Consider the following 110,210-nt stretch of genomic DNA (forward strand, 5'->3'; position numbering starts at 1 on the left):
CCAGCCGATGCCTTCGTCCATGTGGTGGATCATGCGGCGGTAGACGTGGATGTTGCCGCCCGCCAGGTCGAACAGGTGGTCCTTGATGGCGGGGGCGCGGCCGGCGTCCTCGCGCGTCTCCCAGGGCCAGTGCGGCGCGGTGTAGTGCAGGCTGAGCAGGAAGGGCGCGTCCTGCGCGGCCATGCGGTCCACGTAATCGACCGCGCGGCGCGAGAGCAGGTCGGTCAGGTAGCCCTCGTGGGTCTGCTCCTCCTCGCCGAACCACAGGTCGTGCCGGCCGGCGGAGTCGCAGTGCGTCCAGTAGTCCACGCCGCCGGACAGCGGGCCGAAGAACTCCTCGTAGCCCGAGCGCAGCGGCCCGAAGGCGGGCGGGTAGCCCAGGTGCCACTTGCCGATCAGCGCGGTGCGGTAGCCGGCGCCCTTCAGCAGCGAGGGCAGGGTGGGGTGCTCGGGCGGCAGGCCCAGCGTGGTGCTGCCGCGGCTGCGGCTGTTGATGGGCTCCTCGGCGGCGCCGCGCAGGCGGTACTGGTAGCGCGCCGTCATCAGCCCGAAGCGCGTGGGCGAGCACACGGGCGAGTTGCTGTAGCCCTGGGTGAACTTGATGCCGTCCCGCGCCAGCCGGTCGAGCACGGGCGAGACGGGGCCGAAGGCGGCCTCGCGCCCGCCGTAGCAGCCCAGGTCGGCGAAGCCCAGGTCGTCGGCGACGATGAAGAGGAGGTTGGGTCGAGTCTTATGAGTCATTTTGGCCTCCAGCGCCCGTCCAGCAAGCGCCAGCAGCTATTCAATCGATAGCGAATCGGTTTTTTCATGGTTGGACCTGTGCCGGGCATTGGCGTTGTCCCCCTCCCGAAGAGAGAGGGGAAAGGCGCCGAAGGCGACTCAGGGGGTGTTTCAAGGTTGATAGCCGGACTTGCGCACCACCGGCGCCCACTGCGCGCGGTAGGCCTTCAGCATGGCGGCGGTCTGGGCGGGCGTGGTGGCCACGGGGGTCATCTTGGCGTCGACGAACTTGCGGCGGGTGTCCGGGTCGCTCATCACCTCGCGGATGGCGGCGCCCAGGCGCGCCACGCGGTCGGCGGGCATGGCGGCGGGGGCGAACAGGGCGTTCCAGCCGGTGGCCACCAGGTCGAGGCCCGACTCCTTGTAGGTCGGCACGTCCGGCGCCAGCGGCGAGCGCTGGGCGCCCGAGGTGGCCAGGATGCGCAGCTTGCCGCCTTCGTGCTGCGGCAGCAGGGTGTCCAGCGTGTCGAAGGCGGCCGGCACCTGGCCGCCGATCAGGTCGGAGATCAGCGGCGCCGAACCGCGGTAGCCCACCACCTGGCCCCGCACCTGGGCCTTCTCGCTGGTCATCAGGGCGAAGAAGTGCGGCAGGCTGCCGGTGGCCGGCACGCCGAAGTTGGCCTGCGCCGGGTTGGCGCGCAGCCAGGCCAGCAGGTGCGACAGCTGCTTGACCGGCACCGCGCTGGACACGGCCAGGGCGAACTCGTAGTCGGTGACCTGCGACACCGGCTGGAAGTCGGCATCGGGGTCGTAGCCGTTGTCCTTGAACACCAGCGGCGCCACCACCATCACGGCCGGGTTGCCCAGCAGCAGCACGTTCTGGCTGGCGCTGGCGCCGAGGCCCTTGAGCTGCTGCGCCGCCAGCCGGCCGCCGGCGCCGGTCTTGTTCTCGACGATCACCGTCTGGCCCAGCCTGGGGCCGAGCTTGTCGGCCACGAGGCGCGCGGCCCGGTCGCTGGACCCGCCGGCCGCGTAGGGCACGACGATGCGCAGGGTGCCGTCGGCCTGGGCGCGGGCCGGGCCGGCGGCCAGCGGCGCCAGGGCGGCGGAAAGGATCAGGGCGCGGCGCTGCATCGGCTAAGTCTCCGTGGGATGAAAATGGAGCACTGTAGCGCGGCGCCGGCGCCGGACCGCCTGCCGATGCGCCCGCACGCGCGGGCCAACGCACCGGAGGCCCGCCTGCCGAGGGCGGGCGGCTCCCGGATGTCAGAGGTGTTTTCGGCCTCCAGCGCCCATCGGGCAAGCGCTGTCAGCTATTGAAAAGAGAGCTTTCGCCGGGGCGTGCTCAGCGCCGGCGGCCCAGCAGCATCGCCACCACGGCGCCGGCGGCGGCGGCGATGGCCATGGACTTCAGCGGCTGCTCGGCCACGTAGGAGCTGGTGCGCTCGCTGTACTCGTTCAGCTTCTCGCGCGCCTGGGCCGAGGTCTCGGCGGCGGCGGCCTTGCCGCGCGCGGCGATGTCCTGCACGCGGGCGCTGACGGCGTCGATGGCGGGCTTGATGTCCTCGCGCAGCGAACGCACCTGGGCGTCGGCCTTGTTCAGCGCGTCGTTGGCGTAGGCGCGGGCGGTATCGACGGTGCGCTCGGCCGTGTTGGCGGCCACGTCGGTGGCGGCTTGCGCGGTGTCGGCGATTTTCTCGACGGTGGACTTGGTGCTCATGGATTTCCTTTCAGTGCGGCGGGAGGGGAACGGGGGAGTTGGGGGTGGGGAGCGGTCTTTCAACGAAAGCATGGCGCATGCCAGGGGCGAGCGCCGTCAGCCGGGCGCCGGGTCCGATGTGGGCGACGCCTGTCCGCCGGGGTGGGAATCGGCTGACAGCGACATGGCTTCCATCGATTGCGCCAGTTGCGCCTGCGGCATGGCGGCGCGCCGGGGCACGGTGCCGGTGATGCGGGTGCCGCGGCCCGGCGTGGAGCGCAGGTCGAGGCGCCCGCCGGTGGCTTCCACGCGGTGACGCATGCCCGCCAGGCCGTGCGAGCCCTGCCGCGGCCGGGCCGGGTCGAAGCCGGTGCCGTCGTCCACCACCGCGACCTCCGCGTGGTTGACGTAGTTCTTGAGCGTGATGGACACCTCGTGCGCCTTCGCGTGCTTGCCGATGTTGGTCAGCGTCTCCTGCACCACGCGGTAGATCGTCAGCTCGCTGTTGGCGTCCAGGTCGACCGGCTCCAGCGCGGTGTGGATGCGCAGGCCCGAGCGCTCGGCGAACTCGCGCGCCAGGATGTCGAGCGAGGCCACCAGCCCCAGGTTGGACAGCGCCGAGGGCCGCAGGTCCTCGATGATGCGGCGCTTGAGCGCGATGCCCTGGTTGAGCGTCTCGGTCAGGTGCCGGAGGCGGTCGGCCAGGTCGCCGGCGTCGGCGGGCAGCCGGGACTTCAGGCGCGCCACGTCGAGCTTGGCGGCCGTCAGCAGCGCGCCCAGTTCGTCGTGCAGCTCGCGCGCCAGGTGGGCGCGCTCGTCCTCCACCGCCTGCTGGAGGTAGGTGGCCAGCTCGGTCAGGCGCGCCGTGCGCTCGCGCACCTGCGACTCCAGCATGTCGCGCTCGGCCTCCAGCGCCTGCTGCTGGCGCACGTCGGCCTTGCGCAGCGCGCGTGCCTGGTTGACGTACAGGAAGAAGGCCACGAAGGCGGCCAGGATGCCGGCCGCCAGCCCCAGGCGCGAGATGGTCAGCAGCCGGTACACCTCGGCGCGCTGCGTCGCCACCTGGGCTTCGGCCTCGGCGGCCAGCGCCACGCTCTGCAGCCGCAGCACGCGCATGCGCTCCATCCCGAGGGCGGAAGACGCCACGAACTGCGCCACTTCGGGGCGGTCTTCCTCGCGCATGCGCACCGCCAGCGTCATCTCGCCGAGCTTCTGCGCCAGCAGGCTGCGGAATGCCCGCATCGGCTCCGATTCGCTCATCTCGCGCGGTGCGGCCGACTCCAGCGTCCGGAGGTGGGCTTCGAGCTCGGCCACCGCGGTGCTGTACGGCTCCAGGTACTTGCGGTCGCCGGTGAGCGCAAAGCCGCGCTGGGCCGAGTCGGCTGCCGCCAATTCGCTTTCCAGCGCGTACACCGTCAGGCGGACCGTTTGCGTGGTCTGGATGTCGCGCATCGCCTGCGTGATGCGCTGGTACGTGCCTTCGCTGATCCAGATCAGCGCCAGCGCGCACAGCGCGGCGACGATCAGCGTCGCGCGCGGCGAGGGCGGGCGCAGGCGGCGCGGCGGGCGGGGGGCGGGCGGCGGCGTCACGTCGGCCATGCGGGCTCTAGAATGGTTTTCGCGTGGCCGGGTTTCGGCCCGGCTATGAAAGGTGCGTCGTGATCAGAATCGGTATTGTGGATGACCATGCCATCGTGCGGTCCGGGCTCAGGCAGTTCTTCGGCGAGCACGTGGACCTGCGCGTGGTGGGCGAGGCCGCCAGCGGCCGCGAGGCGATCGACCTGGTGCGCACCACAGAGATGGACGTGCTGGTGATGGACCTGTCGATGCCCGGCCAGAGCGGCATCGACGCGCTGGCCATGATCCGCGCCAAGGCGCCCGACGTGGGCATCCTGATCCTCTCGGGCTACCCCGAGGAGCACTACGCGATGAACCTGATCCGCCAGGGCGCCAGCGGCTACCTCAACAAGGAGTGCGAGCCCAGCGAGATCGTGGAGGCGATCCGCACCATCGCGCTGGGCAAGCGCTACATCACGCCCAGCGTGGCCGAGCTGCTGGCCCAGCAGCTCGGGCGCAAGGGCGACGCGCTGCCGCACGAGCAGCTGTCGGAGCGCGAGTTCCAGGTGTTCCTCAAGCTGGCCCGGGGGCAGACGGCGGGCGACATCGCCGAGGCGCTGTCGCTCTCGGTCAAGACCGTCAGCACCTACCGCACGCGGCTGATGGAGAAGATGGCCCTCAACTCCAACAGCGACCTGACCTACTACGCGCTGAAGAACAAGCTGATCGATTGACCGGCGCCGCCGCCGCAGCGTCGGCGCGTTCAAGCGGAGCCGCCTTCGCTCAGCGCCAGGCAGTAGTCGATCAGGGCGTCGATCTCGTTCGACTTGTCGAACACGGCATCCACGCCCAGCTGCTGGCAGCGCACGCGGATGTCGGGCGTGGCGTAGTTGGTCAGCACCACCACCTTCTGCCCCGGCTGGCGACCCTGGCAGGCTTGCAGCACGCCCAGGCCGCTGCCTTGCTTCAGGAACAGATCGACGATCACCAGATCCCAGTGGCCGCCGTGGTCGGCCAGCCACCGGCTGCCCTGCTGCTCGGTGTCGGCGAAGCCGATGGAGGCGACCCCGCCCAGTTCCTCCAGCGTAGCCACGAGGTTCTCCCGGATGGTCGGGTTGTCTTCCACGAGGTAGGTTCGCAAGGGACTGGAGCCGGGCATTGGAAGCAAGGAGGATCGGTGGGTTGCGCGGATCGCGGCATCCAGGGGCCGCTCAACCGATGTATTGCCAGTTTAGGCAAGGTGGGTACGGTAGATTGCCAGTGACGGCTCCACTTGCGTGTAGGACTGCGCTTACATGCGGCCGGCCCCCGTGCCGCAGACCGGGCAGTCGGCCTGGCGCCGCAGCCGCACCTCGGTGAACCCGGTGCGGCGCAGGTCCACCATCAGCAGACGGCCGGTCAGCCCGGCGCCGGCGCCGGCCAGCAGCTTCAGCGCCTCGGCCGCCTGCAGCGTGCCGACCACACCCACCAGCGGCGCGAACACGCCCATGGTGGCGCAGCGCACTTCCTCCACCTCGGTGGACGGCGGGAACACGCAGGCGTAGCAGGGCGAGTCGTCCCGGCGCGGGTCGTAAAGCGCCACCTGGCCGTCGAAGCCGATGGCCGCGCCCGACACCAGTGGCCTGCGGCGCCGCACGCAAGCCAGGTTCAGGGCCTGGCGGGTGGCGAAGTTGTCGCTGCAGTCGAGCGCGACGTCGGCCTCGGCCACCAGTTCATCCAGCAGCGCCGCGTCGGCGCGGCGGGCCACGGCGCGCACCTGCACGTCGGGGTTGAGGGCGGCGATGGCCTGGCGCGCCGACTCGACCTTGGGCTGGCCGATGCGCGCCTCGGTGTGCATGATCTGGCGCTGCAGGTTGGTCAGGTCAACCGTGTCGTCGTCCACCAGCGTGATGCGGCCCACGCCCGCGCTGGCCAGGTACAGCGCGGCCGGCGAGCCCAGCCCTCCGGCGCCGACGATCAGCGCATGGGCGTCCAACAGTCTCTGCTGCCCTTCGACGCCCAGCTCTTCGAGCAGCACGTGGCGCGAATAGCGCAGCAGTTGCCGGTCGTCCACGGATTCAGCGCCAGACCGGCTGGCGCCTCATTCGGTCTTCGGCTCTTCCTTGCGCTCGATCAGGGTCTTGCTGACCTTGACCGGCTGGCCCTTGAGCTTGGCGACGGCCTGCTGCAGCGGGAAGTCGTTGGCGCTGCCGTACTCGGGCGGGCGGCGCTGCGACTCCGGCTTGCGGGACTCCGCCTCCAGGCGCTTGAGGGCGGCCTCGCGCTCCTTCTCGACCGCGGGATCCTTCTTGTCCTCGTTGGCGCCGCTCAGGTGCTTTTCCAGGTCGGCCTCGCGCATGCGCAGCACGGCGTAGGGGCTGCCCTCGGCGGTGTCGTCCACCATGATGTCGGGCACGATGCCCTTGGCCTGGATGGTCTTGCCGCTGGGCGTGTAGTACAGCGCGGTGGTGATCTTCAGCGCCGTGTCGGGGCCAAGCGGGCGCACCGTCTGCACCGAGCCCTTGCCGAAGGTCTGGCTGCCCATGACGATGGCGCGCTTGTGGTCCTGCAATGCGCCGGCGACGATCTCGCTGGCCGAGGCCGAGCCCTCGTTGACCAGCACCACCAGCGGCACGCTCTTGAGCGCGGCCGGCAGGCGCTTGAGCGGGTCGCTGCCGCGCCGGCGCGTGTAGTCCTCGGGGCGCGCCTTGAAGACCGACTTGGATTCCTCGATCTGCCCGTTGGTGGACACCACCGTCACGCCCTCGGGCAGGAAGGCGGCCGACACCGCCACGGCGGCGTCGAGCAGGCCGCCCGGGTCGTTGCGCAGGTCGAGCACCAGGCCCTTCAGGCCGGGCTCGCGCCTGTAGATGTCCTCGACCTTGGCGACGAAGTCATCGACCGTGCGCTCCTGGAACTGCGACAGCCGCAGCCAGGCATAGCCGGGCTCGACGATCTTGCTCTTGACCGACTGGGTGCGGATTTCCTCGCGCGTGATGGTGACCGGGAAGGTGCGGTTCTCGTCCTTGCGCAGGATGGTCAGCAGCACCTTGGTGCCGGGCTCGCCGCGCATGCGCTTGACGGCCTCGTTCAGCGACAGGCCCTTGACGGCGGCGTCGTCCACGCGGGTGATCAGGTCGCCCGGCTTCAGGCCGGCGCGGTCGGCGGGCGAGCCCTCGATGGGCGAGACCACCTTGATCAGCCCGTCCTCCTGCGTGATCTCGATGCCGACGCCGACGAAGCGGCCGGTGGTGCCTTCGCGGAATTCCTTGAACGACTTCTTGTCGAAATACTGCGAGTGCGGGTCCAGGCTGGACACCATGCCGGAGATGGCGTCGGTGATCAGCTTCTTCTCGTCGACGGGCTCTACGTAGTCCGACTTGATCATGCCGAACACGGCGGCCAGCTGCTGCAACTCCTCCAGCGGCAGCGGCGCCATGGCGCCGCGCGCCACGGTTTGCAGCGATACCGTGGTCAGCGCGCCGGCCAGCGCCCCCACGGCCATCCAGCCGGCGATCTTGGTTTTCTGACTCATGGTGAAGGGTTTCCTTGGCGCAGGCGTTCAATATTACAGGGCTTGCCTGCTTTGGGTGGGCGCGCGGGCCCTAAGTTCCGCGCCGGGTCCGTGCATTCGCCGCACTCAGGCATTGCCCTGGCTGGCCACCGCGGCCGCGGCCTGGGCGGCGGCCGCGGCGTCGCCCAGGTAGTAGTGGCGCAGGGGCTTGAGGCCGGCGTCCAGTTCGTACACGAGCGGTATGCCATTGGGGATGTTCAGGCCGACGATGTCGTCGTCGGAGATGCCGTCCAGGTACTTCACCAGCGCGCGGATCGAGTTGCCGTGCGCCACCACCAGCAGCCGCTTGCCGGCGCGGATGGCCGGCGCCATGGAGTCGTTCCAGAACGGCAGCACGCGCGCCACGGTGTCCTTCAGGCATTCGGTCAGCGGCACCTCGCCGGGCTGCAATTTGGCGTAGCGCGGGTCGCCGCGCTCGCTGCGGGCATCCTGGGGCTCCAGCGGCGGCGGCGGCGTGTCGTAGCTGCGGCGCCAGACCAGCACCTGCTCGTCGCCGTACCGTTTGGCAGTCTCCGCCTTGTTCAAGCCTTGCAGGGCGCCGTAGTGGCGTTCGTTCAGGCGCCAGTGCTTGACGGTGGGCAGCCAGGGGCGGTCCATCGCGTCCAGGCCGTGCCACAGGGTGTGGATGGCGCGCTTGAGCACGCTGGTGCAGGCCCGGTCGAACTCGTAGCCCTCGGCCTTCAGCAGCTGGCCGGCCTGCCGGGCCTGCGCCACGCCGGTGGGCGTCAGGTCGACGTCGGTCCAGCCGGTGAAGCGGTTTTCGAGGTTCCAGGTGGATTCGCCGTGGCGGATGAGGACGAGCTTGTGCATGGATGGGCAGAACGTGGGCAATACCCGCCACCGGGGCGGGTCGGAACCGGGCATTCTAGAATGCCGGCCGACTTGAACGAGGACTGACGACGTGGACTTTCTGCTGGCGAACTGGGCGCTGATCCTGGTGGCGTTGATTTCGGGCGGCATGCTGCTGGCGCCCATGCTGCGGGGCGGCGCGGGCGGCGGCGTCACGCCGAACCAGGCGGTGCAGCTCATCAACCGCGAGAAGGCGGTGGTGGTGGACGTGTGCGAGCCGGCCGAATACCAGGCCGGCCACGTGGGCGGCGCCAAGAACATCCCGCTGGGCGAGCTGGAGCAGAAACTGCCCGCCGCCGTCAAGAACAAGGCCGTGCCGCTGGTGCTGGTGTGCGCCTCGGGCGCGCGCTCGGGCCGCGCGGCGGGCATCGCCCGCAAGCTGGGCTACGAGAAGGCCGAGTCGCTGGCCGGCGGCCTGAAAGCCTGGCGCGCGGCCGACCTGCCGGTGGAAAAAGCCTGATCGGGAGCGCGCCATGCAAGCCGTCAAGATGTACACCACCGCCGTCTGCCCCTACTGCATCCGCGCCAAGCAGGTGCTGCGCGCCAAGGGCGTGGACCGGATCGACGAAGTGCGCGTGGACCTGGACCCGGCCCAGCGCCAGCACATGATGGCCCTCACCGGCCGCCGCAGCGTGCCGCAGATCTTCATCGGCGGCACCCACGTCGGCGGCCACGACGACCTGGTGGCGCTGGACCAGCGCGGCGGGCTCGCCCCGCTGCTGGCTGGCCAACCCGCCTGAGATAATGCCCTTCAGGAGGCGGCGGCCCGCGCGGCGGGCGCCGCCGGTTTCTTTTTCAACTCTCCCCTAGCGAGACATCACATGGCCGACCAGGAAGCTCCCGTCTTCAACATCCAGCGCGTCTACCTGAAGGAGGCGTCGCTGGAGCAGCCCAACTCCCCCGCCATCCTGCTGGAGCAGGAGCAGCCGTCGGTCGAGATCAACCTGGGCGTCAACGCCGAGAACGTGGCCGAGGGCGTGTTCGAGATCACCGTCACCGCCACCGTGCAGACCAAGATCCAGGACAAGACCGTGTTCCTGGTCGAGTGCAAGCAGGCCGGCATCTTCGAGGTGCGCAACGTGCCCGACGACCAGATGGGCGCCGTCATCGGCATCGCCTGCCCGCAGATCGTCTACCCCTACCTGCGCGGCAACGTGGCCGACCTGATCCAGCGCGGGGGCTTCCCGCCGGTGCACCTGGCCGAGATCAACTTCCAGCAGATGTACGAGCAGCAGGCGGCGCAGGGCTCGCCCATCATCACGCAGTAAGAATTTAAGTAAAAAAGGCCTCCAGCGCCCGCCAGGCAAGCGCCAGCAGCTATGAAAATCATAGTTATCGGAGCCGGCGCCTGGGGCACGGCCATGGCCGTCAGCGCGGCGCGCAACCCGCTCGGCCACCAGGTGGTGCTGTGGGCGCGCGATGGCGCGCAGGCCGAGCACATGGCCCAGGCGCGCGAGAACGCGCGCTACCTGCCCGGCATCCCGCTGCCGCGCGAGCTGGCGGTGCGTGGCGGCGACGTGGCCGACCTGCTGCAATCCGCGCCCCGGGCCGACCTGCTCATCGTCGCCACGCCGGTGGCCGGCCTGCGCGCCACGCTGGGGCTGCTGCGGGATGTGCGCGTGCCCGTCGGCTGGCTGTGCAAGGGCTTCGAGCCGGCGCAGGACCCATCGGCGCCGCGCCCCTTCGGCCTGATGCCGCACGAGGTTGCCGCGCAGGCCGCGCCCGCCCTGCTGGCCGGCGCCCTGAGCGGCCCCAGCTTCGCGCAGGAGGTGGCGCGCGGCCAGCCCACCGCCCTGGTCGCCGCCAGCCGCCAGCCTGCTGTGCGCCAGGCGCTGGTCGAAGCCTTCCACGGCCCCACGCTGCGCGTCTATGGCAACGACGACCTGACGGGCGTCGAGGTCGGCGGCGCGGTCAAGAACGTGCTGGCCATCGCCACCGGCCTGGCCGACGGCCTGAACCTGGGGCTGAACGCGCGCGCCGCGCTCATCACGCGCGGCCTCGCCGAGACCGCCCGCCTGGGCGTGGCGCTGGGCGCGCAGCCCGAAACCTTCATGGGCCTGTCGGGCCTGGGCGACCTGGTGCTGACGGCCACCGGCGATCTGAGCCGCAACCGCCGCGTCGGCCTGCTGCTGGCCGAAGGCCGGACGCTGGCGCAGGCCGTGCAGTCGCTCGGCCACGTCGCCGAGGGCGTCTACAGCGCCCGCACCGTGCTCCAGCGCGCGCGGCACCTGGGCGTGGAGATGCCCATCACGGAATGCGTGGTGGCGCTGCTGGACGGGCAGCTCAAGCCCGTCGAGGCCGTGGCAGCGCTGATGGGGCGCGATCCGAAGGGTGAGATTCTTTAGCGGGCCGCTGCAACATCAGCCATCGGCCTGCACCGCACGCGCAAGCGCTTCGGTGGCCCATTGGTTCAGGCTCTTGCCCATCGCCTGCGCCTTGACGAGCGCGCGGCTGTGCACTTCAGGCGGCACGCGGATCAGCAGCTTGCCCGAGGCGGGCTTTTCTGGCGAGATGCCTTGTTCCGCACAATCCGCCAGATAGTCCTTGACCGCCGCCGAGAACTCGCGCCGCAGTTCCGCCACCGTTTTGCCATGAAAGCTGATGATGCTGCGCAGGCCCAGCACCCGTCCCACCAAAATATCGTCCCGCTCGTCGTATTCGACCCGGGCGGTATAGCCCTGGAAGTTCATCGTGTTCAAGGTTTGACTCCTGCTCGTTCCAGAAACTCGCGCGCCTCCTCGACCTGGTAGCGCTTGGCCTCCTTGCCCGGATGGGGGCGGTGGCAGCGCCACTCATGCTCGCCAAGCGCCAGCTTCACCCGGGAGCCTTCACGCTCGTGAACACTGCCGCCGAGCGCCTTGACCAGTGCCTCAATGTCCGCGAAGACAATGGATGACGACGTAGGTTTGGCGAAGACGGCGGTGATGGTCTTCCGGTGCCTGGAGTTCACACGGGAATGCTAGCATCAAGTGCTATTACTCACAACCGGCGCCACCGTCCTCTGCCGCGTCACCATCGGCGGCAATGTCCGGTTCACGCGCAGTGTGCCGCCCGAAAGCTACATCGCGCAGGGGCTGGCGCGCGACTGCGGCAGTGAGGACGATGGGCTGGCGATGCCGAATCCGTGCAAGTAAATCAGCGACGCGCAGGGGCTGGCGCACGCTCGGCGCGTTGCAGGCGATGGGGCTGGCATGGCTGCAAGCGGGCCGCACGGCAGTGCTCAACGTGCCCAGCGCGGTGTGCCTGCGGAGCGCAACGTTCCGCTCAACCCGCGTCACCCGGACTTTGCGCGGATCGCCATTGGAGAGCCGCAGTCCTTGCAGACCGATATGCGGCTGTTGCGCAACGTTGGGGCATGACGACTCTGTGTGTCGGCATCCCTGGTGAAAATGCTTCGCTATGTGCGATGCATGAAATACCCTCTCAGCGGCTATTGCTTCTGGTAGCTTCTTATGAAGGTTTTTCCATTGCTTTCTCTGTATTTCAAGATCATCTGATTCTTCTTGCCGTTCATGGTGCAGGTGGCTTTACTGATGTCACCAATGTCTTCGGGTTCTGTGCTTTCGGTGACCCGGAACGTGAGAACATCTTCCTTTGCTTGGATTGATTTTTCCCCTGCGCCGTGATCAGATGTGCATTCTTCCCTTTCAGGTTCAGAACCAGCGAATCGACCTCTGTCAGTCCACGAGCGGGAGTTGTTGACTTGAGATCTCCTGATACCATGATTTACCCCATTTTTGGGGGCATCTAGTTGAATTGTGAAATTCCGTGTTCCCGTAATTTCGCAATAGGATCTTTGATTCCTTTCACCTAAGCCAATGATGCTGTAGGTTCGATCATTTTCGGTTGATTGATGAACCCATGTTCCTGTTAGATCATTGGGGTCGCATTCCAGTGCCCATGCTGCACTGTAGAATTGTATTGCCATCAAGATTGGTAGATTTTTCAGGCGTCTCATGTGACTTGGCTCCTCGTTGATGGTTTTTTTCTGTGCGGGGCATAATTTATTTCTTCTCGGCATAGGAAATCATGCCCATACACGACCAAGATTTGACGCCGGTTCTGCTTGTCTCCTCCCCGCACTCACATTTCTTCTCCATCCTCTCCACTTTGTTGAAGGCTTCAAGCGACGGCAGGCCAGAAGTGAGTCGGGCAAGTTCCAGCGCGTTCTGGCAGGCGGCGGCCCGTGTGCTGCCTTCGGCATTTGCCGTGGCCACGCGGGCGGTGGTGCCGCGGTCCGCATGGCAGGCTGCCGAGGCGATGAGCATGGCGAGGAAAATGCTGGTTTTTTTCATGGTGTTGATAAAGACAGGGTGAGGGTGTTGGATTCAGCCGCGCACGCCACCCACGACCGGCTTGGGGGCGTTGATGACTCTGCACTTATCGTTGGATGCGCAGGGGTCGCCTGGTGGTCGTTTCGCCTTGCGTTCCTTCTGTACTTGCTTCTCCATTTTTTCGTAGTCCTCCAGCGTGATGGTGATGCGTTTTTCAGGCGGCTTCATATCTTTCTCGTGCGCGGCTGCCCCAAGCGCAAGGGTTACCGCTAGGGTGAAAGTGCCGGTGGCGTAGATGGCGGCGGGCATGATGATTCCTTTGGATTGGGGTTGCCTTATATTTCTGGAAATTCGATCTGTGTCGGTTCATGTGCTCTTGTGGCAGCAGATAATTATGTGTGTGTAACTGTCCTAGAATTTATATTTATCTTGTTTTAATTCGCAGTATCCTTCGGTCTTCAGGATTCCACCCGAGATAAATTTAATTGTAAATTGCCAGTGCCCATCATTTCGTCTGATCTTGTGCTCTTCGAGGATGACGGGGCCTTGGTCGTTGGATATGACATTGCCGAGCACATAGAAGTTGGCATTTGTTTTCATGGAATTCTTTTCCAGCGTACGGGACTCGCAGCGATTGTTCGCTTTGGCTTTGGTGCAATCTATGTTTTCTATGGTTTCGCCTGGTATGTCCGATGAATATATTGATGGGGTGCAGAGGAGATATTCACCAGAGATATTTTGAGCGAAGGTGGCGCCGGTCAGAATAAGCTGGACCAGCAAGAAAATTGACGATATCTTCATAATGAAATTTCTGGAAAGGAATGGAATGGCTTCCTGGCCTTCAATGCGGCTTGGATGGGCTGCCTGATGAGGCTACCCCCCATGAACCAAGCTCCGCAGGCATGAAGCCTGGGCAAGTACGGACTGGTGGGCAAGGTAGCGATCAGTGCCGCGCGGCGCAGCAGGTTCAGGCGGCTCAAGGCGTGGTGGCCTTTCATTGATAAGAAGAGGTGTGCTCGGAAGGGTGTGACCGGCGCATGAGGCAACTCAACAGGTTGCTATTTGCAAGATTTCAACCTTACTGGTTCTTCATGTCAATAGAGGTTGCTATCAACCTATCGGGTTGACATGGAGTAACCTGATGAAGGACGACTTTGCGCGCAGCATCGCAGTGGAAGTGGGCGCGGCCATCCGCGCCCAGCGGCTGCGGGCCGGGTTGTCGCAGGATCAGTTGTCCGAGTTGCTGGACGTGGGGCCGGAGGCCGTCTCGCGCATGGAGCGGGGCGTGGTGATGCTGACTATTCCCCGGCTGGTGGAGTTGTCGAATGCGCTGAACTGCCCGGTCGAGGCGCTGATTCCCAGGGCCAGCGGTTCCACCCAGTCCGGCGCCAACGAGATCGCCCGCATGCTCAAGCCCCTGAACAAGAAGGACATGCAGTTCGTGATGGACATCCTGGAGCGCACCTGTACGCACCTGGCTTCATGAAGTTCTGAGCCAAATCGGCCTCCAGCGCGCTCTGGCAAAGCGCTGGAAGCTATCTTCTTGATAGTAACCGCCAGCTCATTTTCCAATGAGCAGCCTCGAAGCCTTCCGCGCCAGGTGTGCGCGCTGGAGGCCATGAGCCTGGGCCATGACCTTGTGAAGGTCTCAATTGCGACACATAATGAGGGGTCTTCCAATCAGGAGCGCAACCCCAATGCCCGCCCAGACTTCCATGCTGCATGTCCGTATCGACGACAGCATCAAGACCCAGGCCGCGCAAGCTCTCGATGCGATGGGCTTGTCGATGGCCGAAGCCGTGCGCCTGTTTCTGCACCGGGTGGTGGCCGAACAGGCTTTTCCGCTCGAACTCAAGGTGCCCAACGCCCGCACCCGTGCGGCGATGGCCGAATCCCGCGCCATGATGGCCCGGGCGCCTCGCTTCAACTCCGCGCAAGACATGTTCGATGACCTTGAACAAGCCGGCGAGTAGCAAGCGCGCCAGCCTGCCTCGAAGCCACGACTACACCCGCGAATTCCGCAAGGACTGGCAGCGCCTGACGCATTCAGGCCGCTACGACATGAAGCGGCTCAAAGAGGCCGTGCTGCTGCTGATCGCGGGCGATGCGCCGCTGGGCGCCGAGTGGCTGGATCATCCATTGAAAGGCGCCTGGAGCGACCACCGCGAGTGCCACATCGGCGGCGACTTTCTGCTGATTTATCAGCTTGACGGGGTGCGTCTGAACTTCGTGCGCGCTGGAACGCACGCAGACCTCTTTGACGAATAGTCCTGGTGGATCGGTCTTCTGGGTTGCCGATCAGCCGCACGGTATTTACGCCATTTTTGACTAGAATGTATGCCAAGTGGCTGAAATCTTGGTTTTCAGCCCGACTGGAGACCCCATGACCACTACCCACGCCATGCCACCCGCCCTTTCCGCCGCGACCTTGCTGGGCGGCCCGGGGGTATTGCCCACGCTGCCGCGCGGCCTGATGGACTGGATACCGCTGGTGCGGCAGGGGTTGCCTTCCGCATCGGTCGATGCCCTGGTGCGCACGACGCGCATCACGCAGGCCGAGCTGGCCCATGCGCTGGCCATTCCCGAGCGCACGCTGGCCCGGCGCAAGCGCGAAGGGGCCCTGTCGCCGGAGGAGTCCGCCAAGCTGGTGCGTTTTGCCCGCGTGGTCGAGCGGGCCGAAACCGTGTTCGAGGACGCCGGCGCCGCGCTGTCCTGGCTGCAAGACACCAATGCGGCGCTGGGCGGGGTGACGCCCATGTCCTTGTTGGACACCGAGATGGGCGCCGACAGCGTGATGGACACCTTGGGCCGCATCGAGCACGGCGTGTTTACTTGACCACCCCCGTGTCTCCACGCGCTGCGCGCTGTTGCGCCTCCCCCCTCCAGGGGGCGCGCCCGCTGGCCGGGGGAACCCCGGCCAGGAGCGCACTGGCCTGGCCTGCTCCGCGGCCATTCGGCTCTTTCGGTTCCACGCGCTGCGGGCGGCGCCAAGGGTTGTCGCACTGACGTGACGCACGCAGTCGCACGCACCGTCTGGCGCATCACCACCGCACGCTTTGCCGCCAGCGCCTTCAGTGGCGAAGGCGCCGGGCTGCACGGCGGGCGCTGGAACCCCAAGGGCTGGGAGGTGGTGTACACGGCGCAGTCGCAGTCACTGGCGCTGCTGGAACTGATGGTGCAGGACGATCGGCTGCGGGCCCACTACGTGCTGATCCCGGCCCAACTGCCCGCCGGTCTGCCCGCGACGCGCATCGAGGCCGCGCAATTGCCCGCCGGCTGGCGCACCATCGGCGAGCGCGGCGCGCTGCAAGCGCTGGGGCTTGCGTGGCTGCAAGAGGGCAGGACGGCGGTGCTCGACGTGCCCAGCGCGGTGGTGCCTGCGGAGCGCAACTTTCTGCTCAATCCACGCCACCCGGACTTCGCGCGGATCGCCATCGGCGAGGCTCAAAGCCTGCACACCGATACCCGGCTGCTGCGCAATCTGGGGGCTTGATGAGCGGGTGGGGTTTTTAGGGCCAAATCGGCCTCCAGCGCTTGCTGGACGGGCGCTGGCAGCTATCGTTTCAATATCAAATTTCGAGGTTGTCGATCAGCCGCGTGCCGCCCAGCCGCGCCGCGCCCAGCACCACCAGCGCGCCCGCGCCGTCGCCGGCCTGGGGCGGCAGCAGGTCGGCGCGGCGGCGCACGGTCAGGTAGTCGGGCTGCCAGCCGCGCGCGGCCAATGCTGCCTGCGCGGCGGCTTCCAGCGCCGGCCCTTGCGCCGGCAGGGCGTGCGCGGCGGCCAGCGCGTCGCGGCCCAGGGCGCGCAGCGCCAGGCTGAGGTGCAGCGCCTCGGCGCGCTCCGCTTCGCTCAGGTAGCGGTTGCGCGAGGACAGGGCCAGGCCGTCCTCGGCGCGCTGGGTCTCGCCGGCCACGATGTCGATCGGCAGCGCGAACTGCCGCACCAGGCCGCGCACCACCATCAGCTGCTGGTAGTCCTTCTTGCCGAACATCGCCGTGCCGTGCGGCTTGCCGGCGAACACGGCCATGAAGAGCTTCATCACCACCGTGCACACGCCGGTGAAGAAGCCGGGGCGGAAGCTGCCTTCCAGCAGATCGGCCAGGGCCGGGTCGGGCGCGACCTTGTATACCTGCGGCTCGGGGTACAGGTCGGCCTCGCGCGGGGCGAACAGCACGTCGCAGCCGGCCTGTTCCAGCGCGGCGCGGTCGGCCTCGAAGGTGCGCGGGTAGCTGTCGAAGTCTTCGTGCGGCAAAAACTGCAGGCGGTTGACGAAGATGCTGGCCACCGACACGTCGCCCAGCGGCCGGCCCTGCGCCAGCAGCGCCAGGTGGCCGGCGTGCAGGTTGCCCATGGTGGGCACGAAGACCGGGCGCTCGGCGTGGCGCAGCACGTGGCGCAGTTCGGCGAGGGTGTGGACGATGTGCATGGGGCTACCAGGCGTGCAAAGTGTTGTCTGGAAAGCTACCGTTCTTGACGGCCGCCACGTAGGCTTCGATGGCGCCGCGCACGCTGCCGGCGTCCTGCATGAAGTCGCGCACGAACTTCGGGTTCCTGCCCAGGTTGATGCCCAGCATGTCGTGCATCACCAGCACCTGGCCGGCGGTACCGCTGCCGGCGCCGATGCCGATGGTGGCGCAATGCGCCAGCTCGGCGGTGAGCGCGGCGGCCAGCGGCGCGGGCACCATCTCCAGCACCAGCATGGCGGCGCCGGCGTCCTGCAATTCGAGCGCGTGGCGGCGCAGCGTGGCGGCGGCCTGCTCGTCCTTGCCCTGCACGCGGTAGCCGCCCAGGGCGTGCACGGTCTGCGGCGTCAGGCCCAGGTGGGCGCACACGGGGATGCCGCGCTCGACCAGGAAGCGCACCGTGGGCGCCGTCCAGCCGCCGCCTTCGAGCTTGACCATGTGCGCGCCGGCCTGCATCAGCGCGGCGGCCGAGCGCAGCGCCTGCTCGGGCGATTCGTGGTAGCTGGCGAACGGCAGGTCGGCGATCAGCCAGGCCGTGCCCTGCACGCGTTGCAGCCCGCGCGCCACGCTTTCGGTGTGGTAGCGCATGGCCTCCAGCGTGACGCCGACGGTGGAGGGCAGGCCCTGGCACACCATGCCGAGCGAGTCGCCCACCAGCAGGCATTCGACCCCGGCGGCGTCGGCCACGGCGGCGAAGGTGGCGTCGTAGGCCGTGAGCATGGTGATCTTCTCGCCCGCCGCGCGCAGCTGCGCCAGCCGCGGCAGGCTGATGGGCTTGCGCGGCGGCATGGGCGACGCGGTGGGCAGCGTGCCGTAGGGCGAGGCCGGGTGGGCGGGGGCGGGCGGGTTCATGGCGCGCCAGTGTAGTGTGCTGTCCCGCAAATACCTGCACATGAAATCGCGTCTTCACGCCCAGGGCGGCGTTGCAAATCCTCGCGATACCACTCGGTATCGCTGCGGTTTGCGCCTTGCCCTGAGCGCGAATCCATCGATTTCATTTTGTGCAGTTATTTACGGGACAGCACACCAGCCGCAGTGCGGCGCCAAGGGCGGCGCTCAGCTGGACGGGGTGAACGCCAGCCGCACGTAGATGGGCGCGAAAGCCTCGGCCTGGGTGATCTCGACCAAGGTTTCCTTGGCCAGCTCCAGCAGCGCGATCAGGGTGACGACCAGCACGGGCACGCCGCGCGCGGGGTCGAACAGGTCCTCGAACGGGGCGAAGCGGCGGCCCTGCAACTTCTTCAGCACGATGGACATGTGCTCGCGCACGCTCAGCTCCTCGCGGCTGATCTTGTGGTGCTGCACCAGCCTGGCGCGCCCCAGGATGTCGGCCCAGGCGGACTGCAAATCGGCCAGCTCGACGTCCGGGAAGCGCGGCTTGAGCGCCTGCTCGATGGTGACCTGCGCCTTCAGGAAGTCGCGCCCGAACTGCGGCGCCTCGGCCAGGCGCGAGGCGGCCAGCTTCATCTGCTCGTATTCGAGCAGGCGGCGCACCAGCTCGGCGCGCGGGTCTTCGGGTTCCTGGCCCTCGGCCGTCTTGCGCGGCGGCAGCAGCATGCGCGACTTGATCTCGATCAGCATCGCCGCCATCAGCAGGTACTCGGCCGCCAGTTCCAGGTTGCGGCTGCGGATCTCGTCCACGTAGCTCAGGTACTGCCGCGTGACGGCGGCCATGGGGATGTCGAGGATGTTGAAGTTCTGCTTGCGGATCAGGTAGAGCAGCAGGTCCAGCGGGCCCTCGAAGGCTTCGAGGAACACCTCCAGCGCGTCGGGCGGGATGTAGAGGTCCTGCGGCAGCGCGAACAGCGGCTCGCCGTACAGGCGCGCCACGGCCACGTGGTCCACCACCTCGGGCAGTGGGGCCTGCGCCGGGCCGTCGGCCAGCAGCTGGTCAGGGTCGGCGACCGGCATGATTGCTATGAAAAGATGAGCTGCCGGCGCTTGCCTGGCGGGCGCTGGAGGCCGATTCGGCCATCAATCCTGGGTCGGCGCCGTCTGGTAGACGTAGGGCTTCTGCGGCACGCGGGCGGCGCGGAATTCGGCCTGCTGGTCGCGGTCGATCTGCCTGTCCCACAGCAGGCCGCGGCCCTGGCGCTGCTGCGCGTCCAGCTCGGGGCGCGTGTGCTTGAGCTCGTCGATGAACTGCGTCACTTCGGAGCGGTAGTGCGGGCGGCGGAAGATGTTGGCGAGGGACATAATCGTTGTGGATCGAAGACCGGCTGATCGGGCCATTTTAACGGGCGTCACCTGCATGAAGCACACCATTTTGAAGGCGGCGGGGCTTGCCGCCATTGCGCTGGCGCTGGCTGGCTGCGACCCGCAGGCCATCAAGGAACTGGAGGAGGGCGTTTCCACCGAGGCCGACGTGGTGGCGCGCTTCGGCCAGCCCGAGCGCGTGTGGCCCGAGGCCGGCGGCGCCAGGACCTACGAGTACAACCGCCAGCCCGAGGGCATGCGCAACTACATGATCACCATCGGCGCCGACGGCAGGATGAGCGCGCTGCGCCAGGTGCTGACGCCCGAGAACTTCCGCCGCGTTCAGCCCGGCATGGGCGTGGAGGACGTGCGCCGCATGCTGGGCAAGCCGGCCAAGCAGGTGCCGTATCAGCTGAAGAACGAAGTCGTCTGGACCTGGAAGTTCCTGGAGCCGCCGAGCGAGAAGAAGGCCTTCAGCGTGGTCTTCAGCCCGGACTACCGGGTGCTGCGCAGCGAGGTCGGGCCGGATCCGGATGGGCCGGATATGCGCGGCGGGGGTTGAGTCGCGTGAGCGACTCACCAGACCGAGCCGGTATGAGGAAACTGGTTGGCTGCATGGCCGTTCTGCTGGGTGTGGTGTCGATGCAGGCCGGGGCGAGGCAGGGCGAAGCGGTTCTTCTGCCGCAGATGCCACCGTCGTGGCAGCCGGGAACGCCTACGGTTTATTTCATGGCTGGCATCGGCGGTGAGCTGAACGTGGTGCGCGGCTGCGTCCGATTGATGAACGGCGCGGATGGCTTCACGGTGCTTTGGCACCGAGGCATCGAACTGGGGCGGGACGCGCGCGGGCGCTTCCTGCGCAACGTGCACACGGGCGCGGTTCAGCGCTTTGGCGAGCAGGTTGAGGTGGGCGGTGCGGGCCTGGACCCCGAGTACGTCGGGCGCGTGACGCCGGAAGTCAGCAGGCGCTGCGGGCCACCTTACTGGGCCGGATGGTTCTGAAGACGTGGGGCTGTGCGCGAGGTTTTGGCGGTTTTACGGCCTCAGCGCCCGCCAGTCCAGCGCAACCAGCTATGAAGTTTGAAGCGGTGCCGCAGCATCGTCGGCCGGCACCACCGCGCTGGCGATGGCCTGCGCCACGTCCGGCTGCACGTCCTCCGCCGACCGCTCGGTGAACTGCGCCAGCAGCCCGGTGCGTGCCGCGATGTCGCGCGGCTGGTTCATCAGCCCGGAGACGACCAGGCGCACGCCCTGCTTGCGGCAGGCGCGGACCAGGCTCTCCAGCGCCTCGGCGCCGGTGGAGTCGAGGTAGATCACGTTCTTCAGGTCCAGCACCAGCGTGTGCGGCGGCAGGTGGTCTTCCAGCGCTTCCACCAGCTTGGTGGCGCCGAAGAACAGCGCGCCGTACAGGCGCCACGCCTGCACGCGCTCCTCGTGGCCGGCGAGCAGGGGCTGCTCGGCGGCCGTCAGGCGCACGCCGCGCGACAGGCTGGAGATGCGGTAGATGAAGGTCACGCAGGCGGCGAAGATGCCGAACTGCACCGCCACCGTCAGGTCGAACACCACCGTCAGCAGGAACACCGCCACCAGCGTCACGCGGTAGGGCAGGCGGTAGCTCGGCAGGCGCGCGAACTCTCGCCACTCGCCCATGTTCCAGGCCACGAACATCAGGATGGCCGCCAGCGTGGCCAGCGGGATCGAGCCCGCCAGCGGCGCCGCCACCAGGATCACCGCCAGCAGCGCCAGCGCGTGCACCATGCCCGACACCGGGCTGCTGGCGCCGCTCTTGACGTTGGTCACCGTGCGGGCGATGGTGCCGGTGGCCGGCATGCCGCCGAAGAAGGGCGTCACGAAGTTGGCGATGCCCTGGGCCATCAGCTCCTGGTTGGGGTCATGCCGGTCATTGATCAGCCCGTCGGCCACGCGCGCGCACAGCAGCGACTCGATGGCGCCCAGCAGCGCCAGCGTGATGACGGGCATCAGCAGGAAGCGCGCCGATTCCCAGCTGAAGTCGGGCCACACGAAGGCCGGCAGCGCCGCCGGGATGCCGCCGAAGCGCGAGCCGATGGTCTCCACCGGCAGGCCGGCCACGCCCACCACGGCGGTGGCGGCGACCAGCGCCACGATGGAGCCCGGCACGCCGCCCAGCCAGCCCGCGAAACGCACCCGCCGCCCCAGCGCCGGCGCCCAGCGCTGCCAGCCGACGACGACGGCCAGCGAAGCCAGCGCCACGCCCAGCGCCCACGGGTTGAGCGTGTGCAGGTGGCCCCACAGCGCGCCCAGGATGCCGAAGAAGTCGCCCGGCATCTTCGGGATGGCGAGGCCCAGGAAGTCCTTCACCTGCGACAGCCCGATCAGCACCGCGATGCCGTTGGTGAAGCCGATGATGACCGACACCGGGATGAAGCGCACCAGCGTGCCCAGCTTGAGCAGCCCCATCAGGAACAGCAGCACGCCCGACAGCGCGGTGGCGATGATGAGGTTGCCCACGCCGTAGCGCAGGGCGATGTCGTAGACGATGACGATGAACGCGCCCGCCGGCCCGCCGATCTGCACCCGGCTGCCGCCCAGCGCCGAGATCAGGAAGCCGGCGATGATGGCGGTGAACAGGCCCGCCTCCGGCTTCAGGCCCGAGGCGATGGCGAAGGCCATGGCCAGCGGCAGCGCCACCACGGCCACCGTGACGCCGGCGGCCGCGTCCTTGCCGAAGCGCGCACTGTCGTAGCCTTTCAGCGCGTCGAGCAGGCGGGGGCGGAAGCGGGCGATGGGCAGGGGGAAGGCCATGACGCATCACATGGTAATGCGATGTGAGTTCGTTTTGTAGGGGCCGCTGCTGTTTGATGGGGCGTCGGGGGCCGGGAGCCGCGCCGCCGGGCGCACGTCCCGCCCTCCGGCGCCAAAGCGGCCACCGAGCACGGCCACGAAAGAATCAAGCCTCCACCAACACCTCCACCCGCCCCCGCAACGAATGCGGCAGCGCCTCGGTGATGGCCACGTCGAGCATCCGCCCCACCAGCCGCCCACCGTTCGGCCCCCCATCGAAGTTCACGATCCGGTTGCACGCCGTGCGCCCCATCAACTCCCGCGGGTTCTTGCGCGAAGGCCCTTCGACCAGGATGCGCTGCACCGTGCCCACGCGGCTGGCGCTGATGGCGCGCACGTTCTGCTCGATGGCGGCTTGCAGGTGTTGCAGGCGTTTCAGCTTCACCTCGTGCGGCGTGTCGTCGTGCAGGTTGGCCGCCGGCGTGCCGGGGCGCGGGCTGAAGATGAAGCTGAAACTGGCGTCGTAGCCCACGTCGTCGATCAGCTTCATCATCTTGCCGAAGTCTTCTTCCGTCTCGCCGGGGAAGCCGACGATGAAGTCGCTGGAGAGGCTGATGCCCGGGCGCACCGCGCGCAGGCGGCGGATGATGCTCTTGTATTCCATCGCCGTGTAGCCGCGCTTCATCGCCATCAGGATGCGGTCGCTGCCGTGCTGCACCGGCAGGTGCAGGTGGCTCACCAGCTGCGGCACCTTGCCGTAGACCTCGATCAGGCGCGGCGTGAACTCGTTGGGGTGGCTGGTGGTGTAGCGGATGCGCTCGATGCCGGGGATCTCGGCCACGTACTCGATCAGCAGGGCGAAGTCGGCGATTTCATCCGTGCCACCCATCGGCCCCCGGTAGGCGTTCACGTTCTGGCCCAGCAGCGTCACCTCCTTCACGCCCTGGTCGGCCAAGCCGGCGACCTCGGTCAGCACGTCGTCGAAGGGGCGGCTGAACTCCTCGCCGCGCGTGTAGGGCACCACGCAGTAGCTGCAATATTTGGAGCAGCCTTCCATGATCGAGACGAAGGCGCTGGCGCCTTCCACCCGCGCGGGCGGCAGGTGGTCGAACTTCTCGATCTCGGGGAAGCGGATGTCCACCTGCGGCGCGTTCCGCTTCTGCCGCTCGGCCAGCAGCTCGGGCAGGCGGTGCAGCGTCTGCGGGCCGAACACCACGTCCACGTAGGGCGCGCGGGCGATGATGGCCTCGCCTTCCTGGCTGGCCACGCAGCCGCCGACGCCGATCAGCACGCCTTTTTTCTTGAGGTGCTTCACGCGGCCGAGGTCGCTGAACACCTTCTCCTGCGCCTTCTCGCGCACCGAGCAGGTGTTGAACAGGATCAGGTCGGCGGCTTCAGGGTCGTCGGTGGGCTCGTAGCCTTCGGCGGCGCCCAGCACGTCGGCCATCCTGTCCGAGTCGTACTCGTTCATCTGGCAGCCGAAGGTCTTGATGAAAACTTTGCGGGACATGGCGTGTCTCCTCGAACGGTGGCGCGGCGGCCGCGAACATGCCGGCCGCGCGCGAAGCCGGAAGTCAGTTCAGGAAGGACGCCTTGGCGTCGACGGGCTCGGCGGGCCTCGGCATGCCCGGCACCGGCTTGAGCGGGATCGCCGCTTCCTGCGGCGAGAGGATCCACACGTCGCTTATCGTGCCGCGGGCGCTGCGCAGGTAGTTGACGACGGCGCTGCGGCCATTGACGATGCCGGGCATGACGATGGCGTTGCGCTCGTCGCGCACGCGCACGCTGTGCGGCAGGCGCTCGGGCTTGCCGTTGAGCAGCACGTCGGGCAGCGCGATGAAGGCCATCTGGCCGCGCTCGGTCTTCAGCGGGAACGCGCGCTCGGCCCGCGCTTGTGAAGAAAAAGGGCGCCAGCGCCCGCCAGCAGGGCGCTGGCAGCTATGAAAACAGTAGTCGATGCGATTTTCGAGCAGCGGTTCATGGTGTCTGTCCAGAGGCTGTGAAACCGTGGGAAAGGCCGTGATTCTACGCGGCGCATGGTGCGCGCGGCCGAGGCGCCGCACGCGGCATTCGTCGAAAACTTGACCTTCTGCAAACCTCTTGTTTCGGTGGGTGAATTGGCGGCGAGGCAAGATGGACCGCTTGTCTGTCCAAGGCCACAATCGTCCCCGCGGCCTTTGCCCTTTTCACGCTCCGGAAGTTGCACGCCATGAAACGAGACCCGCTGCCCGCCGGCCAGCACACCGCCCTGCCTGAACAGCCCATCAGCCGCGACGTGCTGGCCGAGAAATACTTCAAGGCCGGCGAGGCCACGCGCGACGCGCTCTATGCCCGCGTGGCGCGCGCGCTGGCCAGCGTCGAGAAGCCCGAGCTGCGCGCCGAGTGGGAGCAGCGCTTCCTCGCCAACCTGCACGCCGGCGCCATCGGCGCGGGCCGCATCATGAGCGCCGCCGGCACCGACATCCAGGCCACGCTCATCAACTGCTTCGTGCAGCCCGTGGGCGACGCCATCCAGGGCCGCGACGCCGACGGCTACCCCGGCATCTACGAGGCGCTGCGCGAGGCCGCCGAGACCATGCGCCGTGGCGGCGGCGTGGGCTACGACTTCAGCCGCATCCGCCCCAAGGGCGCCTACGTCAAGGGCACGCACAGCATGGCCAGCGGGCCGTGCAGCTACATGAACGTGTTCGACCAGAGCTGCTCCACGGTGGAGAGCGCGGGCAGCCGGCGTGGCGCGCAGATGGGCGTGCTGCGCATCGACCACCCCGACGTGCTGGAGTTCATCACCGCCAAGCGCACGCCGGGGCGCTGGAACAACTTCAACGTCTCGGTCGGCGTGTCCGACGCCTTCATGAAGGCCGTGGCCGTGGGCGCCGACTGGGAGCTGGTGCACCAGGCCGAGCCGGGCCCCAAGGTCATGGCGCAAGGCGCCTGCCGGCGTGACGATGGGCAGTGGGTGTACCGCAGGCTGCCCGCGCGCGAGCTGTGGGACACCATCATGAAGTCCACCTACGACTTCGCCGAACCCGGCATCCTGTTCCTCGACCAGATCGGGCGCGACAACAACCTGCACTACTGCGAGCGCATCGAGGCGACCAACCCGTGCGTCACCGCCGACACCTGGGTGATGACCGAGCAGGGCCCGGCCCAGGTGGCCGACATGGTGGGTCAGTCCTTCACCGCCATCGTCGATGGCGCCGCCTATCCGTTGCAGAGCCAAGGCTTCTTTCGCACCGGTCACAAGCCCGTGCTGCGCCTGACTACGCGCGAGGGCCACACGCTGCGGTTGACGGCCGACCATTTGGTGCGCCGGGTCACCCGCAAGACCCGCTACGTGCTGGAGACCGACTGGACGCCAGCAGGCGACCTGCAGTCCGGCGACGAAATCCGCCTGCACCAGCACCGGCCGCTTCAGGGCTGGGACGGCGCGGGCACCGAGGCCGAGGGTTACCTGCTCGGCCTGTTGATCGGTGACGGCGTGCTGAAGGAAGACAAGGCCGTCATCTCGGTCTGGGCGCCCGAATTGCGCCAGATGGTCCATGGTGCGCCGGTGTACGCCGCCAGCGGTGCTGACGGCATCATCGCCGCCGCCGAAGCCGCCGCGCGCACGCTGCCGCATCGGGCCGACTTCCACGGCTTCCAGCGCGCCGTGGCGGGGCGCGGCGAGCGGCACATGAGCAGCGCCGCACTCGGCCGGCTGGCGCGACGCCACGGCCTGCGGCCGGGCCACAAGACACTCACGCCCGGCATGGAGCAGACCTCCTCGGCTTTCCACATCGGTGCGCTGCGTGGCCTGTTCGACACCGACGGTTCGGTGCAGGGCACGCAGGACAAGGGCGTCAGTGTGCGCTTGGCGCAGAGCGATCTGGCCCTGCTGCAGGCCGCGCAGCGCATGCTGCTGCGCCTGGGCATCGCCTCCACCATCTATCCAGACCGCCGCCCGGCGGGCGTGCGCGCGCTGCCGGACGGGCAGGGCGGCATGTCGAACTACGCCACCGCCGCGCAGCACGAACTGGTCGTCAGCGGCGACAGCCTGGCCTGGTTCGCCGAGCGCATTGGCTTCGCCGACACGCAGAAGAAGGAGCGCCTGGCGCAGGCCCTGTCAGCCTACCGGCGTGAACTGAACCGCGAGCGCTTCATCGCCACCGTTGCTGCCGTCACGCCTGACGGCAGCGAGGACGTATACGACGTCACCGTCGCCGACGTGCACGCCTTCGACGCCAACGGCCTGGTGGTGCACAACTGCGGCGAGCAGCCGCTTCCGCCCTACGGCTGCTGTGACCTCGGCCCCATCATCCTGACGAACTTCGTGCGCCACCCGTTCGGCGTCGGCGGCGAGCCGGCGTTCGACTTCGCGGCCTTCGAGCAGGTGGTGGCCACGCAGGTGCGCGCGCTCGACAACGTGCTCGACGTCACCTTCTGGCCGCTGGCGCAGCAGCGCGCCGAGAGCGCCAGCAAGCGCCGCATCGGCGTCGGCTTCACGGGCCTGGGCAACACGCTGACGCTGCTCAGGCTGCGCTACGACCGCGCCGAAGGCCGCGCCATGGCCGCCGACATCGCGCGCCGCATGCGCGACGCGGCCTACCGCGCGTCGGTCGAACTCGCCAAGGAGAAGGGCGCCTTCCCCAAGTTCGACGCCGAGGGCTACCTGGCCGAGGGCACCTTCGCCAGCCGCCTGCCGGATGACCTCCAGGCCGCCATCCGCCGGCACGGCATCCGCAACAGCCACCTGCTGTCGATCGCGCCCACGGGCACCGTCAGCCTGGCCTTCGCCGACAACGCCAGCAACGGCATCGAGCCCGCCTTCAGCTGGGGCTACACGCGCAACAAGCGCGAGGCCGACGGCGGCAAGAGCAGCTACACGGTGGAAGACCACGCCTTCCGCCTGTACCGCGCGCTGGTCGATGCCGGCGCCACCACCACCGGCGCGCTGCCCGACTACTTCGTCAACGCCCTGCAGATGAGCGCGCAGGACCACGTGGCCATGATGCAGGCGGTGCAGCCCTTCGTGGACACCAGCATCAGCAAGACCGTCAACGTGCCCGAGGACTATCCCTACGACGACTTCAAGGACCTGTACCGCCAGGCCTGGGCCGCCGGCCTGAAGGGCCTGGCCACCTACCGGCCCAACAGCATCCTGGGCGCGGTGCTGGAGGTGGCGCCGCCCAAGCCCGCCGAGGCGCCCGCCGCGCCGCCGCCGGCCATCGACCCCATGCGCACCGTGATCGAGAAGCGCCCGCCCGGCGGCCTGCCCGCCGTGGCCGAGAAGATCGAGTACTGGACCAGCGAGGGCCAGCAGCGCCTGTACCTGATCGTCACCTTCCTGCCCGTGCCCACGGCCGACGGCAAGGGCACGGTGGAGCGCGCCATCGAGTTCTTCATGCCGGTGGGGCAGAGCGGCGAGTCGCAGCAGTGGATCACCGCCACCATGCGCATGCTCAGCCTCGCCGCGCGCGGCGGTTTCCTGGACCGCGCGCTGTCCGACATGCGCAAGGTCACCTGGGACCGCGGCCCGGTGCGCCTGGGCACCTGCGAGAAGGCCGACGGCACGCACGTGCCGCGCTGGCACGACAGCGAGGTGGCCGCCATCGGCTACGCCATCGAGAACCTGATCGCCCAGCGCGCGCAGGCGGCGCAGGGCTCCTTGTGGGGCGAGGGTGAACTGCCTGCCGTGCAACCCGCCGTCGCGCCCGCCGCGCTGGTGCCCGCCGGCGTCATGGCCGGCAAGAAGTGCGGCGAGTGCGGCGCCCACGCCATGATCCGCAAGGACGGCTGCGACTACTGCACGCAGTGCGGGTTCGTCGGCAGCTGTGGGTGAAGGCATGCGCGGCAGAGCGCCTCTTGCCTCGCTGATGGCCGCCGCCGTGGCGCTGGCGGGCTGCGGCGGGGGCGGCGGAGCGGCGCAGCCGGCGCAGGACACGCCTGCCGCCTGGTTCGACCAGGGCGGCATCCAGGCTTTCGGGCCGGCGCGCACGGTGGTGCTGGGCTTCGACGGCATGTCTTCGTATATCCGCCAGGACGACCGCGCGCATTCGCGCCCGGGTGTGTTCGGCGCCGACCTGAGCTACATCGGCGACGGCGGCGCGCCGCCGGCCGGGCAGGCAACCCAGTGGCTGCGGTTCACCCTGCGTGGCGACGGCTACTTCGCCACGCAGGGCCAGCACCTGCCGATCGCCCTGAACTTCGCCCAGTACCCGGATCCGCGCAGCACGCGGCGCTCGCCGGCGGGCGTCGAGGGCAGGATGATTTTTATCGGCGGCGACGAGCTGGGCGCCTGGGATTGCCCGAGCCGCTCGTCGGCCAACATCTATTTCGAGACCCGGCTGTCGGGCCGCGCCGACGCGGCCGACGTGCTGGCCGTCAAGTGCGCCCAGGACGCGCCCGGGCTGCGCGACGGCGTGGCGTACCGCATCGAGGTCAGCGCCGGCCCCCGGCGCATCGCCTACACCGTCGCCGACGAGGCGGGACGTGTGCTGGCCGAGGGCGCGACGGACGACGGCGACTATCCGCCGCTGGATTGGAACCAGCCCTTCCTGCGGCAGTTGACGGCCGAGGACTCCGATTTCCCCGCGCGCCTGGCGGCCCTGGCGCACAACCGCGAATTCGCCGTGCTCGCCGCCTTCACCACGCGCGACGCCGGGCCTTGGTCGCTCACCCTGGCCGACATCGCTTCCGGCTGGAAGTGATGGCCCCCGGCCCTCGAAGGGCGGCGCGCGCGCAGGGCTCGGAAGCCGTTTGCTCCTGAAAGAGTAGCTGTTAGCGATTGCCTGGCGGGCGCTGGAGGCCGATTATTCATTCAACGCTGGTCGCGCGGCTTGCATGAGCGTGCATGCCGGCCTGGCGCACTTCTCGCGCCAGTGCCGGGCCAGCGCCGGCTATTCGCCGCGCCAGTGCGCGCATTTCTTCCGCCGCGCCGCAGCGCTCATGACGACCGCACCCGGGGGGGGCTGAGAAGCTGTGAGCGAACCCGCCACGCCCGCTCATGGCGCACAGACGCACACCCTCGGCGCTGCAAATGCTCGCCATGGACCGAGCCATGGCTGTGCTTTGCGCCTTGATGGCGCGCGCCTGCTCGGACGCGGCGAATCCATTCACGGCTTCTGAGTTTCCCGGCGCGGGCGGCCGATTTCTTGTCCCGCGTCATCGCCCGGGCCCTGCGATCCGGCGTACAAACGCCGGCATGACCGCGCCGCCCGTGCCCGCCAAGCCCCTCCGTCCTCCGCTGACGATCCAGCCGGCCGCGCCGCCGGCGCGCGCGCCCAGGCCGCCGCCCGTCGCCGGCCCCTGGCGCCTGCGCACGCTGATGGCGGCGCCGCACCGCCTGGGCTTCTGCCTCGCCATGCTGGTGATGGTGGCGGCCAGCGCCTGGTGGCTGCTGGCGCAGGCCGAGCGCGCGCTCGGCTGGCCGGCACTGGCCTACGCGGTGCCGCCCTCCGTCACGCACGCGACCGTGATGGTGTTCGGCTTCATGCCGCTGTTCTTCTCGGGCTTCCTGTTCACCGCCGGCCCCAAGTGGCTGCACGTCGCGCCGTACGGCACGCCCCGACTGCTGCCCCCGCTGGCCTTGCAGGCGGCCGGCTGGCTGCTGTGGCTGGCCGGCGCGCACCTGAGCCTGGGGCTGGCGCTGGCCGGGCTGGCGCTGGCCTGCGCCGGGCTGGCCTGGATGTATGGGCTGTTCTGGCGTCTGATCGCCGCCAGCACGCAGGCCGACCGGGTGCACGCGCTGGCGGCCGGCGTCGGCGGCATCGTCGGCACGCTGTGCCTGGCGGGCAGCGGCGCCGCGCTGCCGGCGGGGCAGCCGGCGCTGGCCCTGGCGCTGGTGCGCGCGGGGCTGTGGGGCTGCGTGGTCGTCACCTTCGTGGCGGTGGCGCACCGCATGATCCCGTTCTTCACGGCCAGCGCGCTGCCCAGGGTGGCGGCCTGGCGCCCGTTCTGGGTGCTGTGGCTGATGCTGGGCGTGGCCGCGTTCGAGGTGCTGGCGGTGTGGGTGGACCACGCGGCGCCGTCCGCCGACGCCTGGCCGGGCTGGACGGTGGCGGTGATCGTGGTGGAGGCGGCCGGCGGCGGCGCGCTGCTGTGGCTGGCGCTGGTCTGGGGCCTGGCGCGGAGCCTGAAGATCCGCCTGCTGGCGATGCTGCACGTCGGCTTCACCTGGCTGGGCCTCTCGCTGCTCTACAGCGCGGCCTCGCAGGCGCTGTGGCTGGCGACGGGGCAGGCCCTGCTGGGGCTGGGCGCGCTGCACGCGCTCAGCATGGGGTTCCTGGGCTCGCTGATGGTGGCGATGGTCACGCGCGTGTCCTGCGGCCACAGCGGCCGCGCGCTGGTGGCCGACGATCTGGTGTGGGCGCTGTTCTGGCTGTTGCAGGTGACCGTCGGTGTGCGGCTGCTGGCGGCGGTGCAGGGCATGCCGGCCTGGCTGACGGCGCTGGCCGCGCTGCTGTGGCTGGCCGTGGTCGGCGCCTGGGCGCTGCGCTGCGGCAACTGGTACGGCCGGCCGCGCGTGGACGGCCAGCCGGGCTGACGCGCCCGGCCTGAGCCGGCGTCAGTCCGCGTCCGCCAGGCGCCCGATTTGCAGCCACGCCACCGAGGGGTGCGGCCCGGGCACGGCCAGCGGCAGCACGTCGTGCGCCAGGCGCAGGCCGCGCGCGGCGTTGGCCAGCCACACCACGGCGTTGCCGCTGGCGCGGTGGGCCAGCACGAAGGCGCGGAACCCCGGGCAGTGGCCCCAATGGAAGAAGCAGCCCTGCGCGGGCTCCAGCCCCCAGCCCAGGCCCCAGGCGATGGTGGTGGAGGGCGGGCGCTCGCCCGGCAGGTCTTGCGGGTCGCCGTCGGCGCGCGCCGGCACGGCTGGCGCCAGCCAGCGCGCGTGCACGTCCGGGGCCAGGCCGTAGCCTTGCAGCGTGGCGCGCACGAAGCGGATGTAGTCGCCGGCCGTCGTCAGCAGCGACCACGAGGCCTGCGCGCGGCCCAGGCGGCGCTGGGGCGCGGGCTCGCCGTGCCATTCGCGGCCTCGCGCGTGGTTGTCGTCGAAGCGCTCGTGCCAGGTCAGGCTGGACCGCTGCATGCGCAGGGGCTGGAACACCCGCTCGCGCGCGAGCTGCTGCAACGGCCGGCCGCTCGCCTGCTCCATGGCGCGCTGCAGCCAGCCGAAGGCGCTGCTGCCGTAGCTGAAGCGCTCGCCGGGCTCGAAACAGGTCCTGAACGGGGTCTGCGGCCCCACCACGTTGGGCAGGCCGCTGGTGTGCGTGAGCACGTGGCGGCCGGTGATGCGCCGTGCGCGCGGGTCATCCGGCACGTAGGCGCCGCACAGTTCGTGCAGCGGTGTATCCAGGTCCAGCCGGCCTTCCTGCGCCAGTTGCAGCGCGATGAAGGCCACCAGCGGCTTGGTCAGCGACGCGGCCTCGAAGACCGTGCCCTCGTCCACGCGCCGCCGGTCGTGCGCGCCGCGTTCGCCGACGGCGTGCGCCTCGCCCAGCGCGCCCGCGCGCAACGTGGCGAGCGAGATGCCCTGTAGCCGGCCCGAGCGGGTCGCGGCGTGCAGCGCTTGTTCCAATGGCGTCATGATGGCGTGGGCCCGGTCGATCGATGGGCTTGATTCTTGCAACATCCGAGCGTGTCGCATGAAGATATTATTTTGATAGCTGCCAGCGCTTGCCAGTCAAGCGTTGGAGCCACTTTTCATTCATAAACCATGAACGCTGCCACATCTTCCGCCCCGCGCGCCGCCCTGGTGCTGTTCTCCGGCGGGCAGGACTCCACCACCTGCCTGGCGGATGCGCTCACCCGCTTCGAGCGGGTCGAGACCGTCGGCTTCGACTACGGCCAGCGCCACCGCGTGGAGCTGGCGCAGCGCAGCGTGGTGCTGCGGGCGCTGCGCGCGCGCTTTCCGGCCTGGCGCGCGCGGCTGGGCGACGACCACGTGCTGGACGCCGGCGTGATCGGCCAGGTCAGCGCGTGCGCGCTGACGCGCGACGTGGCCTTCGGCATGGAGGCCAGCGGTCTGCCCAACACCTTCGTGCCGGGGCGCAACCTGCTGTTCCTGGTGCTGGCCGGCGCGCTGGCCTACCGGCGCGGGCTGGGCGTCATCGTCGCCGGCGTGTGCGAGACGGACTACTCCGGCTACCCCGACTGCCGCGACGACGCCATGAAGGCCATGCAGGTCGCGCTCTCGCTCGGCATGGACCGGCGCGTGGTGGTCGACACGCCGCTGATGTGGATCGACAAGGCCGCCACCTGGCGGCTGGCGCACGACCTGGGCCAGCGCGCCGACCCGGCCGGCGGCGGCGACGCGCTGGTGGAGCTGATCGCCGAGCACACGCACACCTGCTACGAGGGCGACCGCGCGCAGCGCCACCCCTGGGGCTACGGCTGCGGCCGGTGCGCCGCGTGCCGGCTGCGCGCCGCCGGCTGGGCGCGCTGGCGGGGCTGAACTGGCGCTGCCGGCCGGCCGGCAGCGCGGCCGGCAAGGGCGCTCCAGCCTGGGCATCGAGCGGCCCAACCCCGGCATGGATTTCCTGCGCGTGCGCCCTGCGCACCGGTTCTGACGGTTCCGGGCCAACCTGCTAGATTCATCCGATGCCCGCGAGCGAATCCATGCTGCCCACCATCTCCTGGCCCTACACGCAGGTTCTGCTGCGGCTGGGGCTGGGGCTGGCGCTGGGCCTGCTGATCGGGCTGGAGCGCGAGCGCCGCGGCAAGGAGGCGGGCTTGCGCACCTTCGCCTTCATCGCCATGCTGGGCACCATCGGCGGCGCCCTGGGCGGCCACTACGGGCTGGCCACGCTGGCGCTGGTGGGGCTGCTGGTGATCACGCTCAACGTGTCGTCGCTGCGCGCCGGCCAGGGCACCGAGCTGACCACCTCCGCCGCCATGATGGTGACCGCCATGGCCGGCATCCTGTGCGGGCTGGGCCACACCATCGCGCCGGCGGCGGTGATGGTGATCGCCACCGCGCTGCTGGCCTGGAAGGAGCGCCTGGCCGGCTTCTCGGCCGACCTGTCGGAGGGCGAGGTGCGCTCGGCCATCCTGCTGGCGGTGCTGGCCATCGTGATCTACCCGGCGCTGCCGTCCGGCCCGGTCGACCCGTGGGGCCTGGTGGAGCCGCGCGCCGCCTGGGTGACGGTGATCCTGATCGCCGGCATCGGCTTTTTCAACTACGTGCTGTGGAAGCTCTACGGCGCGCGCGGCACCGAGCTGTCGGGCTTCTTCGGCGGCCTGATCAACAGCAGCTTCACCGTGATCGAGCTGGTGCAGCGCGTGCGCGATGTCGGCGGCGCCCTGGCCACCACCGCCTACCGCGGCATCCTGCTGGCCACCGGCGCCATGGTGATGCGCAACGCCACGCTGCTGCTGCTGCTGGCGCCGGCGGCCCTGGTCGGCGGCCTGCCGGCCTTCGCGCTGATGGTGGCCGCGCTGGTCGGGCTGGTGGCCTACGAGCGGCCTTGGGCCGACGCCGGCAAGGACGAGGCCGCCCCCGAGATCCGGCTCGGCTCGCCGTTCTCGCTGGGCCAGACGCTCAAGTACGGCGCCGTCTTCCTGGCGCTGCACGTGCTGGGCGGGCTGATGCAGCGGCAGTTCGGCGACGCGGGCTTCTACGTCGTCAGCGTGCTGGGCGGCGTGGTGTCCAGCGCCAGCGCGGTGGCCGCCGCCGGCGCGCTGGCCGAGCAGGGCAGCATCGCGCCCACCACGGCGGGCGCCGGCGCGGTGCTGGCCACCTTCACCAGCATCGCCTTCAACCCGCTGTTCGCCCTGCGCAGCGGCGACCGGGTGCTGGTGCGGCGCGTGGGCCTGGCGATGCTGGCGGTGGCGGCGGCCGGGCTGCTGGGGCTGCTGCTGGCGCACTTCGCGGCGGAGTGGCTGACCGACCTCGCCCATCTGTGGCCGATACACGGCTGACTTACAGACTTTACCGGGCGGACGTGGCGCCCGTGGCGGCGCGCTGCTCGGCCTCGCGCTGGCGGCGCTGCTGGCGTTCGGCGCGGCGGCGCTCGGCGACGGCGCGGATCTCGTCCTGCGTCAGGTAGCCGTCGCCGTTCAGGTCGGCCTTGGCGAAGTCCTCGGCCAGCGAGGGCCGCAGCGCGAAGGCCATGCGTGCTTCCTTGCGCGAGAGGCGGCCGTCGTGGTCGGTATCGAACAGGTTGAACCACTCGACGGCCTGCTGCTCGCGCCCGGCGCGCGTCTTGGCGGGGGCGGGCAGCTGGGCCTCAGACACGCCGGGCGGCAGGGTCTGCGCCAGCGCGCCGCCCAGGGGCAGCGCCAGCAGCAGGGCGAGGGGGAGCGATCGGGCCAAAGTCATGTCCGCTTGGAGCGCGCCGGCGGGCGCGAGGTTTCCTGCGCTGGCGCGATGTTTGTAACGCCGGCCGCGACGTGGCCGGCCGGCACATGCCGCGCCGCGTGCTCGATGTGGCCGGTCTGGTCGTCGAAGAAGAAGTCGGGCTGGAACTCGCGCAGGAATTCGCCCTTGGGCAGGCCGCCCAGGAACAGGGCCTCGTCCACTGTCACGCCCCAGTGCATCAGGGTGCGGATGGGGCGCTCGTTGGCCGGCGCGCTGCGCGCGGTGACCAGCGCGGTGCGGATGCGCATGCGCTCGCCGCCGGCCTGCTGCAAGCGGTGCAGCGCGGTCAGGAAGGGCTGGAACGGCCCGGGCGGCAGGGGCAGATCGGCCTTCTCCACCTCGTGGCTCTGGAAGGCGTCCAGCCCGCCGCTCTGGAACACGCGCTCGGCCTCGTCGGAGAACAGCACGGCGTCGCCGTCGAAGGCGATGCGCACCTCGCGCGGGTGGGCGTCGCTGGCGCGCGCGGCCTGCGTGGCCACCTGCGCGGCCGGGTGGCCCAGCGCCAGCGCCTGGGCCACGTCGGCGCCGTTGGCCGACAGGAACAGGTGCGCGCCCAGCGGCTTCAGGTAATGGAACGGGTCGCGCCCCTGCGTGAACACGCCGCGCTGGATCTGCGACAGGCCGTGCGCCTGCGCCGAGCGGAACACGCGCATGCCGCTCACCGGGTCGTTGCGCGAGAGCATGACCACTTCCACGCGCTTGGCGCCGCCGTCGTTGAAGGCCAGCAGCTTGCGCACCAGCGAGAACGCCACGCCGGGCGGCGCGGGGGTGTCGATGCGTTCGAGCTGCAGCCGCATATAAGCCTGCGGATCGCCGGCGTCGAACAGGCGGTTCTCTTCCTCGAAGTCGAACAGGGCGCGCGAGGAGATGGCGACGACGAGTTGGTCTTGCAGGGTGGTGGACATATCAAATTGATAGCTGGCGGCGCTTGTGTGGCGGGCGCTGGAGGCTGATTTGTCTTTTAATTATTTTGCTGATGCTGGATGTGCTGCTGGCCGGGATGTGCGCCCGGCGGCGCACCTACTTTCTTTGCTTCGCCAAAGAAAGTAGGCAAAGAAAGGCGACCCCAAGTCTGCGACCCCTTCGCTGCGCTGCGGGGCAGACCTGCGTCGCGGGGCTTGCGGGGTGCGCCGCAGAACTCACTGCGCGCCTGCGGCGCTCCGTTCAGACAACCGCGGCGAGTCAGTCCACGAAGCGCGTGCATGCTGCGCTGCACGCGCCACCCCGCAAGCCCCGCGCCGCAGGCGCAGCCACAGGGGGTTTGAAGTCCACACGGGCCATCGCTGCGCTCGGCCCACGAGGCGCGGGCGCTGCGCGCCGCGTGTGCGAGGCCGAGCGCAGCGATGGCCCGTATGGGTTCCCCTTCCCCTCTGGACGTGCCGAGAAGCGCAGTGGACAGGGTGCGCGCATGCAGCGCAGCATGTATGCGCTTCGTGAACTGACTCGCCGGATTTGTTTGAACGGAGCGCGCAAGCGCGCAGTGAGTTATACGGCGGCACCCTGGCCACGAGCATCGCAGGTTGCCCGCAGCGCAGCGAAGGGACACGGCAAGTGGGGTCGCCTTTTCTTTGCCTACTTTCTTTTGGCGACGCAAAAGAAAGTAGGTGCGCCGCCGGGCGCACATCCCGGCCAGCAGCGCCCCCAGCCAAACCGCCGCCTGTTTCCAAGCAGAGAGCAAGCCGGGCAGGCAGCGCTTCACTTCACCCACTGGTTCAACTGAATGATCGGCAGCATCACCGCCAGCACGATCAGCATCACCACCACGCCCATGACGACGATCAGCAGCGGCTCCAGGATGGTGGCCAGCTGCATGGCGCGGCGCTGCACTTCGGCCGACAGTTGGGCGGCGGCGCGTTGCAGCATCAGCGGCAACTGGCCGGTCTGCTCGCCCAGGCGCGCGAACATCGCCAGCAGGCCCGGAAAGCGCTTCTTCTGCGCCAGCGCCGAGGCCAGCGGCGCGCCCTCGCGCACCATCACCAGCGCGTCCTCCGCGTCGGCGCGCATGGCGGTGTTGGACAGCGTTTCGGCCGCCGCCTGCAGGGCGCGCAGGATCGGCACGCCGGCGCCCGCCAGCATGGCCAGCGTGGCGCCGAAGCGGGCCGCGTTGTAGCCGCGCGCCAGCCGGCCGATGAGCGGCAGGCGCAGCCAGAAGGCGTCGAAGCGCTGGCGCAGCGCCGGGCTGCGCAGCGCCAGCCGGAAGGCGGTCGCGCCCAGCACCACGGCCGCCAGCACCCACCAGCCCCAGGCGCGCACGAAGCCGCTCAGCGCCAGCATCGCCACCGTCAGCCAGGGCAGGGCGTGCTTGGTGCCGGCGAACACCGTGGCCACCTGCGGCACCACGTAGCTGACCAGGAACACCACGATCACGATCGCCACCAGCGTGACGATGGCCGGGTACAGCGCCGCGCCGATCAGCTTGCCGCGCAGTGCCTGGCGCTCCTCCAGGTCGTCGGCCAGGCGCTCCAGCACGGCGCCCAGGTGGCCGCCCTGCTCGCCGGCGGCGATGACGGCGGTGTACACGCCCGAGAACTCGCGCGGGTGCTGGGCCATCGCCCGCGCCAGCGGCGAACCGGCGTTGACCTCGGCGCGCAGGCTGGCGATGAGGTTGCGCTGGCGCTCGTCCTCGGCCTCCTCCGCCAGCGCGGTGAGCGAGCGCTCCAGCGGCAGGCCGGAGCCCACCAGCCCGGCGAGCTGGCGCGTCCAGATGGCGAGCTGCGTGGCGTTGAACGCGCGGCCGCCGAACAGCGGCGCCGACAGCACCGATGGCCCCTCGCCGCTGGCGTCCACCGCGTCCACCGCCAGCGGCACCAGCGCCTGCCCGCGCAGCAGCGCGCGCGCGGCCTTGGCGGTGTCGGCCTCGATCACGCCCTTGCGGGTCTTGCCGTCGGGCTGGAGGGCTTCGAAGGTGTAGGCGGGCACGGGACTTCAAAAAATCGCCGCAAGGCGGCAGGCACCAATGGTAGCGGGGCCGCTCACAGCTTCTCAGATATTCATGGCGCCGCACGCCACCCGCAGCGCATGAAGCCCCAAGAGCCGAAAGGCCGCGGAGCAGGCCAGGCCAGTGCGTTCCTGGCCGGGGTTTTCCCGGCCAGCGGGCGCGCCCCGTCGAGGGGGGAGGCGCAACATCGCGCCGCGAGTGGAGCAACGGGGGTGGGTCATTTCAACGCGCGCATGCGCTCGGCGTACTCGGCCTCGATGCGGCGCAGGCGCGCCTGGCGCGCCGCCTCGCTGATCCACTCGGCCGAGCGGGCGCTCTCGAGGTCGAGCTTGCGCGTCAGCTCGGCGGTCGCCGCCAGCGAGCGGTTGTCGGCCGGCAGGAAGCCGGCGAAGTCGTGCAGCGCCTTCAGCACCACGCGCTGGCGATCGGCCTGGCGGCCCTGGCCGCGCCCGTAGCTCAGCAGGAATTCCTCGATGGCGCGGCGCAGCGCCGCGTCGTAGCTGCCGCGCACCACGATCACGCCGTGCGGCACCAGCTCGGACTGCCACAGCTCGCGCAGGCGCGCGGCCTCGTCCGGGAACTGCAGCGCGAAGCGCTCGAAGTCGGCGGTGTTGTTGGTGGCCAGGTCGGCCTCGTTGTTGGCCACCGCCAGCGCGGTGCGCTGGTGGGTGCCGACGATCTCGCCCCGGAAGGCGGTCTCGATGTCGATGCCGCGCGGCAGGAACAGCTCCAGCTTGGGCACGATGAAGCCCGAGAGCGAGCGTTTCTCCCCGCGCGCTAGGCGCCATCTGCCGGGCTCGGCCAGCACCGCGGCCAAGTCTGGCACCGGCCCGTCGCGGCGCGCCAGCAGGGTGGCGCGGTAGCCGGGCAGGCCGTCGTGCCGCACCACCTGCGCCACCACCCGCATGCCGTGCCGGGTGACGGCGTCCAGCGCCATCCTGCCGGGCAGGAAGGCCATGTCCACCTCGTCGCGGGCGATGGCCTGCTCCATCGAGTCGTACGAGGTGACCGACATCTTGCCGATCGGCCGCCCGACGGCGCGCGACAGCTCGGCCAGCATCGGCCCCCAGACGTCGCTCGAATCCTTGGTGCCGCCGATCGGCAGGATGCCGAAGCGGATCGCCGCGCCGCCCGGCTGCGCCCGCGCCGCCCACGGCAGCAGGCCGCCCAGCGCGCCCGCCAGCACGGCGCGGCGCGTGGCGCGCGCGGACATCGGGGCAGGGGTCGTGCATGGCATAGGCTGGACGATGCGGCAGGTTTGTGGCAGTGTCCGATCAGCTGGATTGTTACGGAAAACACGCTCGGTTTACAGCACATGAACGACGCTCCATCGGGATCGCAGGGCCGGCGCGGCTGGCCGTCGCTGGCGTCGCAGCTGGTCTGGCTGGCGGTGCTGCCGGCGCTGCTGGCGTCGGTGGCGCTGATCGCGCTGACCACGCGCCAGCACCTGCGCAGCGTGGAGGAGCACACCCGCAGCCAGGCGCAGGCGGCGGCATTGCAGCTGGCGGCGTCGGCGCAGCCCCTGCTGGCGGAGGACGACCGGCGCGCGCTGCGGCGCCTGGCCGAGGCCGGCGTGGCGCAGCCGCACGTGCGGCAGTTGTCGATCTGGTCGGGCGAGGGCGAGCTGATGGCCCGCGTGGCCGCCCCCGATGCGCAGCGCGCCGGCAGCTTGCAGGCGAGCGCGCCGGTGGGCGCCGGCGGGCCGCCGCAGGGGCAGGTGGTGATCGAGATCGGCCTGGACGAGCTGCGCGCCGCCGAGCGCGAGGCCTGGGTCAGCGTGCTGCTGGCGGTGCTGGCCTGCCTCGCCGGCGTGCTGCTGGCGGGGGCGTGGGCGGCGCGGCGCATCGGCGCGCCGATCCGCGAGCTGGCGCGCGCCGTGGCGCGGCTGGGCGCGGGCGAGCCGGCCCAGGTGGCGGTGGGCGGCGCGCCCGAGGTGCGGCAGTTGCAGCAGGGCTTCAACGCCGCCGCCCGCGCCCTGCGCGACCACCACGACGAACTGGCCGAGCGCATCCGCGAGGCCACCGCCGAGCTGGCGCGGAAGAACCAGCAGATCGAGCGGGCCAGCCAGGCCAAGACCCGCCTGCTGGCCGCCGCCAGCCACGACCTGCGCCAGCCGCTGCACGCGCTGACGCTGTTCTCCGACGGCCTGGCGCGCGGCGAGACCGACCCGGCGCGGCTGGAGCGCATCCGCCACGTGCGCGAGTGCGTGGCCTCGCTCGACCACCTGTTCTCCGAGCTGCTCAACATCTCCCAGATCGACGCCGGCGTGCTGCGCCCGCGCTGGGCCGACTTCGCGCTCGACCGCGTGCTGGACGACGTCAGCCGCAACTTCCGCCCGGTGGCCGAGGACCGCCACCTGCGCCTGGTGGTGCGCCACACCGGCCTGTGGGTGCATTCGGACTATTTCATGCTGGTGCGCGTGGTCAGCAACCTGGTGGCCAACGCGCTGCACCACACGCGCCAGGGCGGCGTGCTGGTGGGCGCGCGGCGGCGCGGCGAGCGCGTGCGCATCGACGTGGTGGACACCGGCGTCGGCATCGCGCCCGAGCACCGGCAGCGCATCTTCGAGGAGTTCTACCAGGTCGCTCCCGGCCGGCGCGGCCTGGGCCTGGGCCTGGCGACGGTGCAGCGGCTGGCCGGGCTGCTGGGCGCCGACGTGCGCCTGACCTCGGCCGAGGGCCGCGGCACCTGGGTGCGGGTGGAGCTGCCCCTGGCGCGGCCTCACCCCGAGGCGCCGCCGGAGCTGGGCGCGCCCACGCTGGCCGAGCTGGACGCGCGCGTGCCGCAGGGCGAGGCCGACGCCGCGCGCCTATGCCTAATGGCCGATACCGGCCAGCTTGATCCGGCGCCGGGTTGAGCGGTATCGTCGGCCGTCACCCCCTGAAACCCGCCATGAAAATCCTCATCGCCGACGACCACCGCCTGATCGTGGAGGCGGTGGCCGAAAAACTGGCCGAACTGGGGCCCGGCGTCAGCTTCGTGCAGGCCCTCAGCGTGCAGGAGCTGCTGGACGGCATCGGCGCCGACCTGGACCTGGCCATCATCGACCTCGGCATGCCCGGCGCGCGCGGCATCGATCACGTCGCCCAGGTGCGCCGGCTGCGGCCCGGGCTGCCCATCGTGGTGCTGTCCGGCCACGAGGATCCGGCCGTCATGCGCGCCGCGTTCGACGCCGGGGCCAGCGGCTTCATTCCCAAGGCGTACTCGCCCGAGGTCATGCTGTCGGCGGTGCAACTGGTGCTGTCGGGCGGCACCTACGTGCCGCCGATGATGATGAACCCGCCGGCGCTGGCGGCGCCGCAGCCGCCGCTCGCGTACGGCGGCGTCACGCGTTCGCTGGCGCAGCTGCGCAACGTGCTGACCGAGCGCCAGTTCGAGGTGCTGAGCCTGCTGACCGAAGGCCAGCCCAACAAGCAGATCGGCCGCAACCTGGGCATCAGCGAAGGCACGGTCAAGATCCACCTGGCGGCGATCTTCCGCGTGCTGAAGGTGCGCAACCGCACCGAGGCGGTGGTGGCGGTGCGGGAGCTGAGCAACGCCTGAGCCCTGCCTGGGGTTTCAAGCCAAATCGGCCTCCAGCGCCCGCCAGTCAATCGCTGGCAGCTATTGATACAGTAGCAATCGGCGACCCGGGAAGCTGGTACCACCGACAGGAATCGAACCTGTATCTAGCGCTTAGGAGGCGCTCGTTCTATCCATTGAACTACGGCGGCGGGGCCGGTGGATTGTATCGGCGGGCCTGCGCGCTCAGTCGAACGACAGCCGGTAGATCAGGTCCACCGCCGCGTTCTCGCCGGCCTGGCCGCGCAGCGTCCAGCGGCGCGACAGCTCGTAGAAGATCAGCAGCGTGCCGCTGGCGCCCGACAGGCTGTGCTCGTAGGCGGCGTACAGCCGCTCGGACAGGCGCTTGCCCAGCGTGACGCTGGCGCCGGCGAGGGTGCCGCTCTCGGCGCCGGCGAAGCTCAGCTCGTCCAGCCCGAAGCGCGAGGCCAGGCCCCGCCCCTCGCGCCCGCCCAGCAGCGCCAGCGCGGCCGATTGCAGCATGGCCGCCTCGGCACCCGTGCTGGGCGCGGCGCGGCCCAGCAGCAGCCAGGCCAGGGCCTCGTTGTCGGGCAGCGCGGGCTGCGAATACAGGCGTATGCGCGGCAGCAGGGCGGTGCCCTGCACCTGGGCGCCCACACGCTGGTCGCTGGCGTAGTTGGGGCGCAGGGCGATGATGTCCAGCGTGGGGTTGCCGGCATCGCCGCTGAAGACGATGTTGCCTCGGCTGATCTGCAGCTGCTGGCTGTAGGCGCGCACGGTGCCATCGACGGTGCGCACGGTGCCGGTGAGCTGCGGCAGGGTGGTGATCGGCCCGTTCGCGGCCAGCGTCAGCGTGCCGGCCAGCCGCGTGTCCACGCCCAGGCCCTGCACGCGGAAGTCCTCGCCCAGGTCGATCTGCACGCTGGCGGCGACGCTGAGCGGGCTGGCCTCGGCCTCGCGCTGCTCGGCGCGTTTTTCAGCGGCCGCGGCCTGCTGGCCGGCGGCGCTGGTGGGGCGGGCCACGGCGCCGGGCGCTTCCTTGCCGGTGCCGACCTGGCCGCCGGCGCCGCGCACGATCACGTCGCTGCCCAGGCTGGGCGCGCTTTCTTCCGGCAGCACGATGCGCGCGCGGTCCACGCGCAGGCGGCCGCCGGCCTGCACGGCGCGGCCGTCCAGCGCGGCCTGCACGCTGCCCGAGACGGTGAGCTGCCGGTCGTCGCGGATGCTGGCGCGCAGCTGGTCCAGCGTGGCGTCCAGCCGGGCCCGCGCGCGGCCGTCCACCCAGCCCGCTTCGCCGGTGGCGCGCAGCGTGCCGCCGGCGCCCTCGCGGCCGGCGCCGCGCAGCAGGAATTCGTCCACCAGCAGCCGCGTGCCGTCCAGCCGCGCGCGCAGCCGGCCGCCGCCGAACTGCAGGCCGTCCGCCACCGAGCGCAGCGCCAGTTCGTCCGCCGCCAGCGTGCCGCCCACCAGCGGCGCGGCGCGCGTGCCGCCGATGCGCGCGTCCGCCTCCAGCGCGCCGCGCAGCCGCCAGCCGGGCGGCGCCAGCACCGACCAGGCCGAGATCTGCGGCAGCCGCGCCTGCAAGTGCCCTTGCAGCGGCGCGCTTTCGGGCCAGGCCCACCGTGTGCGGCCCTCGGCGCTTGGCGTGGCGCTGAGTTCGGTGCGCAGCGCGCCGTCCACGGTGCCGGCGCGCGTGCTGTCCCATTTGACTTGCAGGTTCAGCGCCTGCCCGCTGCTGGTGAGCGCCACGCGCGCCTCGCGCAGGCCGGCGGCCACGCGGCTTTGCAGGCCGGTCTGCGCGTCGGTGGCCAGCACCGTCAGGTCGCCGCTGGCGCGCGCCAGGTGGGCGCTGACGCGCAGCGCGCGGCCCAGCGCGGCGTCCCAGCCACCGTCGAAGACCACGTTGCCGGTCAGCCCGGCGTCGGCCAGGCGCGTGCCGGCGAGGCGCTCCACCCATTCCAGCGGCAGGCCGGTGAGGCGGCCGGTGGTGGTCAGCTCGCCGCCGTGCCAGCGCGCCGGCCCCCAGACGACGACGGCCTGCGACACGGGGGCGGGCGAGGTCAGGGTGAGTTCGCCCGCGCCGGCGTCGAACTGCCCGCCGCCCTGCGGCGACCAGGCGAGCGGCACGGCGGCGCGCGTGGCGAGCTGCCAGGTGCCTTCGCCCAGCGCCGGGTCGCGCACGCCGGCCTGCACGGTGCCGAGCGTGAGGCGCCAGGCCGACTGCGCCAGTGGCGCTGTCGTTGTGGAGCGCGCCTGCGGCGCGCTGGGCGTGGTGCGGCCGCCGCTGGCGGCCAGGCGCAGGTCGAGCTGGCGGTCGCCCTGCGCCACGCGCCCGCTGGCGTCGATCTGCGCCTGCGCCAGCTTGCCGGCGAGGTTGAGGGCCAGGTTGCGCGCCTGCAGGGGCGGCGCGCCGTCGCCCGGCGGCTGCACGTCGAGCTGCGGCACGGCCAGGCGTGCCTGGAGCTGCGGATCGCGCCAGCCGCCGCGCCAGTCGGCGGTGAGCGTGGCGCGGCCGCGCGCCTGGGCGCCGGCCAGCGCGTCGGCGGCACCGGGCAGCTTGCGCGCCCAGGCCAGCAGGCGCGCGGCGTCCTGCACGTCGGCGCGCAGGGTGCCGGCGCCGCTGGCGGGCTGGGCTTCGCCCTTCAGCGCCAGCGTGGCGCCAGGCGCGGTGAAGCTCAGGTCGGCGCTGCCGCCGGGCGCGGCGGGGTGCACGCGGGCCTGGCCGGCCAGCTCGGCCTCGTCGGTGCGCACGCGCAGGCGGCTCAGGGTGAGCAGGCCCTGGTCCCAGCGGCCGGTGGCCTGCGCATCTTTCAGGCGCAGCGCGCGCAGGTCGCGCGCCAGCGCCTGGGCGGCCGTTTCGCCGGCGCGCCTGGGCGGGTCGGCGCGCTGCGCGCGCGCCTGCAGCGCGGCGTCGAAGTCGATGGCGCTGCCCGCGCCGGAGACCTGGGCCGTGCCGTCGACCGGGAAGGCCGCCAGCTGCGTGTGCAGCGCGGCGGGGTTGACGGCGTTGATGCGGGTGTCGATCTTCCAGCCGCCCGCCGTGCCGGCCCAGCGGCCGCTGGATTCGAGCGTGCCGCCGCCCAGCTGCGCGGTGAGCGCGCGCACGTCGGCCGCGCCGCCGGCCCAGTCCACGTCGGCGCGCAGGCTGGCGAGCGGCAGGCGGCGCTGGTCCCAGGGGCCGGGCTCGGCGTTGGCGAGGTCGGCCTTGACGGCCCAGCCGGGCGCGGCGCCGGCGGGCAGCGGCGCCAGGTCGAACTGGCCGGTGAGGCGGGTGTGCGGCGCCTCGGCCCACAGCGCGCCGAGGTCGAGCGCGCGCACGCGGGCATGCGCCTCGGGCAGCGGCTGCGCGGCCCAGGGGGTGATGCGGGCGCTGGCGTGGGCTTCGGGCAGGTCGGCGTCGCCGGCTGCCGGTGCGGCGGCCGGCGCGCGCGGGTCGGGCAGGGCGGGCGCCTGCGGCTCGGCGGGGGCCGACGCTGCGCGGGCGGCGGGGTCGGCGCGCACGTCGGCCTGGGCGCGCAGCTCGGACAGCGGCCCGTGCAGCGTGGCTTGCACGGTGAGCGGCACGGGCGACTCGGCGCCGGGCACGGGCGCGGCGAGTGCGCCGGCCAGGGCCAGCTCCAGGCTGACCGGCGCGTGCGCGGTGACGGCGGCGCGGGCGCGGTAGAGGCCGCCTTCGACGCGCGCGCGGTCCAGCTCCAGCAGGTGGCGCGCGCCGTCGTAGTCGAAGCGGCCGGCCACGTCCTGCATGCTGTAGGGCGGCGGGCCGGCCCAGCGCAGTTCGCCGGCGGCCAGCTCCTTCACTTGCAGCTTGATCGGCAGCGCGACGGATGGTGGCGGGCCGGCGGCGGGTTCTTGGCTCTTCGGGCGCTGATCGTCGATTTCGATGCGGCTGGCGCCGAGGTGGTCGATGCGCAGCGTGCGCGCCAGCAGGGCGGCGGGGGTCCAGCGGATCTCGGCGTCGTGCACCTCCACGCGCAGGCCGCCCTGCTCCCACACCAGGCGGCGCACCTTGCCGGCGCTGCGCAGGTTGCCGGTGACTTCGTCGGTGACCAGGGGCTGCGCCGCGCCGGCCCAGCGCAGCGCGGTGGCGAGCGAGCCTTCGCTGCCGGCCCAGATCCACACGCCGGCCAGCGCCAGCAGCAAAGCCAGGAGCAGGCCGCCCAGCCCCCAGGCGAGGGCGCGCGGCCAGCGTCGGCGCGGCCGCGGAGGTTTTGAGTCAAATTGGCCTCCAGCGCTTGCTGGATCAGCGCTGGCAGCTACTGAATCGGTAGCATCCGTCATCAGAACACAAAGCCCACGGTCATGTGCAGGCGGAACTGTTTGGACTTCAGGCCGTAGGCCACCGACAGCTCCATCGGCCCCACGGGCGAGATCAGCCGCACGCCGGTGCCCACGCCCCAGTGCGGGCGCAAATCGCCGATGCGGTTGGCGACGCCGCCCACGTCGATGAACAGCGTGTGTTCCAGCAGGCCGGGGAAGCGGTCCTGCAGGATGGGGCGCTGCCACTCCACGCTGCCCACCGCCAGGTAGCGGCCGGGGCCGATCCAGTCGCCGCCGTTCGGGTTGGCGCCCAGCGGGATGCCGATGCTGCGGTAGGCGTAGCCGCGCACGGTGGTGTCGCCGCCGGTGCGCAGCAGGTAGGTGCCGGGCAGCCGCGCGCTGTCGGGCGCGAGGATGGCGCCCAGCTCGCCGCGCACGGCCAGCCGGCTGCCGCCGTCGCCCACCGGCAGCAGGCCGAGCGCGCGGCCGTTGAAGCGCGCGAAGGGCTTGCGCTCGCCCAGCAGCGTCATGCCCACGCCTACGTCGGCCTGCACGCCGAAGCCGCGCGTGGGCGTGGGCAGGGTGTCGAAGTAGCGGCCCGTCCAGGCGTAGTTGGCGCTGACGGCGGCGCCGTCGCCCACCAGCGCGGCGGGCGCGTCCACGCTGGCGGCGCCGGTGACGTTGGCGTGGTCGTACTGCAGGTAGAAGTTGCGGTCGTAGCGCTCGGTGAGCTTGGCCAGGCCGACCTTGACGGTCTGCGAGGTGGTGATCAGCGAGCCGTCGTCCTGCCGCATGTGGCGCGCGAACACCGCCTTGCGCCAGCCTTCGGCGTCGGGCAGCGAGGTCAGCTCGGTTTGCAGCAGCGGCGCCTTCTGGTCCAGGTTGAGCTTGGTCTCGGCGCGCCACGAGGTGCCGAAGAAGGTGTTGTCGCGGTGCTCCAGCGACACGCGCGGGCCGCCGTCGGTGCTGTAGCCCACGCCCAGCTGCACCTTGTGGCGCTTGGCCTCGGTGACGGCGTAGGTCACGGGCGTGGCGGCGGGGTCGCCCTCGGGGTCGATGCTGATGTAGGCCGAGTCGTAGTAGCCGCTGCCGGCCAGGCGCTGCTGCGCCTCCACCAGCTTCTTCTGGTCGTACACGTCGCCGGGCGCCAGCCAGGACAGGCGCTCGGGCAGCCAGTCGGGGTAGCGCTCGGCGCCGCGCACCACGGAGGGGCCCAGGTGGAAGGGCGGGCCGGAGTCCAGCCGCACGGTCAGCGCCGCCTGAGCGGCGGGCGCGTCGACGTCGGCCACGCTGTAGCCGACCTGGCCGCGCGGGTAGCGGCGCTCCACCAGCTGGCGCAGCGCGTCGGTCTTGGCGCCGGACCAGCGGTCCTGCGTGAAGCGGCGGCCCTCGGGCAGGCGCCAGCCGCGCGCGATGTGCTCGCGCTGCGCGCGCGCGTCGGCATCGGCGGTGGCGGCGATGTCGCCCTCGAACTCGACGTTGACTTTGCGCACCGTGGTGGCCTCGCCCGGGGCGATGGCGATCACGATCACCGGCCGCGCGCCGGCGGTGGCCTCGCGGCGCAGCTTCACGTCGGGGCTGAAGTAGCCCTCGGTGCCCAGCAGGTTGCGCACGTCGCGCTCGGCCAGCACCAGCAGGCGCGCCAGCTCGGTCTCCTCCAGGTCGGCCACGGCGCGGTAGCGTTGCAGTTCGTTGTGGCGCTCGACCAGCGCGCGCAGGTCGTCGTCGGCCACTTCCACGCGGATGTCGAAGGCGGGGTCGGCCGGGGGCGTGTCGGCCTGCCCGCGGCGCGCGGTTTCCTCGCGCTGCGCCGGCTGGCCGGCGTCGTCGGCGCGAAGCAGCGCGCAGCCCGGCGCCAGCAGGGCGGCCAGCAGCGCGGCGAGGCAGGCGGCATGTTGTTTGGACGGCACGCGAGAAGTTTAGTGGCCGGGCTTGTCGGACAAGGCCGCATTCGGCGCCCGGCCTGGTCTGGCGCGTGTCCGTTTGTGACGGCTTTCTTGACCTGGGCGGGGCGGGCGTTGGCCGGGCGGCCCACAATGGCACGCATGCTCCCAGCCAGCGTACCCCTGCCGGGCTTCAGCGCGCCGTCGGTCGGGTTCGAGCAGCCCTTCGAGATGCTCCACGCCTGCCACGAACGGGTGCGGCGCAGCCTGGACCTGCTGCGCCGCGTGCGTGCCCACGTCGTCCGGCACGGGCATGACGCCGCCTCGCGCAGCGCGGCGGCCGACGTGCTGCGCTACTTCGACCTCGCCGGCCCGCTGCACCACCAGGACGAGGAGCTGCACGTCTTCCCGGTGCTGGAAGACCACCCGCAGGCAGCAGTGCGCGCCGCCGTCGCCGAGCTGCGGGCCGACCACCGGCGCATGGAGGCGCAGTGGGCGCGCCTGCGGCAGGTGCTGCTGCGCTGGCAGGGCGACCCGGCGGCGGCGCTGCCGACGCCGGAAGACGACGCGCTGATCGACGAGTTCATCGCCGGCTACCAGCGCCACATCCCGCTGGAGGAGACGCTGGCCTACCCGGCCGCGCGGCCGCGCTTCGACACCGAGGCGCTGGCCCGGATTGGCAATGAAATGGCCGACCGGCGTAGGACTGGCGGGCGCTAGCAGCTATTATTTGGAGAGCAGACGCATGGCGTCTTCCAGCCCCTTGAGCGTCAGCGGCACCATGCGCTGGCCCATGAGCTGCTGGATGACGGCGATGCTCTGGCGGTACTGCCACACGCCCTGCGGCTCGGGGTTGATCCACACGAACTTGGGGAAGGCGTGCGTGAGGCGCTGAAGCCATTCGGCGCCCGGCTCCTCGTTGTTGTATTCGACGCTGCCGCCGGGCTGGAGGATCTCGTAGGGGCTCATCGTCGCGTCGCCGACGAAGATCAGCTTGTAGTCCTTGTTGTACTTGCGGATGATGTCCCAGGTGGGGAACTTCTCGGCGAAGCGGCGCCGGTTGTTCTTCCACATGAAGTCATAGACGCAGTTGTGGAAGTAGTAGAACTCCAGGTGCTTCAGCTCGGCCTTCACCGCTGAAAAGAGTTCTTCCACGCGCTGGATGTGCTCGTCCATGGTGCCGCCCACGTCCATCAGCAGCAGCACCTTCACGTTGTTGTGCCGCTCGGGCACCATGCGGATGTCCAGCCAGCCGGCGTTGGCGGCGGTGGAGCGGATGGTGTCGGGCAGGTCCAGCTCCAGCTCGCTGCCGGTGCGGGCGAAGCGGCGCAGGCGGCGCAGGGCGACCTTGATGTTGCGCGTGCCGAGTTCCTGCGTGTCGTCGTAGTCCTTGTAGGCGCGCTGGTCCCACACCTTCACGGCGCTGCGGTTCTTGCCCTTGCCGCCGATGCGGATGCCCTGCGGGTTGTAGCCCCCATGGCCGAAGGGGCTGGTGCCGCCGGTGCCGATCCACTTGCTGCCGCCTTCGTGGCGCTCCTTCTGCTCCTCCAGGCGCTTCTTGAGCGTCTCCATCAGCTCGTCCCAGCCCATCTTCTCGATGGCGGCCTTTTCCTCGGGGGACAGTTCCTTTTCAAGCACCTTGCGCAGCCAGTCGGCCGGAATCTCCTTGCGGAAGTCGGCCAGCATCTCCACGCCCTTGAAGTAGGCGGCGAAGGCGCGGTCGAACTTGTCGAAGTGCTTCTCGTCCTTGACCAGCGCGGTGCGCGCCAGGTAGTAGAAGTCGTCGATGCTGCACGCCTCGGGCTGGTTCGGGCCGACCACGTTGGCCTCCAAGGCTTCCAGCAGGGTGAGGAATTCCTTGACCGACACCGGCAGTTTGGCGGCGCGCAGGGTGTAGAAGAAATCGATCAGCATGAAAAGACCTTCCTGCGCTCAGTCGGCGGGCGCATAGCGCTGCAAAAGGTAGAGCAGCTGCGCCCGGGCCTCGGGCCACTCGCCGGCCAGCATGCTGTACATCACGGTGTCGCGCACGGTGCCGTCGCGGCGCGGGGCGTGGTGGCGGATCACGCCGTCCCGCTTGGCGCCCAGGCGCTCGATGGCGCGCTGGCTGGCGAAGTTGTAGTTGTCGGTGCGCCAGCCCACCACGGCGCAGCTCAAGCGTTCGAAGGCGTGGCCCATCATCATCAGCTTGCACGTGGTGTTGACGTGCGTGCGCTGCGCGCTCTGGCGGTACCACGTCCAGCCGATCTCCACGCGCCTGAGCGCGGGCGCGATGTCGTGGTAGCTGGTGCAGCCCAGTACCGTGCCGCTGGCTTCATCGAGCACGGCGAAGGCGAAGCGCGTGCCCTCGGCGCGCATCTTCAGCGCCGTCTCGACGTAGGCGCGCGTGTCCTGCGGCTCGGGCACCGAGGTGACGCGGATCTTCCACAGTTCGCCGTCGGCGGCCGCGGCGGCCAGCCCCGCTTCGTGCGACAGCGCCAGCGGCTCCAGCCGCACGCCGCGATCGCGCAGGACGACGGGCTCGACGAAGGCCATGCGCGGGACTCCTGGCGGGGCTCGTCAGCGGTTGCGCTGGTTCATGAACACCAGCTTCTCGAACAGCGTCACGTCCTGCTCGTTCTTCAGCAGCGCGCCCACCAGCGGCGGCACGGCGACCTTGTCGTCCTTGCTTTGCAGCGCCTCCAGCGGAATGTCCTCGGCCACCAGCAGCTTGAGCCAGTCGATCAGCTCGCTGGTGGAGGGCTTCTTCTTCAGCCCCGGCAGGCCGCGCACGTCGTAGAACACCTTCATGGCGGCCGACAGCAGCTCTTTCTTCAGGCTGGGGAAGTGCACGTCGACGATCTGCTTCATCGTCTCGGCTTCAGGGAACTTGATGTAGTGGAAGAAGCAGCGGCGCAGGAAGGCGTCGGGCAGCTCCTTCTCGTTGTTGGAGGTGATGAAGACCACGGGCCGCTGCTTCGCGCGAATGGTCTCGCGCGTCTCGTAGCAGTGGAACTCCATGCGGTCGAGCTCGCGCAGCAGGTCGTTGGGGAATTCGATGTCGGCCTTGTCGATCTCGTCGATCAGCAGGGCCACCGGCTCGTCGGCCGTGAACGCCTGCCACAGCACGCCCTTGACGATGTAGTTGTGGATGTCCTTCACGCGGTCGTCGCCGAGCTGGCTGTCGCGCAGGCGGCTCACCGCGTCGTACTCGTACAGGCCCTGCTGCGCTTTGGTGGTGCTCTTGATGTGCCATTGCAGCAGCGGCAGCTTCAGCGCCTCGGCCACTTCCTCGGCCAGCATGGTCTTGCCGGTGCCGGGTTCGCCCTTGACCAGCAGCGGGCGCTTGAGGGTGATGGCGGCGTTGACGGCCAGCATCAGATCCTGCGTGGCGACGTAGTTTTCGGAGCCTTGGAATTTCATGTCGGAGCGGAGCGGGGGGTGGCGGGTCGGCCGAGAGCCGGCGAGGAGGGAGAGCTTGATTACAATCGGGCCCAAAAATTCGCCCCGATTTGGTCAAGCCACTCTTGGATTGTGCGCGCAAAATGAAAACAGCTTTGTCCCCGATGTTTGCTGCCCTGGCCCTCGCGCTGGCGGCCACGCTGCCCGCCCAGGCCCAGGAAGCCAAGCCCGGCGATGCCAAGGCCGGCGCCGCCAAGGTGGCCATGTGCATCGGCTGCCACGGCATCGTGGGCTACCAGGCCACCTTCCCCGAGGTCTACAGGGTGCCGAAGATCTCCGGCCAGAGCGAGAAGTACCTCGCGGCGGCGCTGGAGGCCTACCGCAAGGGCGACCGCAAGCACCCCAGCATGCGCGGTATCGCCGGCTCGCTGACCGACCAGGACATCGCCGACGTGGCGGCCTACTACGCGCACGACGGCGTGCCCTCGGGCGGCGCGCCCGAGCTGCCGGCGCCGCCCGCGGCCAACGCCCAGGCGGCGGCGCTGCTGCAAAAAGGCGCCTGCGTGTCCTGCCACGGCGACAACTTCTCCAAGGGCATCGACCCCAGCTACCCCAAGCTGGCCGGCCAGCACGCCGACTACCTGTACGCCGCGCTCAAGGCCTACCGCGACGACACCCACCACACCTGGGGCCGCGGCAACCCGGTGATGGCCGGCATGGCCAAGCAGTATTCCGAGGCCGAGCTGAAGGTCATCGCCAAGTACATCGCCTCGCTGCCGGGCGAGCTGAAGACGGTGCCGCAGCGCAAGTTCCGCTGATCGGATTTGCGTTTTTCCGCCAGGCCCGCCGCGTGCGGGCCTCGTGCTTTCTATAAGACAAATCGGCCTCCAGCGCCCGTCAGACAAGCGCCGGCAGCTATCAGAACAGTAGTTTTACAGGCTGTCGGCGGTGGCGCGCCGCTGCACGCAGGCGACGTAGGCGTCGCCGTCGGGCGCGCGGCCCGCTGCTTGCGCGTCGGCCAGCATCTGGCCGAGGCACTCCATCACCTCGTGGTGCGCTTGGTGCAGGCTGGCGCGCCGGTGCGCCAGCAGTTCCACCGCCTGCCGGATGCCGCGCGGCTGGTCGATGCTGCACTGCTCGCTGATGGCCAGGTGCATCGACAGGTGCAGGAACGGGTTGCCGCCCACCGCGCCTTCGCCGTAGACCCGCGCCACGGCGGCGTCGGCGTCGGCCAGGTCGGTGTGCCATTCGGGGTGCTCGGCCACCCAGCCGGCCGCCAGCGTCTCGATGGCTTCCAGCGGCTGGCCCGCGCGCGACTTGGCCCAGGCGCCGCAGAAGAAGCGCCGGACTTCGGCCTGGGAGGGTGCGAACATGGGGCGCGAGGCTAACACGCCGGCCGGGCGCGGCTACAGTGCGGCGCTTGGCTTTCGCGCTCATCACCGACGGGCAGTTCTACGCCGCCGCCGTGCCGGCGGTGCTGCTGCTGGGCGTCAGCAAGAGCGGCTTCGGCGCCGGCTTCGGCTCGCTGGCGGTGCCGCTGATGGCCCTCAGCGTCACGGTGCCGCAGGCCGCGGCCATCCTGATGCCGGTGCTGCTGGTGATGGACCTGCTGGGCATCGCCGCCTTCCGCAGGGACTTCGACCGCGCCTTGCTGAAGTTCCTGCTGCCCTGGGGGCTGGCGGGCATCGCCGTCGGCGCGCTCATGTTCCGCCTGCTGGAGGCGCGCTGGGTGGCGGGCATCGTGGGCGTGTGCACGCTGCTGTTCCTGGCGCAGCGGCTGCTGTTCCCGCCGCGCCCCGGCAGCGCGCCGCCGCCGCGCTGGGCGGGCGCGCTGCTGTCGGCCACCTCGGGCTTCACCAGCTTCGTGGCGCATGCGGGCGGGCCGCCGCTCAACGCCTACGTGATTCCAATGGGGCTCTCGCCGCTGCGCTTCACCGGCACCATGGCGTTCTACTTCTTCGTCATCAACCTGGCCAAGTGGGTGCCCTACGCGGGGCTGGGGCTGCTGGACGGGCGCAACCTGGCCACCTCGCTGGTGCTGCTGCCGCTGGCGCCGCTGGGCGTGTGGATCGGCGTGCGCATCGCGCGGCGCATCGGCCAGCAGTTGTTCTACCGCTTCATCCACGCCGGCATGCTGCTGACGGGCCTGAAGCTGGTGTGGGACGCGTTGAGCGGCTGATTGCTATGCTAAGAATAGCTGCCAGCGCTTGATGGGCGAGCGCTGGCGCCCGATTTCATCAGTAACCCAGGCTTGCCGCTAACATAGCGATTGGCTTTTTGCCGCCGGGCCGTCCCAAGGCAAAAACGGCCCCCTCGGGGGGCAGCGCACCACGCGAAGCGGGGGAGCGCGGGGGCATTTTTAACAGGAGGGAAACCATGCCGGTGGTCGTCATCGCCAACCCCAAGGGCGGCGTGGGCAAGTCCACGCTGGCCACCAACGTGGCCGGTTATTTCGCCAGCCGGGGCCACGCCGTCATGCTGGGCGACGTGGACCGCCAGCAGTCCTCGCGCCTGTGGCTGGGCCTGCGGCCCGAGGCCGCGCGCCCCATCACCGCCTGGGAGGTGCAGCGCGACGCCATCGTGCGCCCGCCGCGCGGCACCACGCACGTGGTGCTGGACACGCCCGCCGGCCTGCACGGCGCCCGCCTGAAGGAGGTGATGCGCCTGGCCGACCAGGTGCTGGTGCCGGTGCAGCCCAGCATCTTCGACATCTACGCCACGCGCGATTTCATCGACCAGGTGGCCGAGCTGAAGGGCGGCGGCCAGCGCCGCATCGGCCTGGTGGGCGTGCGGGTGGACGAGCGCACGCTCGCCGCCGAGCAGCTGCGCCACTTCCTGGACGGGCTGGCGCAGCCCGTGCTGGGCCTGCTGCGGCCGACGCAGACCTACGTGCACCTGGCCGCGCGCGGGCTGACGCTGTTCGACGTCGCGCCCGGCCGCGTGCAGCGCGACCTGGAGCAGTGGCAGGGCATCCGCCGCTGGCTCGACAAACCCTCCGCCCAGTCGCCTGCTTGATAGATGGCGCGCGGCAGCATCGCTAGACTGCCGGCCATGAGAGCTTTCGACACCCTCGCCGAACTGGCGGCCTGCGTCGGGCAGGAAGTCGCCGTGAGCGACTGGCATACGGTCACGCAGCAGGCCATCGACCAGTTCGCCGACGCCACCGGCGACCACCAATGGATCCACGTGGACCCGGAGCGCGCCAAGACCGGCCCTTTCGGCGCCACCATCGCGCACGGCTTCATGACGCTGTCGCTGCTGGCGGGCCTGGTGATGCGTTCTCTGCGGATCGAGAACGTGCGCATGGGCGTCAACTACGGGCTGAACCGCGTGCGCTTCACCTCGCCCGTGCCGGCCGGCAGCCGGGTGCGCCTGCGCTCCGAGCTGCTGGAGGCCGCGCCCATCGAGGGCGGCATGCAACTGACGTGGAAGAACACCATCGAGCGCGAAGGCGCGGACAAGCCCGCGTGCGTCGCCGAGGCGGTGGTCAGGTACTACACCTGAGCGTTCGGGCCGCCGGCTGGCCCGCTGAAGCCGTTCTGCCGCCAGGCCTCGAACACGCTCACGGCCACGGCGTTCGACAGGTTCAGGCTGCGCTGGCCGGCGCGCATGGGCAGCCGCAGTTGCTGCGCGGGCGCGATGGCTGCGCGCAGCGCCGGCGGCAGGCCGCGCGTCTCGGCGCCGAACACCAGCCAGTCGCCGGGCTGAAAGCGCACCTCGTGCAACAGGCGCGTGCCGCGCGTGGTCAGCGCGAACAGGCGCGCGGGGTCGGGCTGCTGCGCGGCCAGGAAGGCGTCCCAGCCGGCGTGGCGGCGCACCTCGGCGTATTCGTGGTAGTCCAGGCCCGCGCGGCGCATGTGCTTGTCGTCCATCGAGAAGCCCAGCGGCTCGATCAGGTGCAGCGTGCAGCCGGTGTTGGCCGCCAGCCGGATCACGTTGCCGGTGTTGGGCGGGATCTCGGGTTCGACCAGGACGATGTGGAACATGGCGGGCTCAGGGTTCGTCGGTGCGCGCGAAGGCGAGGGCGGTGACGTGCGCCGCGCCGGCATCGCGCAGGGCGCGGGCCGCCTCGCGCAGGCTGGCGCCGGTGGTCATCACGTCGTCCACCAGCGCCACGCGGCGGCCGTGCAGCAGCGGCGCCTTCGGCGGATCGACCGCGTAGGCGCCGCGCACGTTCTTCAGCCGTTCGGCGCGCGGCAGGCCGTGCTGCGGCGGCGTGTGGCGCGGGCGCAGCAGCAGGCCGGTGCGCACGCGCCCGGGCGCCATCGCCTGCGCCAGCAGTTGTGCCGGGTTGTAGCCGCGCTCGCTCAGGCGCTCGGCCGACAGCGGCACGGGCAGCACCAGGTCCGCCTCGGCCAGCGCCTGCGCCACGCCGGGCGCGGCCACCAGCATCGCCGCCAGCGGCGCGGCCAGGCCCGGATCGCCCCGGAACTTGAACTGCCCGATGCAGCGCGCCCAGGGCCAGCCGTAGCCGGCGGCGACCAGGCAGCGCTCGAACGGCGGCGGCTCGCGCAGGCAGGCGCCGCAGCGCGCCGCCCCCGCCGGCAGCGGCAGCGGCAGCGCGCAGCCTTCGCAGCGCGGCACCGGGGCGCCGAAACGCGCCACGCAGCGCGGGCACAGCGTGGCGGCGGGCCAGGCGCGGCAGATCAGGCACTGGCCGGGCCAGTCGGTGCGGGAGAGCATCGGCTCAATATACTGCCGCGACCCATGGCCACCGACCTTCCGCCCACCATCGACCCCAGCGCCGCGCGGCGCTGGGCGGCGCGGCCGCACGCCCGCACGCCCTGGCTGCACGAGGAGGTGGCGCGCCGCATGGCCGAGCGGCTGGCCGTGATCCGGCTGCCGGTGCGGCGCTGGGCGCACTGGGAGCCGGCGCGCAGCGGCCTGGCCGGCCACGAGCTGGTGGCGGCGCATTACCCGGATGCGGAGTCTTTTCGGGTCTCGGCGCAGGCAGGGCATGCGCTGTCAGCTATCGAAAAGGAAGCAACTCCCTGGTGGCGGCGCTGGGCTCGCGCCGCGCAGGCGCGAGCCCTGGTGGCCGCGCCGCCCGAGGGGGCGATGCAACTGGTGTGGGCCAACATGCTGGCGCACCAGGTCGCCGACCCGCAGGCGCTGCTGGCCGACTGGCACCGTGTGCTGTCGCCGGACGGCTTCGTCATGTTCTCGTGCCTGGGGCCCGACACCCTGCGCGAGCTGCGCGCGCTGTACGCGGCCGAGGGCTGGCCGCCGCCGGCGCAGGCCTTCACCGACATGCACGACTGGGGCGACCAGCTGGTCGCCGCCGGCTTCGCCGAGCCGGTGATGGACATGGAGCACCTCACGCTGACCTACGACACGCCCGCGCGCCTGCTGGCCGAGCTGCGCGAGCTGGGCCGCAACCAGCACCCCGGCCGCCACGCCGCGCTGCGCGCGCCGGCCTGGCGCAGGCGGCTGGAAACGGCCCTGGACGAGCGGCTGCGCCCGCCCGGCGGCGGGCCGCTGCGCCTGACCTTCGAGCTCATCTACGGCCATGCGCTGAAGGCCGCGCCGCGCCATGCGCTGGCGCCCGAAACCGCCATCCCGCTGACCGCCATGCAGGACGCGCTGCGCCAGCGCCATCGCAAGCCTGGCGCCCCCTGAGCGGCACCGCGAGTCGGGTACACTCGCCGCCACGAGCGCGCCCCTGGGCGGCCCGCGCCGCGCCGCGCGGGCAGGAAGTGTTTGTGATTGAGCAGATCAAAGACGTGAGCACGATGAAGAGCATTGCATCCAAGGTGGCCGGCTTGCCGCGCCACGCCGCCCTCTGGACGGCGGCATGGGCCACCAGCGCGGTCCACGCCGCCAAGGTGAACGACCTGCCCGGCGGCCCCGCCGTCAACCAGCTCAATCTGCACCCGCCCGTCACCCGGATCGCCGAAGAGCAGCAATGGCTGCACTGGATGATGCTGATCATCTGCTCGGTGATCTTCGTGGCCGTGTTCGCGGTCATGTTCTATTCGATCTGGAAGCACCGCAAGTCGCTGGGCGCCAAGCCGGCGGCCTTCCACGAGTCGGTGGTGGTCGAGGTGCTCTGGACCCTGGCGCCCTTTCTCATCATCATCGGGCTGGCCCTGCCGGCGACCAAGGTGGTGGTGGCCATGAAGGACACCACCAATGCCGACCTCACCATCAAGGCCACCGGCTACCAGTGGAAGTGGGGCTACGACTACCTCAAGGGCGAGGGCGAGGGCATCGCCTTCCTGTCCACGCTGGATTCCTCGCAGCGCGCGCTGTCCGACGCCGGCACGCCCGAGGGCGACGACTACCTGCTGCGCGTCGACAAGCCCCTGGTGGTGCCGGTGGGCAAGAAGGTGCGCATCATCACCACCGCCAACGACGTGATTCACGCCTGGATGGTGCCGGCCTTCGGCGTCAAGCAGGACGCCATCCCCGGCTTCGTGCGCGACACCTGGTTCCGCGCCGAGCAGACGGGCGATTTCTACGGCCAGTGCGCCGAGCTGTGCGGCAAGGAGCACGCCTACATGCCGATCCACGTGAAGGTGCTGCCGCAGGGCGAGTACACCGCCTGGGTCGAGGCCGAGAAGAAGCGCCTGGCCGCCCTGGCCGATGATCCCAACAAGGTCTGGACGCTGCCCGAGCTGGTGGCGCGCGGCGAGAAGGTCTACGCCGCCAACTGCGCCGCCTGCCACCTGGAGAGCGGCAAGGGCGGCGGCGCCATCAAGGCGCTGGACGGCAGCCCCGTGGTGCTGGGCGCCGCGGCCGAGCAGATGCACGTGCTGCTGGAGGGCCGCAACAACGGCGCCATGCCGTCCTGGAAGCAGCTGTCCGACGTCGAGCTGGCGGCCGTGACCACCTACACCAAGAACCACTGGACCAACAAGACGGGCACGGTGGTCCAGCCCTCGGAGTTCAAGGATGCGCGCGCCGGGAAGTTTCCGGAGGGCGGCGGTTCAGGCGCGGCTCCCGCGGCGGCCCCCGCCGCCGAGGCCGCGCCCGCACCCGCGCAGCCGGCTTCGGAGACCGCCGCCGCGCCGGCCGGCCTGCCGTTCCAGGTGTTCTTCGCCACCGGCGAATTCAGCCTGAGCGGCGAGGCCGAGCAGGTGGTCAGGTCCGCCGCCGACTATCTCAAGAGCCACGGCGATGCCAAGGTCGCGCTGTCGGGCTTCGTGGATTCCACGGGCAGCGCCGCGGCCAACGAGGAACTGGCCAAGAAGCGCGCGCAGACCGTGCGCGACGCATTGCAGGCCGCCGGCGTGGCGGCCGAGCGCATCGATATGCGCAAGCCGCAGGCCATCACCGCGGGGCAGGGCAGCGACAGCCAGGCCCGCCGCGTCGACATCGTGTCCGCGGGCTGATGGCCGTTCGTACACCCTCGCATTGAGCGCACCCCTTTCCGGAGTAACACCATGAGCGCCGTTCTTCCCGGCTCCCACGCCGGTCACCACGACCACGCGCACGACGACCATCACGGGCACCACGGGCCCACCGGCTGGCGCCGCTGGCTGTTCGCCACCAACCACAAGGACATCGGCACGCTGTACATGCTGTTTTCCTTCGCCATGCTGATGGTGGGCGGCATCCTGGCGCTGTTGATCCGCGCCGAGCTGTTCAAGCCCGGCCTGCAGGTGGTGAACCCCGAGCTGTTCAACCAGCTCACCACCATGCACGGGCTGATCATGGTGTTCGGCGCCATCATGCCGGCCTTCGTGGGTTTCGCGAACTGGATGATCCCGCTGCAGATCGGCGCCTCCGACATGGCGTTCGCGCGCATGAACAACTTCAGCTTCTGGCTGCTGATCCCGGCCGGCCTGATGCTGGTGGGCTCCTTCTTCATGCCCGGCGGCGCCCCCGCCGCCGGCTGGACGCTGTACGCCCCGCTGACGCTGCAGATGGGCCCCAGCATGGACGCCGGCATCTTCGCCATGCACATCATGGGCGCCAGCTCGATCATGGGCGCCATCAACATCATCGTCACCATCCTGAACATGCGCGCGCCCGGCATGACGCTGATGAAGATGCCGATGTTCGCCTGGACCTGGCTGATCACCGCCTACCTGCTGATCGCCGTGATGCCCGTGCTGGCCGGCGCCATCACCATGACGCTGACCGACCGCCACTTCGGCACCAGCTTCTTCAACCCCGCCGGCGGCGGCGACCCGGTGATGTACCAGCACATCTTCTGGTTCTTCGGTCACCCCGAGGTCTACATCATGATCCTGCCCGCCTTCGGCATCATCAGCCAGGTGGTGCCGGCGTTCGCGCGCAAGCGGCTGTTCGGCTACGCCTCGATGGTGTACGCCACCTCGGCCATCGCCATCCTGTCGTTCATCGTGTGGGCGCACCACATGTTCACCACCGGCATGCCGGTGACGGGGCAGCTGTTCTTCATGTACGCCACCATGCTGATCGCCGTGCCCACGGCGGTGAAGATCTTCAACTGGATCGCCACCATGTGGCGCGGCTCGATGACCTTCGAGACGCCGATGCTGTTCTCGGTGGGCTTCATCTTCGTGTTCACCATCGGCGGCTTCACCGGGCTGATCCCGTCCGTGGCGCCGATCGACATCCAGATCCAGGACACCTACTACATCGTCGCCCACTTCCACTACGTGCTGGTGGCCGGCTCGCTGTTCGCGCTGTTCGCCGGCTTCTATTACTGGGTACCCAAGTGGACGGGGGTGATGTACAACGAGCGGCGTGGGCAGATCCACTTCTGGTGGTCGCTGATCTCGTTCAACGTCACCTTCTTCCCGATGCACTTCCTGGGCCTGGCGGGCATGCCGCGCCGCTACGCCGACTACCCGATGCAGTTCGCCGACTTCAACATGGTGGCCTCGGTCGGTGCCTTCTTCTTCGGCTTCGCCCAGGTGTATTTCTTCCTGTTCGTCGTGCTGCCCTGCATGCGCGGCCAGGGCGACAAGGCGCCGCAGCGTCCCTGGGAAGGCGCCGAGGGCCTGGAGTGGGAAGTGCCGTCGCCGGCGCCCTTCCACACCTTCGAGAACCCGCCCAAGCTGGACGCCACCGCCACCCGCGTGGTGGGCTGACGCCATGGCCGCGACCGACGAGCAACGCAAGCGCAACGTCCGCCTGGGGCTGATCCTGGCGTCGGTGGCGGCCGCGTTCTTCGCCGGCTTCTTCGTGCGCATGGCGCTGCTGAGCGGCTGAAAAGGGGCTGTCGTGGGGCTGCGCGCCGAAAACCTCAGGATGGTGGGCAAGCTGGCCGTCGTGGCGGCCGGCATGTTCGCGTTCGGCTACGCCATGATCCCGCTGTACCGCGCCATCTGCGAGGCCACCGGCATCAACATCCTCTCGCTGGCCGAACGGCAGGTGCCGGGCAACGGCGCCGCCGGGGCGGGCGCCCTGAAGTCGGCCGGCAACACGCAGGTGGACGCGAGCCGCACCATCACCGTCGAGTTCGACGCCAACGCGCGCGGGCCGTGGCACTTCAAGCCGGCGCAGCGCTCGATCCAGGTGCACCCGGGCGAGCTGGCCACCGTGATGTACGAGTTCCAGAACGTGCAGGACCGGCGCATGGCCGCGCAGGCCATTCCCAGCTACGCGCCGCGCCAGGCGGCGCCGCACTTCACCAAGCTGGAGTGCTTCTGCTTCAACCAGTACACGCTGGAGCCGGGCGAGAAGAAGACCTGGCCGGTGGCCTTCGTCATCGACCCCAGGCTGCCCAGGGACGTGACCACCATCACGCTGTCCTACACCTTCTTCGAGGTGGGCGGCAAGGTGCCGCCGCCGCCCGAGTCGGCCAGCGCTGGCCCGCACGTCAAGCCGGGGGCCGCCGCATGAAGCCGCAACAGGCCCCGCCCTCGTTCTGGCGTTCGCTGCGCATGGTCGGCTGGGGCCTGCTCGGCGTCCGCAAGAAGGGCGAATACGAAAAGGATCTGGCGCAGGTCAACCCGTTCCACGTCATCGCGGCCGGCCTGATCGCCGCCGTGCTGCTGGTGCTGGCGCTGGCGGGCCTGGTCAACTGGGTGGCCGGCGGCAGCGCCTGAGGATCATGATGAAATTGGCCCCCAGCGCCCGCCAGACAAGCGCTGGAAGCTATGAAATAGAGAGCATAGGAGTGAAGAAGCAATGAGCACCACCGCCCACGGCCACACGCCGTACTACTACGTCCCGGCCGAGTCGCGGCATCCGATCATGGCGGCCATCGGCCTGTTCGCCGTCATCTTCGGCGCCGCGCAGTGGGTCAATGGCGCGTCCTGGGCGCCCTGGCTGCTGCTGGCCGGCCTGCTGTGGTGGCTGTTCGTGCTCTACCAGTGGTTCGGCGACGCCATCCGCGAGAGCGAGGGCGGCCTGTACGGGCGCAAGATCGACCTGTCCTACCGCTGGAGCATGAGCTGGTTCATCTTCTCGGAGGTGATGTTCTTCGGCGCCTTCTTCACCGCCCTGTGGTGGGCGCGCGCGCACTCGGTGCCGGCGCTCGGCAGCCTGGAGAACGCGCTGCTGTGGCCCGACTTCAAAGCCGTCTGGCCCAGCCTGGCGGCCGGCGCCACGGCCTCCCCCGCCGGCATCGTGGAGCCGTTCCAGACCATGGGGCCGTTCTGGCTGCCCACCATCAACACCGCGCTGCTGCTGACCTCGGGCGTCACGCTCACCATCGCCCACCACGCGCTCATCGCCAACCACCGCAGCCGCTGCATCACCTTCATGTGGATCACGGTGCTGCTGGGCCTGACCTTCCTGTTCGTGCAGGGCTACGAGTACTTCCACGCCTACACCGACCTGAACCTCAAGCTCAGCTCCGGCGTGTTCGGCTCCACCTTCTTCATGCTGACGGGCTTCCACGGCCTGCACGTGTTCGTCGGCATGCTGATGCTGCTGTTCATCACGCTGCGCCTGATGAAGGGCCACTTCACGCCGCAGCACCACTTCGGCTTCGAGGGCGCCGCGTGGTACTGGCACTTCGTGGACGTGGTGTGGCTGGGCCTGTACCTGCTGGTCTACTGGATGTGAGCTTCGCGGCTTCCTCATAAAAAAGAGCGCCGGGCCGGCGCTCTTTTCGTTTCACCCGCCGGTGGGCAGGCCGGAGGGTTGGATGTAGCCCAGCTTCCACGCCACCAGCACGCAGATGAACAGCAGCACCGACAGCCCCACCCGCAGCGCCAGCGCTTTGACCATGCGGCCGGCGCGGCGCGGGTCGTCCCGGCCCGACGGATCGTCCCGCCGCATCATGAACACCAGCGCCGACGCCAGGCTGCCGATGATGCCCACGAACGCCAGGCCGACGAGAATCCCTTTCATGGAGATAGTCCTGGAAACGGCAGTTGACCGCTTGTTTTCTTCGCGGGAGCCGTATGAGCATGGAATTGAGTTGCTTCGATGATGTTCACCTGTGAGGTCACAGCGCTACGCACTCGCCAGCACCGCGCTCGCCGCGTCATGCGGCGTTGCTTGTCCTTGCAGGCATCAGCCTGCAGCGTCCTCGCGTCTTGCCTGACACGCCGATCACGGCACGGGCGAGCGCGTTCAACTGCCGTTTACAGGACCATTATCCCGTGAGCCGCTGGACCGTGGGCTGGCGCCGCGCGCTGGTCGTGCTGGCCGCGCTGGCGGGCATGGCGGCGACCTTCTCGCTCGGCCGCTGGCAGCTCTCGCGCGCGGCCGAGAAGCAGGCGCTGCTGGCCGCGCTGGCCGAGCGCCAGCGCCTGCCGGCGCTGGCAGGCGCCGCGCTGGCCGCTCCGGCCGCCGACGGCCCGGCACTGCTGTACCGCACGGTTATCCTGCGCGGCACCTGGCTGCCCGAGCGCACCGTCTACCTCGACAACCGCGTGATGGACCGCCGCACCGGCTTCTACGTGCTGACGCCGCTGCGGCTGGCGGGCGCCGACGCCGTGGTGCTGGTGCAGCGCGGCTGGATCCCGCGCAACTTCGAGGACCGGCAGGTGCTGCCGCCCGTCGCCACGCCGGCCGGCGAGGTGCGGGTCGAAGGCCGCATCGCCGAGAGCCCCTCGCGCGCCTATGCCCTGGGCGCCGACGGCACGGGCGCGATCCGGCAAAATCTCGACCTGGACGCCTTCCGCGCGGAAACCGGTCTGCCGCTGGCCTCCCTGGTCGTGTGGCAGACCGGCGAGCCTTCGGAGGGCCTGCTGCGCCAGTGGCCCGCGCCGGACAGCGGCGTCGAGAAGCACCACGGCTACGCTTTCCAGTGGTTCGGGCTGTGCGCGCTGATCGCTCTGCTTGTCCTGTGGTTCCAAGTTGCCAGACCTCTCCGCCGTTCCTCCTCCCATGACTGAGCGCCTCGCCACCCCCGCCGAACCGCTGGCGCTGACCGTGCACGGCATGCCCGCGCCCGAGGGCGTGCTCTCGCAGGACGCGCGCCGCACGCGCGCCGGGCGCTGGAAGATGCTGCTGCTGGCGCTGGTGTGCGCGGCGCCGGTGGTGGCGTCCTACCTCAGCTACTACGTGATCCGGCCCGAGGGGCGGCGCAACTTCGGGGTGCTGATCGATCCGCAGCGGCCGATTCCCGCCGCCCACGCCACCGACCTGAGCGGCCAGCCCATCGAACTGCCCGCGCTCAAGGGCCAGTGGCTGCTGGTCAGCGTGGCCGGCGGCGCCTGCGACGCCCGCTGCGAGAACAACCTGTATTTGCAGCGCCAGCTGCGCGAGGCCCTGGGCAAGGACAAGGACCGGCTGGACTGGGTCTGGCTGGTGGACGACCAGGCGCGCGTGCCCGACGCGCTGCGCCCCGCGCTGGCCAAGGCCACCGTGGTGCGCGTGCCGGCGGCCGAGCTGGCCGCGTGGCTGGCGCCCGAGGCCGGCCACGAGCTGCGCGAGCACCTCTACGTGGTCGACCCCATGGGCCACTGGATGATGCGCTTCCCCGCCAACCTGGAGCGCGCCGACGCCGGCCGCGCCAAGCGCGACCTGGAGCGCCTGCTGCGCGCTTCGGCCAGTTGGGACGAGGCGGGCAGACAATGACCCACCCCCAGGCTCCACGCGCTTCGCGCTGTTGCGCCACCCCCCTCAAGGGGGCGCAGCCACTGGCCGGGGGAGCCCCGGCCACGGCTGCCGCTGGCATGGTCTGCTCCGCGACCTTCCGGCTCTTGTGGATCGAAGCCTTGCTGCTCTCATGCAGCGTGGATTACTGACTATGGACGCCGCGCCGCTCTACGACCTGACCCCCGCCCTGCGCCTGATGGGCATGGGGCTGGTCATCGCGCTCGCGCCGCTGGCCTGGGTGTGGCTGCGCAGCCGCCAGGCCACGCCCGCGCGGCGCCTGCGGGCGCTGACGCTGCTCACGCTGTTCCTCACCTTCGACCTGGTGCTGTTCGGCGCCTTCACGCGCCTGACCGACTCCGGCCTGGGCTGTCCGGACTGGCCGGGCTGCTACGGCAAGGCCAGCCCGGTCGGCGCGCACGCCCACATCGCCGCCGCGCAGGAGGCCATGCCCACCGGCCCGGTGACGCACGGCAAGGCCTGGATCGAGATGATCCACCGCTACCTGGCCACCGGCGTCGGCGTGCTGATCATCGTGCTGGCGCTGGCCACCTGGCTGCACTGGCGGCGCGGGCGCGGCGCGGGGCAGCACCCCGTGCACCCGGCGTGGCCGCTGGCCACCCTGGCCTGGGTCTGCGCGCAGGGCGCCTTCGGCGCGCTGACGGTGACCATGAAGCTGTTCCCCGCCATCGTCACGCTGCACCTGCTGGGCGGCGTCGGCCTGCTGGTGCTGCTGGCCGCGCAGGCCGAGCGCTACCGCCAGGCGGCCGGCGCGCCGGTGGAGGGCCTGCCGCGCGGGCTGCGCGCGCTGCTGTGGCTCGCCGCCCTGATGGTGGGCGCGCAGATCGCGCTGGGCGGCTGGGTCAGCACCAACTACGCGGTGCTGGTGTGCGACACCTTCCCCACCTGCCAGGGCAGCTGGTGGCCGCCGATGGACTTCGCGCAGGGTTTCGAGCCCTGGCGGCCGCTGGGCCAGTCGGGCGACGGCTCGCCGCTCGGATTCCACGCTCTCACGGCCATCCACTACACGCACCGGCTGTTCGCCTACGCGGTGTTCGCGGTGGTGGCGCTGCTGGTCTGGCGCCTGGCGCGCGCCGGCCGGCTGACCGCGCAGCGGCGCGTCGTGGCTGCGCTGGCGCTGGCGCAACTGGCCACGGGCCTGTCGAACGTGGTGCTGGGCTGGCCGCTGGCGGCCGCCGTGCTGCACACCGGCGGCGCGGCCGCGCTGATGACCGTGCTGGCCTGGGCGCTGTGCGCCAGCCGCACCCAGGCGGTGGCGGCGCAGGCCGGCGCGCACGCGCCGGCGCGGGAGGTGGCGGTATGAGCCCCCGCCCGGCCGCTCCGAAGGGGGCTCGCACCGCAGTGCGAAGCACGGAGGTGATCCAATGAGCCCCCGCCCGGCCGCTCCGAAGGGGGCTCGCACCGCAGTGCGAAGCACGGAGGTGTTTCGATGAGCAGCCCTGCCCAAGCGCCCGCAGCTCCGCAGCCGGTGCCGCTGTCGTCCATGCCCGTCTGGCGCCAGTACTACGTGCTGACCAAGCCGCGCGTGGTGCAGCTGATCGTGTTCTGCGCGCTGATCGGCATGGTGCTGGCCGTGCCGGGCCTGCCGGGCTGGGCGGCGCTGGGGCGCATGGCCGTGGCCTGTGCCGGCATCTGGCTGGTGGCGGCGGCGGCGGCGGCCTTCAACTGCCTGGTGGAGAAGACCATCGACGCGCGCATGAAGCGCACCGCCTGGCGCCCGACGGCGCGCGGCGAGCTGTCCGACCGGCAGGCGCTGGCCTTCTCGGCGCTGCTGTGCGCGGCCGGCTCGGCGATCCTGTACCTGTGGATCAACCCGCTGACGATGTGGCTGACCTTCGCCACCTTCGTCGGCTACGCGGTGGTCTACACCGTCATCCTCAAGCCGCTGACGCCGCAGAACATCGTCATCGGCGGCGCATCCGGCGCCATGCCGCCGGTGCTGGGCTGGGCCGCCATGGCGGGCGAGGTGGGGCCGGACGCGCTGATCCTGTTCCTGATCATCTTCATCTGGACGCCGCCGCACTTCTGGGCGCTGGCGCTGTACCGCGTGGAGGACTACCGCCAGAGCGGCCTGCCCATGCTGCCGGTGACGCACGGCAGCGAGTTCACGCGCCTGCAGGTGCTGCTCTACACCCTGATCCTGCTGCCGGCCTGCCTGCTGCCCTTCATCTACGGCATGAGCGGCTGGTTCTACCTGGTGGCGGCGCTGCTGCTGAACGGCGGCTTCATCGCCCACGCCTTCAAACTGTGGCGTCACTACTCCGACGCACAGGCGCGCAAGACCTTCCGCTTCTCGCTGATCCACCTGTCGCTGCTGTTCGCGGCGCTGCTGGTGGACCACTACCTGCCATGAACCGTCGTGAAACTATCAAAAAAATAGCTGCTGGCGCTTGCCTGGCGGGCGCTACAGCCGTTTTCTATGCCTGTTCTCCGGGCAGGCCGCAGTTTCGCGGCATCGACGTCACGGGCGCCGACTACGCCAAGGACTTCAAGCTCACCGACTTCGACGGCCGCGCGCGCGCGCTGGCCGACTTCCGCGGCAAGGTGGTGGCGCTGTTCTTCGGCTACACGCAGTGCCCCGACGTGTGCCCGACGACGATGGCCGAGCTGGCGCAGGTCAAGCAGAAGCTGGGAGCCGACGGCGAGCGGCTGCAGGTGCTGTTCGTCAGCGTCGATCCCGAGCGCGACACGCCCGAGGTGCTGAAAGCCTACATGGGCGGGTTCGACCCGGGCTTCCTGGGCCTGTACGCCGGCTCGCCCGAGCAACTGGCCACGCTGGCGCGCGACTTCAAGGTCTACTACAAGAAGGTCGAGGGCAAGACGCCCGAGAGCTACACCGTGGACCACACCGCCGCCTGCTACCTCTACGACCCGCAGGGCCGGCTGCGCCTGTACAGCCGCTATGGCACGCCCGTGGACGCGCTGGCCGAGGACGTGAGGCTGCTGCTGGGCGGCGCTTGAAGATTGATCATCAAATTGGCCTCCAGCGCCCGCCAGGCAAGCGCTGGCAGCTATCGATAGAGTAGCTACTGGGCCTGGATGCCCTGCGTGCGGATGATGGCGCCCAGCACGCGGGTGTCGGCCTGCATGCGGCGCGCCAGCCCCTCGGGCGAGGAGCCCACCGCCTGCCAGCCCTGCTGGAACAGCCGCTGGCGCATCTCCGGCGTGCGCACGATGGCGCTGATGGCAGCGGCCAGCTTCTCCACGCGCGCGCGCGGCATACCGGCCGGCGCGGCGACGGCGTTCCAGATCTCCAGGTTGAAGTCCTTCACGCCCGCCTCGGCCAGACTCGGCAGCTCCGGCGCCAGCGTGCTGCGGCCGCTGGAAGTGACGCCGATGCCGCGCAGCTTGCCGGCCTTGATCTGCGCATTGGCCAGCGCCGGCGGCAGCATCGACAGTTGCAGGTCGCCCGCCACCATGGCGGTGAACACCTGCGGATAGCCGGGGTAGGGCACGTGCACCGGCGCGATGCCCGAGCGGGCCTTGAGCAGTTCCATGCCCAGGTGGCCCACCGTGCCGACGCCGGGCGAGCCGTAGCTCCACTTGTCCCCGGCGGCGCGCGCGGCGTCGAAGAAGGTTTTCGCGTCAGTGCCCGGCGCGCCGGCCGGCGCCGTCAGCACCAGCGGCGCCACGCCGATCAGGCTGACCGGCGCCAGGTCCGTCCGCGGGTCATAGTGCACCGCGGGGTTCAGCAGCTTGCTGATGGTCAGGTTGCCGTTGATCATCAGCCCGATGGTGTGGCCGTCGGTGGCCTTGGCCACGGCATCGGCACCGATGTTTCCGCCGGCGCCGACGCGGTTGTCCACCGCCACCGGCTGGCCCAGCGCCTGCGCCAGCGGTTCGGCCAGCGCACGCGCCGTCAGGTCGGGCGAGGAGCCGGGGGGGAAACCCACGATCAGGTGCAGCGGCTTGCTGGGCCAGGTGTCGGCACCCTGGGCGTGCAATGGGCCGTGCGCGCCCAGCGTGGCACAGGCGATGGCGGAGAGCAGGACGAGGCGGCGGGTGGCGCGGGGGGTGTTCATGGCGTGGGGCGGTGGCGTTGATCGGACAGGGATACGACGGAAGTTATAGGCCATCCGTCAGGTTGCACAGGCCGTTGGCGGGAGCTATACCTTACCTCCCATTGAGGAGGCCAGGGAGCGGTGCCGGTTGAATAATCCGGCGCATGCGCGGCGCCCGATGTGCCACCGGCCATCGGGCGCTCCGAGTTGACGGGACGGGAGCCAGCCATGCCACAGCCCTGGAGCAACGCAGATCGTAATCCGGCGGTCCTGCGCGCGGTGCGCCGATCGTGCCGCTTGCGACGGGGCGCGGCCGTGCTGCTGGCCGGCGGCCTGCTCGGCGCCTGCGTCAACCCGCCGCCCGGCCAGGCGGATGCCGGCGCCACCTGCGCCCGCACCGTGCATGCCGACGTGGTGGCCATCGAGCAGGCCTACGTGCTCAACCGGCATGCCGCCTTCGTCCCCGCCGGCATGCTGTACGCGCTGCGGCACGACGTGGTGCCGGTGGACGGCTCGCGCCCGCTCGGCCCCGGCAACGCCATGCTGCGCTCCGACAAGCGCCCCCGCCCACTGGTGCTGCGCGTGAACGAGGGCGACTGCCTGCAGGTCGCGTTCGAGAACCTGCTCGACCCCGAATGGCGGGAAGAAAGCGGCACCCCGCGCGAGATGGGTGGTCGCCTGCCGGCGCACGTGGAGGCCAACCACGGCGAGCCGACCTCGCGCGAGCTGGTGCGCGCCAGCAAGGTCAGCCTCGACCAGCCGCGCACACGCACCGCGTCGCTGCACGTCACCGGGCTGGAGCTGGCGCCCATCAACGCCGACGACTGCCCGCGCGATGCCGCCTGCGGCGGCGACGGCAGCAACGTCGGGCTGCCGGATCGTCAGGGCCTGGTGTTCCACCCGTCCAGCCAGGTCAAGCGCGCCGATTTCCTGGGCTCGCTGGCCAAGCCGGGGCAGAAGGTGGTCACACGCTGGCGCGCCGGCAAGGAGGGCACCTACTTCGCCTATTCCACCGCGGCGCCCGTGGGCGGCGAGGGCGACGGCGGGCAGATCGGCCTGGGCCTGTTCGCCGCTGTCAACGTCGAGCCGACGGGATCGCGCTGGTACCGCTCGCAGGTCACGCACGAGGACCTGCAGCGCGCCACCCGGCCCGCGACGGGTCACGCCTACCGCGACATCGACTACGAGGCCCGCCACGCGGTGGCCGGCGGATCGCGCCCGGTGCTGAACATGCTGGACGGCGACCGCATCGTGCACAGCGACGTCAACGCCATCGTCGTGGTGCCCGAGGGTCCGGGCGCGGGCAGCGATGCGCCGGCCTGCAAGGACAAGGACCAGCACATGTTCGGCAGCGCCTGCGGGCGGTCGTTCCGCGAGTTCACCGTCATCCTGCACGACGAGATCCACGCGCAGCAGGCGTTCGCCGAGCTGGAGGATGAGAACCACCCGCTGCACTACCTCAAGGACGGCATGGGCATCAACTACGGCGCTTCGGGCATGGGCTCGGCCGTCATGTCCACGCCGCTGCAGCGCAAGGTGGGCGTGGCCGCCAACTGCCCGGAATGCCGCGGCGAGGAGTTCTTCCTCAGCTCCTGGGCCAACGGCGACCCGGCGCTGGTGCTGCAGTGGGACGCCGCCGGCAAGAAACCCATCGGCGCGCGCTACAAGGACGACCCGTCCAACGTGCACCACAGCTACCTGGGCGACGCCGTGCGCTTCCGCAACCTGCACGCCGGGCCGAAGGAGACGCACGTCTTCCACCTGCACGCGCACCAGTGGGTGCTGGACGCGAGCGACCCCGATTCGACCTACCTCGACTCGCAGACCATCTCGCCCGGCGCCACCTTCAGCTACGGCATCGAGTTCGGCGGCTCGGGCAACCGCAACTACACGCCGGGCGATTCCATCTTCCACTGCCACCTGTACCCGCACTTCGCCCAGGGCATGTGGGAGCTCTGGCGCGTGCACGACGTGTTCGAGGACGGCAACCACCAGGGCCTGTTCCGGCCCGACCAGCCTGCCGGCCCCACCAACGACCCGCGCTGGCGCCGCCTGCCCGATGCCGAGGTGGCTGGCGGCACCGAGAACCCCGCCCTGGTGCCCATCCCGGGCGAGGCGCTGGCGCCGCTGCCCTCGGCCGCGTTCGCCGGCTACCCGTTCTATATCCCTGGCCAGGCCGGCCACCGGCCGCCGCAGCCGCCGCTGGACATGGATGTGGCCGCTTCCGGTTACGACGCCGCCTCGGGTGTCGAGCCCAGCCCGGCGGACGTGGTCAACGGCGGCCTGCCGCGCCACGTGGTCACCGGCGGCACGCTCAAGGCCGCGCGCGACGACCCCGCCGTGCGCGCGCATGCCTTGTCCGCCGGCGGCAAGGCGGCGCAGGTGATCGCCCAGCGCGTGGCCGCGCAGGACCCGATCGCGCTGAATGCCTTCGCGGCGGTGTGGGACCAGATCGAGATCAAGCCGCTGCCGCACTCGGGCACCACGGCCGAGAAAAGCGCTATGCGCTTCCACGAAGGTGCCCTGGCCGCCAGCGGCCTGGCGCCGCGCGAGGCCGCGCTGGCGCACTCAGACTGGTGGCCGATGGGCAAGGGCTACGCCACCGACTACGCCGCCACGGTCGACGGCCAGCAGGCGCGCCCCGAGGGCGAGGCGCTGTTCCGCGTCAACGGCCGGCCGCCGGCCGCCGGCGCGCCCTATGCCAATCCCTGTCCGGCCAACGCGCCGCGCCGCCACTACCGGGGCGCCTTCATCCAGACCGAACTGACCTACAACAAGCACGGCTGGTTCGACCCGCAGGGCCGCATCATCATCCTCGAGAACGACATCAAGGACATCATCGATCCGTCCACGCGCACGCGCCTGCCCGAGCCGCTGTTCTTCCGCGCCAACTCGGGCGACTGCATCGACTTCAAGTCGAGCAACTTCGTGCCTTCGGCGCTGAACGCCGACGACTTCCAGGTCTGGACGCCCACCGACACCATCGGACAGCACATCCATCTGGTGAAGTTCGACGTCACCTCCAGCGACGGCTCGGGCAACGGCTGGAACTACGAGGACGCCACCTTCTCGCCCGACGAAGTGCGCGAACGCATCTTTGCCAACAACCGGCGCGTGGCCGCCACCGGCCAGGGCCAGCGCCTGTCGCCCAAGGCGCACCCGCTGTTCCGCCCCGGCGGCGACGTGCACGCGGCGGGCGCGGGCGGCGGCGCCGATCCGCTGGGCTACGCGCGGCTGCTGCGCAAGGGCACCTGCCCGCCGCGCCACGCCGGCGAGACCGGCGAGCACTACGAGCACCGCCTGCACACCGACCACCCCTTCTGCGGCGCCCAGCGCACCACGCAGCTCTGGTGGGCCGATCCGATCATCAACCAGAAGGGCCGCGACAACACCCTGCGCACCGTCTTCACGCACGACCACCTCGGTCCCAGCTCGCACCAGCAGCACGGCCTGTACGCGGGGCTGGTGATCGAACCGGCCAACTCGGTCTGGACGCGCGTCGACGCCGCGGTGCAGGCGGCCGACATGGCGCAGGCCGGCGCCGCCATGGCCCGCCCCGGCGGCAACCTGGGCTGCGACACGGGCGCCGCCAACCCCTCGCCGCTGTGCGACAAGCTGCTCGGCGGCGCCGACCTGGCCGCCAAGGTGCCGCTGGATCGCCAGCGCGCGAGCGACCCGATCCTGGGCATGGTCGAGCCGCGCGACCCGCTGGTCCTGCGCACCGACGGCGGCCCCACCAGCACCATGGCCAACATCATCGCCCCGCGCTGCGCGGGCGACAGCGACTCCAGCGCATTGCAGCCCGATTCCGGCCGCCGCGCGGGGCCGGCCCCCGGCGGCGAGTGCGTCGCCAACGACCAGACCCGGCGCGAGTTCGCGCTGGCCATCGCCGACTTCGGCATCGCCTACAACACGGCGCTGGAGCCCATCAACCCCGAGCCGCGCGGGCCGGACAGCCTGATGCGCGACCGCACGGAAATCCGCTTCGGCCGGCGCCACGTCGCCACGCTGCCGGCACGGCCGCTCGGCATCTCCAGCGAGGATCCGGGCAGCCAGTTCGTCAACTATCGCCACGAGCCGCTGGCGCTGCGCATCGCCGAGGTCACGCCGGACAAGTCGGCCCTGGGCGGCTTCAGCTACAGCCAGAGCCGGCGGCGCGCCCTCAGCGCGAAGGACTGCGACCCCGCCCAGGGCGACCAGGACTGCCTGGGCGACATGGCCAACGCCTTCAGCACCGAGGTGCATGCCGCGCGCGACGAGCGGCTGGCGAAACAGCCGCTGCGCGCCTACGCCAGCACGTCGACGCGCGAACTGCTGCGCTCCCTGGGCCAGGAGGCACAGCTGAACAAGGTGCTGGCGAAAGCCGAAAGCTGGCGCAGGGACTTCAACTGCCAGCTCTACCGCAAGGACCTGATGTCCGGCGCCAAGTGCAGGAGGAGCATCGTCAACCACGAACCCTGGCGCGAGTTCGGTGACCCGGCCACCCCCGTGCTGCCCGCGTTCGAGGGCGATCGGGTGCAGATCAGGATGGTGCAGGGCGCGCAGGAGGCGCAGCACATCTTCGCCATGAGCGGCGTCAAGTGGCACCGCATGCCCGGCTCCATGGGCTCGGGCTACACCAATGCGCAGCCGATCGGCATTTCGGAGCACTTCGAGTTCGACATCACCGTCAACCCGCTGGATAGCTCCCACACCGACTACCTGTACCGCGGATCGTCCATGGACCAGCTGTGGGACGGCATGTGGGGCGTTCTGCGTGCCTATGGCACCCCTGACGAATCCGATACCACGATGGTGTCGAAGCCGCATCGCCTGGCGGCCATCCAGCCGCCGGCGGAGCCGCCGGTCAGTCCGCGCGCGGGTTCGAACCAGGTGTGCATGGTGGGCTTGGGCAGCTATTCGAGCCGGCGCCAGTTCGACGTCAGCGCGGTCCGGGCCTGCGACCTGTACGGCAGCTGCAGCAGCGAGGCGCCGCGCGGCATCCAGTACAGCGACGCGGCTCGGCTCGATCTGCACGACCCGAGGGCCATCGTCTACGTGCTGAACTCCGAGCGCCTGGTCAGCGACGGCGGGAAGTGGAGCTTCACGGACAACTCGAACGGCGCCACACTGGATGAACTGCGTCAGCAGTTCCAGAAAGGCCGCCCGCTGGAGCCTCTGGTGCTGCGCGCCGCCGCGGGCGAATGCATCGAGATCGGCCTGCGCAACCACCTGCCCGCCACGCCCATGGACGGCCCCGACGCGCAGGGGCGCCTGCGCGAAGCGGCGGCGTACCTCAACTTCCTGCCCATGATCACCGACGGCTTCAACATCAACCAGTTCGCGATGTCGTCCAGCATTGGCCTGTCCATCCCGCGCCTGGCGCAGCAGCCGCTGTATGCCGACGGATCCAACGTGGGCCTCAACGGCAAGGTACTGGCGCTCGCGGAAGGTCCGAATCCGGTGCGTCGGCAGGGTGCACTGCTGCCTCCCTGCGCACCGGGCCAGCCTGAAACGCGCTGCAAGAAGACCAGCTTCTGGTGGGCCGGGGATTTCGGTCAGAGCAATGCACCGGTCGAGCTGGGGGCCTTGCCCATCAGCAGCTTCGGCGACGTGGTCAAGCATCCGGCGCATGGCCTGGCGGGCGCCATGGTGATCGGGCCGAAGGACTCGCGCGCATGTGGGACCATGCCCGGCGTGGAGGCCTCCAGGCTGAGCGTGGACATCTGCGATGCCCAGGGCAGGAGGCTGTACACCGACCACGTGCTGGTGATGCAGGACGGCGTGAGCGCGCACCACGGGCAGTTGCCGGTGCGCAATCTGTCCGGCGCCGAGGAGCCCGACGACTACGGCATGAAGGCCATCAACTACAAGAGCGATCCGCTCTGGGGCCGCCGAACGGGCGACCCGTCGGTGGACTTCGGCGCGCGCAACGAGGTGGACTACAGCCAGGTGCTCAGCTCGGCGTGGGACGGCGTGCGCTGCGCTTCCGGCGTGGCGCCGATCAAGGCCCGCACCCACCCCTGCGACCCCGAGGTTCCCGTGCTGGAGGCGCGGCGCGGCGAGAAGCAGCGCTTGCACTTCGTCCACCCGGGCGGCCACACCCGGCAGCAGGGGCTGGCGATCAGCGGCCATGGCTTCAACCCCTTCCCCTGGTCGGCGGATTCGCTGAGCTTCAACGCCAACGCCGGTTCACCGATCCGCCAGGGCGTGTTCAACGGCTTCGGCCCGCAGATGGCGGTCACGCTGGAGGTCACCGCCGGCGGCGCGCAGCGGGTGCCGATGGACTACCTGGTCCGCAGCCAGGCGAGCTTCCTGTTCGACGGCGGCCAGTGGGGCATTCTGCGCGTGCGCTGAGGCGAGCTGCGCGAGCGACTGAGAGGAGCAAGACATGGCACACGACATCGTTGCGGCCGAGGAGTCGGCATTCGATCCGGGTTATTTCGTCGACTGGAAGAGCACGGGCGTCGGCAACGGCGACCCGCTCGATCGCTTCACCTGCAGCTTCGGGTACGAGGACGATCCGCAGGCCATCGCGGTCGACATCGACGCCACCACGGTCTACGTGGACCGCGCCAACCGGGCCGGCACCCTGGCCGGTTTCGCGGCCAACTGCAGCCTGATCCGCGCCGACAACAACGCCATGGCGCCGATTCATCTGGTGTTCGCGCAGCCCGTGAGCGCAGCCGGGGCGCACGTGAGCGCGCTGACCTGGGGCCGCGGCGGCCTGGGCAAGCAGTACCAGGCGATATTGACGGCCCGAATGGCCGACAGCCTGCAGCGCTACACGGTCAGCGTGCCGTTCCGGCTGTCGAACACGCCGGGCGAGGCGCCGTTCATTGGTATGCAGGTCGAGGGTGGCGCAGCGCTGGTGTCAGAAATCTGGTTCGACGTGCAGGGCGAAACCTACGGCTCGCCCGCGCCCATCCAGGTGGTCATCGATGAGCTCTGGTTTCATCAGTAGCACGCGCGGCTGGCTGGCTGGCGCCCTGGTGCTGCTGGCCGGCCTGGCGCAGGCGGCGACGCAAAGCGGCGTGGTCGAGGACGCCGGCGTGCGGCTGCGCTGGCAGTATGCGCCGCAGTTCGGCGACGCCGGCGAGGGACTGGGCCGCCTGACGTTCGAGCTGGCCGACCGCGCGTCCGGCACGCCGCTGCGCTACCAGCCCGGCCAGCTGGCCGCCTGGCTGCAGCGCCAGCGCCCGACGCTGTCGGAGGGCGAGCTGTCGTGCACCGACCGCGTGAAATCGCTGGTGTCCACCGGTGTCGGGCGGCGCGCCGATGTCGATCTCAACACCTACCGCATCCTCAGCCTCAACGCCGACCGCACGGTGGCCTTCATCAACCCCTTCGTGGGGCTGAACAACGCCAAGCTGGAGTCGATCGTCGCGCTGCCGGGCGCGCCCCGCGCCTGGGTGCACGCACCCGCGCGCGCCGAGCTGTGGGTGCTGCTGGACGGCGTACCCGGGCGGCTGGTGGCGATCGACACGTACCGCCGCCAGATCGCGCGCACCATCGAGCTGCCCGCCGGCGGCGAAGGCGCCACGCTGGCGATGGACGAAGACGCGGCGCGCCTCTGGGTCGCGCTGCCCGGCACCGGCCGCATCGCGGTGCTGGACATGGCCGCGCGCCACCCGGCCTGGCGCGGCGCCGACGCGCCGGGCGTGCGAGCGTTGCAAGCCGTGACCACGCCCGACGGCCCGGTGGTCCTGAGCACCCACGCCGACGGCCGCCTCACGCGCTGGTCCGCCGCCGAGGCCGGCGCGCCCGGCCCATTGCGCAGCTGGAGCCTGCCGCATCCCGCACAGCGCCTGGCCTACAGCGCGCTGGCGCGCCGCCTGGTGGCCCACGACGAGCAGGCGCTGCTCTCCATCGACCCCGAGGGCACCGAGGTGCGCCGCCTTGCGCTGGGCTACCCGGTGGCGGACCTGGCCATCGTCGACGAGGGGCGCTACGCCCTCGCGCTGGGTGGCGACCGGCTGAGCATGGTCGATCTCGCCTCCGGCACCGTGCAGGCGCGCTCGGCCACGCTGCCGGGGGCACGGCAGCTGGCGCTGACCGGGCGTTTCGTCTACGCGGTGGGCGGCGACGAATCGGCCGCCCACCTGTGGGCGCTGGCCGACCTGCGCGCCGGCCGCGTGCAGCCGGCCCAGGTGCTGCTCGGCAGCGCCGGCGTGCCGGCCGCGGCCGATGCGGGGCTGCGCCGGGCCATCGTGGCGCCCGGCGGCGCCGGCCTGCTGGTCGCCAACGCGGCCGACCGGCTGATCTACCAGTACACCGAAGGCATGATGGCCCCGGTCGGCAGCTACGCCAACTACAAGCGCGTGCCGCTGGCCATCGGCCTGCTCGACCTGGGCCCGCGCGAGGTGGCGCCCGGCCGCTACGAGGTGCCGGTGCGCTACGAGGCGGGCGGCCCGCACCACCTGATCGTGAGCGGCGCCGGCCCGCGCTTCGTCGGCTGCGACCGCGTGGCGCTGGCGCCGACCTCCGGGCAGGCCCAGCGCGAGGCGGTGCCGGAGCTGAAGGCGCGGCTGGTGGAAGACCGGCCGCTGGCGGGCGCCCGCCGCCGCATCGTGGTGGCGATGAGCGAGCAGGCCCCGCGGGGCGCCGGCCAGCCGCTCGGCCGCGTGCCCGACCTGACCCTGCTGATGTTCGACAAGCGCTCCGGCTGGCAGCAGCGCGCCCACCTGCGCGAGCTGGGCGACGCCGCCGGGCGCTACGCGGCCGAGGTCGCCGTGCCGCAGGGCGCGGGCTACGAGATGTTCGTCGGCAGCGTGTCGCGCGACCTGCCCTACGTGCGCGGCCGCGTGGCCGGCGGGCCGGAGGCGCGGCCATGAGGCGGCGCGAGGCGCTCTGCGCGATCGGCTCGGTGCTCGCCGCGCCGGGCTGGGCGCAGGACGGCAGCGCCCGCGTGCAGGTGCCTGACGTGCGCTTGCAGGACCAGTCCGGCGCCGCCCACGGCCTGCGCGCGCTGTGCGGCGGCCCGGTGGTGATCGGCTTCTTCTACACCGGTTGCAGCACCGTCTGTCCGCCGCAGACGGCGGCGCTGCGCGCGCTGCGCGAGCGGCTCGATGCCGGCGCGCCGAAGGCGGGCGCGGCCCGGGCGCGGCTGCTGTCGATCACGGTCGATCCGCTGGGTGATTCGCCCGAGGCCATCCGCGCCTATGCCCGGCGCTTCGACGTGCGGCTGGGGCTGGATGCGGGCTGGCTCATGCTCACCGGGCAGCCGGCCGAGCTGGCGCGCGTCTGGCGCGCGTTCGGCGTGCCGGTGGGCGACCCCGAGGCGCATTCCTCGCTGCTGTGGCTCGGCTCGGCGCGCGACCGCTGGACGCGCGCCGCCGCGCTGACGCCCACCGCGCGCCTGGCCGAACTGGTGGGGAGCATCGGCGCATGAGCCTCCGCCCGGCCGCTCCGAAGGAGGCTCGCACCGCAGTCCGAAGGACGGAGGTTTGTCCGGTGAAACTGCTTGCACGCCTGCTGCTGCCGTGTCTCCTCACGCCGCTGTTGGCCGCGGCCGACGACGAAGCCCTGGTCCAGCGCGGCCGCGCGCTCTACCACGGGCACGCGGCCTATGCGCGCGGCGTCGGCGCGACCCCGTTGCGGCTGCCGGTGGAGATGGCCGCCTGCGCGCGCTGCCACGGCGCCACGGGCGAGGGCGGGCGCGAAGGCGGCCAGCCGGTGCCCGCGCTGCGCTGGCAGGCGCTGCGCCAGGCGCGTGCCGGCCAGCCCGCGCTGGCGGACGATGCCGCCGTGCTGCGCGCCATCGCCCAGGGTCATGGCCGCGGCGGCGCGGTGCTGGATGCCGCCATGCCCCGCTTCACGCTGCAACCGGACGAGGGCCGGGCGCTGCTGGCCTACCTGCGCCGCCTCGGCACCGCACTGGACCGCCCGCCCGGCGTGCTGGACGACCGTATCCGCCTGGGCACCGTGGTGCCGCTCGGCGGCCCCGGCGCGGCCACCGGCGAGGCGATCGCGGCCGGCCTGCGCGCGGGCTTCGCCGAGGCCAACGCGCGCGGCGGCGTGCACGGCCGGCGGATCGACCTGCAAGCGCAGGACGCGCGCGCCGGCGTGCGCGCCGCGCTGGCCGCCTGGCGCGACGAGCCTGTCTATGCGCTGGTGGGCGGCCTGTGGAACGAGGCCGCCGACCCGGCCGACGCCCTGCTGGCCGAGGCGCACCTGTCGCACGTCGCCACCCTGGTGGTGCGCGAATCGGCGCCGCGCCGCGCCGACTGGTCGGCCGACCTGCTGGCGCCGCTGGCACAACAACGCGAAGCATTGGCCGAGGCGCTGCGCGACTGCGGCGCGGGCGCACGCCTGGCCGTGGCGCACGGCGACCCGGCGGGCGCGCCGGTGGTGCGCGACCTGCGCTGGCTCGCGCCGCAGAGTGACTTGCGTGATGAACTGCGCCGCGCGCCCACAGGCTGCATCGGCTACACGCTGGCGCGCGCGCCCGCCGTGCAGTCGGCCGCGCCGCCGGCCGGCTGGGCGCAGACGCTGGTGCTGCCCATGCCGGCCGCCGTGCTGCAACCCGCCGCCGGTGAAAGCGCCGCGACGCCCTGGTACCGCCTGGGCCTGGCCGCCGCCCGGCTGACCACCGAGCTGCTCAGCCGGGCCGGCCGCCAGCTGCACGAGCGCGCGCTGCTGGACGAGCTGGACCGCATGCCCGAGCTGGCGCTGTCGCCCGGCCTGCTCGTGCACTACGGCCGCCAGCGGCGCCACGCCTGGTCGCCGCTGGTGGTGCCGCTGGGCGCCGCACCGATCCCGTCCGCCATGGCATCCCGAGGAGGAAGCTGACATGAACCCGAAACCATACCCGCGCCGTTCCGTCTGGCCGCGTTGGGCCGGCGCGCTGCTGCTGGCAGCCGGCGGTGCGTTCGCGCAGACGCCGAACCCTTCGTTCACCCTGGTCGGCCATATCGAGCGGTTCGCGCTGGCGCCCCCGGGGGAAGGCGTGGCTGCCATGACGGTGCGCGGCATCCCGGTCACGCTGCCGCGCCACCTGCTGGTCACCCTGCCGGGCCAGTACCTGACGCCGCAGGACCTGTTTCGCGGCCCGCTGGGTGGCCCCGTGCAGGCCAGCAGCGGGCTGGCGCTGGCCGATGCGCCGCCGCCGCGCGTGCCCTTCGAGGCCGAACTGCAGGGCAACATCGTCGGCGGCCGCTACATCGCCGGCGTGGCGCGCATCAGCCAGGGCGCGTTGCACGTGGGCAGCGGGTTCATCCAGCAGATCGACCCGGCCACCGGCGAGCTGCGCATCGGCCCGCTGGGTGGCGCCGACGGCGCTCGGGTGCGCCTGAACGATCCCAAGGGCATCTACGGCCAGGCCAACGGTGCCGGCGCCAAGGCGGCGCTGCCGCTCGACCAGCGCTTCAGCCTCGACCCGGACAACTCGCCGGTGCACGCCCGCACGGGTTTCCCGGTATGCGTGCCGCGCGGCGTCGCCGACCCCCTGTGTCCAGCCGGCAACCGCCCGCCCTCGGCGGCCGCGCGGCGCTACACCTGCGGCGCGGTGCCGGCCGAGCCGCTGGCGCCCGCGCTGGCCGGCTGCGATCCGCGCCGGCCCGCGCCGCTGCGCGAAGGCGACCACGTGGCCTACGCCGGCATGCTGGCGGCGGCGCCGGGCGGCGGCTTCGTCGTCGCGGCGCACGGGCTGGAGGCCGAGCTGGGCATCTACACCTCGCCCGGCGCCGAGCCGGTCTACCTGTACATTGAGGAAGCGCTGATGGGCACGCTGGGCGAGGAATTCCCCACGCTGACGCAGGAGGAAACCACGCGCGTGCGCGTCGTTGGCTTCACTACGGATCCCACGCGGCCCGTGGAGGTGCGGCTGATCGACTCCGGCCGCAACGAGGCCGGCACCTCGCTGACGGGGCCGGCCGGGCTGACGCCCTCCAACGGCCCGCAGTTCGGGCGCTTCCGCAACACCTGGCCGGCCAAGGACAACGCCCGCGCCGTGCGGCGCGACATGCTGGCGCGCGTGGTCGGCAGCCCCAACGCCAAGCTGCCCAACGGCCTGACCTCGGGCCTGTACGTCTCGCCCATCGGCGAATACATCGGCCCCGAGGCCACGCGCTTCGGCCTGCCGGGCTACCAGCCGCCGGTACCGTTCGAGAACTTCTGCTTCTTGGAGAAGGGCGGCGGCACGGTAGAAACGGCGGCCGGGCCGGTGCCTGTGGGGCGGCTGGCGCCGTTCCCCGAATCGGGTCATGCGCAGGCGCAATTGGTCGGCGCCAGCAATGCGCGGGCCTGCGACGCGCCGAACTGACGCCGATGGGTTTGCTATTTGAAAAATAGCTGCCAGCGCTTGATGGGCAAGCGCTGGAGGCTATTTTGGCTGTGGTGTCCAAGACTTCAGCGTGGGCGGCGCCCGCCGCCATGTCCACCTTCGTGCTGCCGTGGGGCAGCGCGGCCATCTTCACCCGCTGGGGGCTCGGCCACAGCTTGGTGCTGACGCTGCGCTTCGCGCTGGCGCTCGGCGTGCTGCTGCTGCTGGCCGGCCTGCCGGGCCGCCGCTGGCTGCCGGCGCCGGGCACGCGCTGGCAGGTGGCCGGCCCGGGCGGCTGCTGTACCGGCTGATCCAGCGCGGCAACCTGACCAACGCCGGCATGGCGGCGATCCTGACCGGGATGGCGCTGGTGTGCGGCAGCCGGGCAGGGTGCTGATGCTGCTCTATTGATAGCTGCCAGCGCTTGCCTGGCGGGCGCTGGAGCCCGATTTGACCATGAAAAAACCCCTGCGGGATGATGCGCGCAGGGGGTCGATTCCGCGTGCGCGGCGATCAGGCGTATTCGGCCAGCGCGGCGCGCATCTTCTTCATGGCCGCCACCTCGATCTGGCGGATGCGCTCGGCGCTGACGCCGTACTCGGCCGCCAGCTCGTGCAGCGTCATGCCGCCGGAGCCGTCGTCGTGAACGTTCAGCCAGCGCTCGGTCATGATGCGGCGGCTGCGCTCGTCCAGGCTCTTCAGCGCGCTGGCGATGCCCTCGGTGGCCAGCACGTCGCGCTGGGCGGATTCGATCATCGCCGTCGGCTCGTGGCGCTCGTCCGACAGGTAGGCGATGGGGCCGAAGGCCTGCTCGCCGTCGTCGGCCGGCGCCGGGTCCAGCAGCACGTCGCCGCCGGCCAGGCGCGTCTCCATCTCGCGCACCTCGTCGGGCTTGACGTTCAGCTCGCGCGCCACCACGTCCACCTGCGCGGCGGACAGCGCCTCGCGGTGGGTGATGTCGTCGGCCGCGTCCTCGGCCTTGAAGCCCTGCTTCATCGACCGCAGGTTGAAGAACAGCTTGCGCTGCGCCTTGGTGGTCGCCACCTTGACCAGGCGCCAGTTCTTCAGGATGTATTCGTGGATCTCGGCCTTGATCCAGTGCAGCGCGTAGCTGACCAGGCGCACGCCCTGGTCGGGGTCGAAGCGCTTGACGGCCTTCATCAGGCCGACGTTGCCTTCCTGGATCAGGTCGGCGTGCGGCAGGCCGTAGCCCAGGTACTGGCGCGAGGTGGCCACCACCAGCCGCAGGTGCGAGAGCACCAGCTTGCCGGCGGCCTCCAGGCTGCCCTCGTCGCGCAGCTCGCGGGCGAAGCGCTGCTCTTCCTCCAGCGTCAGCATCGGCAGGCGGTTGACGGCGGTGATGTAGGCGTCCAGGTTGCCCAGCGGGGGTACGACAGCCCACGGGTTGGCCAGCGCCACGGCGTTCGTGCTGGGGCGGGGAGCCGAAGTGGTCATCGTTGAATGTCCTTTCATATCGCTCAGGTATTTTAGCACTCTGTTGGATGGAGTGCTAACGGCAAAGTTCAAGCCGTTTCAGGGCATTTTCGTCCTGAGGCGCCGCGGAGGATGTAGGAGGGCGGAGCATTCGTGTTGTCGATCATCACATGGCCTTGAACTATTTGCACTGATGGCTAGTGGGCACCAGCCTGGCGCATGGAGCTACAACGGGGACAACCAGCTCACGCAATACCCGAGGACGACGCCGTTCAGCGCAGCGGCGCCTGTGGACACCAGTGTCAGCTATACGCCGCAAGGACACACGAAACAGAAAACCGGTGCCCAGGGCACCAAGGACTACAGCTACAGCGCGGCAGAACGGCTGATCAAGTACAGCAACACGCCGCAGGGTCAATCCACGGCCAGTCTGGAGGCCAGCTACCGCTACGACCCGCTTGGGCGCAGGATTGCCAAGAGCGTCAAGGAAGGGGCCACTACAGCTACAACCTACTTCGTCTATGGCGACAACGGCCTGATGGGCGAAGTCAACGATCAAGGGCAGGTCACCAAGGCATACGGCTTCAACCCGAATGCAGCGCAGCAGGGACTATGGAGCACTGATCCCGTCTGGCAGGCCAACGTGAGCAACGGTAGCTTGACCGACGCCGGCACCAGCTACCACTATCTGCACACGGATCACCTGGGCACGCCGATGCTGGCCACCGACAAGAGCGGTGCAACAAGTTGGAAGGCGGTGAGTGAAGCCTTCGGCGCTGCAGGGACGCTGCCAGAGAGTCGTATCACGATGAATCTGAGGTTTCCGGGGCAGTACTTCGACAGTGAAACGGGAAGCCATCATAACTACCGGCGGGATTTTATGCCTCATGCTGGGCGATACCTTGAAATCGATCCAATAGATTTGCGTGGTGGAGTAAACTGGTTTATATATGCTGATGCAAATGCGCTGAAGTTTAGTGATGATGATGGGTTAGAGGTGAATTGGTCTGGTAGAATTTCAAACATCGGCTTGGCAACTGGATTTGGTGTTCAGGTATCTCTTTTTACCCTCGAGTCAGAATGCAAATGCGATAAAAAGTATAAAATATCTGGGTTCGCGACTTTTGCAACCATCGGTCTCGGCGCAAGTTTGCCGCTGAATGGGGTATTGAAGCATGCATCCGGATCAACGGCACAAGCTACGCTTACCGATAGATGGCGAGACTGTCCGGCCCCATCCGCAGCGAACGGTTCTGCGTGGGTGAGCGGTGTGAACGCTGTGACAGCCAGCTTTTTATCTGTCACTCAACTCGGGCGATTGAAGTCATATTCATTTGCGGATAAAAGTCTAACAACCGAGATTGGTTTCACATCGACACTCTATGGCCATAGTGCAGTGCTCAGTATAGAGGAAACAACTTGTTGCTCGAAATGAATAAGACGCTTGCCGGCCGATCCAAGATTGCAATCATCTTGTATATTGTATTCTATTTAATAATAGCAATTATGCAAGGATTCATGCCAGAGCGACGCATCATAGAGGGATGGCTGAATGCGCCTTATCTTCATGTTGTTGTGCTGGTGATTTTTTGGTTGATTTCGCCATTCGTGGCACGATGGATAGATGATGAAGATGAGTAAGTTGATGTTCTTCTTTGCTCTTCTTGCGTGGATTTTGATTTATATATGGTTTTTGGAAGATTATCGTTAAGATGCCCTCTTTGTGGGAGGGTGGAATGGTGAAACGGGGTTAGATGAAAATTAATCCCCCGCAACACCAAATGCAAATCAAGCCTTCTCTTCGTCTCCCCCGGCCGGGCAGGGCGCTGCATCTTTCTGTTCCTATCAATTCCATAGCTGCCAGCGCTTGCTGGACGCGCGCTGGAGTCTGATTTCATCCAGAACCTCGTCCTTGAGCGCTTTGGCGTCGCCCGGCTTGGCTACCAGCTGCACGAAGCGCGCCCTGGCCTGACCCCCGAGCCCACCGCGCTGGAAATCGGCGTGCAGCAAACCAAGACCGCCAGCGGCAAGCTGACCATCACCAACAAGGGCTACAGCGCCGCGCAGGGCGTGCGGGTACAGCTCCTGACCCGTGAAGGCGCCGCCCCGCCCGCCTGGGTGCGCCTGGTCAGCAGCCCCGAGATCGGCGCCATCGACATCAGCAAAATGGGGTCAAGCAAAATGGGGTCAGATGAAAATTAATCCCCCCGCAACACCAAATGCAAATCAAGCCTTCTCTTCGTCTCCCCCGGCCGGAAAGAGCGCTGCATCTTCCTGTTCCTATTAATTCCATAGCTGCCAGCGCTTGCTGGACGCGCGCTGGAGCCCGATTTCATCCTGAACCCCGTCCTTGAGCGCTTTGGCGTCGGCCTACTACCAGTTGCACGAAGCGCGCCCCGGCCTCACTCCCGAGCCCACCGCGCTGGAGATCGGTGTGCAGCAGACCAGGACCGCTGCGGCCAAGCTGACCATCACCAACAAAGGCTACAGCGCCGCGCAGGGCGTGCGGGTGCAGCTCTTGACCCGCGAAGGCGTCGCCCTGCCTGCGTGGGTGCGCCACCACGGCGATCCGAGGGCATGATGGGCCGCTTCGCCCAGGACGTGGTAGAGGCCGCGGCAGCCTGAATTCCATAGAAATCGGCCTCCAGCCGTTGTGGAATAAGCGCTGGCAGCTATGTAATAAGTAGCGTCACTGCTGATCCAGATGTTCCTGGGCCACTTGCCGCAGCAGCGCCAGCAGCGCCTGCTGGGTGCCGGTGGAGGGGCGCAGGGCGCTCTGGGCGGTGTAGAGGTGGATGCGCAGCGGCTCGCCGCCGGGCAGGAGGATGCGGCGGGTGGTGAAGGCCTCGGGCCGGGGCGCGCTGGCCACCGCCTGGCGCGAGAGCACGGCGGCGCCGGCGCCGCCTTCCACCAGGTCGAGGATGGTGCGCACGCCGTCGATTTCCAGCGCCACGAGCGGCGTGCAGCCGGCGGCGGCCATGCGGGCCTCGACGTGCATGCGGATGGCGTTGGGCCGGCTGGGGATGACCAGCGGCGCGCGGCTGGCCTGGGCGATGGTGACGTCGCCGGCGCTGCCGCCGGCCTGCGCGCGCGCCTGCACCAGCAGCAGTTGTTCGCTGGCCAGCAGCGCGGTTTCGATGCCGGGGGCGGGCTGAGGGTTGTAGAGCACGGCCACGTCGAGCCGCCCGGAGGTCAGTTGCTCCTGCATGTTGGCGGACAGCGCCTCGATGAGGGCCAGCCGCGCCTCGGGCAGCCGCGCGCGGAATTCGTGGGTGAGCGGGATGGCCAGGGCCCGGGCCACGGTGGGCGGCAGGCCCAGCGCCACGCGCCCGGCCAGGCCGCCGCGCAGGCGGGCCATCTCTTCGCGCACGCGCTGCACCTGGTGCAGGATGCCGCGCCCATGCTCCAGCAGCAGCGCGCCGGCCTCGGTGGGCACGGCGCCGCGGCCGTTGCGTTGCAGCAGGTTCTGGCGCAGCTCCACTTCCAGCTGCCTCACCTGCCGGCTGAGGGCGGGCTGGGCCACGCCCAGCGCGGCCGACGCGCGCGTGAAGCTGCCGAGCTCGGCCACGCGGATGAAGTATTCAAGCTGGCGCAGGTCCATGACGAGCGTTGATTCTGGCATAGCGATCTACAAACTATGCCGATCTGATCTATCTGGTAGTGGCCCGCGCCGCTGGCGGCAGGGGGCCGGGCCACGCACAATCGCTTTCAGTCTTGCGGACCACAACGAGAGGAGACCCATGAGCCAGGCCCAACCGCTCATCATCGACTGCCACGGCCACTACACCACCGCGCCCAAGGCGCTGGAGAGCTGGCGCAACCAGCAGATCGCCGGCATCCAGGACCCGGCGGCCAGGCCCCGCGTGGCCGACCTGAGGATTTCCGACGACGAGCTGCGCGAATCCATCGAGCAGAACCAGCTGCGGCTGATGAAGGAGCGCGGCAGCGATGTGACCATCTTCAGCCCGCGCGCCAGCTTCATGGCGCACCACATCGGCGACTTCGAGGTCTCCAGCACCTGGGCGGCGATCTGCAACGAGCTGTGCTACCGCGTGTCGCAACTGTTCCCCGACAACTTCATCGGCGCCGCCATGCTGCCGCAGTCGCCGGGCGTCGATCCCAAGACGTGCATCCCCGAGCTGGAGAAGTGCGTCAAGCAATACGGCTTCGTCGGCATCAACCTCAACCCCGACCCGAGCGGCGGCCACTGGACCAGCCCGCCGCTGACCGACCGCCACTGGTACCCCATCTACGAGAAGATGGTGGAGTACGACATCCCGGCGATGGTGCACGTCAGCACCAGCTGCAACGCCTGCTTCCACACCACCGGCGCGCACTACCTGAACGCCGACACCACGGCGGTGATGCAGTGCATCCAGGGCGACCTGTTCAAGGACTTCCCGACGCTGAGGTTCGTCATCCCGCACGGCGGCGGCGCGGTGCCCTACCACTGGGGGCGCTTCCGCGGGCTGGCGCAGGAGATGAAGAAGCCGCTGCTTCAGGATCACATCCTGAACAACATCTTCTTCGACACCTGCGTGTACCACCAGCCGGGCATCGACCTGCTGACCAAGGTGATCCCGGTGAAGAACATCCTGTTCGCCAGCGAGATGATCGGCGCCGTGCGCGGCATCGACCCTACGAGCGGCCACTACTACGACGACACCAAGCGCTACGTCAACGCCACGGCCAACCTGACGGATGAGCAGCGCTACCAGGTGTTCGAGGGCAACGCGCGGCGCGTCTTCCCGCGCCTGGACGCGGCACTGAAAGCAAAGGGACTGTGACCATGTACGAACTCGGCGTTGTCTACCGCAACATCGAACGCACCGACCGCGAAGTGGCCGACGCACTGGCCGCCTTCGGCTCGGCCACCGTGCACGAGGCCATGGGCCGCGTGGGCTTGATGAAGCCCTACATGCGCCCGATCCAGCAGGACGCGGCGGTCTCGGGCACGGCCGTCACCGTGCTGCTGCAACCCGGCGACAACTGGATGATGCACGTGGCGGCGGAGCAGATCCGGCCCGGCGACATCGTGGTGGCCACCGTCACCGCCGAGTGCAGCGACGGCTATTTCGGCGACCTGCTGGCCACCAGCTTCCAGGCGCGCGGCGCGCGGGCGCTGGTCATCGAGGCCGGCGTGCGCGACACCAAGGTGCTGCGCGAGATGGGCTTCCCGGTCTGGAGCCGCTACGTGTCCGCCAAGGGCACCATCAAGGCCACGCCGGGCTCGGTGAACATCCCCATCGTCTGCGCGGGCGCCTACGTCACGCCCGGCGACGTGGTCGTGGCCGACGACGACGGCGTGGTCTGCGTGCCGCGCGCCATCGCCGCCCAGACGCTGGAGACGGCGCGCAAGCGCGAGGCCAACGAAGGCGGCAAGCGCGCCATCTTCGCCGCCGGCACGCTGGGTCTGGACTACTACAAGATGCGCGAGGGCCTGGAGAAGGCCGGCCTGCGCTACATCGATTGAGGACGCCATGAGCAAGCCCACCACAGGCCCCTTCGAGAAGACCGCCGGCTGGCTGGACTGGTACGACGGCCCCAGCAAGCCCCGGTTCCAGCTGCCGCCCGGCAGCGTGGACGCGCACTGCCACGTGTTCGGCCCCGGCGCCGAGTTCCCCTACGCGCCCGAGCGCAAGTACACGCCCTGCGACGCCGGCAAGGCGCAGCTGTTCGCGCTGCGCGACCACCTGGGCTTCGCGCGCAACGTCGTCGTGCAGGCCACCTGCCACGGCGCCGACAACCGCGCGCTGGTCGATGCGCTGCAAGCTTCGGGCGGCAAGGCGCGCGGCGTGGCCACCGTCAAGCGCAGCGTGACGGACGAAGAGTTGCAAGCGCTGCATGCCGCCGGCGTGCGCGGCGTGCGCTTCAACTTCGTCAAGCGGCTGGTGGACTTCACGCCCAAGGACGAGCTGATGGAGATCGCCGGGCGCATCCACAAGCTGGGCTGGCACGTCGTCATCTACTTCGAGGCGGTGGACCTGCCCGAGCTGTGGGACTTCTTCACCAGCCTGCCGACCACCGTGGTCGTCGATCACATGGGCCGGCCGGATGTGAGCAAGGGCGTGGACAGCGACGAGTTCGCGCTGTTCCTGAAGTTCATGCGCGAGCACGCCAACGTGTGGAGCAAGGTGAGCTGCCCCGAGCGCCTGAGCGTGGACGGCCCGCCCGCGCTGAACGGCGAGCGCAGCGCCTACCGCGACGTGGTGCCCTTCGCGCGCCGCGTGGTGCAGGAGTTTCCCGACCGCGTGCTGTGGGGCACCGACTGGCCGCACCCCAACCTGAAGGACCACATGCCCGACGACGGCCTGCTGGTGGACTTCATCCCGCACATCGCGCCCACCGCCGAGCTGCGAAAGAAGCTGCTGGTGGACAACCCGATGCGCCTGTATTGGCCCGACGCCGCCGGCGCGTGACATAGCTGCCAACCGAAGGACTGAACCGATGAAAGCCGCTGCCCTTGTCCTGATCGCGCTCATTGCCCTGGAGCACCTCTACATCCTGTACCTGGAGATGTTCGCGTGGACGACCAAGGGGCCGAAGGTGTTCAAGGGCTCGCTGAGTCCGGAGCTGTTCCCGCCGACGCGCGTGCTGGCGGCCAACCAGGGGCTCTACAACGGTTTCCTGGCGGCGGGGCTCGTCTGGGCGCTGCTGATCGGCGACGCTGCCTGGCAACGCCACGTGGCCGTGTTCTTCCTGGGCTGCGTGGCGGTGGCCGGGCTGTACGGCGCGGCCACGGCGTCGCGCCGCATCTTCTTCGTCCAGGCGCTGCCGGCGCTGCTGGCGCTGGCCGCGGTGCTGCTCGGGCTGTAAGCTGAAATCCAAGGAGACAGGCCATGGCGCTTGAAAAACCCTACCTCGACGTGCCCGGCACGACCATCTTCGACGCCGACCAGAGCCGCAAGGGCTACTGGCTCAACCAGTTCTGCATGAGCCTGATGAAGGCCGAGAACCGCGCGCGCTTCAAGCAGGACGAGGACGCCTACCTGGCCGAATGGCCCATGACCGACGAGCAGAAGGCGGCGGTGCGCGCGCGCGACCTGAACTGGGCCATGCGCACCGGCGGCAACATCTACTTCCTGGCCAAGCTCGGCGCCACCGACGGCCTGAGCTTCCAGCAGATGGCCGGCAGCATGACCGGCATGACGGAGCAGCAGTACCGCGACATGATGATCCACGGCGGCCGCAGCCCGGAAGGCAACCGCTACCAGGGCGAGAGCGGCGACGCGCAGGGGCCGGTGAGCCAGTCCGAGGCATGGAAGGCCTGGGAAGAAAATGCACAAAAAAGGCTTGCAGCGCAGGTGGAGAAAGCGCAGGCAGCTACTGAAAAAGGAGTGAAAGGGCAGGCGCGCATCACCGCCTCGGTCTATTCATCGCACGTGCCGGCCATCGGCGCCGCCATCGACCTGGGCAAGACCGGCGAGCCCTACTGGCAGCCGCTGTTCGCCGGCTACGAGCCTTCCAAGCAGTGGATGCGCGAGCACCTGCCCGACGTGGTGTTCCTGGTCTACAACGACCACGCCACCAATTTCGACCTGGGTGTGATCCCGACGTTTGCCATCGGCACCGCCGCCGAGTTCGAGCCCGCCGACGAGGGCTACGGCCCGCGCCCCGTGCCCAAGGTTGTCGGCCACCCGGAGCTGGCGAGCCACATCGCGCAGTCCGTCATCCAGCAGGACTTCGACCTCACCATCGTCAACGACCTGAAGGTGGACCACGGCCTCACCGTGCCGATGAACCTGCTGTTCGGCTCGCCCGCCGCGTGGCCGGTGAAGGTGATTCCCTTCCACGTCAACGTGGTGCAGTACCCGGTGCCCTCGGGTGCGCGCTGCTTCGCGCTGGGGCAGGCGATCCGCCGCGCCATCGAGAGCTACGACGAGCCGCTGAAAGTGCAGATCTGGGGCACCGGCGGCATGAGCCACCAGTTGCAGGGCCCGCGCGCCGGCCTCATCAACGCCGAATGGGACAACAAGTTCCTCGACCGCCTGATCGCCGACCCGAAGAACCTCGCCACCCTGCCGCACATCGAGTACGTGCGCGAGGCCGGCAGCGAGGGCATCGAGCTGGTGATGTGGCTGATCGCCCGCGGCGCCATGGCCGACGTGACCGGCGGCAGGGCGCCCACCGTGGCGCACCGCTTCTTCCACGTGCCGGCGTCGAACACCGCCGTCGGCCACCTCATTCTTGAAGAAAATCAGCCCTGACCGCCCGCTGGACGAGCGCGAGCAGCTATGAATAAAGGAGTGACATGAGCAAGACCATCAACGTCGCGCTGGCCGGCGCCGGCGCCTTCGGCATCAAGCACCTGGACGGCATCCAGAACATCGAGGGCGTGCAAGTCATCTCGCTGGTCAGCCGCGAGCTGGACAAGACGAAGGAGGTTGCTGCGAAGTACGGCATCCCGCACGTGACCACGAACCTCGAGGACAGCCTGGCGCTGAAGGAGGTGGATGCGGTGATCCTGTGCACGCCCACGCAGATGCACGCATCGCAGTCCATCGCCTGCCTGAAGGCCGGCAAGCACGTGCAGGTGGAGATCCCGCTGTGCGACGAGCTGAAGGCCGGCGAGGAAGTGCTGGCGCTGCAGAAGCAGACCGGCCTGGTCGCCATGGTCGGCCACACGCGGCGCTTCAACCCCAGCCACCAGTATGTGCACCAGAAGATTCAGGCCGGCGAGTTCCACATCCAGCAGATGGACGTGCAGACCTACTTCTTCCGCCGCACCAACATGAACGCGCTGGGCCAGCCGCGCTCGTGGACCGACCACCTGCTGTGGCACCACGCCGCGCACACGGTGGACCTGTTCGCCTGGCAGTGCGGCAGCCCGATCGTGAAGGCCAACGCCGTGCAGGGGCCGATCCATCCCGAGCTGGGCATCGCCATGGACATGAGCATCCAGCTCAAGGCCGCCAACGGCGCCATCTGCACGCTCTCCTTGAGCTTCAACAACGACGGCCCGCTGGGCACCTTCTTCCGCTACATCGGCGACACGGCGACCTACATCGCGCGCTACGACGACCTAGTGAATGGCAAGGAGGAGAAGATCGACGTGAGCCAGGTCGATGTGTCGATGAACGGCATCGAATTGCAGGACCGCGAGTTCTTCGCCGCCATCCGCGAAGGCCGCGAGCCCAACAGCAGCGTGGCCCAGGTGCTGCCGTGCTACCGGGTGCTGCACGAGCTGGAGCAACAGCTGAGTGCTCCTTGATTAATAGCTGCTCGCGCTTTATTGGCGGGCGCTGGCGGCCGATTTTGTTTGAAAACCATGCAACAGCGACAACTCGGCCCCTTCACTGTCTCGGCCATCGGCCTGGGCTGCATGAACATCTGCCACGCCTACGGCGCGCCGCCGCCGCAGGACGAGGCCGAGCGCCTGCTGATGGCCGCGCTGGATGCGGGCGTCACGCACTTCGACACCGCGGCGCTGTACGGCTTCGGCGTCAGCGAGACCATCGTCGGCCGCGTGCTGGCGCCGCACCGCCGGCGCTTCACCCTGGCCAGCAAGTGCGGCATGACGCACGAGGCGGGCGACGGCACCGTGCAGCCCGGCCGCGTGATCGACGGCCGGCCGGCAACCATCCGCGCCACCTGCGAGGGCTCGCTGCGGCGGCTGAAGACCGACGTGATCGATCTCTACTACCTGCACCGCTGGGACAAGCAGGTGCCCATCGAGGACAGCGTGGGCGCGCTGGCCGACCTGGCGCGCGCGGGCAAGGTGCGCGCCATCGGCCTGTCGGAGGTGTCGGCCGCCACGCTGCGGCGCGCGCACGCCGTGCACCCCGTCGCCGCGTTGCAGACCGAGTATTCGCCGTGGACGCGCAACCCCGAGATCGCCGTGCTGGCCGCCTGCCGCGAGCTGGGCGTGAGCTTCGTCGCCTTCAGCCCGGTCGGCCGGGGCTTCCTGGCTGGCGCGCTGCCCGACCAGGCGGCCGTCGATGCGCTGCCCGAGAAGGACATCCGCCGCCCCATGCCGCGCTTCACGCCTGAGCATTTCGCGCGCAACCTGGCGCTGCTGGCGCGCTTCAAGGCCATTGCCGTGGAAGCCGGCTGCACCCCCGCGCAACTCGCGCTGGCCTGGGGGCTGCACCAGGGCGACGACATCCTGCCCATCCCCGGCACGCGCTCGGTGGCGCACCTGCGCGAGAACCTGGGCGCGGCCGGCGTGCGCCTGTCCGCGGATGCGCTGGCGCGGGTGGGCGCGCTGGCCGCCGCCGTCAGCGGCCACCGCTACGCCGAGCAGGCGCGGCGCGAGGTGGACACCGAAGACGTGGCCGCGACCGAAAAATAACGAAACACAGCGATACGGCGGCGAGAAGACGCCGCGCCGCCTGGCCGGCACCATCGGGTTCATGTTCTGAAAGGCATGCACATGAAACCCTGGATCAAACGCTCTCTCCTCGGCCTGGCCGGCGCCACCCTCGTGCTGGGCAGCCTGACCGCCTGCGGCCACCGCATGCACCACGGCGGCTGGGGGGCCGACGCCACGCCCGAGCAGGCTGCCCAGTGGCGCGGCAAGATGGTCGATCGCATCGCCGGCAAGCTGGACCTGAACGCCGAGCAGAAGGCCAAGCTCACCGTGCTGGGCGACAAGCTGCACGCGCAGCGCCTGGCCGTGCGCGGTGGCGCCGACCCGCACGCCGAAGTCCAGTCGCTGATCGCCGGCCGCCAGTTCGACCGCGCCAAGGCCCAGGCGCTGGCGCAGCAGAAGACGGATGCCCTCAGGAGCGGCAGCCCCGAGGTCATCGCCGCGCTGGCCGACTTCTACGACAGCCTGGACGCGGCGCAGCAGCAGAAGGTGCGCGGCTTCATCGAGCGCCGCCGCGGCTGGGGCAGGGGCTGAGCCCATGCCCCGCCTGGCCGTCGGCCCCGCGTTGCAGCCGCTGGTGCGGCAGGCCCGGGCGCTCGGCCCGGCCCTGCTGGCCGGCGCCGGCGATCCCCACGACGAATGGCTGGCCATGGTCTGGGGCCCGCGGTTCGACCGCACCCATGCGCTGGCCCTGTGGACCCGGCTGCTGCGCGAGCGGCCCGCCGACGCCGTGCCGCTGCTGTCCGGCCTGTTGCAGATGGCCGACGCCTTCGACGCCCTGGGGCGCCCGGTGCAGCAGCGCCTGCGCCGCCTGATCCTGCGCCACCGCGCGCTCGGCACCGGGCCAGCGGTAAGCGCCGCGCTGCCAGAATGAGCGCATGCCCCGCATCCTGCTGATCGACGACGACGAGCACCTCGGGCCGCCGCTGGCGCAGTACGTCCAGCGCTTCGGCCTGGCGCTGGAGCAGGCGCTGACGCCGGGCGAGGGCCTCGCGCGTCTGCGGCAGGGCGGCATCGACGCCGCCATCCTGGACGTGATGCTGCCCGAGATGGACGGCTTCGAGCTGTGCCGCGCCATCCGGCAGGGGAGCGATTTGCCCATCCTCATGCTGACCGCGCGCGGCGAGCTGACCGACCGCGTGGTCGGCCTGGAGCTGGGCGCCGACGACTACCTGCCCAAGCCCTTCGAGCCGCGCGAGCTGGTGGCGCGCGTGCAGGCCATCCTGCGCCGCCGCTCGGCCGCGCCCATGGCGGCCGAGGCGCCGCTGCGCTTCGACGGCCTGGTGATCGACGCCGCCACGCGCGGCGTGTCGCGCCTGGGGCAGGCGGTGGAGCTGACCAGCACCGAATTCGACCTGCTGCACCTGCTGGCGCGCGCGCCCGGCCGGGTGTGGAGCCGCGACGACATCCTGGCCGCGTTGCGCGGGCACGAGGCCGACCTCTACACCCGCGCGGTGGACATCGTGGTGAGCCGCCTGCGCAAGAAGCTGGAGCCGCTGGACGCCATCAAGACCCTGCGCAACGCCGGCTACACGCTGGCGCTGCAACGGCTTTCGCCATGAGCGGGGGAGCGAGCCCCACGCCAGGCTGGTGGCGCCGCGCGCGCCATTCGCTGCGCGTGCGGCTGGTGCTGCTGTTCGTGCTGCTGGCGCTGGCGATGAGCGCCGCCTTCCTGGGCGGCATCGGCCGCGCGTTCTCGGCCGGCTGGCGCGGCGCGGTCGATCCGCTGATCGGCGACTACGCCGACCGGCTGGCGGCCGAGATCGGCTCGCCACCCAGCATCGAGCGCGCGCAGGCCATTGCCGCGCGCCTGCCGGTGGCGGTGCGCATCGAAGGGCCGCGCGTCAACTGGCAGTCCGCGCCGCCGCCCGAGCGCGGCCCGCGGTGGGCGAGCGAGCGCGGCGGCCACCGCGCCACCGTCACGCGCGCCACGGCCGACGGCCACCGCATCGTCCTGTCGCTCACGGCGCGCGCGGGGCAGGGCGAGGCGACGCGCATCGCCGGGTTCACGCTGGCCGCGCTGCTGGTGCTGACGGCGCTGGCCTACGCGCTGGTGCACCGCCTGCTGCGCCCCATCCGCGACATCGGCGCCGGCGCGCGGCGCTTCGGCGCCGGCCGCTTCGACGAGCCGATCCCGGTGCGCCACGCGCGCCACCCGGACGAGCTGAGCGAACTGGCGCAGACCGTGAACCAGATGGCCGCCGACATCCGCCAGATGCTCGACGCCAAGCGCGGCCTGCTGCTGGCCATCAGCCACGAGCTGCGCAGCCCGCTCACGCGCGCGCGCCTGAACGCCGAGCTGCTGCCCGAAGGCGGCGACGCTGAAACGGCCCGCGCGGCCCTGCTGCGCGACCTGGCGCAGATGCGCGAGCTGATCACCGACCTGCTGGAGAGCGAGCGCCTGGCCAGCCCGCACGCCGCCTTGCAGCGCGAGCCGACCGATCTGTCCGCGCTGGCGCGCGAGGTGATCGCGCAATTGGCGGCCACCGGCAAAGTGTCGCTGCATGCCGAGCCGGGCCTGCCGGCCGAGCTGCCGCTCGACGCCGCCCGCGTGCGCCTGCTGCTGCGCAACCTGCTCGACAACGCGCTGCGCCACACCCCGCCCGGCGCGCCGCCGCCGCAGGTGCGGCTGGCCGCGCTGCCCGGCGGCGGCGCGGCGATCGAGGTGCGCGACCACGGCCCCGGCGTGCCGCCCGAGGTGATCGAGCGCCTGTCGGAGGCGTTCTACCGGCCCGACGGCGCGCGCCAGCGCGGCAGCGGCGGCGTGGGCCTGGGGCTGTACCTGGTGCGGCTGGTGGCGCAGGCGCACGGCGGGCGTCTGTCTGTGCGCAACGCGGCGCCCGGTCTGTTGGTGTGCGTGGAGCTGCCGGTGCCGATGAATACTATGAATTGAATAGCTGTCAGCGCTTGCTGGACGGGCGCTGGGGCCCGATTTTTCAATGATAGTCGCTTTCGCGCTGGTGCCGCACGGCGCCGACGATCACGCGCCGTTCGTCCTGGATCTCGAACAGCGCCACATAGCCCGAGTGGCCGAATGAAATCAGCAGCTCGCGCATGAACGGATTGGCGATCGCCTTGCGGCAGCTGAAGGGGCTGTGCGTCAGGAACTGGCAGGCACGTTCGATGGCCTCGATGGCGCGGTCGGGCAGCGTCGGATCGCCCGTGGGGCTGGACAGCTCGCGCTCCAGCAGAAAGTCGAACAAGCGACGGAGATCGTCTCTCGCAGCCCGGCTGAAGATGAGCTGATAGCTCATGCTTGCTGGCGTTGCCGCGCGGCGGCCAGCATCTGCTTCAGCTCCGCGATCATCTCGGCGGCGGGTATGCCGTTGTTCCTGGCCACGGTTTCCTGGATGGCCGCCATGCCGCGGCGCACGAATTCGGCTTGCGTCTTGCGCCGCTCGATTTCGTTGCGCACGGACACTTCGACCAGGGCGGCCAGCGTCTCGGAGCCTTGCAGGCTCTGCTCCATTTCCTCGCGGAAAGCGGGGTCGACGCGGACGGGGGGAATGGTGGCAGTCTTCATGCGGACAATGTATTGCAGATGCGATGCTCTGGCAAGGCATGAGGAAATGGCCCCCACGCTCCCTCGCTTCGCGTAGTGCGCTGCCCCTACGCCGGGCGCCCCCCGAGGGGGCCTTGGGGCGGCCCGGCGGCAAAAAGTGCCTCCTTCATCCTTGGTGGAAAATCGGCTTCTCCCACTCATCCGCTACGTTTTCAGAGCCATCATGCCCAGCCACCCCGACCGTTCTCTGCGCCTTGCCGGCGCCAGCAACTTCCGCGATCTGGGCGGCTACGCCGGGGCGGACGGGCGCGCGGTGCGCTGGCGGCGCCTGTTCCGCTCCGACCACCTGGCGGGCCTGACGCCGCAGGACGCCGAGCGGCTGCGCGCGCTGGGCGTCACCCGCGCGTTCGACCTGCGCGGCGTGGCCGAGCGCGCCGCCGTGCCCTACGAGCTGGCCGGCGCGCGGCAGGTGCCGCTGCCCATCGAGCCTACCGTGGTGCAGCGCATGAAGGATCTGATCGACGCCGGCCAGCAGGTCACCCCGGCGCGCACGGTGGAGTTGATGCAGCACACCTACCGCGCCTTCGTGCACGACAACGCGGCGCGCTTCGCCGCGCTGTTCGAGCACCTGCTGGAGGCGGACGAGCCGCTGGTCTTCCACTGCACGGCCGGCAAGGACCGCACGGGCTTCGCCGCCGCGCTGATCCTGCTGGCGCTCGGCGTGCCGCGCGACGTGGTGATGCAGGATTACCTGCTGACCAACGACTTCTACCAGATGCCAACGCTGGACGACAGCCGCGCGCCGCGCGAGGTGCTGAACGTGCTGTGGCGCGTGCAGGAAGCCTTCCTCGACGCCGCGCTGCAAGCGGTGGACCAGGACTTCGGCGGGCCCGATCGCTACCTGGCGCAGCAGTTGCACCTGACGCCCGCGGCGCGCGAGCGGCTCCGGGCGCTGTACCTTGCGCCAGACGGTTTGCTATCCTAATAATAGCTGCCAGCGCATGCCAGATAAGCGCTGGAGGCCGATTTGGCTATTAATCCTGATGCGGGCCGACGGCCAGACCCCAGGGCGTCTTCTGCCACGCCGCCGCTTCCTCGCGCAGCAGATGGGCCGACTGCGGCCAGTCCGCGTCCCAGCCGGCGGGCCAGCTCAACGTGAAGCCGCGCGCCGGCTCCGCGTCCACGCTCAATCGCAGGCGCACGTGCTCCGGCTCCTGCCGCGCGTGGCACAGGATCACCGCCAGCCGCAGCGCCAGCAGCTGGCGCATGAACAGTGCTTCGGCGAACCGCGCCTCCAGCTTGCGCAGCTTGCCGCGGTGGCCCAGCACCAGGCTGCTGAGCTGGTGCAGCTCGTGCAGGGCGAAGCCCGACACGTCGGTGTGGTCCAGGATGTAGGCGCCGTGCTTGTGGTAGTCGGCGTGCGAGATGCGCGAGCCGATCTCGTGCAGGCGCGCCGCCCAGTCGATCTGGCGCTCGGCCTCCTGGCGCGGCTTCTTCTTCAGCCCCGGCGCCAACTGCGCGAACAGGTGCTGCGCCACGCGCGCCACGCGCTGGCCCTGCGCCGCGTCGGCCGAGAAGCGCGCGGCCAGCGAGGCGATGGCGGCGGCGCGCACGTCGGTGGCCTGGTCCTGCCGGTCCAGCATGTCGTACAGCGCGCCGTGGCGCAGCGCGCCGTAGGCGTACTGCATGCGGTCGATGCCGAGCAGCTCGGTCACCGCGCACAGCACCGCCAGGCCGCCGGCGATGACGGGCTTGCGCTCGTCCTTGATGCCTTCGAGGCGGATGGCGTCGAAGCGCCTGGCCTTGATCAGCCGCTCGCGCAGCCAGGCCAGGCCCTCGCGCGTGATGGCGTAGCGCCCGGGTGACTGGCCGGCCGCCAGCAGCGTGTCGGCGATGGCGCCCACGGTGCCCGAGCAGCCGTAGGCCACGTCCCATTCGTCGGGGCCGTGCGTGCTGGCGGCTTCCTCCAGCACCGCCTTGGCGGCGATCTCGGCGCGCTCGAAGTTGCGCGCCGTGAGCTGGCCCTCGGGGAAGTAGCGCATCGACCAGGCCACGCTGCCCACGCGGAAGGACTCCATGGCGCGCGGCGCGTAGCCGCTGCCGACGATCAGCTCGGTGGAGCGCCCGCCGATGTCCAGCACCAGCCGCCGCTCGTCCGACTGCGGCAGCAGGTGCGCCACGCCCTGGTAGATCAGGCGCGCTTCCTCGCGGCCGGAAATCACGTCGATCGGAAAGCCCAGGATCCGTTGCGCCACGGCCAGGAACTCGTCGCGGTTGCGCGCCTCGCGCAGCGTCTGCGTGGCCACGGCGCGCACCTGGTGCGGCTCGAAGCCCGCCAGCCGCTCGGCGAAGCGCGCCAGGCAGTTCCAGCCGCGCTGCATGGCGTCGTGCGACAGGCGGCGCTCGGCGTCCAGGCCGGCGCCCTGGCGCACGGTCTCCTTGTGGTACTCCATGCGCTGCAACTGGCCCAGCTCCAGCCGGGCGATTTCGAGGCGGAAGCTGTTGGAGCCCAGGTCCACGGCGGCGAGGCGGTCGGCGGTCATCTGCATGGCGGCCGATTGTGGCGCACCGGCGGGACCTCTCGTGACGTCACGAAGCTGTCACATTGGGTTCATACATTCACTGCATCTGCTTCAACCCTCAGAGAGGCTTTCCGCAATGAAACGTACCTTCCTCAAGGCCCTGGCTTTCGCCGCCGTCGGCTCCTTCATCGGCACCGCCGCGCACGCGGCCGACATCACCGGCGCCGGCGCCAGCTTCCCGTACCCGGTGTATGCCAAGTGGGCCGAAGGCTACAAGGCCGCCACCGGCACGGGCCTGAACTACCAGTCCATCGGCTCCTCGGGCGGCGTGCGCCAGAATCCGCGCCAAGACGGTGGCCTTCGGCGCCAGCGACTCGCCCCTGTCCGCCGACGACCTGGCCAAGGACGGCCTGGTGCAGTTCCCCGCCATCATCGGCGGCACCGTGCCGGTGCTGAACGTCGAGGGCTTCCAGCCCGGCGAGCTGCGCGTGACCGGCCCGGTGCTGGCCGAGATGTTCATGGGCACCATCGCCAAGTGGAACGACCCCAAGTTCGCCGCCCTCAACCCCGGCAAGAAGCTGCCTGACCAGGCCATCACCGTGGTGCACCGCGCCGACGGCTCCGGCACCACCTTCAACTGGACCGACTACCTGACCGCCGTCAGCAAGGACTGGGCCGACAAGGTGGGCAAGGGCAACGCCGTCAAGTGGCCGGCCGCCACCTCCGTCGGCGGCAAGGGCAACGAAGGCGTGGCCGCCAACGTGGGCCGCATCAAGGGCGCCATCGGCTACGTCGAGTACGCCTACGCCAAGAAGAACAAGCTGACCCACATGCAGGTGCAGAACCAGTCCGGCAAGTTCGTCAACCCCGACGACAGCACTTTCGCCGCCGCCGCCGCGGGCGTGGACTGGTTCAGCGTGCCGGGCATGGGTGTTTCGATGGTGGGCGCCAAGGGCGACGCCGCCTGGCCGATCTCCACCGCCTCGTTCATCCTGATGTACAAGGCGCCGGCCGACAAGGCGCAGTCCGCCGAGGTGCTGAAGTTCTTCGACTGGGCCTTCAAGAGCGGCAAGCAGGCCGCCGCCGAGCTGGACTACGTGCCCCTGCCCGACGCGCTGACGGCCGACATCCGCGCCAAGGTGTGGTCGCAGATCGACAACAAGTGAGCGGGCGCCGCCGCACTCCATAATCCAGCGCACGAGGACAGCATGAGCGTGGGCATGACCACCCTGAACAGCGTACCGCCCGCCGAGGCCCCGGCGATCGTCTCCCCCTCCATGGCCGCCATCGCGCGCCGGCAGCGCTGGCAGGACGCGCTGTTCCACCGCGGCACGCAGGCGTTCTCGCTGCTGGTGCTGGCGGCGCTGGTGGGCATCCTGGTGTCGTTGTTCGTCACCGCCTGGCCCACGTTCCGCACCTTCGGCGTGCAGTTCCTGTGGACGGTGGAGTGGGACGTCGTGGGCGAGCAGTTCGGCGCCGCCATCGCCATCGTCGGCACGGTGCTGAGCGCCGGCATCGCGCTGCTGCTGGCGGTGCCGCTGGCCTTCGGCATCGCGCTGTTCCTGACCGAGAACTGCCCCGCCTGGCTGCGCCGCCCGCTGGGCACCGCCATCGAACTGCTGGCGGCCGTGCCGTCCATCATCTACGGCATGTTCGGCCTGTTCGTGTTCGCGCCCATCTTCGCCGACTACGTGCAGATGCCGCTGCAACAGGTACTGGGCGGCATGCCGCTGGTGGGCTGGCTGTTCGGCGGCGCCGTCAACGGCATGGGCATCCTGGCCGCCGGCATCGTGCTGGCCTTCATGATCCTGCCCTACATCGCGGCCGTGATGCGCGACGTGTTCGAGATCGTGCCGCCCATCCTGCGCGAATCCGCCTACGGCCTGGGCTGCACCACCTGGGAGGTGGTGCGCAAGGTGGTGCTGCCCTACACGCAGAAGGGGGTGATCGGCGGCGTCATGCTGGGCCTGGGCCGCGCGCTGGGCGAGACGATGGCGGTCACCTTCGTGATCGGCAACGCCAACCGCCTGCCGAGTTCGCTGTTCTCGCCCGGCACCTCCATCGCCTCCACGCTGGCCAACGAGTTCGGCGAGGCGGCCGACCTGCACCTGACCACGCTGTTCGCGCTGGGCTTCCTGCTGTTCGTCATCACCTTCGTGGTGCTGGCGCTGGCCAAGATCATGATCATCCGCGCCGAGCGCGCCAAGGGCAACTGACCATGCAAACCGAAAGCGCTCTGTACCGCAAGCGCCGCACCGCCAACGCCATCGGCCTGACCCTGTCGATGGGCGCCATGGTGCTGGGGCTGGTGGTGCTGCTGTGGATCCTGGCCGTCCTGTTCTCCAAGGGCGTGGCGGCGGTCGATCTGAACATGTTCATCCACGACACGCCGGCGCCCGGCTCGGAAGGCGGCGGCCTGCGCAACGCCATCGTCGGCAGCCTGATGATGCTGGGTCTGACGGTGCTGGTGTCCACGCCCATCGGCATCCTGGCCGGCATCTACCTGGCCGAGTACGGCGACGAGGGCCGCACGGCCGAGCTGACGCGCTTCGTCACCGACATCATGCTGTCGGCGCCCTCCATCGTGCTGGGCCTGTTCGTCTATGCCGTGCTGGTGGCGCCGATGGGGCATTTCTCCGGTTTCGCCGGCTCGGTGGCGCTGTCGCTGATCGCTATCCCGGTGGTGATGCGCACCACCGAGAACATGCTGCGCCTGGTGCCCGGCAGCCTGCGCGAGGCCGCGGCCGCGCTGGGCGCGCCGCGCTGGAAGGTGGCGCTCACGGTCACCCTGCGCGCCGCGCGCAGCGGCGTCATCACCGGCCTGCTGCTGGCCGTGGCCCGCGTCAGCGGCGAGACCGCGCCGCTGCTGTTCACCGCGCTGAACAACCAGTTCTTCAGCACCGACATGAACCAGCCCATGGCCAACCTGCCGGTGGTGATCTTCCAGTTCGCCATGAGCCCCTACGACAACTGGATCCGCCTGGCCTGGGCCGGCGCGCTGCTGATCACGCTCACCGTGCTGGCCATCAACATCGTCGCCCGCGTGTTCTTCCGCGAGCGCTCGGCCGGGCACTGACCCACGCCAAACACCGTATCGACCAGGAATCAACATGGAAGTCCTCACCCCCCGTCCGCAGGCGCCCGCGCGCCCCCCCGCCGCGCCCCAGGCGCAGGCCGAGCGCCCGGCGCTGGAGATCCGCAACCTGGATTTCTTCTACGCCAACGGTTTCCAGGGCCTGAAGAAGATCAACCTGACCATCCCCGAGCGCAAGGCCACCGCCTTCATCGGCCCCTCGGGCTGCGGCAAGTCCACGCTGCTGCGCACGCTCAACCGCATGTACAGCCTGTACCCGGGCCAGCGCGCGGTGGGCGAGATCCGCCTGCACGGCCAGAACGTCCTCGACCCCAGCGTGGACGTGAACCTGCTGCGCGCCCGCGTCGGCATGGTGTTCCAGAAGCCCACGCCGTTCCCGATGACGATCTACGAGAACATCGCCTTCGGCGTGCGCCTGTACGAGAACCTGAACAAGGCCGACATGGACGAGCGCGTCGAGTGGGCGCTGGCCAAGGCCGCGCTGTGGGGCGAGGTCAAGGACAAGCTGGGCCAGAGCGGCCTGTCGCTGTCCGGCGGCCAGCAGCAGCGCCTGTGCATCGCGCGCAGCGTGGCCGTGCGGCCCTCGGTGCTGCTGCTGGACGAGCCCACCTCGGCGCTCGATCCCATCTCCACCGGCAAGGTCGAGGAGCTGGTGCACGAGCTGAAGCGCGACTACACCATCGCCATCGTCACCCACAACATGCAGCAGGCTGCGCGCGTGAGCGACTACACCGCCTACATGTACCTGGGCGAGCTGATCGAGTTCGGCGCCACCGAGGAGCTGTTCTTCAAGCCCAAGCGCAAGGAAACCGAGGACTACATCACCGGCCGCTTCGGTTAGCCATGACCCACCCCCAGGCTCCACTCGCTGCGCGATGTTTCGCCACCCCCCTCCAGGGGGCGCAGCCACTGGCCGGGGGAACCCCGGCCACGGCTGCCGCTGGCATGGCCTGCTCCGCGGCCATTGGGCTCATTGGGTTTCAGGTGCTGCGGAAATTCGTCAGCACTCCGGAACACTGACAAGGAATCGAAATATGCAGGACAAGCACCTTTCCAGCCAGTTCGACCACGAGCTCAACCAGGTCTCGTCGCACGTGCTGGAGCTCGGCGGCATGGTGGAGATGCAGATCCGCCAGGCCATGTACGCGCTGGCCGAGTTCAGCGCCGAGGTGGCCGACCAGGTGGAGGAAACCGAGCGCCGCGTGAACGCGCTGGAGCTGGACATCGACCGCGAGCTGTCCACCATCATCGCGCGCCGCCAGCCCACCGCCATCGACCTGCGGCTGCTGCTGGCCATCTCCAAGACCACCGCCAACCTGGAGCGCGTGGGCGACGAGGCGGCCAAGATCGCGCGCATGGTCAAGCGCATCATCGAATCGGGCAACGCGCGCGTGCTGCCGTCGGGCGAGCTGCGCATCGCCGCCGACCTGGCCGCGCAGCAGCTGCGCAAGGCGCTCGACGCCTTCGCGCGCCTGAGCGCCGAAGAGGCGGTGGCCATCATCCGCGACGACGACCAGGTGGACCGCGAGTTCGACGGCTTCGTGCGCAAGCTCATCACCTACATGATGGAAGACCCGCGCACCATCTCCGCCAGTCTGGACCTGCTGACGCTGGCCAAGGCCATCGAGCGCATCGGCGACCACGCCAAGAACATTGCCGAGTTCATCATCTACATCGTCAAGGGGGCCGACGTGCGGCACAGCGGGTTGGAAAACGTGGAATCGGTAGCGCGCTGATGAAAATCATGCCCCCACGCTTCCTCGCTTCGCGCAGTGCGCTGCCCCCCGAGGGGGGGCGTTCTCATCTTGGGGCGGCCCGGCGATGAGAACCATGCCCCGCGTCCTGATCGTCGAGGACGAAGCGCCCATCGCCGAGCTGATCGCCGTCAACCTGCGCCACAACGGCTTCCAGCCGACCTGGGCGATGGACAGCGAGACGGCCCAGCGCGAGCTGGACGCCGTGCTGCCCGACGTCATCCTGCTGGACTGGATGCTGCCCGGCGAAAGCGGCCTGTCGCTGGCGCGCAAGTGGCGCAAGGACGCGCGCACCAAGACCGTCCCCATCCTGATGCTGACCGCGCGCGGCGACGAAGCCGACCGCGTGGCCGGCCTCGACGCCGGCGCCGACGACTACATCGTCAAGCCCTTCTCCACCAAGGAGATGCTGGCGCGCATCCGCGCCGTGCTGCGCCGCCGCGCGCCCGAGCACGTCGGCGGCACCGTCGCCATCGGCGCGCTGCTGCTCGACGCCGCCACGCACCGCGTGTCCTACGACGGCCAGCCGCTCAAGATGGGCCCGACCGAATTCAAGCTGCTGCACTACTTGATGCAGAACGCCGAGCGCGTGCACAGCCGCGGCCAGCTGCTCGACAAGGTGTGGGGCGACCACGTCTTCATCGAGGAGCGCACGGTGGACGTGCACGTCAAGCGCCTGCGCGAGGCCCTGGGCCCCGCCGGCGTGCTGGTGGAGACCGTGCGCGGCGCCGGCTACCGCCTGACGGCGCAGCCGCTGGTGGCGCCAGCGGGCAGTACGGCAGGCTAAGATTCCGCGCGCCGCCGGCCGGCGCCCATTCATGCTGATCCGCGTTCTCGTCTACGTCCTGGCGCAGGCCCTGATCGGCCTGCTCGGCTGGTTGTGGCTGGGCTGGCCCGGCGCGGCCCTGGGCCTGGCCCTGGGCTCGATCGCCGTGCTGGTGGTTGATGCCCTGCGCGGCCGCCGCTTCGTGCAATGGCTGCGTGAACCCGACCTGAACGCGCCCCCCGCGCTGCGCGGCCTGTGGGGCGAGGCCGCCTACCGCGTCACGCGCGCGCTGCGCGGCGAGCGCGAACGCACCCGCGAGAGCACACAGCGGCTGGACGACTTCCTGGCCGCCATCCAGGCATCGCCCAACGGCGTGGTCCTGCTCGACCCGCAGGGGCGCATCGAGTGGTGCAACGACATCGCCGGCCGGCATTTCGGCATCGACCCGCAGCGCGACGTGTTGCAGCACATCGGCAACCTGGTGCGCGAGCCCGCCTTCGCCGCCTACCTGGCCGGCCGCCACGAGGGCGACGCGGTGACGCTGGTCGGCCGCGGCCACACGTCCGCGCACCCGGTGCGCCTGTCGGTGCGGCTGCACCCCTATGGCGCCGGGCACCGGCTGATGCTGTCGCAGGACATCACCGCGCTGGCGCAGGCCGACGCCATGCGGCGTGACTTCGTGGCCAACGTGTCGCACGAGCTGCGCACGCCGCTCACCGTGCTGGCCGGCTTCGTCGAGACCATGCAGTCGCTGCCGCTCACCGAGGCCGAGCGCGCCCACTACCTGGCGCTGATGGCGGCGCAGTCGGCGCGCATGCAGGCGCTCATCAACGACCTGCTCACCCTGTCGCGGCTGGAGGGCAGCCCGCCGCCCGGCGCCGGCGAGCCGGTCGATCTGCGCGCGCTGATGGCGCAGTGCGAGGCCGAGGCGCGCGGGCTGTCGGAGCTGCTGCACCCGCCCGATCAGCGCCCGCAACGCCTGCACTTCGCCGAGCCGCCCGGCTTCGCCCTGGCCGGCGCGGCCGGCGAGCTGCGCAGCGCCATCTCCAACCTGGTCAACAACGCCGTGCGCTACACCCCGGCCGGCGGCCGCATCGACGTGGCGTGGGAGCGCCTGCCCGACGGCCGCGCGCGCCTGGCCGTCACCGACACCGGCCCCGGCATCTCGCCCGAGCACCTGCCGCGTCTGGGCGAGCGCTTCTACCGCGTGGACCGCAGCCGCTCGCGCGAATCGGGCGGCACCGGCCTGGGGCTGGCCATCGCCAAGCACGTGGCCCAGCGCCATGGTGGCGAGCTGCAGGTGAGCAGCACCGTTGGCAAGGGCTCGTGCTTCGCCCTGGTGCTGCCCGAGCCGCGCGTGCGCGCGGCGGGCGAGCCGCCGCCGGCTACCGCGGCCTGAGCCCCAGGGCTGCAAGCCATATCGGCCGTCAGCGCCCGCTGGGTGGGCGCTGGCAGCTATCAATTTTGATTTTCTCTCAGGACGTGGCGGCAGGCCGGGCAGCGCTGGCTTCTGGCGCGATTGGCGTCGCGAAAAACCACGAACTGTTGCATAAATCGAGAGTATTTGTGACAATTTGATGCAAACGAGCACGCTCCGCACCATAATCAAGCGCAGCCGTTCGATCCATGGCGTCCCTGCGTAGCGCCGTCGCAGCACACATGGAGCACCGGTTATCGTCACCGCACTCAACCAAGATGGAGACTATATGCTTGGCGGTCTCAACTCTGAAGTGCAACACCGCTGATTGATATTCAATGGATGGTAGCGGAGTTCTTTTGGTCGATAGCGGCCATGAACTGCTGGAACGCCTGGTAGGGCGAATCCCAGCCGAGCGTCTGCCTGGGCCGGTTGTTCATCAAGTCGGCGATGGAGTCCAGCGCATCCTGATCATGCACGCTCAAGTCAGCTCCCTTGGGCAGGAACTGGCGCAGCAAGCCATTGGTGTTCTCGCAACTGCCCTTCTGCCAAGGGCTGTGGGGATCGCAGAAGTACACCCGCATGCCCGTGGCGGCAGCCAACTCCTTGTGGCGCGCCATCTCCTTGCCTTGGTCGTACGTCAGCGTCTGGCGCATCGGCGCCGCGATCTGGCGCAGCTTGTTGGTGAACGCAGCCAGCGCACTCTCGGCCGATGCGTCAGGCATCTTGCACAGCAGCACCAGGCGCGTAGAGCGCTCCACCAGCACCCCCACGGCGGACTTGTTACCCGCCCCTTTGATCAAGTCCCCCTCCCAGTGCCCCGGCATCACCCGGTCATTGACCTCGGGCGGGCGCACATGGATGGAAACCATGTCCGGAATCTGCCCACGCCGATCAGCGCCTGCCGAGCGCGGTCGGCGTGTGCTCTTGCCTTGGCGAAGCAAAGAGATGAGCTGGCGGCGCAACTCGCCGCGCGGGTAGGCGTAGATGGCGGTGTAGATGCTCTCGTGCGAGACGTGCATGCCAGGCTCTGCGGGGTACATGCGCTTGAGTGTGCGGGCAATCTGCTGAGGCGACCAATACCAGCACAGCATGGTGCTGACCAGGTACCAAAGAGCGCCATCGCTGTGCAGCTTGGGCAATGGCCGAGCCGCGATGCGCCGCTGCTCGCTCTTGCGCTGGGCAGGCGCGCTGGCGTAGCGGCCATCGGTGGCATTGCGCCGCAACTCGCGGCTGATGGTGCTGGGGCTGCGCCCCTGAAGCCTGGCCATGGCCCTGATGCTCCAGCCTTGCTGGTGCAGCGAGGCCAACGTCACTCTCTCTTCTGGCTGCAACTGCTCGTATCTCGTTCCCATTTGCGTACAGTACCCTCTGTGAGGGTGTTGCACTTCAGAGTTGAGACCGCCCTTCATAAACTCGCATTCCGGGCCAACCTGGCCGCCGTGGCATTGGCCTTCGCTGGCCTGGTGCAGGCCGCGCCGCTGAATGTCAATTTCGACAACTTCACCTACAGCGGCTCCGTCACCCGCTACCCCTCGCTGCTGGATGCGCAGAACCAGACCAACTCCACCGGCACCTTTCCCATCGTCACCGTGACCGCCTCCGGCGGCGACACCCGCCTCAACGCGCGCGACGGCAATATCGCCGTCACCAGCGAGGCGTCGGCTGCTTACGGCTCGGACCTGACCTACATGTCCACCGCGTGGTATTTCACCACCCAGACAACCCAAGTCGATGGCTGGGGCAACCCCAACAACACCAACGACGGCTTCATCCAGTACTACCTGACGAGCAGCCCCACCGTCACCGGCGGCTGGCAGCCGGGCCATACCCGGTTCCGGCTGACCGTGGCCGGCGGCGATGGCGACAGTTGGGACGCCGCGCGGCTGTGGCCGGCGCCCTGCCTGGGAGGCGGCGCGCCAGCGGTTTCGGCCGGGGTGTTCCATGCCTTCAACCTCGACGTCACCGCCAACTTCGCCAGCCCCGCCACGCTGAACGGCGCCACAGGCTGGTACGAGGCCAGCGCCATGCCCAGCAGCTTCAGCGGCACCGTCAGCGGCATCTTCGAAAACAACAACAACAGTGCGCTGACCTGCGGCGCCGACTCCGTCGGCTTCTACCGCTTCAGCTACACCCTCACCGGGTCGGGCAGTTGGGCGGCTGACAACTCGGCGACCTATGCCGATGGCGGGGAGACTCGGTTTCCGCCCGTAAGCTTCTGGGCCGCGCCAGCCGCGGCGCCGACCACGGTTGCGCCCGTCCCCGGCCCCGGCAAGGTGGAACTGCTGGGTCTGAGCCTGGTGCTCGGCCTGATGGTGGGGGTGTTCCGGCGCGGCGCCGCCCGCTCCGGCCGCCTGCACTGAGCAACCGCGAACCCTTTCACCCAGCCCGCCGATTCCGGCGGGCTTTTTTTCGGGCTCCAAGTTTACAAGCCAAATCGGACTCTAGCGCCCGTCAGGAAAGCGCTGGCAGCTATGATTTTTGAGTCAGACGCGGTGGGGCGCCTGCTGCTGTGGGGCCCGTTTGACCTTCAGCGCCCCGCGTCCACGCGCCTGAACACCAGCAGCGTCTCGTTGCTGTCGGTGGGCCGGCGCACCTGGCCGGCGGCGCGCCACTGGCGCAGGTCCACGGCGGCGGGCAGGCTGGCCTGGGCATCGACGTCCACCAGCAGCCAGGGGCAGCGCGCGGGGCCGCGCGCGGGGGCGGGCGTCCAGCCGCCGTGGAAGCGCACGGCGGCCACCTGCGGCGTGCCGAGGCCGTGCACTTCCACGCAGGGGGCGTCGCCGATCAACTGGCGCAGCTCGCGCATCTGCGGCGCGAAGCTGCGGCCGTAGTTCAGCGCCGGCAGCCACAGCGTCATCAGCAGCAGCCAGCACAGGGTGGCGCCGGCGGCGGGCAGCACCAGGCTCTTCCAGAGCGCGGTGCGGTGGCGGCCGGTGCGCCAGCGCGCCAGCGCGATCCAGGCCAGCGTGCCCAGCAGCGCCGCCACGAAGGCCGGCCACTGGAAGACGGGCTCGAAGCCGGGCGCCAGCCGGGCCACGTTGGCGGCGGGCTTGGCGGGCACGCCGGTCTGCATGGCCACCCACACCACCCAGATGACGATGGCCCAGCCGGTGAAGAACAGCACGGTGAACCAGTCGATCAGCGAGGCCGCGCTGCGCTGGAAGGTGGGCAGCGCGAACGCCGCCAGCGCCGCCAGCGCGGGCAGCGCCAGCAGCAGGGCGCGGTCGCCGGCCAGGGTGAAGACGGTGCTGGCCAGCGGCACGCTGGCGATCATCAGCGGCAGGCCCAGGTGCCGGTGCTGGCCCAGGAGCTGGCGCCGCCAGCGCCACAGCGTCCACAGCACCAGCGGCCACGCGGGCCACGTGAACCACAGGAACAGCTGGCCGAGCGAGCGCCAGTCTTCCCAGCGCGTGCGCCAGGGCGCGATCTGCCAGCGGAACAGGTCCAGCGCCCAGGCCAGCGCCAGGCTGGCCAGCACCGCAGCGGCCAGGTTCGGCAGCGCACGGCGCAGCATGGCCGCGTCGTGCGGCGGCCGGCCAGGCATGAGCACGGCCAGCAGGCTCCAGCCGCCGTAGATCAGCGCCGTGAAGGGCGCGCCCGACAGCGCCAGCCCCGGCAGGCCGGCCAGCAGGGCGAACGGCGCGGCCCAGGGCCGCAAGGGCAGGGCGGCCAGCCCATAGAACACCAGGGTGCCGAAGAACAATTGCGCCAGTGCCGGCGTGGTCTCGTGCGAGAACTGCGCCAGCCCGAGCGTGGCGATCAGCGCCAGCAGGCTGCCGTCGGCCAGCGCGCGCGCGTAGTCGGCGGGCTCGGCCTCGCCGCCGAAGGCGAAGGCCACGGGCTGCGCCGCCGGGTGCCGCGCCAGGTGGTAGACGGCGTACCAGGCGGCGGCCAGGGTGCCGGCCAGCATCAGCGCGAAGGGGATGCGCACGGCGAACTCCGGCGCCATCCATGGCGGGGCCAATTGCATGGCCCAGGCGCCCAGCCAGTAGGGCAGCAGGGCGCTGGTGTCGGCCGGCGTGCCCATCAGGCTGGGGCGCAGCCAGTCGCTCCAGCCGGGCGAGGCGGCCAGCTCCAGCATGGTGCCGAAGGCGGCGATGTCGGCGTTCTTCCACGGGTCGCGGCCGACGTAGCCGGGCACCACGTAGGCCAGGCACAGCAGCAGCAGCGCCCAGCGCGGCAGGCGGCGTGCGGCGTCCTGGGTGACGATGGCGGGGCTGGGCTTGGCGTTCAACCTAGAAACGGCAGTTGGACGCACTCGCCAGTGCCGTGATCGGCGTGACAGGCAAGGCGCGAGGACGCGGCAGGCTCATGCCTGCAAGGACGAGCAACGCCGCATGGCGCGGCGAGCGCGGTGCTGGCGAGTGCGTAGCGCTGACACCTGACAGGTGAGCGTGAACGAAGCTGAAAACGTCAATACCCATGCGACTTCCGTGAAGGTTTCAAGCGGTCAACTGCCGTTTCTAGGTTCAACGCGGCGCAAAGAAAAAGGGCAGAACGGTTGCCCGGACTGCCCTTGTGGTCGAAAGCTGGCGCGGCGTGGCGCCGCCTGGTGTCAGCGCGCGACCTTGCCGAAGCGGTTGCGGAATTTCTCGACCCGGCCACCCATGTTGTCCACCGACTTCTGGGTGCCGGTGTAGAAGGGGTGCGATTCGCTGGAGGTGTCCAGCTTGTACAGCGGGTATTCCTTGCCTTCGAAGGTGTCGGTTTCCTTGGTGTTCACGCAGGAGCGCGTCACGAACTTGAAACCGTTGGACAGGTCCACGAAGAGCACTTCGCGGTAGTCGGGGTGAATGCCTTCACGCATGTCGGAGATCCTTTGGTATCGCTGCGGCAGCCGCGCCAGCCCATCCGGCGTACTTTCCGCGAAACCTGCAATTATAGCCCTCAGCCGCCGCGCCGCATCATGTCGAAGAACTCGACGTTGGTCTTGGTGGCCTTCATGCTCTTGATGACCATTTCCATGGCCTCGATCTCGTCCATGTTGTACATGAACTGGCGCAGGATGCGGGTTTTTTGCAGCACCTCGGGCGCCAGCAGCAGCTCCTCGCGGCGGGTGCCGGAGCGGTTGAGCTGGATGGAGGGGAACACACGCTTCTCGTACAGGCGGCGGTCCAGGTGGATCTCGCAGTTGCCGGTGCCCTTGAACTCCTCGAAGATCACCTCGTCCATGCGGCTGCCGGTGTCGATCAGCGCGGTGGCGATGATGGTCAGGCTGCCGCCTTCCTCGACGTTGCGCGCCGCGCCCAGGAAGCGCTTGGGCCGGTGCAGGGCGTTGGCGTCCACGCCGCCGGTGAGCACCTTGCCGCTGGAGGGCACCACGTTGTTGTAGGCGCGCGCCAGGCGGGTGATGGAGTCCAGCAGGATCACCACGTCCTTCTTCAGCTCGACCAGGCGCTTGGCGCGCTCGATCACCATCTCGGCCACGTGCACGTGGCGCGCGGCCGGCTCGTCGAAGGTGGAGGCGATCACCTCGGCCTTGACCGAGCGCTGCATGTCGGTCACCTCTTCCGGCCGCTCGTCCACCAGCAGCACCATCATGTGGCTGTCGGGGTAGTTGGCCGCGATGGCGTGGGCGATGGTCTGCATCATCACCGTCTTGCCGCTCTTGGGCGGCGCCACGATCAGCGCGCGCTGGCCCTTGCCGATGGGGGCGATGACGTCGATGACGCGGCCGGTGATGTTCTCCTCGCCCTTGAAGGCGTCGCGCTCGAGCTTCATCTGCTCGCGCGGGAACAGCGGCGTGAGGTTCTCGAACATCACCTTGTGCTTGTTCGCCTCGGGCGCGCCGTCGTTGACCTTGTCGAGCTTGGTCAGCGCGAA

General features: G+C 70.1%; 112 protein-coding genes, 1 tRNA gene and 2 pseudogenes (2 of these 115 cut by a window edge). 68 read left to right on the forward strand and 47 right to left on the reverse strand.

The annotated features are described in order from the left end of the window. The 4 genes from QM772_RS15195 to QM772_RS15210 form a co-directional block, all read right to left on the reverse strand. Window positions 1-741 carry the 5' portion of a sulfatase gene (locus QM772_RS15195; RefSeq protein ID WP_415137901.1) on the reverse strand. Its footprint begins 585 nt before the window's first position, so 741 of the gene's 1,326 nt are visible here — the first part of the coding sequence; its start codon is at window positions 739-741; its stop codon lies off the left edge, out of view. Window positions 742-891: 150 nt separating this feature from the next. After that, complete coding sequence (locus QM772_RS15200) at window positions 892-1,854, reverse strand: Bug family tripartite tricarboxylate transporter substrate binding protein (RefSeq protein ID WP_415137903.1); 963 nt, start codon at window positions 1,852-1,854, stop codon at window positions 892-894. Window positions 1,855-2,065: 211 nt separating this feature from the next. Then, on the reverse strand, window positions 2,066-2,440 hold the full coding sequence (locus QM772_RS15205) for a glycine zipper domain-containing protein (RefSeq protein WP_415137905.1): 375 nt from the start codon (window positions 2,438-2,440) through the stop codon (window positions 2,066-2,068). A 96-nt stretch (window positions 2,441-2,536) separates the two neighbouring features. After that, window positions 2,537-4,018 (reverse strand): CHASE3 domain-containing protein, encoded by a 1,482-nt coding sequence (locus tag QM772_RS15210; RefSeq protein WP_415137907.1) that lies wholly within the window; start codon window positions 4,016-4,018, stop codon window positions 2,537-2,539. A gap of 59 nt (window positions 4,019-4,077) precedes the next feature. Here QM772_RS15210 and QM772_RS15215 point away from each other — a divergent pair, with 59 nt between their 5' ends. Then, entirely contained in the window at window positions 4,078-4,710 is a 633-nt protein-coding gene (locus QM772_RS15215; RefSeq protein ID WP_415137909.1) for a response regulator, read from the forward strand. Between the two features lie 29 nt (window positions 4,711-4,739). Here the strand turns inward: QM772_RS15215 and QM772_RS15220 are convergent, their stop codons facing one another. The 4 genes from QM772_RS15220 to gpmA form a co-directional block, all read right to left on the reverse strand. Next, window positions 4,740-5,135, reverse strand: coding sequence for a response regulator (locus QM772_RS15220; RefSeq protein ID WP_415137911.1), 396 nt, complete (start codon window positions 5,133-5,135; stop codon window positions 4,740-4,742). Between the two features lie 132 nt (window positions 5,136-5,267). Then, entirely contained in the window at window positions 5,268-6,029 is a 762-nt protein-coding gene (locus QM772_RS15225) for a HesA/MoeB/ThiF family protein (protein WP_415137913.1), read from the reverse strand. 27 nt (window positions 6,030-6,056) lie between these two features. After that, window positions 6,057-7,490 carry a S41 family peptidase gene (locus QM772_RS15230; RefSeq protein ID WP_415137915.1) on the reverse strand — a complete coding sequence of 478 codons (1,434 nt, stop codon included), beginning with the start codon at window positions 7,488-7,490 and terminating at the stop codon, window positions 6,057-6,059. A gap of 105 nt (window positions 7,491-7,595) precedes the next feature. Continuing rightward, window positions 7,596-8,339, reverse strand: a complete 744-nt coding sequence (gene gpmA, locus QM772_RS15235; protein WP_415137917.1) for a 2,3-diphosphoglycerate-dependent phosphoglycerate mutase — start codon at window positions 8,337-8,339, stop codon at window positions 7,596-7,598. 148 nt (window positions 8,340-8,487) lie between these two features. On the opposite strand from gpmA, the gene QM772_RS15240 reads away from it, so the two are divergent. The 4 genes from QM772_RS15240 to QM772_RS15255 all read left to right on the forward strand — a co-directional run bounded on the left by QM772_RS15240 (window position 8,488) and on the right by QM772_RS15255 (window position 10,723). Then, the gene (locus QM772_RS15240) at window positions 8,488-8,838 is read left to right on the forward strand and encodes a rhodanese-like domain-containing protein (protein WP_415139616.1); all 351 of its coding nucleotides are present in this window, start codon (window positions 8,488-8,490) and stop codon (window positions 8,836-8,838) included. A gap of 13 nt (window positions 8,839-8,851) precedes the next feature. Further along, the gene (grxC, locus tag QM772_RS15245; RefSeq protein ID WP_415137919.1) at window positions 8,852-9,118 is read left to right on the forward strand and encodes a glutaredoxin 3; all 267 of its coding nucleotides are present in this window, start codon (window positions 8,852-8,854) and stop codon (window positions 9,116-9,118) included. Window positions 9,119-9,199: 81 nt separating this feature from the next. Beyond that, window positions 9,200-9,646 carry a protein-export chaperone SecB gene (gene secB / locus QM772_RS15250; RefSeq protein WP_415137921.1) on the forward strand — a complete coding sequence of 149 codons (447 nt, stop codon included), beginning with the start codon at window positions 9,200-9,202 and terminating at the stop codon, window positions 9,644-9,646. A 51-nt stretch (window positions 9,647-9,697) separates the two neighbouring features. Beyond that, window positions 9,698-10,723: an NAD(P)H-dependent glycerol-3-phosphate dehydrogenase gene (locus QM772_RS15255; protein WP_415137923.1), complete on the forward strand. Its 1,026-nt coding sequence runs from the start codon at window positions 9,698-9,700 to the stop codon at window positions 10,721-10,723. Between the two features lie 15 nt (window positions 10,724-10,738). Here the strand turns inward: QM772_RS15255 and QM772_RS15260 are convergent, their stop codons facing one another. Next, window positions 10,739-11,068 (reverse strand): type II toxin-antitoxin system HicB family antitoxin, encoded by a 330-nt coding sequence (locus tag QM772_RS15260; RefSeq protein WP_415139618.1) that lies wholly within the window; start codon window positions 11,066-11,068, stop codon window positions 10,739-10,741. A 5-nt stretch (window positions 11,069-11,073) separates the two neighbouring features. Then, window positions 11,074-11,328 carry a type II toxin-antitoxin system HicA family toxin gene (locus tag QM772_RS15265; RefSeq protein WP_415137925.1) on the reverse strand — a complete coding sequence of 85 codons (255 nt, stop codon included), beginning with the start codon at window positions 11,326-11,328 and terminating at the stop codon, window positions 11,074-11,076. Window positions 11,329-11,347: 19 nt separating this feature from the next. Between QM772_RS15265 and QM772_RS15270 the strand changes: the two genes are divergently transcribed. After that, window positions 11,348-11,512: a hypothetical protein gene (locus tag QM772_RS15270; RefSeq protein WP_415137927.1), complete on the forward strand. Its 165-nt coding sequence runs from the start codon at window positions 11,348-11,350 to the stop codon at window positions 11,510-11,512. Window positions 11,513-11,808: 296 nt separating this feature from the next. Here the strand turns inward: QM772_RS15270 and QM772_RS15275 are convergent, their stop codons facing one another. From QM772_RS15275 to QM772_RS15290, 4 genes are all read right to left on the reverse strand, one after another. Next, on the reverse strand, window positions 11,809-12,336 hold the full coding sequence (locus QM772_RS15275; protein WP_415137929.1) for a hypothetical protein: 528 nt from the start codon (window positions 12,334-12,336) through the stop codon (window positions 11,809-11,811). 46 nt (window positions 12,337-12,382) lie between these two features. After that, on the reverse strand, window positions 12,383-12,673 hold the full coding sequence (locus QM772_RS15280; protein WP_415137931.1) for a hypothetical protein: 291 nt from the start codon (window positions 12,671-12,673) through the stop codon (window positions 12,383-12,385). Between the two features lie 33 nt (window positions 12,674-12,706). Then, a complete protein-coding gene (locus QM772_RS15285) occupies window positions 12,707-12,961 on the reverse strand; it encodes a hypothetical protein (RefSeq protein ID WP_415137932.1) in 255 nt (84 codons plus the stop codon). 102 nt (window positions 12,962-13,063) lie between these two features. Beyond that, on the reverse strand, window positions 13,064-13,453 hold the full coding sequence (locus tag QM772_RS15290) for a hypothetical protein (RefSeq protein ID WP_415137934.1): 390 nt from the start codon (window positions 13,451-13,453) through the stop codon (window positions 13,064-13,066). 340 nt (window positions 13,454-13,793) lie between these two features. On the opposite strand from QM772_RS15290, the gene QM772_RS15295 reads away from it, so the two are divergent. From QM772_RS15295 to QM772_RS15315, 5 genes are all read left to right on the forward strand, one after another. Further along, the gene (locus tag QM772_RS15295) at window positions 13,794-14,138 is read left to right on the forward strand and encodes a helix-turn-helix domain-containing protein (RefSeq protein ID WP_415137936.1); all 345 of its coding nucleotides are present in this window, start codon (window positions 13,794-13,796) and stop codon (window positions 14,136-14,138) included. Window positions 14,139-14,349: 211 nt separating this feature from the next. Further along, window positions 14,350-14,625: a type II toxin-antitoxin system RelB/DinJ family antitoxin gene (locus tag QM772_RS15300; RefSeq protein WP_415137938.1), complete on the forward strand. Its 276-nt coding sequence runs from the start codon at window positions 14,350-14,352 to the stop codon at window positions 14,623-14,625. Beyond that, a complete protein-coding gene (locus tag QM772_RS15305; RefSeq protein WP_415137940.1) occupies window positions 14,600-14,920 on the forward strand; it encodes a type II toxin-antitoxin system YafQ family toxin in 321 nt (106 codons plus the stop codon). Before QM772_RS15300 ends, QM772_RS15305 begins: the two co-directional genes overlap by 26 nt. Before the next feature lie 115 nt (window positions 14,921-15,035). Next, window positions 15,036-15,488 (forward strand): antitoxin Xre-like helix-turn-helix domain-containing protein, encoded by a 453-nt coding sequence (locus tag QM772_RS15310; protein ID WP_415137942.1) that lies wholly within the window; start codon window positions 15,036-15,038, stop codon window positions 15,486-15,488. A 171-nt stretch (window positions 15,489-15,659) separates the two neighbouring features. Next, the gene (locus QM772_RS15315; RefSeq protein ID WP_415137944.1) at window positions 15,660-16,145 is read left to right on the forward strand and encodes an RES family NAD+ phosphorylase; all 486 of its coding nucleotides are present in this window, start codon (window positions 15,660-15,662) and stop codon (window positions 16,143-16,145) included. A gap of 76 nt (window positions 16,146-16,221) precedes the next feature. Here QM772_RS15315 and panC read toward each other — a convergent pair whose 3' ends face one another. The 4 genes from panC to QM772_RS15335 form a co-directional block, all read right to left on the reverse strand. Further along, window positions 16,222-17,079, reverse strand: a complete 858-nt coding sequence (gene panC, locus QM772_RS15320) for a pantoate--beta-alanine ligase (RefSeq protein ID WP_415137946.1) — start codon at window positions 17,077-17,079, stop codon at window positions 16,222-16,224. Between the two features lie 4 nt (window positions 17,080-17,083). Beyond that, window positions 17,084-17,968 carry a 3-methyl-2-oxobutanoate hydroxymethyltransferase gene (gene panB, locus QM772_RS15325; RefSeq protein ID WP_415137948.1) on the reverse strand — a complete coding sequence of 295 codons (885 nt, stop codon included), beginning with the start codon at window positions 17,966-17,968 and terminating at the stop codon, window positions 17,084-17,086. A gap of 204 nt (window positions 17,969-18,172) precedes the next feature. Continuing rightward, window positions 18,173-19,027, reverse strand: a complete 855-nt coding sequence (locus tag QM772_RS15330; protein ID WP_415137950.1) for a segregation and condensation protein A — start codon at window positions 19,025-19,027, stop codon at window positions 18,173-18,175. A gap of 63 nt (window positions 19,028-19,090) precedes the next feature. Beyond that, window positions 19,091-19,312, reverse strand: a complete 222-nt coding sequence (locus tag QM772_RS15335; RefSeq protein WP_415137952.1) for a DUF3460 family protein — start codon at window positions 19,310-19,312, stop codon at window positions 19,091-19,093. 55 nt (window positions 19,313-19,367) lie between these two features. Between QM772_RS15335 and QM772_RS15340 the strand changes: the two genes are divergently transcribed. Together QM772_RS15340 and QM772_RS15345 are read left to right on the forward strand one after the other, a co-directional pair. Beyond that, complete coding sequence (locus QM772_RS15340) at window positions 19,368-19,874, forward strand: outer membrane protein assembly factor BamE (protein WP_415137954.1); 507 nt, start codon at window positions 19,368-19,370, stop codon at window positions 19,872-19,874. A 53-nt stretch (window positions 19,875-19,927) separates the two neighbouring features. After that, window positions 19,928-20,314 carry a hypothetical protein gene (locus QM772_RS15345; protein WP_415137956.1) on the forward strand — a complete coding sequence of 129 codons (387 nt, stop codon included), beginning with the start codon at window positions 19,928-19,930 and terminating at the stop codon, window positions 20,312-20,314. Window positions 20,315-20,383: 69 nt separating this feature from the next. Here the strand turns inward: QM772_RS15345 and QM772_RS15350 are convergent, their stop codons facing one another. The 3 genes from QM772_RS15350 to QM772_RS15360 form a co-directional block, all read right to left on the reverse strand. Continuing rightward, on the reverse strand, window positions 20,384-22,096 hold the full coding sequence (locus QM772_RS15350; protein ID WP_415137958.1) for a SulP family inorganic anion transporter: 1,713 nt from the start codon (window positions 22,094-22,096) through the stop codon (window positions 20,384-20,386). Between the two features lie 145 nt (window positions 22,097-22,241). Next, window positions 22,242-23,585 carry a tRNA (N6-isopentenyl adenosine(37)-C2)-methylthiotransferase MiaB gene (miaB, locus tag QM772_RS15355; RefSeq protein ID WP_415137960.1) on the reverse strand — a complete coding sequence of 448 codons (1,344 nt, stop codon included), beginning with the start codon at window positions 23,583-23,585 and terminating at the stop codon, window positions 22,242-22,244. 64 nt (window positions 23,586-23,649) lie between these two features. Next, a complete protein-coding gene (locus QM772_RS15360; protein WP_415137962.1) occupies window positions 23,650-23,922 on the reverse strand; it encodes a hypothetical protein in 273 nt (90 codons plus the stop codon). Window positions 23,923-24,284: 362 nt separating this feature from the next. Between QM772_RS15360 and QM772_RS15365 the strand changes: the two genes are divergently transcribed. From QM772_RS15365 to QM772_RS15375, 3 genes are all read left to right on the forward strand, one after another. Further along, window positions 24,285-27,893 (forward strand): LAGLIDADG family homing endonuclease, encoded by a 3,609-nt coding sequence (locus tag QM772_RS15365; protein WP_415137964.1) that lies wholly within the window; start codon window positions 24,285-24,287, stop codon window positions 27,891-27,893. A gap of 4 nt (window positions 27,894-27,897) precedes the next feature. Further along, window positions 27,898-28,761, forward strand: a complete 864-nt coding sequence (locus tag QM772_RS15370; protein WP_415137966.1) for a hypothetical protein — start codon at window positions 27,898-27,900, stop codon at window positions 28,759-28,761. A 494-nt stretch (window positions 28,762-29,255) separates the two neighbouring features. Then, window positions 29,256-30,596 carry an NnrS family protein gene (locus QM772_RS15375; protein ID WP_415137968.1) on the forward strand — a complete coding sequence of 447 codons (1,341 nt, stop codon included), beginning with the start codon at window positions 29,256-29,258 and terminating at the stop codon, window positions 30,594-30,596. A gap of 21 nt (window positions 30,597-30,617) precedes the next feature. On the opposite strand, the gene QM772_RS15380 is transcribed toward QM772_RS15375, so the two are convergent. Next, complete coding sequence (locus QM772_RS15380) at window positions 30,618-31,637, reverse strand: serine hydrolase domain-containing protein (protein ID WP_415137970.1); 1,020 nt, start codon at window positions 31,635-31,637, stop codon at window positions 30,618-30,620. A gap of 129 nt (window positions 31,638-31,766) precedes the next feature. Here QM772_RS15380 and queC point away from each other — a divergent pair, with 129 nt between their 5' ends. Both queC and QM772_RS15390 read left to right on the forward strand, forming a co-directional pair. Next, on the forward strand, window positions 31,767-32,504 hold the full coding sequence (gene queC, locus QM772_RS15385) for a 7-cyano-7-deazaguanine synthase QueC (RefSeq protein WP_415137972.1): 738 nt from the start codon (window positions 31,767-31,769) through the stop codon (window positions 32,502-32,504). Window positions 32,505-32,650: 146 nt separating this feature from the next. After that, window positions 32,651-33,970: an MgtC/SapB family protein gene (locus QM772_RS15390; protein WP_415137974.1), complete on the forward strand. Its 1,320-nt coding sequence runs from the start codon at window positions 32,651-32,653 to the stop codon at window positions 33,968-33,970. Between the two features lie 10 nt (window positions 33,971-33,980). On the opposite strand, the gene QM772_RS15395 is transcribed toward QM772_RS15390, so the two are convergent. From QM772_RS15395 to phnD, 4 genes are all read right to left on the reverse strand, one after another. Further along, window positions 33,981-34,364 (reverse strand): hypothetical protein, encoded by a 384-nt coding sequence (locus tag QM772_RS15395; RefSeq protein ID WP_415137976.1) that lies wholly within the window; start codon window positions 34,362-34,364, stop codon window positions 33,981-33,983. Between the two features lie 2 nt (window positions 34,365-34,366). Further along, window positions 34,367-35,314, reverse strand: a complete 948-nt coding sequence (locus QM772_RS15400) for a 5'-nucleotidase (protein WP_415137978.1) — start codon at window positions 35,312-35,314, stop codon at window positions 34,367-34,369. A 790-nt stretch (window positions 35,315-36,104) separates the two neighbouring features. Beyond that, on the reverse strand, window positions 36,105-37,328 hold the full coding sequence (gene gspF, locus QM772_RS15405; RefSeq protein WP_415137980.1) for a type II secretion system inner membrane protein GspF: 1,224 nt from the start codon (window positions 37,326-37,328) through the stop codon (window positions 36,105-36,107). A 236-nt stretch (window positions 37,329-37,564) separates the two neighbouring features. Next, window positions 37,565-38,560 carry a phosphate/phosphite/phosphonate ABC transporter substrate-binding protein gene (gene phnD / locus QM772_RS15410; RefSeq protein ID WP_415137982.1) on the reverse strand — a complete coding sequence of 332 codons (996 nt, stop codon included), beginning with the start codon at window positions 38,558-38,560 and terminating at the stop codon, window positions 37,565-37,567. Window positions 38,561-38,662: 102 nt separating this feature from the next. On the opposite strand from phnD, the gene QM772_RS15415 reads away from it, so the two are divergent. Together QM772_RS15415 and QM772_RS15420 are read left to right on the forward strand one after the other, a co-directional pair. Further along, entirely contained in the window at window positions 38,663-40,204 is a 1,542-nt protein-coding gene (locus QM772_RS15415) for a sensor histidine kinase (protein ID WP_415137984.1), read from the forward strand. 35 nt (window positions 40,205-40,239) lie between these two features. After that, complete coding sequence (locus QM772_RS15420) at window positions 40,240-40,890, forward strand: response regulator (protein ID WP_415137986.1); 651 nt, start codon at window positions 40,240-40,242, stop codon at window positions 40,888-40,890. A 95-nt stretch (window positions 40,891-40,985) separates the two neighbouring features. Here the strand turns inward: QM772_RS15420 and QM772_RS15425 are convergent. The 3 genes from QM772_RS15425 to QM772_RS15435 all read right to left on the reverse strand — a co-directional run bounded on the left by QM772_RS15425 (window position 40,986) and on the right by QM772_RS15435 (window position 47,039). Beyond that, window positions 40,986-41,060, reverse strand: a tRNA-Arg gene (locus QM772_RS15425). Window positions 41,061-41,094: 34 nt separating this feature from the next. Then, window positions 41,095-45,012 (reverse strand): translocation/assembly module TamB domain-containing protein, encoded by a 3,918-nt coding sequence (locus QM772_RS15430; RefSeq protein ID WP_415137988.1) that lies wholly within the window; start codon window positions 45,010-45,012, stop codon window positions 41,095-41,097. A gap of 137 nt (window positions 45,013-45,149) precedes the next feature. After that, a complete protein-coding gene (locus QM772_RS15435; protein ID WP_415137990.1) occupies window positions 45,150-47,039 on the reverse strand; it encodes an autotransporter assembly complex protein TamA in 1,890 nt (629 codons plus the stop codon). 135 nt (window positions 47,040-47,174) lie between these two features. Between QM772_RS15435 and QM772_RS15440 the strand changes: the two genes are divergently transcribed. Continuing rightward, a complete protein-coding gene (locus QM772_RS15440) occupies window positions 47,175-47,732 on the forward strand; it encodes a hemerythrin domain-containing protein (protein ID WP_415137992.1) in 558 nt (185 codons plus the stop codon). A gap of 6 nt (window positions 47,733-47,738) precedes the next feature. Here the strand turns inward: QM772_RS15440 and QM772_RS15445 are convergent, their stop codons facing one another. From QM772_RS15445 to QM772_RS15455, 3 genes are read right to left on the reverse strand one after another with little or no spacing between them, the layout of a single operon-like run. Further along, window positions 47,739-48,926, reverse strand: a complete 1,188-nt coding sequence (locus QM772_RS15445) for a vWA domain-containing protein (RefSeq protein ID WP_415137994.1) — start codon at window positions 48,924-48,926, stop codon at window positions 47,739-47,741. 18 nt (window positions 48,927-48,944) lie between these two features. Continuing rightward, a complete protein-coding gene (locus QM772_RS15450) occupies window positions 48,945-49,547 on the reverse strand; it encodes a GNAT family N-acetyltransferase (RefSeq protein ID WP_415137996.1) in 603 nt (200 codons plus the stop codon). 24 nt (window positions 49,548-49,571) lie between these two features. Next, window positions 49,572-50,414 (reverse strand): AAA family ATPase, encoded by an 843-nt coding sequence (locus QM772_RS15455; RefSeq protein WP_415137998.1) that lies wholly within the window; start codon window positions 50,412-50,414, stop codon window positions 49,572-49,574. Window positions 50,415-50,536: 122 nt separating this feature from the next. Between QM772_RS15455 and QM772_RS15460 the strand changes: the two genes are divergently transcribed. Beyond that, window positions 50,537-51,211 (forward strand): c-type cytochrome, encoded by a 675-nt coding sequence (locus tag QM772_RS15460; protein ID WP_415138000.1) that lies wholly within the window; start codon window positions 50,537-50,539, stop codon window positions 51,209-51,211. A gap of 114 nt (window positions 51,212-51,325) precedes the next feature. On the opposite strand, the gene QM772_RS15465 is transcribed toward QM772_RS15460, so the two are convergent. Continuing rightward, entirely contained in the window at window positions 51,326-51,766 is a 441-nt protein-coding gene (locus QM772_RS15465; RefSeq protein WP_415138002.1) for a DUF1841 family protein, read from the reverse strand. Window positions 51,767-51,813: 47 nt separating this feature from the next. Here QM772_RS15465 and QM772_RS15470 point away from each other — a divergent pair, with 47 nt between their 5' ends. The 3 genes from QM772_RS15470 to QM772_RS15480 all read left to right on the forward strand — a co-directional run bounded on the left by QM772_RS15470 (window position 51,814) and on the right by QM772_RS15480 (window position 53,897). After that, the gene (locus QM772_RS15470; protein ID WP_415138004.1) at window positions 51,814-52,572 is read left to right on the forward strand and encodes a sulfite exporter TauE/SafE family protein; all 759 of its coding nucleotides are present in this window, start codon (window positions 51,814-51,816) and stop codon (window positions 52,570-52,572) included. A gap of 197 nt (window positions 52,573-52,769) precedes the next feature. Then, window positions 52,770-53,408 (forward strand): ParA family protein, encoded by a 639-nt coding sequence (locus QM772_RS15475; RefSeq protein WP_415138006.1) that lies wholly within the window; start codon window positions 52,770-52,772, stop codon window positions 53,406-53,408. A 36-nt stretch (window positions 53,409-53,444) separates the two neighbouring features. Further along, on the forward strand, window positions 53,445-53,897 hold the full coding sequence (locus QM772_RS15480) for a MaoC family dehydratase (RefSeq protein ID WP_415138008.1): 453 nt from the start codon (window positions 53,445-53,447) through the stop codon (window positions 53,895-53,897). Here QM772_RS15480 and trmL read toward each other — a convergent pair. Then, on the reverse strand, window positions 53,888-54,379 hold the full coding sequence (trmL, locus tag QM772_RS15485; protein ID WP_415138010.1) for a tRNA (uridine(34)/cytosine(34)/5-carboxymethylaminomethyluridine(34)-2'-O)-methyltransferase TrmL: 492 nt from the start codon (window positions 54,377-54,379) through the stop codon (window positions 53,888-53,890). The genes QM772_RS15480 and trmL overlap by 10 nt on opposite strands. 7 nt (window positions 54,380-54,386) lie before the next feature. Then, window positions 54,387-55,076 carry a phosphoribosyltransferase family protein gene (locus QM772_RS15490; protein ID WP_415138012.1) on the reverse strand — a complete coding sequence of 230 codons (690 nt, stop codon included), beginning with the start codon at window positions 55,074-55,076 and terminating at the stop codon, window positions 54,387-54,389. A gap of 24 nt (window positions 55,077-55,100) precedes the next feature. Between QM772_RS15490 and QM772_RS15495 the strand changes: the two genes are divergently transcribed. The 7 genes from QM772_RS15495 (at window position 55,101) to QM772_RS15525 (ending at window position 61,340) form a co-directional block, all read left to right on the forward strand. Then, a complete protein-coding gene (locus tag QM772_RS15495; RefSeq protein ID WP_415138014.1) occupies window positions 55,101-56,012 on the forward strand; it encodes a class I SAM-dependent methyltransferase in 912 nt (303 codons plus the stop codon). 113 nt (window positions 56,013-56,125) lie between these two features. Further along, window positions 56,126-57,727, forward strand: a complete 1,602-nt coding sequence (gene coxB / locus QM772_RS15500) for a cytochrome c oxidase subunit II (RefSeq protein WP_415139620.1) — start codon at window positions 56,126-56,128, stop codon at window positions 57,725-57,727. A 51-nt stretch (window positions 57,728-57,778) separates the two neighbouring features. Further along, window positions 57,779-59,416, forward strand: coding sequence for a cytochrome c oxidase subunit I (gene ctaD / locus QM772_RS15505; protein WP_415138016.1), 1,638 nt, complete (start codon window positions 57,779-57,781; stop codon window positions 59,414-59,416). Window positions 59,417-59,420: 4 nt separating this feature from the next. Further along, window positions 59,421-59,537, forward strand: a complete 117-nt coding sequence (locus QM772_RS15510; RefSeq protein WP_415138018.1) for a cytochrome oxidase small assembly protein — start codon at window positions 59,421-59,423, stop codon at window positions 59,535-59,537. Between the two features lie 12 nt (window positions 59,538-59,549). After that, window positions 59,550-60,170 carry a cytochrome c oxidase assembly protein gene (locus QM772_RS15515; RefSeq protein ID WP_415138020.1) on the forward strand — a complete coding sequence of 207 codons (621 nt, stop codon included), beginning with the start codon at window positions 59,550-59,552 and terminating at the stop codon, window positions 60,168-60,170. Further along, window positions 60,167-60,376, forward strand: a complete 210-nt coding sequence (locus tag QM772_RS15520) for a DUF2970 domain-containing protein (protein WP_415138022.1) — start codon at window positions 60,167-60,169, stop codon at window positions 60,374-60,376. The genes QM772_RS15515 and QM772_RS15520 overlap by 4 nt, the downstream gene beginning before the upstream one ends. An 82-nt stretch (window positions 60,377-60,458) precedes the next feature. Beyond that, window positions 60,459-61,340 carry a cytochrome c oxidase subunit 3 gene (locus QM772_RS15525; RefSeq protein WP_415138024.1) on the forward strand — a complete coding sequence of 294 codons (882 nt, stop codon included), beginning with the start codon at window positions 60,459-60,461 and terminating at the stop codon, window positions 61,338-61,340. Between the two features lie 51 nt (window positions 61,341-61,391). On the opposite strand, the gene QM772_RS15530 is transcribed toward QM772_RS15525, so the two are convergent. Next, window positions 61,392-61,628 (reverse strand): twin transmembrane helix small protein, encoded by a 237-nt coding sequence (locus QM772_RS15530; protein WP_415138026.1) that lies wholly within the window; start codon window positions 61,626-61,628, stop codon window positions 61,392-61,394. Window positions 61,629-61,942: 314 nt separating this feature from the next. Here QM772_RS15530 and QM772_RS15535 point away from each other — a divergent pair, with 314 nt between their 5' ends. The 5 genes from QM772_RS15535 to QM772_RS15555 all read left to right on the forward strand — a co-directional run bounded on the left by QM772_RS15535 (window position 61,943) and on the right by QM772_RS15555 (window position 66,305). After that, complete coding sequence (locus QM772_RS15535) at window positions 61,943-62,620, forward strand: SURF1 family protein (protein WP_415139622.1); 678 nt, start codon at window positions 61,943-61,945, stop codon at window positions 62,618-62,620. Further along, window positions 62,613-63,305 carry an SCO family protein gene (locus tag QM772_RS15540; protein ID WP_415138028.1) on the forward strand — a complete coding sequence of 231 codons (693 nt, stop codon included), beginning with the start codon at window positions 62,613-62,615 and terminating at the stop codon, window positions 63,303-63,305. Before QM772_RS15535 ends, QM772_RS15540 begins: the two co-directional genes overlap by 8 nt. 172 nt (window positions 63,306-63,477) lie before the next feature. Then, a complete protein-coding gene (locus tag QM772_RS15545) occupies window positions 63,478-64,647 on the forward strand; it encodes a COX15/CtaA family protein (protein ID WP_415138030.1) in 1,170 nt (389 codons plus the stop codon). Between the two features lie 126 nt (window positions 64,648-64,773). Then, a complete protein-coding gene (gene cyoE, locus QM772_RS15550; RefSeq protein ID WP_415138032.1) occupies window positions 64,774-65,697 on the forward strand; it encodes a heme o synthase in 924 nt (307 codons plus the stop codon). Continuing rightward, window positions 65,694-66,305, forward strand: a complete 612-nt coding sequence (locus QM772_RS15555) for an SCO family protein (RefSeq protein WP_415138034.1) — start codon at window positions 65,694-65,696, stop codon at window positions 66,303-66,305. Before cyoE ends, QM772_RS15555 begins: the two co-directional genes overlap by 4 nt. 65 nt (window positions 66,306-66,370) lie before the next feature. On the opposite strand, the gene QM772_RS15560 is transcribed toward QM772_RS15555, so the two are convergent. Continuing rightward, window positions 66,371-67,366 (reverse strand): Bug family tripartite tricarboxylate transporter substrate binding protein, encoded by a 996-nt coding sequence (locus QM772_RS15560; RefSeq protein ID WP_415138036.1) that lies wholly within the window; start codon window positions 67,364-67,366, stop codon window positions 66,371-66,373. A gap of 276 nt (window positions 67,367-67,642) precedes the next feature. Here QM772_RS15560 and QM772_RS15565 point away from each other — a divergent pair, with 276 nt between their 5' ends. The 7 genes from QM772_RS15565 (at window position 67,643) to QM772_RS15595 (ending at window position 79,897) form a co-directional block, all read left to right on the forward strand. After that, window positions 67,643-73,681 (forward strand): hypothetical protein, encoded by a 6,039-nt coding sequence (locus QM772_RS15565; protein WP_415138038.1) that lies wholly within the window; start codon window positions 67,643-67,645, stop codon window positions 73,679-73,681. A 34-nt stretch (window positions 73,682-73,715) separates the two neighbouring features. Then, window positions 73,716-74,288: a hypothetical protein gene (locus QM772_RS15570; protein ID WP_415138040.1), complete on the forward strand. Its 573-nt coding sequence runs from the start codon at window positions 73,716-73,718 to the stop codon at window positions 74,286-74,288. Continuing rightward, the gene (locus tag QM772_RS15575) at window positions 74,266-76,158 is read left to right on the forward strand and encodes a hypothetical protein (protein ID WP_415138042.1); all 1,893 of its coding nucleotides are present in this window, start codon (window positions 74,266-74,268) and stop codon (window positions 76,156-76,158) included. The genes QM772_RS15570 and QM772_RS15575 overlap by 23 nt, the downstream gene beginning before the upstream one ends. Continuing rightward, complete coding sequence (locus QM772_RS15580; RefSeq protein WP_415138044.1) at window positions 76,155-76,715, forward strand: SCO family protein; 561 nt, start codon at window positions 76,155-76,157, stop codon at window positions 76,713-76,715. Before QM772_RS15575 ends, QM772_RS15580 begins: the two co-directional genes overlap by 4 nt. A gap of 62 nt (window positions 76,716-76,777) precedes the next feature. Further along, window positions 76,778-78,115: an ABC transporter substrate-binding protein gene (locus QM772_RS15585; protein WP_415138046.1), complete on the forward strand. Its 1,338-nt coding sequence runs from the start codon at window positions 76,778-76,780 to the stop codon at window positions 78,113-78,115. Window position 78,116: 1 nt separating this feature from the next. Further along, window positions 78,117-79,586: a hypothetical protein gene (locus tag QM772_RS15590; RefSeq protein ID WP_415138048.1), complete on the forward strand. Its 1,470-nt coding sequence runs from the start codon at window positions 78,117-78,119 to the stop codon at window positions 79,584-79,586. A gap of 74 nt (window positions 79,587-79,660) precedes the next feature. After that, complete coding sequence (locus tag QM772_RS15595) at window positions 79,661-79,897, forward strand: hypothetical protein (RefSeq protein ID WP_415138050.1); 237 nt, start codon at window positions 79,661-79,663, stop codon at window positions 79,895-79,897. Between the two features lie 202 nt (window positions 79,898-80,099). Here the strand turns inward: QM772_RS15595 and rpoH are convergent, their stop codons facing one another. Beyond that, a complete protein-coding gene (rpoH, locus tag QM772_RS15600) occupies window positions 80,100-81,041 on the reverse strand; it encodes an RNA polymerase sigma factor RpoH (RefSeq protein WP_415138052.1) in 942 nt (313 codons plus the stop codon). A 268-nt stretch (window positions 81,042-81,309) separates the two neighbouring features. Between rpoH and QM772_RS15605 the strand changes: the two genes are divergently transcribed. Continuing rightward, entirely contained in the window at window positions 81,310-82,455 is a 1,146-nt protein-coding gene (locus QM772_RS15605; RefSeq protein ID WP_415138054.1) for an RHS repeat domain-containing protein, read from the forward strand. A 130-nt stretch (window positions 82,456-82,585) separates the two neighbouring features. On the opposite strand, the gene QM772_RS15610 is transcribed toward QM772_RS15605, so the two are convergent. Then, window positions 82,586-82,918 (reverse strand): hypothetical protein, encoded by a 333-nt coding sequence (locus QM772_RS15610; protein WP_415138056.1) that lies wholly within the window; start codon window positions 82,916-82,918, stop codon window positions 82,586-82,588. 103 nt (window positions 82,919-83,021) lie between these two features. Between QM772_RS15610 and QM772_RS15615 the strand changes: the two genes are divergently transcribed. Then, window positions 83,022-83,222, forward strand: coding sequence for a hypothetical protein (locus QM772_RS15615; protein ID WP_415138058.1), 201 nt, complete (start codon window positions 83,022-83,024; stop codon window positions 83,220-83,222). A 148-nt stretch (window positions 83,223-83,370) separates the two neighbouring features. Continuing rightward, window positions 83,371-83,601, forward strand: coding sequence for a hypothetical protein (locus QM772_RS15620; RefSeq protein ID WP_415138060.1), 231 nt, complete (start codon window positions 83,371-83,373; stop codon window positions 83,599-83,601). A 108-nt stretch (window positions 83,602-83,709) separates the two neighbouring features. Here QM772_RS15620 and QM772_RS15625 read toward each other — a convergent pair whose 3' ends face one another. Then, window positions 83,710-84,621 (reverse strand): LysR substrate-binding domain-containing protein, encoded by a 912-nt coding sequence (locus QM772_RS15625; RefSeq protein ID WP_415138062.1) that lies wholly within the window; start codon window positions 84,619-84,621, stop codon window positions 83,710-83,712. 139 nt (window positions 84,622-84,760) lie between these two features. Here QM772_RS15625 and QM772_RS15630 point away from each other — a divergent pair, with 139 nt between their 5' ends. From QM772_RS15630 to QM772_RS15685, 12 genes and pseudogenes are all read left to right on the forward strand, one after another. Further along, window positions 84,761-85,807: an amidohydrolase family protein gene (locus QM772_RS15630; RefSeq protein ID WP_415138064.1), complete on the forward strand. Its 1,047-nt coding sequence runs from the start codon at window positions 84,761-84,763 to the stop codon at window positions 85,805-85,807. 2 nt (window positions 85,808-85,809) lie between these two features. Then, on the forward strand, window positions 85,810-86,493 hold the full coding sequence (gene ligK / locus QM772_RS15635; RefSeq protein WP_415138066.1) for a 4-carboxy-4-hydroxy-2-oxoadipate aldolase/oxaloacetate decarboxylase: 684 nt from the start codon (window positions 85,810-85,812) through the stop codon (window positions 86,491-86,493). 7 nt (window positions 86,494-86,500) lie between these two features. After that, the gene (locus QM772_RS15640) at window positions 86,501-87,439 is read left to right on the forward strand and encodes an amidohydrolase family protein (protein ID WP_415138068.1); all 939 of its coding nucleotides are present in this window, start codon (window positions 86,501-86,503) and stop codon (window positions 87,437-87,439) included. A gap of 28 nt (window positions 87,440-87,467) precedes the next feature. Then, complete coding sequence (locus QM772_RS15645; protein ID WP_415138070.1) at window positions 87,468-87,836, forward strand: DUF1304 domain-containing protein; 369 nt, start codon at window positions 87,468-87,470, stop codon at window positions 87,834-87,836. Between the two features lie 23 nt (window positions 87,837-87,859). Next, window positions 87,860-88,228, forward strand: a pseudogene (ligA, locus tag QM772_RS15650) (protocatechuate 4,5-dioxygenase subunit alpha); the annotation flags it as partial. Between the two features lie 129 nt (window positions 88,229-88,357). Next, complete coding sequence (locus tag QM772_RS15655; RefSeq protein ID WP_415139624.1) at window positions 88,358-89,227, forward strand: class III extradiol dioxygenase subunit beta; 870 nt, start codon at window positions 88,358-88,360, stop codon at window positions 89,225-89,227. A gap of 44 nt (window positions 89,228-89,271) precedes the next feature. Next, window positions 89,272-90,231: a Gfo/Idh/MocA family oxidoreductase gene (locus tag QM772_RS15660; protein WP_415138072.1), complete on the forward strand. Its 960-nt coding sequence runs from the start codon at window positions 89,272-89,274 to the stop codon at window positions 90,229-90,231. A gap of 57 nt (window positions 90,232-90,288) precedes the next feature. After that, complete coding sequence (locus tag QM772_RS15665; protein WP_415138074.1) at window positions 90,289-91,311, forward strand: aldo/keto reductase; 1,023 nt, start codon at window positions 90,289-90,291, stop codon at window positions 91,309-91,311. Between the two features lie 81 nt (window positions 91,312-91,392). Then, entirely contained in the window at window positions 91,393-91,863 is a 471-nt protein-coding gene (locus QM772_RS15670; RefSeq protein ID WP_415138076.1) for a Spy/CpxP family protein refolding chaperone, read from the forward strand. Window positions 91,864-91,867: 4 nt separating this feature from the next. Further along, window positions 91,868-92,203 (forward strand): hypothetical protein, encoded by a 336-nt coding sequence (locus tag QM772_RS15675; RefSeq protein WP_415138078.1) that lies wholly within the window; start codon window positions 91,868-91,870, stop codon window positions 92,201-92,203. A 4-nt stretch (window positions 92,204-92,207) separates the two neighbouring features. Further along, window positions 92,208-92,891 (forward strand): response regulator transcription factor, encoded by a 684-nt coding sequence (locus QM772_RS15680; RefSeq protein ID WP_415138080.1) that lies wholly within the window; start codon window positions 92,208-92,210, stop codon window positions 92,889-92,891. Further along, complete coding sequence (locus QM772_RS15685; protein ID WP_415138082.1) at window positions 92,888-94,222, forward strand: ATP-binding protein; 1,335 nt, start codon at window positions 92,888-92,890, stop codon at window positions 94,220-94,222. Before QM772_RS15680 ends, QM772_RS15685 begins: the two co-directional genes overlap by 4 nt. A 43-nt stretch (window positions 94,223-94,265) precedes the next feature. Here QM772_RS15685 and QM772_RS15690 read toward each other — a convergent pair whose 3' ends face one another. Both QM772_RS15690 and QM772_RS15695 read right to left on the reverse strand, forming a co-directional pair. After that, entirely contained in the window at window positions 94,266-94,583 is a 318-nt protein-coding gene (locus QM772_RS15690; protein ID WP_415138084.1) for a type II toxin-antitoxin system RelE/ParE family toxin, read from the reverse strand. Further along, window positions 94,580-94,852 (reverse strand): YlcI/YnfO family protein, encoded by a 273-nt coding sequence (locus QM772_RS15695; protein ID WP_415138086.1) that lies wholly within the window; start codon window positions 94,850-94,852, stop codon window positions 94,580-94,582. The genes QM772_RS15690 and QM772_RS15695 overlap by 4 nt, the downstream gene beginning before the upstream one ends. A 202-nt stretch (window positions 94,853-95,054) precedes the next feature. Here QM772_RS15695 and QM772_RS15700 point away from each other — a divergent pair, with 202 nt between their 5' ends. Beyond that, the gene (locus tag QM772_RS15700) at window positions 95,055-95,816 is read left to right on the forward strand and encodes a tyrosine-protein phosphatase (RefSeq protein ID WP_415138088.1); all 762 of its coding nucleotides are present in this window, start codon (window positions 95,055-95,057) and stop codon (window positions 95,814-95,816) included. A 49-nt stretch (window positions 95,817-95,865) separates the two neighbouring features. On the opposite strand, the gene ppx is transcribed toward QM772_RS15700, so the two are convergent. Further along, window positions 95,866-97,380 carry an exopolyphosphatase gene (ppx, locus tag QM772_RS15705; protein ID WP_415138090.1) on the reverse strand — a complete coding sequence of 505 codons (1,515 nt, stop codon included), beginning with the start codon at window positions 97,378-97,380 and terminating at the stop codon, window positions 95,866-95,868. A 109-nt stretch (window positions 97,381-97,489) separates the two neighbouring features. On the opposite strand from ppx, the pseudogene pstS reads away from it, so the two are divergent. The 7 genes and pseudogenes from pstS (at window position 97,490) to phoR (ending at window position 104,366) form a co-directional block, all read left to right on the forward strand. Further along, window positions 97,490-98,519 (forward strand): annotated as a pseudogene (gene pstS, locus QM772_RS15710) (phosphate ABC transporter substrate-binding protein PstS). A 54-nt stretch (window positions 98,520-98,573) separates the two neighbouring features. After that, entirely contained in the window at window positions 98,574-99,569 is a 996-nt protein-coding gene (pstC, locus tag QM772_RS15715; RefSeq protein WP_415138092.1) for a phosphate ABC transporter permease subunit PstC, read from the forward strand. Between the two features lie 2 nt (window positions 99,570-99,571). Beyond that, window positions 99,572-100,429, forward strand: coding sequence for a phosphate ABC transporter permease PstA (gene pstA / locus QM772_RS15720; protein ID WP_415138094.1), 858 nt, complete (start codon window positions 99,572-99,574; stop codon window positions 100,427-100,429). 34 nt (window positions 100,430-100,463) lie between these two features. Next, entirely contained in the window at window positions 100,464-101,288 is an 825-nt protein-coding gene (pstB, locus tag QM772_RS15725) for a phosphate ABC transporter ATP-binding protein PstB (protein ID WP_415138096.1), read from the forward strand. A 193-nt stretch (window positions 101,289-101,481) separates the two neighbouring features. Then, window positions 101,482-102,183: a phosphate signaling complex protein PhoU gene (gene phoU / locus QM772_RS15730; RefSeq protein WP_415138098.1), complete on the forward strand. Its 702-nt coding sequence runs from the start codon at window positions 101,482-101,484 to the stop codon at window positions 102,181-102,183. Window positions 102,184-102,268: 85 nt separating this feature from the next. Continuing rightward, window positions 102,269-102,988, forward strand: a complete 720-nt coding sequence (gene phoB, locus QM772_RS15735; RefSeq protein ID WP_415138100.1) for a phosphate regulon transcriptional regulator PhoB — start codon at window positions 102,269-102,271, stop codon at window positions 102,986-102,988. Window positions 102,989-103,019: 31 nt separating this feature from the next. Continuing rightward, window positions 103,020-104,366, forward strand: a complete 1,347-nt coding sequence (gene phoR, locus QM772_RS15740) for a phosphate regulon sensor histidine kinase PhoR (RefSeq protein ID WP_415138102.1) — start codon at window positions 103,020-103,022, stop codon at window positions 104,364-104,366. Window positions 104,367-104,719: 353 nt separating this feature from the next. Here the strand turns inward: phoR and QM772_RS15745 are convergent, their stop codons facing one another. Next, window positions 104,720-105,739: an IS30 family transposase gene (locus QM772_RS15745; RefSeq protein WP_415139626.1), complete on the reverse strand. Its 1,020-nt coding sequence runs from the start codon at window positions 105,737-105,739 to the stop codon at window positions 104,720-104,722. 87 nt (window positions 105,740-105,826) lie between these two features. On the opposite strand from QM772_RS15745, the gene QM772_RS15750 reads away from it, so the two are divergent. Continuing rightward, window positions 105,827-106,747 (forward strand): hypothetical protein, encoded by a 921-nt coding sequence (locus QM772_RS15750; RefSeq protein WP_415138104.1) that lies wholly within the window; start codon window positions 105,827-105,829, stop codon window positions 106,745-106,747. Between the two features lie 167 nt (window positions 106,748-106,914). On the opposite strand, the gene QM772_RS15755 is transcribed toward QM772_RS15750, so the two are convergent. The 3 genes from QM772_RS15755 to rho all read right to left on the reverse strand — a co-directional run. Next, window positions 106,915-108,621 carry a hypothetical protein gene (locus QM772_RS15755; protein WP_415138106.1) on the reverse strand — a complete coding sequence of 569 codons (1,707 nt, stop codon included), beginning with the start codon at window positions 108,619-108,621 and terminating at the stop codon, window positions 106,915-106,917. A 321-nt stretch (window positions 108,622-108,942) separates the two neighbouring features. After that, entirely contained in the window at window positions 108,943-109,194 is a 252-nt protein-coding gene (locus tag QM772_RS15760; protein WP_415138108.1) for a type B 50S ribosomal protein L31, read from the reverse strand. A gap of 80 nt (window positions 109,195-109,274) precedes the next feature. After that, window positions 109,275-110,210 carry the 3' portion of a transcription termination factor Rho gene (rho, locus tag QM772_RS15765; protein WP_415138110.1) on the reverse strand. It continues 330 nt past the right edge of the window, so the window shows 936 of its 1,266 coding nt (coding positions 331-1,266); the start codon falls outside the window, past its right edge; the stop codon is at window positions 109,275-109,277.

Source organism: Ottowia sp. (assembly GCF_047601385.1).
Taxonomy (GTDB): Bacteria; Pseudomonadota; Gammaproteobacteria; order Burkholderiales; family Burkholderiaceae_C; genus Ottowia.

Coding starts and splice junctions, on each gene's coding strand:
- panC (WP_415137946.1), bottom strand. CDS start 17,079: ATGCACATCGTCCACACCCTCGCCGAACTGCGCCACGTGCTGCGCCAC.
- QM772_RS15530 (WP_415138026.1), bottom strand. CDS start 61,628: ATGAAAGGGATTCTCGTCGGCCTGGCGTTCGTGGGCATCATCGGCAGC.
- QM772_RS15455 (WP_415137998.1), bottom strand. CDS start 50,414: ATGAAATTCCAAGGCTCCGAAAACTACGTCGCCACGCAGGATCTGATG.
- QM772_RS15390 (WP_415137974.1), top strand. CDS start 32,651: ATGCCCGCGAGCGAATCCATGCTGCCCACCATCTCCTGGCCCTACACG.
- secB (WP_415137921.1), top strand. CDS start 9,200: ATGGCCGACCAGGAAGCTCCCGTCTTCAACATCCAGCGCGTCTACCTG.
- QM772_RS15330 (WP_415137950.1), bottom strand. CDS start 19,027: ATGCCGGTCGCCGACCCTGACCAGCTGCTGGCCGACGGCCCGGCGCAG.
- QM772_RS15760 (WP_415138108.1), bottom strand. CDS start 109,194: ATGCGTGAAGGCATTCACCCCGACTACCGCGAAGTGCTCTTCGTGGAC.
- QM772_RS15220 (WP_415137911.1), bottom strand. CDS start 5,135: ATGCCCGGCTCCAGTCCCTTGCGAACCTACCTCGTGGAAGACAACCCG.
- QM772_RS15230 (WP_415137915.1), bottom strand. CDS start 7,490: ATGAGTCAGAAAACCAAGATCGCCGGCTGGATGGCCGTGGGGGCGCTG.
- QM772_RS15300 (WP_415137938.1), top strand. CDS start 14,350: ATGCCCGCCCAGACTTCCATGCTGCATGTCCGTATCGACGACAGCATC.
- phnD (WP_415137982.1), bottom strand. CDS start 38,560: ATGTCCGCGCGCGCCACGCGCCGCGCCGTGCTGGCGGGCGCGCTGGGC.
- QM772_RS15495 (WP_415138014.1), top strand. CDS start 55,101: ATGGCCACCGACCTTCCGCCCACCATCGACCCCAGCGCCGCGCGGCGC.
- QM772_RS15280 (WP_415137931.1), bottom strand. CDS start 12,673: ATGAAAAAAACCAGCATTTTCCTCGCCATGCTCATCGCCTCGGCAGCC.
- pstB (WP_415138096.1), top strand. CDS start 100,464: ATGGAAGTCCTCACCCCCCGTCCGCAGGCGCCCGCGCGCCCCCCCGCC.
- QM772_RS15345 (WP_415137956.1), top strand. CDS start 19,928: ATGGCCGTTCTGCTGGGTGTGGTGTCGATGCAGGCCGGGGCGAGGCAG.
- pstA (WP_415138094.1), top strand. CDS start 99,572: ATGCAAACCGAAAGCGCTCTGTACCGCAAGCGCCGCACCGCCAACGCC.
- miaB (WP_415137960.1), bottom strand. CDS start 23,585: ATGTCCCGCAAAGTTTTCATCAAGACCTTCGGCTGCCAGATGAACGAG.
- QM772_RS15380 (WP_415137970.1), bottom strand. CDS start 31,637: ATGACGCCATTGGAACAAGCGCTGCACGCCGCGACCCGCTCGGGCCGG.
- coxB (WP_415139620.1), top strand. CDS start 56,126: ATGAAGAGCATTGCATCCAAGGTGGCCGGCTTGCCGCGCCACGCCGCC.
- QM772_RS15420 (WP_415137986.1), top strand. CDS start 40,240: ATGAAAATCCTCATCGCCGACGACCACCGCCTGATCGTGGAGGCGGTG.
- QM772_RS15670 (WP_415138076.1), top strand. CDS start 91,393: ATGAAACCCTGGATCAAACGCTCTCTCCTCGGCCTGGCCGGCGCCACC.
- QM772_RS15475 (WP_415138006.1), top strand. CDS start 52,770: ATGCCGGTGGTCGTCATCGCCAACCCCAAGGGCGGCGTGGGCAAGTCC.
- QM772_RS15260 (WP_415139618.1), bottom strand. CDS start 11,068: ATGAACTTCCAGGGCTATACCGCCCGGGTCGAATACGACGAGCGGGAC.
- QM772_RS15295 (WP_415137936.1), top strand. CDS start 13,794: ATGAAGGACGACTTTGCGCGCAGCATCGCAGTGGAAGTGGGCGCGGCC.
- QM772_RS15450 (WP_415137996.1), bottom strand. CDS start 49,547: ATGGCCTTCGTCGAGCCCGTCGTCCTGCGCGATCGCGGCGTGCGGCTG.
- grxC (WP_415137919.1), top strand. CDS start 8,852: ATGCAAGCCGTCAAGATGTACACCACCGCCGTCTGCCCCTACTGCATC.
- QM772_RS15700 (WP_415138088.1), top strand. CDS start 95,055: ATGCCCAGCCACCCCGACCGTTCTCTGCGCCTTGCCGGCGCCAGCAAC.
- QM772_RS15540 (WP_415138028.1), top strand. CDS start 62,613: ATGACTGAGCGCCTCGCCACCCCCGCCGAACCGCTGGCGCTGACCGTG.
- QM772_RS15415 (WP_415137984.1), top strand. CDS start 38,663: ATGAACGACGCTCCATCGGGATCGCAGGGCCGGCGCGGCTGGCCGTCG.
- QM772_RS15545 (WP_415138030.1), top strand. CDS start 63,478: ATGGACGCCGCGCCGCTCTACGACCTGACCCCCGCCCTGCGCCTGATG.
- QM772_RS15570 (WP_415138040.1), top strand. CDS start 73,716: ATGGCACACGACATCGTTGCGGCCGAGGAGTCGGCATTCGATCCGGGT.
- QM772_RS15340 (WP_415137954.1), top strand. CDS start 19,368: ATGAAGCACACCATTTTGAAGGCGGCGGGGCTTGCCGCCATTGCGCTG.
- cyoE (WP_415138032.1), top strand. CDS start 64,774: ATGAGCAGCCCTGCCCAAGCGCCCGCAGCTCCGCAGCCGGTGCCGCTG.
- gpmA (WP_415137917.1), bottom strand. CDS start 8,339: ATGCACAAGCTCGTCCTCATCCGCCACGGCGAATCCACCTGGAACCTC.
- panB (WP_415137948.1), bottom strand. CDS start 17,968: ATGAACCCGCCCGCCCCCGCCCACCCGGCCTCGCCCTACGGCACGCTG.
- QM772_RS15675 (WP_415138078.1), top strand. CDS start 91,868: ATGCCCCGCCTGGCCGTCGGCCCCGCGTTGCAGCCGCTGGTGCGGCAG.
- queC (WP_415137972.1), top strand. CDS start 31,767: ATGAACGCTGCCACATCTTCCGCCCCGCGCGCCGCCCTGGTGCTGTTC.
- QM772_RS15285 (WP_415137932.1), bottom strand. CDS start 12,961: ATGCCCGCCGCCATCTACGCCACCGGCACTTTCACCCTAGCGGTAACC.
- phoR (WP_415138102.1), top strand. CDS start 103,020: ATGCTGATCCGCGTTCTCGTCTACGTCCTGGCGCAGGCCCTGATCGGC.
- QM772_RS15625 (WP_415138062.1), bottom strand. CDS start 84,621: ATGGACCTGCGCCAGCTTGAATACTTCATCCGCGTGGCCGAGCTCGGC.
- QM772_RS15525 (WP_415138024.1), top strand. CDS start 60,459: ATGAGCACCACCGCCCACGGCCACACGCCGTACTACTACGTCCCGGCC.
- QM772_RS15400 (WP_415137978.1), bottom strand. CDS start 35,314: ATGTCCACCACCCTGCAAGACCAACTCGTCGTCGCCATCTCCTCGCGC.
- QM772_RS15465 (WP_415138002.1), bottom strand. CDS start 51,766: ATGTTCGCACCCTCCCAGGCCGAAGTCCGGCGCTTCTTCTGCGGCGCC.
- QM772_RS15370 (WP_415137966.1), top strand. CDS start 27,898: ATGCGCGGCAGAGCGCCTCTTGCCTCGCTGATGGCCGCCGCCGTGGCG.
- QM772_RS15255 (WP_415137923.1), top strand. CDS start 9,698: ATGAAAATCATAGTTATCGGAGCCGGCGCCTGGGGCACGGCCATGGCC.
- QM772_RS15660 (WP_415138072.1), top strand. CDS start 89,272: ATGAGCAAGACCATCAACGTCGCGCTGGCCGGCGCCGGCGCCTTCGGC.
- QM772_RS15365 (WP_415137964.1), top strand. CDS start 24,285: ATGAAACGAGACCCGCTGCCCGCCGGCCAGCACACCGCCCTGCCTGAA.
- QM772_RS15580 (WP_415138044.1), top strand. CDS start 76,155: ATGAGGCGGCGCGAGGCGCTCTGCGCGATCGGCTCGGTGCTCGCCGCG.
- QM772_RS15665 (WP_415138074.1), top strand. CDS start 90,289: ATGCAACAGCGACAACTCGGCCCCTTCACTGTCTCGGCCATCGGCCTG.
- QM772_RS15305 (WP_415137940.1), top strand. CDS start 14,600: ATGACCTTGAACAAGCCGGCGAGTAGCAAGCGCGCCAGCCTGCCTCGA.
- QM772_RS15350 (WP_415137958.1), bottom strand. CDS start 22,096: ATGGCCTTCCCCCTGCCCATCGCCCGCTTCCGCCCCCGCCTGCTCGAC.
- pstC (WP_415138092.1), top strand. CDS start 98,574: ATGACCACCCTGAACAGCGTACCGCCCGCCGAGGCCCCGGCGATCGTC.
- QM772_RS15695 (WP_415138086.1), bottom strand. CDS start 94,852: ATGAAGACTGCCACCATTCCCCCCGTCCGCGTCGACCCCGCTTTCCGC.
- ppx (WP_415138090.1), bottom strand. CDS start 97,380: ATGCAGATGACCGCCGACCGCCTCGCCGCCGTGGACCTGGGCTCCAAC.
- QM772_RS15685 (WP_415138082.1), top strand. CDS start 92,888: ATGAGCGGGGGAGCGAGCCCCACGCCAGGCTGGTGGCGCCGCGCGCGC.
- QM772_RS15490 (WP_415138012.1), bottom strand. CDS start 55,076: ATGCTCTCCCGCACCGACTGGCCCGGCCAGTGCCTGATCTGCCGCGCC.
- QM772_RS15560 (WP_415138036.1), bottom strand. CDS start 67,366: ATGAACACCCCCCGCGCCACCCGCCGCCTCGTCCTGCTCTCCGCCATC.
- trmL (WP_415138010.1), bottom strand. CDS start 54,379: ATGTTCCACATCGTCCTGGTCGAACCCGAGATCCCGCCCAACACCGGC.
- QM772_RS15630 (WP_415138064.1), top strand. CDS start 84,761: ATGAGCCAGGCCCAACCGCTCATCATCGACTGCCACGGCCACTACACC.
- QM772_RS15205 (WP_415137905.1), bottom strand. CDS start 2,440: ATGAGCACCAAGTCCACCGTCGAGAAAATCGCCGACACCGCGCAAGCC.
- QM772_RS15200 (WP_415137903.1), bottom strand. CDS start 1,854: ATGCAGCGCCGCGCCCTGATCCTTTCCGCCGCCCTGGCGCCGCTGGCC.
- QM772_RS15535 (WP_415139622.1), top strand. CDS start 61,943: ATGGCGGCGACCTTCTCGCTCGGCCGCTGGCAGCTCTCGCGCGCGGCC.
- phoB (WP_415138100.1), top strand. CDS start 102,269: ATGAGAACCATGCCCCGCGTCCTGATCGTCGAGGACGAAGCGCCCATC.
- QM772_RS15610 (WP_415138056.1), bottom strand. CDS start 82,918: ATGAAATCAGACTCCAGCGCGCGTCCAGCAAGCGCTGGCAGCTATGGA.
- QM772_RS15480 (WP_415138008.1), top strand. CDS start 53,445: ATGAGAGCTTTCGACACCCTCGCCGAACTGGCGGCCTGCGTCGGGCAG.
- ligK (WP_415138066.1), top strand. CDS start 85,810: ATGTACGAACTCGGCGTTGTCTACCGCAACATCGAACGCACCGACCGC.
- QM772_RS15645 (WP_415138070.1), top strand. CDS start 87,468: ATGAAAGCCGCTGCCCTTGTCCTGATCGCGCTCATTGCCCTGGAGCAC.
- QM772_RS15335 (WP_415137952.1), bottom strand. CDS start 19,312: ATGTCCCTCGCCAACATCTTCCGCCGCCCGCACTACCGCTCCGAAGTG.
- phoU (WP_415138098.1), top strand. CDS start 101,482: ATGCAGGACAAGCACCTTTCCAGCCAGTTCGACCACGAGCTCAACCAG.
- QM772_RS15440 (WP_415137992.1), top strand. CDS start 47,175: ATGCTCCCAGCCAGCGTACCCCTGCCGGGCTTCAGCGCGCCGTCGGTC.
- QM772_RS15680 (WP_415138080.1), top strand. CDS start 92,208: ATGCCCCGCATCCTGCTGATCGACGACGACGAGCACCTCGGGCCGCCG.
- QM772_RS15510 (WP_415138018.1), top strand. CDS start 59,421: ATGGCCGCGACCGACGAGCAACGCAAGCGCAACGTCCGCCTGGGGCTG.
- QM772_RS15360 (WP_415137962.1), bottom strand. CDS start 23,922: ATGGCCTTCATCGCGCTGCCCGACGTGCTGCTCAACGGCAAGCCCGAG.
- QM772_RS15445 (WP_415137994.1), bottom strand. CDS start 48,926: ATGCTGATCGATTTCTTCTACACCCTGCGCGCCGCCAAACTGCCGGTG.
- QM772_RS15275 (WP_415137929.1), bottom strand. CDS start 12,336: ATGAGACGCCTGAAAAATCTACCAATCTTGATGGCAATACAATTCTAC.
- QM772_RS15555 (WP_415138034.1), top strand. CDS start 65,694: ATGAACCGTCGTGAAACTATCAAAAAAATAGCTGCTGGCGCTTGCCTG.
- QM772_RS15460 (WP_415138000.1), top strand. CDS start 50,537: ATGAAAACAGCTTTGTCCCCGATGTTTGCTGCCCTGGCCCTCGCGCTG.
- QM772_RS15375 (WP_415137968.1), top strand. CDS start 29,256: ATGACCGCGCCGCCCGTGCCCGCCAAGCCCCTCCGTCCTCCGCTGACG.
- QM772_RS15575 (WP_415138042.1), top strand. CDS start 74,266: ATGAGCTCTGGTTTCATCAGTAGCACGCGCGGCTGGCTGGCTGGCGCC.
- QM772_RS15290 (WP_415137934.1), bottom strand. CDS start 13,453: ATGAAGATATCGTCAATTTTCTTGCTGGTCCAGCTTATTCTGACCGGC.
- QM772_RS15640 (WP_415138068.1), top strand. CDS start 86,501: ATGAGCAAGCCCACCACAGGCCCCTTCGAGAAGACCGCCGGCTGGCTG.
- QM772_RS15590 (WP_415138048.1), top strand. CDS start 78,117: ATGAACCCGAAACCATACCCGCGCCGTTCCGTCTGGCCGCGTTGGGCC.
- QM772_RS15210 (WP_415137907.1), bottom strand. CDS start 4,018: ATGGCCGACGTGACGCCGCCGCCCGCCCCCCGCCCGCCGCGCCGCCTG.
- ctaD (WP_415138016.1), top strand. CDS start 57,779: ATGAGCGCCGTTCTTCCCGGCTCCCACGCCGGTCACCACGACCACGCG.
- QM772_RS15690 (WP_415138084.1), bottom strand. CDS start 94,583: ATGAGCTATCAGCTCATCTTCAGCCGGGCTGCGAGAGACGATCTCCGT.
- QM772_RS15240 (WP_415139616.1), top strand. CDS start 8,488: ATGCTGCTGGCGCCCATGCTGCGGGGCGGCGCGGGCGGCGGCGTCACG.
- QM772_RS15310 (WP_415137942.1), top strand. CDS start 15,036: ATGACCACTACCCACGCCATGCCACCCGCCCTTTCCGCCGCGACCTTG.
- rpoH (WP_415138052.1), bottom strand. CDS start 81,041: ATGACCACTTCGGCTCCCCGCCCCAGCACGAACGCCGTGGCGCTGGCC.
- QM772_RS15520 (WP_415138022.1), top strand. CDS start 60,167: ATGAAGCCGCAACAGGCCCCGCCCTCGTTCTGGCGTTCGCTGCGCATG.
- QM772_RS15745 (WP_415139626.1), bottom strand. CDS start 105,739: ATGGGAACGAGATACGAGCAGTTGCAGCCAGAAGAGAGAGTGACGTTG.